Origin of the sequence: Castellaniella defragrans (assembly GCF_014203015.1) — a bacterium.
Lineage (GTDB): Bacteria > Pseudomonadota > Gammaproteobacteria > Burkholderiales > Burkholderiaceae_B > Castellaniella > Castellaniella defragrans.
In genome coordinates this window covers 56415-168906 of the sequence record NZ_JACHIB010000001.1, presented here as the reverse complement: position 1 = coordinate 168906, position 112492 = coordinate 56415, and the positions used below count along the sequence as shown (strand labels likewise).

The 112492-nt window shown below is 70.4% G+C and carries 99 protein-coding genes, 1 pseudogene and 1 riboswitch (2 of these 101 only partly in view); of the genes and pseudogenes, 63 read left to right on the top strand and 37 right to left on the bottom strand.

The features are described 5' to 3' along the window. The 3 genes in view from HNR28_RS00735 to HNR28_RS00725 are tightly spaced (each overlapping or abutting the next) and all read left to right on the top strand, a layout consistent with a single transcriptional unit that may run on beyond the window. On the top strand, positions 1-40 hold the final stretch of the coding sequence (locus HNR28_RS00735) for a hypothetical protein (protein WP_158386219.1). Its footprint begins 104 nt before the window's first position; only the last 40 of its 144 coding nucleotides appear in the window; its start codon lies off the left edge, out of view; it ends in the stop codon at positions 38-40. Further along, on the top strand, positions 31-771 hold the full coding sequence (locus HNR28_RS00730; protein ID WP_151025067.1) for a metal ABC transporter ATP-binding protein: 741 nt from the start codon (positions 31-33) through the stop codon (positions 769-771). The genes HNR28_RS00735 and HNR28_RS00730 overlap by 10 nt, the downstream gene beginning before the upstream one ends. Then, complete coding sequence (locus HNR28_RS00725) at positions 771-1676, top strand: metal ABC transporter permease (protein ID WP_043679660.1); 906 nt, start codon at positions 771-773, stop codon at positions 1674-1676. Before HNR28_RS00730 ends, HNR28_RS00725 begins: the two co-directional genes overlap by 1 nt. Before the next feature lie 108 nt (positions 1677-1784). On the opposite strand, the gene HNR28_RS00720 is transcribed toward HNR28_RS00725, so the two are convergent. Beyond that, the gene (locus HNR28_RS00720) at positions 1785-2687 is read right to left on the bottom strand and encodes a LysR family transcriptional regulator (RefSeq protein ID WP_043679662.1); all 903 of its coding nucleotides are present in this window, start codon (positions 2685-2687) and stop codon (positions 1785-1787) included. Positions 2688-2822: 135 nt separating this feature from the next. On the opposite strand from HNR28_RS00720, the gene HNR28_RS00715 reads away from it, so the two are divergent. Both HNR28_RS00715 and HNR28_RS00710 read left to right on the top strand, forming a co-directional pair. Then, positions 2823-4178 carry an MFS transporter gene (locus tag HNR28_RS00715; RefSeq protein ID WP_043679664.1) on the top strand — a complete coding sequence of 452 codons (1356 nt, stop codon included), beginning with the start codon at positions 2823-2825 and terminating at the stop codon, positions 4176-4178. Positions 4179-4227: 49 nt separating this feature from the next. Next, positions 4228-5415, top strand: coding sequence for a M20 aminoacylase family protein (locus HNR28_RS00710; protein WP_043679666.1), 1188 nt, complete (start codon positions 4228-4230; stop codon positions 5413-5415). Between the two features lie 113 nt (positions 5416-5528). Here HNR28_RS00710 and HNR28_RS00705 read toward each other — a convergent pair whose 3' ends face one another. The 3 genes from HNR28_RS00705 to dapF are packed head-to-tail and all read right to left on the bottom strand — an operon-like array spanning position 5529 to position 8176. Next, the gene (locus tag HNR28_RS00705; protein WP_052355533.1) at positions 5529-6575 is read right to left on the bottom strand and encodes a tyrosine recombinase XerC; all 1047 of its coding nucleotides are present in this window, start codon (positions 6573-6575) and stop codon (positions 5529-5531) included. 13 nt (positions 6576-6588) lie between these two features. Continuing rightward, complete coding sequence (locus HNR28_RS00700) at positions 6589-7269, bottom strand: DUF484 family protein (RefSeq protein WP_043679667.1); 681 nt, start codon at positions 7267-7269, stop codon at positions 6589-6591. Between the two features lie 34 nt (positions 7270-7303). Continuing rightward, positions 7304-8176 (bottom strand): diaminopimelate epimerase, encoded by an 873-nt coding sequence (gene dapF, locus HNR28_RS00695; RefSeq protein WP_043679669.1) that lies wholly within the window; start codon positions 8174-8176, stop codon positions 7304-7306. Positions 8177-8366: 190 nt separating this feature from the next. On the opposite strand from dapF, the gene HNR28_RS00690 reads away from it, so the two are divergent. The 3 genes from HNR28_RS00690 (at position 8367) to HNR28_RS00680 (ending at position 9810) form a co-directional block, all read left to right on the top strand. Beyond that, positions 8367-8663 carry a helix-turn-helix transcriptional regulator gene (locus HNR28_RS00690; RefSeq protein ID WP_242404252.1) on the top strand — a complete coding sequence of 99 codons (297 nt, stop codon included), beginning with the start codon at positions 8367-8369 and terminating at the stop codon, positions 8661-8663. Between the two features lie 461 nt (positions 8664-9124). Then, a complete protein-coding gene (locus HNR28_RS00685) occupies positions 9125-9358 on the top strand; it encodes a DUF4160 domain-containing protein (RefSeq protein WP_084330457.1) in 234 nt (77 codons plus the stop codon). Beyond that, positions 9355-9810 carry a DUF2442 domain-containing protein gene (locus HNR28_RS00680; protein WP_043679673.1) on the top strand — a complete coding sequence of 152 codons (456 nt, stop codon included), beginning with the start codon at positions 9355-9357 and terminating at the stop codon, positions 9808-9810. Before HNR28_RS00685 ends, HNR28_RS00680 begins: the two co-directional genes overlap by 4 nt. Positions 9811-9968: 158 nt before the next feature. Here the strand turns inward: HNR28_RS00680 and HNR28_RS00675 are convergent, their stop codons facing one another. Then, positions 9969-10859 carry a lysophospholipid acyltransferase family protein gene (locus HNR28_RS00675; RefSeq protein ID WP_043685548.1) on the bottom strand — a complete coding sequence of 297 codons (891 nt, stop codon included), beginning with the start codon at positions 10857-10859 and terminating at the stop codon, positions 9969-9971. A 41-nt stretch (positions 10860-10900) separates the two neighbouring features. Continuing rightward, entirely contained in the window at positions 10901-11773 is an 873-nt protein-coding gene (locus HNR28_RS00670; RefSeq protein ID WP_043679676.1) for a lysophospholipid acyltransferase family protein, read from the bottom strand. Between the two features lie 286 nt (positions 11774-12059). Between HNR28_RS00670 and metK the strand changes: the two genes are divergently transcribed. After that, complete coding sequence (gene metK, locus HNR28_RS00665) at positions 12060-13223, top strand: methionine adenosyltransferase (RefSeq protein WP_043679679.1); 1164 nt, start codon at positions 12060-12062, stop codon at positions 13221-13223. Positions 13224-13386: 163 nt separating this feature from the next. Here the strand turns inward: metK and HNR28_RS00660 are convergent, their stop codons facing one another. Beyond that, the gene (locus HNR28_RS00660) at positions 13387-14061 is read right to left on the bottom strand and encodes a TetR/AcrR family transcriptional regulator (RefSeq protein WP_043685550.1); all 675 of its coding nucleotides are present in this window, start codon (positions 14059-14061) and stop codon (positions 13387-13389) included. A gap of 280 nt (positions 14062-14341) precedes the next feature. Between HNR28_RS00660 and HNR28_RS00655 the strand changes: the two genes are divergently transcribed. From HNR28_RS00655 to HNR28_RS00645, 3 genes are read left to right on the top strand one after another with little or no spacing between them, the layout of a single operon-like run. Beyond that, positions 14342-15463, top strand: a complete 1122-nt coding sequence (locus HNR28_RS00655) for an efflux RND transporter periplasmic adaptor subunit (RefSeq protein WP_052355535.1) — start codon at positions 14342-14344, stop codon at positions 15461-15463. After that, complete coding sequence (locus HNR28_RS00650; RefSeq protein WP_151025223.1) at positions 15460-18591, top strand: efflux RND transporter permease subunit; 3132 nt, start codon at positions 15460-15462, stop codon at positions 18589-18591. The genes HNR28_RS00655 and HNR28_RS00650 overlap by 4 nt, the downstream gene beginning before the upstream one ends. Further along, the gene (locus HNR28_RS00645) at positions 18588-20051 is read left to right on the top strand and encodes an efflux transporter outer membrane subunit (protein ID WP_244978141.1); all 1464 of its coding nucleotides are present in this window, start codon (positions 18588-18590) and stop codon (positions 20049-20051) included. Before HNR28_RS00650 ends, HNR28_RS00645 begins: the two co-directional genes overlap by 4 nt. Positions 20052-20094: 43 nt before the next feature. Here the strand turns inward: HNR28_RS00645 and HNR28_RS00640 are convergent, their stop codons facing one another. Beyond that, entirely contained in the window at positions 20095-20967 is an 873-nt protein-coding gene (locus HNR28_RS00640) for a COX15/CtaA family protein (RefSeq protein ID WP_052355537.1), read from the bottom strand. Positions 20968-21248: 281 nt separating this feature from the next. Here HNR28_RS00640 and HNR28_RS00635 point away from each other — a divergent pair, with 281 nt between their 5' ends. From HNR28_RS00635 to metF, 10 genes are all read left to right on the top strand, one after another. Then, the gene (locus HNR28_RS00635) at positions 21249-21404 is read left to right on the top strand and encodes a hypothetical protein (protein ID WP_170288503.1); all 156 of its coding nucleotides are present in this window, start codon (positions 21249-21251) and stop codon (positions 21402-21404) included. A 9-nt stretch (positions 21405-21413) separates the two neighbouring features. Continuing rightward, entirely contained in the window at positions 21414-21953 is a 540-nt protein-coding gene (locus tag HNR28_RS00630) for a cupredoxin domain-containing protein (RefSeq protein WP_043679684.1), read from the top strand. A 13-nt stretch (positions 21954-21966) separates the two neighbouring features. Beyond that, entirely contained in the window at positions 21967-23667 is a 1701-nt protein-coding gene (locus HNR28_RS00625) for a cbb3-type cytochrome c oxidase subunit I (protein WP_151025114.1), read from the top strand. Positions 23668-23764: 97 nt separating this feature from the next. Beyond that, the gene (locus tag HNR28_RS00620) at positions 23765-24565 is read left to right on the top strand and encodes an SCO family protein (RefSeq protein WP_151025112.1); all 801 of its coding nucleotides are present in this window, start codon (positions 23765-23767) and stop codon (positions 24563-24565) included. A 99-nt stretch (positions 24566-24664) separates the two neighbouring features. Then, positions 24665-25168, top strand: a complete 504-nt coding sequence (locus HNR28_RS00615; protein ID WP_043679690.1) for a hypothetical protein — start codon at positions 24665-24667, stop codon at positions 25166-25168. Further along, entirely contained in the window at positions 25165-26601 is a 1437-nt protein-coding gene (locus HNR28_RS00610) for a cbb3-type cytochrome c oxidase subunit I (RefSeq protein ID WP_151025110.1), read from the top strand. The genes HNR28_RS00615 and HNR28_RS00610 overlap by 4 nt, the downstream gene beginning before the upstream one ends. 10 nt (positions 26602-26611) lie before the next feature. Continuing rightward, positions 26612-28543: a cytochrome b N-terminal domain-containing protein gene (locus HNR28_RS00605; protein ID WP_151025109.1), complete on the top strand. Its 1932-nt coding sequence runs from the start codon at positions 26612-26614 to the stop codon at positions 28541-28543. Between the two features lie 53 nt (positions 28544-28596). Further along, a riboswitch (S-adenosyl-L-homocysteine riboswitch) is annotated at positions 28597-28695 on the top strand. Positions 28696-28763: 68 nt separating this feature from the next. Continuing rightward, positions 28764-30170 carry an adenosylhomocysteinase gene (gene ahcY / locus HNR28_RS00600; RefSeq protein WP_151025108.1) on the top strand — a complete coding sequence of 469 codons (1407 nt, stop codon included), beginning with the start codon at positions 28764-28766 and terminating at the stop codon, positions 30168-30170. A gap of 72 nt (positions 30171-30242) precedes the next feature. Then, entirely contained in the window at positions 30243-30581 is a 339-nt protein-coding gene (locus HNR28_RS00595) for a phage holin family protein (protein WP_151025107.1), read from the top strand. Further along, positions 30578-31423: a methylenetetrahydrofolate reductase [NAD(P)H] gene (metF, locus tag HNR28_RS00590; protein ID WP_043679702.1), complete on the top strand. Its 846-nt coding sequence runs from the start codon at positions 30578-30580 to the stop codon at positions 31421-31423. Before HNR28_RS00595 ends, metF begins: the two co-directional genes overlap by 4 nt. A gap of 70 nt (positions 31424-31493) precedes the next feature. Here the strand turns inward: metF and HNR28_RS00585 are convergent, their stop codons facing one another. After that, positions 31494-32123: a 5-formyltetrahydrofolate cyclo-ligase gene (locus HNR28_RS00585; protein ID WP_151025106.1), complete on the bottom strand. Its 630-nt coding sequence runs from the start codon at positions 32121-32123 to the stop codon at positions 31494-31496. Between the two features lie 107 nt (positions 32124-32230). Between HNR28_RS00585 and HNR28_RS00580 the strand changes: the two genes are divergently transcribed. The 3 genes from HNR28_RS00580 (at position 32231) to murI (ending at position 36385) form a co-directional block, all read left to right on the top strand. After that, positions 32231-34312, top strand: coding sequence for a transglycosylase SLT domain-containing protein (locus tag HNR28_RS00580; protein WP_151025105.1), 2082 nt, complete (start codon positions 32231-32233; stop codon positions 34310-34312). An 80-nt stretch (positions 34313-34392) separates the two neighbouring features. Further along, entirely contained in the window at positions 34393-35496 is a 1104-nt protein-coding gene (locus HNR28_RS00575; protein ID WP_043685563.1) for a tRNA CCA-pyrophosphorylase, read from the top strand. A gap of 100 nt (positions 35497-35596) precedes the next feature. Further along, complete coding sequence (gene murI / locus HNR28_RS00570; protein WP_162177835.1) at positions 35597-36385, top strand: glutamate racemase; 789 nt, start codon at positions 35597-35599, stop codon at positions 36383-36385. Between the two features lie 54 nt (positions 36386-36439). Here the strand turns inward: murI and HNR28_RS00565 are convergent, their stop codons facing one another. Then, positions 36440-37618 (bottom strand): class I SAM-dependent methyltransferase, encoded by a 1179-nt coding sequence (locus HNR28_RS00565; protein ID WP_043685565.1) that lies wholly within the window; start codon positions 37616-37618, stop codon positions 36440-36442. Positions 37619-37806: 188 nt separating this feature from the next. Next, complete coding sequence (locus tag HNR28_RS00560; RefSeq protein WP_151025491.1) at positions 37807-39462, bottom strand: DEAD/DEAH box helicase; 1656 nt, start codon at positions 39460-39462, stop codon at positions 37807-37809. Between the two features lie 372 nt (positions 39463-39834). Between HNR28_RS00560 and HNR28_RS00555 the strand changes: the two genes are divergently transcribed. Together HNR28_RS00555 and HNR28_RS00550 are read left to right on the top strand one after the other, a co-directional pair. Next, positions 39835-42828, top strand: coding sequence for an MHYT domain-containing protein (locus HNR28_RS00555; protein ID WP_084330460.1), 2994 nt, complete (start codon positions 39835-39837; stop codon positions 42826-42828). Positions 42829-42858: 30 nt separating this feature from the next. Next, complete coding sequence (locus HNR28_RS00550) at positions 42859-43884, top strand: response regulator (RefSeq protein ID WP_043685573.1); 1026 nt, start codon at positions 42859-42861, stop codon at positions 43882-43884. Positions 43885-43945: 61 nt separating this feature from the next. Here the strand turns inward: HNR28_RS00550 and HNR28_RS00545 are convergent, their stop codons facing one another. Next, a complete protein-coding gene (locus HNR28_RS00545; protein WP_052355540.1) occupies positions 43946-44419 on the bottom strand; it encodes an Lrp/AsnC family transcriptional regulator in 474 nt (157 codons plus the stop codon). 277 nt (positions 44420-44696) lie between these two features. On the opposite strand from HNR28_RS00545, the gene glmS reads away from it, so the two are divergent. Beyond that, a complete protein-coding gene (glmS, locus tag HNR28_RS00540; RefSeq protein WP_043679712.1) occupies positions 44697-46529 on the top strand; it encodes a glutamine--fructose-6-phosphate transaminase (isomerizing) in 1833 nt (610 codons plus the stop codon). Between the two features lie 52 nt (positions 46530-46581). Next, the gene (locus tag HNR28_RS00535) at positions 46582-47973 is read left to right on the top strand and encodes an MFS transporter (protein ID WP_043679715.1); all 1392 of its coding nucleotides are present in this window, start codon (positions 46582-46584) and stop codon (positions 47971-47973) included. Between the two features lie 12 nt (positions 47974-47985). Here the strand turns inward: HNR28_RS00535 and HNR28_RS00530 are convergent, their stop codons facing one another. Beyond that, positions 47986-50586 (bottom strand): EAL domain-containing protein, encoded by a 2601-nt coding sequence (locus HNR28_RS00530; RefSeq protein WP_170288492.1) that lies wholly within the window; start codon positions 50584-50586, stop codon positions 47986-47988. Between the two features lie 140 nt (positions 50587-50726). Next, entirely contained in the window at positions 50727-51644 is a 918-nt protein-coding gene (locus HNR28_RS00525) for a LysR family transcriptional regulator (RefSeq protein WP_043679720.1), read from the bottom strand. 156 nt (positions 51645-51800) lie between these two features. On the opposite strand from HNR28_RS00525, the gene HNR28_RS00520 reads away from it, so the two are divergent. The 6 genes from HNR28_RS00520 (at position 51801) to hmgA (ending at position 57801) form a co-directional block, all read left to right on the top strand. Next, on the top strand, positions 51801-52355 hold the full coding sequence (locus tag HNR28_RS00520) for a TRAP transporter small permease (RefSeq protein ID WP_158386221.1): 555 nt from the start codon (positions 51801-51803) through the stop codon (positions 52353-52355). Next, entirely contained in the window at positions 52352-53629 is a 1278-nt protein-coding gene (locus HNR28_RS00515) for a TRAP transporter large permease (RefSeq protein WP_043679723.1), read from the top strand. The genes HNR28_RS00520 and HNR28_RS00515 overlap by 4 nt, the downstream gene beginning before the upstream one ends. Positions 53630-53669: 40 nt before the next feature. Continuing rightward, complete coding sequence (locus tag HNR28_RS00510) at positions 53670-54650, top strand: TRAP transporter substrate-binding protein (RefSeq protein WP_043679726.1); 981 nt, start codon at positions 53670-53672, stop codon at positions 54648-54650. A gap of 73 nt (positions 54651-54723) precedes the next feature. After that, the gene (locus tag HNR28_RS00505) at positions 54724-55743 is read left to right on the top strand and encodes a fumarylacetoacetate hydrolase family protein (RefSeq protein ID WP_043679729.1); all 1020 of its coding nucleotides are present in this window, start codon (positions 54724-54726) and stop codon (positions 55741-55743) included. Positions 55744-55760: 17 nt separating this feature from the next. After that, positions 55761-56402 carry a maleylacetoacetate isomerase gene (maiA, locus tag HNR28_RS00500; protein ID WP_148305019.1) on the top strand — a complete coding sequence of 214 codons (642 nt, stop codon included), beginning with the start codon at positions 55761-55763 and terminating at the stop codon, positions 56400-56402. A 100-nt stretch (positions 56403-56502) separates the two neighbouring features. Next, positions 56503-57801 carry a homogentisate 1,2-dioxygenase gene (hmgA, locus tag HNR28_RS00495; RefSeq protein WP_151024956.1) on the top strand — a complete coding sequence of 433 codons (1299 nt, stop codon included), beginning with the start codon at positions 56503-56505 and terminating at the stop codon, positions 57799-57801. A gap of 99 nt (positions 57802-57900) precedes the next feature. Here hmgA and HNR28_RS00490 read toward each other — a convergent pair whose 3' ends face one another. Further along, positions 57901-59031 carry a homogentisate 1,2-dioxygenase gene (locus HNR28_RS00490; protein ID WP_043679737.1) on the bottom strand — a complete coding sequence of 377 codons (1131 nt, stop codon included), beginning with the start codon at positions 59029-59031 and terminating at the stop codon, positions 57901-57903. Positions 59032-59180: 149 nt separating this feature from the next. Between HNR28_RS00490 and HNR28_RS00485 the strand changes: the two genes are divergently transcribed. Then, positions 59181-59906, top strand: coding sequence for an IclR family transcriptional regulator (locus tag HNR28_RS00485; protein ID WP_170288493.1), 726 nt, complete (start codon positions 59181-59183; stop codon positions 59904-59906). A 43-nt stretch (positions 59907-59949) separates the two neighbouring features. Here HNR28_RS00485 and paaX read toward each other — a convergent pair whose 3' ends face one another. The 3 genes from paaX to HNR28_RS00470 all read right to left on the bottom strand — a co-directional run bounded on the left by paaX (position 59950) and on the right by HNR28_RS00470 (position 63106). Then, entirely contained in the window at positions 59950-60906 is a 957-nt protein-coding gene (gene paaX / locus HNR28_RS00480) for a phenylacetic acid degradation operon negative regulatory protein PaaX (RefSeq protein ID WP_184142424.1), read from the bottom strand. Positions 60907-60964: 58 nt separating this feature from the next. Then, positions 60965-61996 (bottom strand): 2Fe-2S iron-sulfur cluster-binding protein, encoded by a 1032-nt coding sequence (locus HNR28_RS00475; protein WP_043679740.1) that lies wholly within the window; start codon positions 61994-61996, stop codon positions 60965-60967. An 84-nt stretch (positions 61997-62080) separates the two neighbouring features. After that, positions 62081-63106 (bottom strand): hypothetical protein, encoded by a 1026-nt coding sequence (locus HNR28_RS00470; protein ID WP_052355544.1) that lies wholly within the window; start codon positions 63104-63106, stop codon positions 62081-62083. Positions 63107-63472: 366 nt separating this feature from the next. On the opposite strand from HNR28_RS00470, the gene paaN reads away from it, so the two are divergent. The 14 genes and pseudogenes from paaN (at position 63473) to HNR28_RS00405 (ending at position 77850) form a co-directional block, all read left to right on the top strand. Further along, the gene (paaN, locus tag HNR28_RS00465; RefSeq protein ID WP_151024438.1) at positions 63473-65140 is read left to right on the top strand and encodes a phenylacetic acid degradation protein PaaN; all 1668 of its coding nucleotides are present in this window, start codon (positions 63473-63475) and stop codon (positions 65138-65140) included. Positions 65141-65156: 16 nt separating this feature from the next. Further along, a complete protein-coding gene (gene paaG, locus HNR28_RS00460) occupies positions 65157-65951 on the top strand; it encodes a 2-(1,2-epoxy-1,2-dihydrophenyl)acetyl-CoA isomerase PaaG (protein WP_151024437.1) in 795 nt (264 codons plus the stop codon). A 4-nt stretch (positions 65952-65955) separates the two neighbouring features. Then, positions 65956-67482: a 3-hydroxyacyl-CoA dehydrogenase gene (locus HNR28_RS00455; RefSeq protein ID WP_043679749.1), complete on the top strand. Its 1527-nt coding sequence runs from the start codon at positions 65956-65958 to the stop codon at positions 67480-67482. Continuing rightward, the gene (gene paaI, locus HNR28_RS00450) at positions 67472-67933 is read left to right on the top strand and encodes a hydroxyphenylacetyl-CoA thioesterase PaaI (RefSeq protein ID WP_043679752.1); all 462 of its coding nucleotides are present in this window, start codon (positions 67472-67474) and stop codon (positions 67931-67933) included. Before HNR28_RS00455 ends, paaI begins: the two co-directional genes overlap by 11 nt. A 39-nt stretch (positions 67934-67972) precedes the next feature. Further along, complete coding sequence (gene paaK / locus HNR28_RS00445; RefSeq protein ID WP_043679755.1) at positions 67973-69295, top strand: phenylacetate--CoA ligase PaaK; 1323 nt, start codon at positions 67973-67975, stop codon at positions 69293-69295. A gap of 4 nt (positions 69296-69299) precedes the next feature. Further along, entirely contained in the window at positions 69300-70523 is a 1224-nt protein-coding gene (pcaF, locus tag HNR28_RS00440; RefSeq protein WP_151024436.1) for a 3-oxoadipyl-CoA thiolase, read from the top strand. Further along, entirely contained in the window at positions 70520-71665 is a 1146-nt protein-coding gene (locus tag HNR28_RS00435; RefSeq protein ID WP_043679761.1) for an ABC transporter substrate-binding protein, read from the top strand. The genes pcaF and HNR28_RS00435 overlap by 4 nt, the downstream gene beginning before the upstream one ends. Before the next feature lie 356 nt (positions 71666-72021). Next, positions 72022-72897 carry a branched-chain amino acid ABC transporter permease gene (locus tag HNR28_RS00430; RefSeq protein ID WP_151024435.1) on the top strand — a complete coding sequence of 292 codons (876 nt, stop codon included), beginning with the start codon at positions 72022-72024 and terminating at the stop codon, positions 72895-72897. A gap of 2 nt (positions 72898-72899) precedes the next feature. After that, on the top strand, positions 72900-73832 hold the full coding sequence (locus HNR28_RS00425) for a branched-chain amino acid ABC transporter permease (protein ID WP_151024434.1): 933 nt from the start codon (positions 72900-72902) through the stop codon (positions 73830-73832). A gap of 3 nt (positions 73833-73835) precedes the next feature. Beyond that, a complete protein-coding gene (locus tag HNR28_RS00420) occupies positions 73836-74597 on the top strand; it encodes an ABC transporter ATP-binding protein (RefSeq protein ID WP_043679769.1) in 762 nt (253 codons plus the stop codon). Between the two features lie 11 nt (positions 74598-74608). Beyond that, positions 74609-75004: pseudogene (locus HNR28_RS18185) on the top strand (hemerythrin domain-containing protein); the annotation flags it as partial. A gap of 210 nt (positions 75005-75214) precedes the next feature. Beyond that, positions 75215-75916, top strand: coding sequence for an ABC transporter ATP-binding protein (locus HNR28_RS18180; RefSeq protein WP_242404293.1), 702 nt, complete (start codon positions 75215-75217; stop codon positions 75914-75916). Positions 75917-75952: 36 nt separating this feature from the next. Beyond that, positions 75953-77620 carry an FAD-dependent oxidoreductase gene (locus HNR28_RS00410; protein ID WP_043679772.1) on the top strand — a complete coding sequence of 556 codons (1668 nt, stop codon included), beginning with the start codon at positions 75953-75955 and terminating at the stop codon, positions 77618-77620. A gap of 5 nt (positions 77621-77625) precedes the next feature. Further along, complete coding sequence (locus tag HNR28_RS00405) at positions 77626-77850, top strand: DUF2783 domain-containing protein (RefSeq protein ID WP_151024433.1); 225 nt, start codon at positions 77626-77628, stop codon at positions 77848-77850. 109 nt (positions 77851-77959) lie between these two features. Here the strand turns inward: HNR28_RS00405 and HNR28_RS00400 are convergent, their stop codons facing one another. The 3 genes from HNR28_RS00400 to HNR28_RS00390 all read right to left on the bottom strand — a co-directional run bounded on the left by HNR28_RS00400 (position 77960) and on the right by HNR28_RS00390 (position 80706). Continuing rightward, a complete protein-coding gene (locus tag HNR28_RS00400; RefSeq protein WP_151024432.1) occupies positions 77960-78499 on the bottom strand; it encodes a cytochrome b in 540 nt (179 codons plus the stop codon). Between the two features lie 157 nt (positions 78500-78656). Continuing rightward, entirely contained in the window at positions 78657-79250 is a 594-nt protein-coding gene (locus tag HNR28_RS00395; RefSeq protein WP_170288447.1) for a phosphatase PAP2 family protein, read from the bottom strand. 82 nt (positions 79251-79332) lie between these two features. Further along, the gene (locus HNR28_RS00390; protein WP_244978140.1) at positions 79333-80706 is read right to left on the bottom strand and encodes a nucleobase:cation symporter-2 family protein; all 1374 of its coding nucleotides are present in this window, start codon (positions 80704-80706) and stop codon (positions 79333-79335) included. Between the two features lie 348 nt (positions 80707-81054). Here HNR28_RS00390 and HNR28_RS00385 point away from each other — a divergent pair, with 348 nt between their 5' ends. Beyond that, complete coding sequence (locus HNR28_RS00385; RefSeq protein ID WP_173424573.1) at positions 81055-82530, top strand: sensor domain-containing diguanylate cyclase; 1476 nt, start codon at positions 81055-81057, stop codon at positions 82528-82530. Between the two features lie 127 nt (positions 82531-82657). Here HNR28_RS00385 and HNR28_RS00380 read toward each other — a convergent pair whose 3' ends face one another. Then, a complete protein-coding gene (locus HNR28_RS00380; protein WP_043679785.1) occupies positions 82658-83275 on the bottom strand; it encodes an FmdE family protein in 618 nt (205 codons plus the stop codon). Between the two features lie 355 nt (positions 83276-83630). Between HNR28_RS00380 and acnA the strand changes: the two genes are divergently transcribed. The 3 genes from acnA to HNR28_RS00370 all read left to right on the top strand — a co-directional run bounded on the left by acnA (position 83631) and on the right by HNR28_RS00370 (position 87927). Beyond that, positions 83631-86306: an aconitate hydratase AcnA gene (gene acnA / locus HNR28_RS00375; RefSeq protein ID WP_043679788.1), complete on the top strand. Its 2676-nt coding sequence runs from the start codon at positions 83631-83633 to the stop codon at positions 86304-86306. A 107-nt stretch (positions 86307-86413) separates the two neighbouring features. Next, on the top strand, positions 86414-86536 hold the full coding sequence (locus HNR28_RS18630) for a hypothetical protein (RefSeq protein ID WP_276808529.1): 123 nt from the start codon (positions 86414-86416) through the stop codon (positions 86534-86536). Further along, the gene (locus HNR28_RS00370; RefSeq protein WP_043679791.1) at positions 86533-87927 is read left to right on the top strand and encodes an MFS transporter; all 1395 of its coding nucleotides are present in this window, start codon (positions 86533-86535) and stop codon (positions 87925-87927) included. Before HNR28_RS18630 ends, HNR28_RS00370 begins: the two co-directional genes overlap by 4 nt. A gap of 61 nt (positions 87928-87988) precedes the next feature. Here the strand turns inward: HNR28_RS00370 and HNR28_RS00365 are convergent, their stop codons facing one another. Then, complete coding sequence (locus HNR28_RS00365) at positions 87989-88828, bottom strand: aldo/keto reductase (RefSeq protein ID WP_043679794.1); 840 nt, start codon at positions 88826-88828, stop codon at positions 87989-87991. Between the two features lie 94 nt (positions 88829-88922). Between HNR28_RS00365 and panB the strand changes: the two genes are divergently transcribed. From panB to HNR28_RS00340, 5 genes are all read left to right on the top strand, one after another. After that, positions 88923-89750, top strand: coding sequence for a 3-methyl-2-oxobutanoate hydroxymethyltransferase (gene panB / locus HNR28_RS00360; RefSeq protein WP_043679797.1), 828 nt, complete (start codon positions 88923-88925; stop codon positions 89748-89750). A gap of 172 nt (positions 89751-89922) precedes the next feature. After that, the gene (locus HNR28_RS00355) at positions 89923-90894 is read left to right on the top strand and encodes a LysR family transcriptional regulator (RefSeq protein WP_052355545.1); all 972 of its coding nucleotides are present in this window, start codon (positions 89923-89925) and stop codon (positions 90892-90894) included. Positions 90895-91069: 175 nt separating this feature from the next. Further along, the gene (gene rmuC / locus HNR28_RS00350) at positions 91070-92494 is read left to right on the top strand and encodes a DNA recombination protein RmuC (protein ID WP_249043888.1); all 1425 of its coding nucleotides are present in this window, start codon (positions 91070-91072) and stop codon (positions 92492-92494) included. Between the two features lie 227 nt (positions 92495-92721). Beyond that, positions 92722-93597, top strand: coding sequence for a 5'-methylthioadenosine/S-adenosylhomocysteine nucleosidase (locus HNR28_RS00345; protein WP_151025651.1), 876 nt, complete (start codon positions 92722-92724; stop codon positions 93595-93597). 140 nt (positions 93598-93737) lie between these two features. Next, positions 93738-94817 carry a magnesium and cobalt transport protein CorA gene (locus tag HNR28_RS00340; protein WP_151025650.1) on the top strand — a complete coding sequence of 360 codons (1080 nt, stop codon included), beginning with the start codon at positions 93738-93740 and terminating at the stop codon, positions 94815-94817. A 130-nt stretch (positions 94818-94947) separates the two neighbouring features. On the opposite strand, the gene HNR28_RS18085 is transcribed toward HNR28_RS00340, so the two are convergent. Genes HNR28_RS18085 through HNR28_RS00310 form a run of 7 tightly spaced genes read right to left on the bottom strand, consistent with a single transcriptional unit; the run spans position 94948 to position 102764 of the window. Further along, on the bottom strand, positions 94948-95073 hold the full coding sequence (locus HNR28_RS18085; RefSeq protein WP_198408286.1) for an MFS transporter small subunit: 126 nt from the start codon (positions 95071-95073) through the stop codon (positions 94948-94950). 9 nt (positions 95074-95082) lie between these two features. After that, positions 95083-96501 carry an L-lactate MFS transporter gene (locus HNR28_RS00335; protein WP_151023927.1) on the bottom strand — a complete coding sequence of 473 codons (1419 nt, stop codon included), beginning with the start codon at positions 96499-96501 and terminating at the stop codon, positions 95083-95085. Beyond that, positions 96498-96884, bottom strand: coding sequence for a formate dehydrogenase subunit delta (locus tag HNR28_RS18770; RefSeq protein ID WP_151023928.1), 387 nt, complete (start codon positions 96882-96884; stop codon positions 96498-96500). Before HNR28_RS18770 ends, HNR28_RS00335 begins: the two co-directional genes overlap by 4 nt. Then, positions 96881-97744: a formate dehydrogenase accessory sulfurtransferase FdhD gene (gene fdhD, locus HNR28_RS00325; protein WP_244978139.1), complete on the bottom strand. Its 864-nt coding sequence runs from the start codon at positions 97742-97744 to the stop codon at positions 96881-96883. Before fdhD ends, HNR28_RS18770 begins: the two co-directional genes overlap by 4 nt. 10 nt (positions 97745-97754) lie before the next feature. Continuing rightward, complete coding sequence (gene fdhF, locus HNR28_RS00320) at positions 97755-100628, bottom strand: formate dehydrogenase subunit alpha (RefSeq protein ID WP_043679804.1); 2874 nt, start codon at positions 100626-100628, stop codon at positions 97755-97757. Between the two features lie 9 nt (positions 100629-100637). Continuing rightward, positions 100638-102278: a formate dehydrogenase beta subunit gene (locus HNR28_RS00315; protein WP_148304865.1), complete on the bottom strand. Its 1641-nt coding sequence runs from the start codon at positions 102276-102278 to the stop codon at positions 100638-100640. 3 nt (positions 102279-102281) lie between these two features. Next, entirely contained in the window at positions 102282-102764 is a 483-nt protein-coding gene (locus HNR28_RS00310; RefSeq protein ID WP_043679810.1) for an NAD(P)H-dependent oxidoreductase subunit E, read from the bottom strand. 194 nt (positions 102765-102958) lie between these two features. On the opposite strand from HNR28_RS00310, the gene HNR28_RS00305 reads away from it, so the two are divergent. Together HNR28_RS00305 and HNR28_RS00300 are read left to right on the top strand one after the other, a co-directional pair. Further along, positions 102959-104080 (top strand): substrate-binding domain-containing protein, encoded by a 1122-nt coding sequence (locus HNR28_RS00305; RefSeq protein ID WP_043679813.1) that lies wholly within the window; start codon positions 102959-102961, stop codon positions 104078-104080. A 44-nt stretch (positions 104081-104124) separates the two neighbouring features. Further along, entirely contained in the window at positions 104125-105072 is a 948-nt protein-coding gene (locus HNR28_RS00300; protein ID WP_043679815.1) for an AEC family transporter, read from the top strand. Between the two features lie 72 nt (positions 105073-105144). Here the strand turns inward: HNR28_RS00300 and HNR28_RS00295 are convergent, their stop codons facing one another. The 5 genes from HNR28_RS00295 to HNR28_RS00275 all read right to left on the bottom strand — a co-directional run bounded on the left by HNR28_RS00295 (position 105145) and on the right by HNR28_RS00275 (position 109617). Further along, a complete protein-coding gene (locus HNR28_RS00295) occupies positions 105145-105663 on the bottom strand; it encodes a cupredoxin domain-containing protein (protein WP_043685611.1) in 519 nt (172 codons plus the stop codon). A 194-nt stretch (positions 105664-105857) separates the two neighbouring features. After that, complete coding sequence (locus tag HNR28_RS00290; protein WP_043679818.1) at positions 105858-106901, bottom strand: YcjF family protein; 1044 nt, start codon at positions 106899-106901, stop codon at positions 105858-105860. A 96-nt stretch (positions 106902-106997) separates the two neighbouring features. After that, positions 106998-107408 carry a YgiW/YdeI family stress tolerance OB fold protein gene (locus tag HNR28_RS00285; protein WP_043685614.1) on the bottom strand — a complete coding sequence of 137 codons (411 nt, stop codon included), beginning with the start codon at positions 107406-107408 and terminating at the stop codon, positions 106998-107000. 152 nt (positions 107409-107560) lie between these two features. After that, positions 107561-108952 carry an ATP-binding protein gene (locus HNR28_RS00280; protein WP_170288417.1) on the bottom strand — a complete coding sequence of 464 codons (1392 nt, stop codon included), beginning with the start codon at positions 108950-108952 and terminating at the stop codon, positions 107561-107563. Next, a complete protein-coding gene (locus HNR28_RS00275) occupies positions 108949-109617 on the bottom strand; it encodes a response regulator transcription factor (protein ID WP_151023929.1) in 669 nt (222 codons plus the stop codon). The genes HNR28_RS00280 and HNR28_RS00275 overlap by 4 nt, the downstream gene beginning before the upstream one ends. 162 nt (positions 109618-109779) lie before the next feature. Between HNR28_RS00275 and queG the strand changes: the two genes are divergently transcribed. Then, positions 109780-110829: a tRNA epoxyqueuosine(34) reductase QueG gene (queG, locus tag HNR28_RS00270; protein ID WP_043685617.1), complete on the top strand. Its 1050-nt coding sequence runs from the start codon at positions 109780-109782 to the stop codon at positions 110827-110829. A gap of 6 nt (positions 110830-110835) precedes the next feature. On the opposite strand, the gene arfB is transcribed toward queG, so the two are convergent. Further along, positions 110836-111246, bottom strand: a complete 411-nt coding sequence (gene arfB, locus HNR28_RS00265) for an alternative ribosome rescue aminoacyl-tRNA hydrolase ArfB (protein ID WP_043679827.1) — start codon at positions 111244-111246, stop codon at positions 110836-110838. Next, positions 111243-111923, bottom strand: coding sequence for a pseudouridine synthase (locus HNR28_RS00260; protein WP_151023930.1), 681 nt, complete (start codon positions 111921-111923; stop codon positions 111243-111245). The genes arfB and HNR28_RS00260 overlap by 4 nt, the downstream gene beginning before the upstream one ends. A 170-nt stretch (positions 111924-112093) precedes the next feature. On the opposite strand from HNR28_RS00260, the gene HNR28_RS00255 reads away from it, so the two are divergent. Continuing rightward, positions 112094-112492: the 5' portion of a LysR family transcriptional regulator gene (locus tag HNR28_RS00255; RefSeq protein ID WP_043679831.1), read on the top strand. The gene runs 510 nt beyond the window's last position; 399 of the gene's 909 nt are visible here — the first part of the coding sequence; it begins with the start codon at positions 112094-112096; its stop codon lies off the right edge, out of view.

The following is a 112492-nucleotide window of genomic DNA, read 5'->3' as shown; positions in this document are numbered from 1 at the left end:
CCTGTGGCTGCTGACCGGCTGGGCGCTGCAATGGTGGTGAGCCCGGCGCCCGGCGCCGCGCCGCCCGCCATCGAGCTGCAGCAGCTCTGGCTGGGCTGGCGCGACCGCATCGCGGTGCGCGACGCCAGCGGCGCGTTCGCGCGCGGGTCGCTGACGGCGGTGGTGGGGCCCAACGGGGCGGGGAAATCCACCCTGATCAAGGCCATGGCGGGCCGCCTCAGCCCCATCCGGGGGCGCATCCGCATCGATCCGGAGATCGCGGGCGACCTGGCCTGCCTGCCGCAGTCGGCCGAACTGGACCTGGATTTTCCCATCAGCACCTTCGACCTGGTGGCCATGGGCGCCTGGCATCGGCTGGGCGCCTGGCGCGGCCTGGACGACGCGGGCCGGGACGCCGTCGAGGCCGCGCTGCGCGCCGTGGGCCTGGCCGGGCTGAGCCGCCAGCCGGTGAACACGCTGTCCGGCGGCCAGCGGCAGCGCGCGCTGTTCGCGCGGCTGATGCTGCGCGATGCGCGGGTGATCCTGCTGGACGAGCCCTTCGCCGCGGTGGACCGGGCCACGACGGAAGATCTGCTGGCCCTGCTGCACCGGTGGCACGGCGAAGGACGCACCCTGATCGCCGTGCTGCACGACCTGGACATGGTGCGCGCCTATTTCCCGCAGACCCTGCTGCTGGCCGGCCAGGTCGTGGGCTGGGGCGACAGCGGCCAGGTGCTGTCCGCGTCCAATCTGCACCTGGCCCGCCACCTGTGCGCCGCGGAGGCCGTCTGATGGACTTGTGGCACCTGCTGGCGCAGCCTTTCGTCGAATTCGGCTTCATGCGCCGCGCCCTGGCGGGCGCGCTGGCGCTGGCCTTCGCCGCCGGCCCCCTGGGCGTGTTCCTGGTGCTGCGCCGCCTCAGCCTGATGGGCGACGCCATGGCCCACGCCATCCTGCCGGGGGTGGCCGTCGGCTTCCTGACGGCCGGGCTGTCCATGACGGCCATGACGCTCGGCGGCCTGGTCACCGGCGTGGCGGTGGCCGTGCTGGCCGGCCTCGTGTCGCGCATGACGCCGCTGCGCGAGGACGCCAGCTTCGCCGCCTTCTACCTGGTGTCGCTCGGCCTGGGGGTGCTGCTGGTGTCCTTGAAGGGCACCAACATGGACCTGATCCACGTGCTGTTCGGCACCGTCCTGGGGCTCGGCGACGCGGCCCTGATCCTGGTCACCGTCGTCAGCAGCGTCACGCTGCTGGCGCTGGCCGCGCTGCTGCGCGTGCTGGCGATGGAATGCCTGGATCCCGGCTTCCTGCGCGCCGAGGGCCGGGCGGGCGCCTGGGCGCACATCGGCTTCCTGCTGCTGCTGGTGCTCAACCTGGTGGCCGGCTTCCAGGTGCTGGGCACCCTCATGGTGGTGGGCATCATGATGCTGCCCGCGACGGCCGCGCGGTTCTGGGCGCGTCCGGTGGGCGCCCAGATGGCGCTGGCCGCGGCGCTGGGCGCCCTGGCGTCCTACGCGGGCCTACTGGTGTCCTATCACGCGGACGTGCCCGCGTCGCCGGCCATCATTTTGTCGGCGGGCGTCCTCCATTTCCTGTCGGTCGCATTCGGGCCGCATGGCGGCGTGCTCCTGGCCCTGCGCGAGACGCGGGCGCGCCGCGCGCGGCTGCTGCAATCCATGAAGGAAGGCGGCCGGTGAAGATGCAAGGCGGCCGTTGAACGCACGCGGGTCCGGTGCCCGGTCGCCCCTGCGCGCGGCCGGCGGGCGTCGATTCCGGCCTGGGCCGCGCCCCGCGCCCGGCCCCCTTCAGTCCCGCAGCCGCTCGGCCGCGAACCGGCGCAGGATGGCCATGGCCGGCGCCTCGGTCCGGTCGGCCAGCGTGACGAGGGCGAAGCGGGCCGAGGCGTCCAGCGCCGGGCGCACCGCCAGTTCCGCCAGCCGCCCCGCGCGGATGTCCGGCCAGGCCGGGCCCAGGATGCCCAGGAAGATGGCGTCGCTCTCGCGGACCGTGTCCAGCAGGCTGTGGATGTCGTCGCAGCGCAGGGTCACCGCCTGTCGCGGGTCGGCCCTGGCGCCGTAGCGGGCGATCAGGCCGCGGGACACTTCCGCGCTCAGCGGCGTCGAGGCCAGCGGGTAGCGCCGCATTTCGGCGAAGGAGACGGCCGCGCCGGATTGCCGCAGCGGATGGTCGTGGCGGCAGATGAAGCCCGCGCGCATGTCGCTCAGCACCTCGATGACCAGGTCGGCGGCCGGCGCGACGCGGTGCACGTCGACTACCAGCGCGTCCAGCGCGCGCTGCCGCAGCTGCGGCACCTGCAGCTCCGTCGCGCCCGGCGAGATGCTGACTTCCACGCCGGGAAAGGTCCGCGCCATGTAGCCCAGGAACGGCCGCATCAGCATGGCGCTCGGCCCCGAGCCGAGCCCGATGCGCAGCGAGCCCATGTGGCCCTCGCGCAGGAATTCGGCGCTGCGGCGCAGTTCGGCGGCGTCGAGCACCATGCGGCGCGCGCGCTGCACGACCGCCTGGCCGAAGGGCGTCAGTTCGTTGCGCTTGCCCACGCGGTCGATCAGGCGCGCGTCCAGCGCGTCCTCCAGCGTCTGGATGCTGCGGCTCAGGGCGGACTGGGTGATGTGGTGCTGTTCCGCCGCGCGGCTGAAGGAGCCGGTGTCCGCCACGGCCAGCAGATGCTCCAGGTGGCGCAGGTTCATGAGTATCGCCCGTCAATGAGTTTTATGAATCCATTCAATGATAACTATGCATTGGACGAATTAAAAGCAGATTCATAAGATGCAAGGACCAGACAAGATGGCCGCACATGAGGCGGCACGTGAGGAGACTCGATCATGGCCAACAGCAGCACGGGCCGCGCGGCCGCGGCAATCCCTTTACCCCCGCGGACGCGCTCCGCGGGAGCGGAACACGGCGCGGCCTCCGGCCGGCCGGAGGTTTCACGCCGCGTCGTCGCGGCCACGGTGGCGGGCAACGCCATCGAGTTCTACGACTTCACCACCTACGCCTTCTTCGCCGTCTACATCGGCAAGACCTTCTTCCCGGCGTCCACGCCGTTCATGAGCCTGCTGCTGTCGGTGGCGGTGTTCGGCGTGGGTTTCGTCACGCGGCCCCTGGGCGGGGTGCTGATCGGCGCCCTGGCGGACCGGGCGGGCCGCAAGCCCGCGATGCTGCTGACCATCGCGCTCATCGTCGTGGGCACCCTGGGCCTGGCGCTGACGCCGTCCTACGACAGCATCGGCCTGGCCGCGCCCGTCATCGTCGTGCTGTGCCGGCTGATCCAGGGCCTGGCGCTGGGCGGCGAGGTCGGCCCCTCCACGTCCTACCTGATCGAGGTCGCGCCGCCGGGCCGGCGCGGGCTCTACGGCAGCTGGCAGCTCGCCAGCCAGGGGCTGGCCGCCCTCGTCGCCGGCATCATCGGCGTGCTGCTGACGCTGTCGCTGTCGCCCGAGCAGATGCTGTCCTGGGGCTGGCGGCTGCCGTTCCTGCTGGGGTCCGTGCTGATCTTCGTGGCGGTCTTCCTGCGCCGCCACATGCCCGAATCGCTGGACATGGACGACGGCCGTGCGCGCGCCGCCGCGCAGCCCCGGCCGCGCCTGCGCAACTACGTCCGCCCGGCCCTGCTCGGGGTGCTGGTGGTCATCGGCGGCACGGTATCGACCTACGTGTCCATGTACATGACGAGCTACGCCATCGTGACCCTGAAGCTGACGCCGGTCGTCGGCATGCTCGCCACCGTGACGTACGGCCTGGTGACGTGGCTGGGCTCCCTGCTGGGCGGCTGGCTGTCGGACCGCTACGGCCGCAAGCCCGTCGTGCTGTGGCCGCGCGTGGCACTGGCCGTGCTGACGCTGCCGGCCTTCCTGCTGCTGCTCGAACACACCAATCTCGCGACGCTGGCGTTGACGACACTGCTGCTGGCCGGCCTGACCGCGATCAGCGGCGCGCCGTCGATCGTGATGATCCCCGAGCAGTTCCCCCGCCACGTGCGGGCGCTGGGCCTGTCGATCGTCTATGCCGTCGGCGTGGCGGTGTTCGGCGGATCCACGCAGTTCGTTGTCACCTGGCTGATCGAGGTCACCGGCAACCCGGCCGCGCCGGCGCTGTACGTGGTCGCCACCAGCGTCCTCACCATCGTGGGCATCGTGCTGCTGCCCGAAACCGGGGGGAAGCGGGCCCTCGTGGATTGAGGCGGCCATGGCCCGTTTTCCCCTTGTCTGTTCTTGATCGGAGTGTCGGATGAACGACCATCCCCTGCTGCATGCCGTCCGGACCTACGCGCGCGAGTTCATCGACCTGCGCCGGGACATCCACGGCCATCCGGAGCTGTCCTTCGGCGAGCACCGCACCGCCGAGCTGGTGGCGTCGCGGCTGAAGTCATGGGGCTACGAGGTCGAATGCGGCCTGGGCGGCACCGGCGTGGTGGGGCGGCTGCGCAAGGGCAGCGGCCGGCGCGCGCTGGGCCTGCGCGCCGACATGGACGCCCTGCCGATCCAGGAGGCGACCGGCCTGCCGTACGCCAGCCGGAATCCCGGCGTGATGCACGCCTGCGGCCATGACGGACATACCGCCATGCTGCTGTGCGCGGCCCGCGTGCTGGCCGAGTCGGGCGGGTTTTCCGGGACGCTGAACCTGATCTTCCAGCCGGCCGAGGAGTACGGCACGGACGACAGCGGGGCCGTGCGCATGATGGCCGACGGCCTGTTCCAGAAATATCCGTGCGACGCCATTTTCGCCATGCACAACATGCCGGGCTGGCCGCGCGGGCGGCTGGTGTTCCGCGAAGGGGCCATGATGGCCTCGTCCGACAAGGTCTGCATCACCCTCGAAGGCTGCGGCGGCCATGGCGCCCTGCCGCACAAGGCCGCCGATCCGGTGGTGGCGGCGGCCAGCCTGGTGATGGCGCTGCAGACCGTGGTGTCGCGCAACGTGGACCCCCAGGACACCGCCGTGGTGACGGTGGGGGTGCTGCGCGCCGGCCACGCCAACAACGTGATCCCGCAGAGCGCGCGCCTGGAGCTCAGCGTGCGCACGCTCGATCCCGAGGTCCGCCGGCTGGTCGAGCAGCGCATCGAGGCGCTGGTCCACGCCCAGGCGCAGAGCTTCGGCGTGACCGCGAGGATCGACTACCGGCGCGGCTACGCCGTGCTGGTCAACAGCTGCGCGGAAACCGAGTTCGCGCGCCTGATCGGCGAGGAGCTGCTGGGGGCCGACCGGATCGAGCGCCAGGGGCCGGCCCTGACCGGCAGCGAGGACTTCGCCTACATGCTGGAAAAGCGCCCGGGCAGCTACCTGCTGATCGGCAACGGCGAAGGGGACGAGGCCGGCGCCTGCATGGTGCACAACCCGGGCTACGACTTCAACGACGAGAATCTCGCCATCGGCGCCGCCTACTGGGTGCTGCTGGCGCGCCGGTTCCTGGCCTGAGCGCCGGACGGCGCGGCCGTGCGGGCCGGCCGGGGTGCCCGCGTCCTGGCCCCGGGACCGCGCCGGCCGTGGGACCGCGCCGGCCGTGGGATCGTGCCGATTCCAGTCTCGCGTCAATCTTCCGTCTTGCGGCGCGCCCGGGGGTGCGCCTGGTCGTAGCTGGCGGCCAGGTGCTGGAAGTCCAGCCGGGTGTAGATCTGCGTCGTGGAAATGTTGGCGTGGCCGAGCAGTTCCTGGACGGCGCGCAGGTCCTGGGCGGATTGCAGCAGGTGGCTGGCGAAGCTGTGCCGCAGGCTGTGCGGATGCACGTGCAGCGGCAGGCCGACGCGCTGCGCCAGGGCCTGCAGGCGCAGCTGCACCACGCGCGGACCGATGCGCTGGCCGCGTTCGCCCAGGAACAGCGCGGCCCGCGCGTCCTCGTCGGAGCGGGGGCCGAGCAGCGCGTCGCGGACTTCCAGCCAGGCCCGCAGGGCGGCCAGGGCCTGGCGGCCCAGCGGCACGATGCGCGTCTTGCCGCCTTTGCCCCGCACCACGGCCTCGCCCTCGTCGGCCTGGATCCAGCTGTGCGAGACGTGGCCGGGCGTGCGCACCGGCCGCCAGTCCAGGCCGACCAGTTCCGACAGGCGCAGGCCGCCGGAATACAGGATCTCGAACATGGCCATGTCGCGCCGCTCGACCGGGGTTTCGGCGGGCGGCAGGTGGCTGCGGTCCAGCAGGGCCTGGGCCTGGTCCACGGACAGGGCCTTGGGCAGGCTGTGCGGGATGCGCGGCGCGCGCACGCCGTGGGCCGGATTGCGCGTCAGGCCGGCGGCGTCCGCCCGCCATTCGTAGTAGCCGCGCCAGGCGGCCAGGGCGCGCGCCAGGCTGCGGGGCTGCAGCCCCGAGGCATGCAGCCGTCCCAGCGCCTGGCGGATGTGGGCCTCGCCCAGCGCGTCCAGCGGCTGGCCGGGAAAGCACTGCCGCAGCGCCCGCAGGTCGCGGCGGTAGGCGGCGATCGTATGGCTGGAATAGCGCTGCTGCGCCCCCAGCTCGGACAGCCAGGCCTCGGCCAGGGCGTCGTCCGGCGCGGTTTCTTCGGGGGTGGGTGCCGCCGGCCGCGCGGCGGGGGCCGCTGCCCCGACGCCGGCGCGCGGGCGCCGGCCTCCGGAACGCGCGTTCATGGCGATCCGCCGCTCAGGCCGCCTCGGGCGCCGTGCGGGCCAGCCGTCCCAGGGCCGCGCCCGCCAGCGAGGCGATCAGCGACAGGAAGGCCGTGCCCATGTCGGGCGTGAAGCGCCCGGCGTCGTCCGAGCCCAGGACCAGCAGGCCGACCGGCGCGGCGCCGTTCAGCGTGCGCAGGGGCAGGATCGCCAGCGAGGCGGGCTCGGACGCCAGCCAGCGGGCGGGCTCCTGGTCCTTGAGCGGGCCGCAGTAGGGCTGCGCCAGGCTCTCGGCGTAGGCGCGGATGCCGGCGTCCACATCCTGGGCGAATTCGCTGTCCGCCAGCGCGGGCAGGTCCCAGACCCGCAGGGCGATGGCGCTCAGGTCGAACTGGTCCGACAGGCTGCGGATGATGTGGGCCGGGATGCGGCTGGCGTCGGGCTCGGCCAGCATGCGCGCGCACCACTGCATGAGCGACTGGTTGATGCGCTCGTTGCCGCCGGCATTGTGCAGCAGCTGCATCAGCCGGTGCTCGTGTTCCTTGACGCGCGCGCGCAGCGTCAGGATCTGCCGCTCGCCCAGCGAGATCGCGCGGGCCTGGTGCGGGTGGGGCACGCTCAGCGAAGCGAAGACGTCGGCGTGCGTCTCGAAGAAATCGGGGTTGCGGCTGAGGTAGTCCGCCACGTCCTGGGCGGTGAATGCGTCCTGTGTCATGTGGGCTTTCCGTCAGTCAAGAAGGCGCGGCCGGTCAGAAGGACGCGACCAGCGCGTCGATGTCGATCCGGCCATGGAATACCGTGGTCGCCGGCCCCTGCATGCGCAGGACCTGGCCGTCCCATTCGATCCGCAGGACTCCGCCGCGCGTGTCCACCCGCACCGGGCTGTCCAGCAGGCCGCGTCGGATGCCGGCCACGGCAGCGGCGCAGGCGCCGGTGCCGCAGGCCAGCGTTTCGCCCGCGCCGCGTTCGTAGACCCGCAGGCGGATGTGGTGGCGGTCGATCACCTGCATGAAGCCCGCATTGACGCGCTGGGCGAAGCGGGGATGGGATTCGATCGCCGGCCCGATCCGGGCGACGGGATGCGCGTCCGCGTCGTCCACCTGGACCACGGCGTGGGGGTTGGAGATCGCCACCAGCGAGCACCAGGCCTCGCCCGCCTCGGGCGGCAGGTCCAGGCGGTACAGGGTGTCGCCGCCGCAGGCGCGGGTTTCCAGGCCGGCGGGATCGAAAGCCAGGTCCGCGGGCGCGAAGGCGGTGCGGCCCATGTCCACGCTCACCTGGCCGTCGTCGGCCTCGTGCAGCACGATCAGCCCCGTGGCGATCTCGGCGCGCAGCGGATTGCGCCGCGACAGGCCCTGCTCGTGCACGAAGCGCACGAAGCAGCGCGCGCCGTTGCCGCAGTGCTCGACCTCGCCGCCGTCGGCATTGAAGATCCGGTAGCGGAAGTCCGCGTCCGGATGCAGGGGGTCTTCGACCAGCAGGATCTGGTCGGCGCCGACGCCGCGATGGCGGTCGGCCAGCGCCCGGACGCGATCGGGCGTGAGTTCGATGGACTGGCGCACGCCGTCCAGGACGACGAAATCGTTGCCCGCGCCGTGCATTTTGGTGAAGTTCCAGATCATCGCAGCATTATCCTCTCAAACACGCCGGGCCGCTCGATGCGCACTGGATCGCGGGGAAGCGTCCCGGCGTGTTTCGATCTGTGCGCTCCTATGAAGCGCAATCAGAACGGCTCCACCGCGAGCAGGGTGTCGACGCGTTTCAATCCACGCGCCCCTGCGGAGCGCGCTTCACACCAAGCCGGCCTTCGTTGTGCTGCCCTACGACGAATACATCAAGCTCACCGGCGGGCAAAAGCCCGCTGGCCGCATCCCCGCCGATCGCACAACGCCTCACGAAGTCATGCGCCTATCCGTGAAGAACGACTGGAGCGTGATTCGCGCCTGGCGTGAGCATCTGGGCCTGACGCAAACCGAAATGGCGCGACGCCTGGAGATTCGCCAGCCAAGCTATGCTGCAATGGAAGCGCCAGACGCCAAGCCCAAGAAAGCGATCCGGGAGCGCATTGCCGCTGCGATGGGTGTCACGCTGGAGCAACTGGACTTCTGACGCCCCTGGGAAGGGCAATATAGGATCGCCCTCCCTCGTCTCGGTGATCCCCCGATAGGTCGTATTGGCGCTCTTGACCATGCGGGCCTGGACTTTCTCATACTCGTCGGCGCTTTCCAGGTCATATCCGCACGCCCTCACCGACCGGACAAAGGCGGCAAACACCATGTCCCGCCCAAAGGGAAACCTCTGCGTCGAAATCTGATTCGCAGCGCCCATCGTCACCACCCCCGTATCAAAAAGGCACAGAGGATAGTCGCGCATGAAGAACGAGGGCGGCGCGAATACGCCGCCCTTCCCTGTGATCAGCCTGCGCCTGTTACATGGCCCCAGGCGCAGACGCAGGCCCCGCCGAAGCCGCCGACCCGGCGCACATTCGACAGTAACCCTCCGAATGCCGCTGAGACAGGAAACGCTCCGGCCATCTTGATATAGTGTAATAATTACACTACTATACGCCTATGACGACCTATCCACCACACGACGACTGGCGTATCCGTATCAATGGCAACGAGCACGGCGTTCCTCATGTCCATGTCGAATTTCGCGACGGTAGCCGGGTATCGGTGTCCATCGAAACGTGCCGAGTCCTGGCGGGTGGCGTCACCCCGGCAAAGCGACTGATTCCTGCTCTCGAAGACATTCAGGAAAACACCACGAAATACATGACCGAATACCGGAGGCTGAATCCATGAAAACCCCACCGAACATCAAGGACGCCCGCATCGTCGGCCCCTTGACCGTAGAGATCGACTGGAGCACCGGTGAAACCCTGCGCGTCGATCTGTCCGATCTCGCCAACCCACCCTTCGATGCGCTGCGAAACGACGAGTTCTTCGCAAAGATGCAACGCGACGACTGGGGCCACGGCCTGGACTGGCCAGATGGGCTCGATATGGGCGCCGACCGCCTGTACGAGCTTGGCCGAGAACAAGCCGGGCTGCCCACGGCGTCGGAGTTCAACGCCTGGATGCAACGCAATGACCTATCACTGAGCGGTGCCGCCGAAACACTGGGCATGACCCGGCGCATGATCGCCCACTACCGCACCGGCAGCAAGCCAATCCCCAAGGTGGTCGGGCTGGCATGTAAATGGCTTGAGGTTGAGCGAAGCAAAAACCATGCTCCCAAGGGTGGGCATGCCTGACATCCACAGGTTTCAATCCACGCGCCCCTGCGGAGCGCGATCTGGCCGACTTGAGTTTGTCCGAGACATTGTTTGCATCGCGGCCGGACCGCATGACCTTGCATTTCCCTCAGAAGACGTTACCATTTTTCATATGATGTAACGTCCATGAGGATGGGTCAATAGAACCCCTTCTCCCCCTCCGGCCGCGTCTTGAACCTCCGGTGCACCCAGTAGTACTGCGCCGGATCGCGGCGGACCTCGTCCTCGATCAGGGTGTTCAGGCGGGCGGTGGCGGCCTCGGGGCCGTCGTCGCCGGGGAAGTCCTCCACGGGCGGGCCGACGTCCACCCGGTAGCGGCCCGTCTCGGGATCCAGGCGGCTGATGACCGGCACCACCACGGCGTCCCAGGCGGCGGCGATCTGCGCGGCCGACAGCAGGGTGGCGGCGGGCACGCCGAAGAAGGGAATGAAGGCGCTGCCCTGGCGGCCGAAGTCCATGTCCGGCAGGTAGTACACGGGGATGCCCTTGCGCAGGTGCCGGATCAGGCCGCGCACGCCGTCGTGGCGGCTGACCAGGTGCACCTGGTTGAAGCGCCCGCGCCCCAGGCGCACGATCTCGTCCACGTCGGCGTCGCTCTGGCGCGTGTACAGCGTGGCCGACTCCTTCAGGAACAGGGTCAGGCGCGTGGCCGCGGCGTCCAGGGCGATGAAGTGCGGCGCGAACATCAGGATGCGGCGCCCCTGGTCCAGCAGCGCCTGCAGGTGGTGCTCGCCGTGCAGTTCCACCGTGTTCATGATGCGCTCGGGCGCGCCGAACCAGCACAGGCCCCGGTCGACGAAGGACTGGGCCAGCAGACGGAAATGGCGGCGCGCCAGGGCGTCGCGCTCGGACGGCGACAGGCCGGGAAAGCAGCGTTCCAGGTTCACCCGGACGATGTGGGCGCGCGAGCGCAGCAGGCGGGGCGTGAGCCACCCCAGGAAGCGTCCCCAGCGCAGCCGCGCGGCGGTGGAGCAGCGGCCGAAATGGCCCAGGACGGCGCGCAGCAGGGGTTTTTTATCGAAAGCCATGGTCGGGAAAGCGGGGAAGGGCGGCGGCGCGGGCCGCACGCTCAGGCCGGTTCATGGGGCGCCGGCGCGGATTCGCCGGGGTGGGGCGGCGCATCGTCCGGCTGCTTGTAGCGGTTGTAGCTCCACAGGTACTGCTCCGGGAAGCGCCGGATCAGGGCCTCCATCGCCTGGTTGATGGCGGCGGCCAGCGCAGTGGGGTCGTCGGGCAGCGGCTCGGACAGGCGCAGGTAGTGGATGCGCCAGCCGCGCCCGCCCGGCAGGCGCTCGCCGGCGGTCAGGATCACGGCCACGCCTGTCTGCAGGGCGAGGCGCGCGGCCAGGGTCATGGTCAGGGCGTGGCGGCCGAAGAAGGGCAGCCAGACGCCGTCGCCTTCGCGTGGCACCTGGTCGGGCAGCATGCCCACGGCCTCGCCGCGCTTGAGGGCGCGCACGAATTCGCGCACGCCGTTGCGGTTGGCCGGCACGGCGCGCAGATTGTGCATGTCGCGCGCGGATTCGACGATGGGGTCCAGCAGCGGGCTGCGCGAAGGGCGGAACATCACCGTCAGCGGGCCGTATTGCGTCAGGTGGCGCGCGGTGATCTCGAAGCAGCCCAGGTGGGGTGTCAGGTACAGCACGCCCCGGCCTTCGGCCAGGGCCTCGCGCACCACGGATTCCTGGTCGCCGCCCGTCAGGGCCAGGCACTGCGGCGTGCGCCACCAGACCTTGGGGATCTCCAGGATCATGGCGCCGGATTCGGCGGCCGCGCGGCGGGCGAAGGCGGGGTCGGCATAGCCCGCCTGGGCGGCGTTAGCCCGCAGGCGGCGGCGGTAGCGGCCGGGGAACAGGTAGACGGCCGTGCCGAGCAGCCGGCCGATGGCCTGGAGCCAGGACAGGGGCAGCGCGGCCAGCAGGCGGACGAGGGACAGCGGCATGAAATGGAGAGGCGGTCTGGCTCCGGCGCGCCGCCCGGTCCGCGGATGCGCGGGCCGGGCAAACACCACACCGGGGAATATGCTTTCTTTCGGACGGTTTCCATTTTCGCTTAAAATGGCCGGGATCGCTGAGTTAACCGACAACTTGCGGAGCGATCACCCGGCGGCCCGATCCGGCCGGGCTCATTTCCGCTAAAGCGTCGCGCCCCGATATCCTGAAGAGGTGCAACGCGTTTCGTTCAACCTCGCGCCGGCGGACCCCGGCGTTTTTACAGGACGCATCGCTGTGGCAAACAACGATTTTCTCTTTACCTCCGAATCCGTTTCCGAAGGGCACCCCGACAAGGTCGCCGACCAGATCTCCGACGCCATCCTCGATGCGCTGCTCGAACAGGACCCGAATTCCCGCGTCGCCGCCGAAACCCTCTGCAACACCGGCCTGGTCGTGCTGGCCGGCGAGATCACCTCGACCGCCAACGTGGATTACATCCAGGTCGCGCGCGACACGATCCGCCGCATCGGCTACGACAACACCGACTACGGCATCGACTACAAGGGCTGCGCGGTGCTGGTCGCCTACGACAAGCAGTCCCCCGACATCGCCCAGGGCGTGGACCGCTCGCCGGAAGAAATCCTGAACCAGGGCGCCGGCGACCAGGGCCTGATGTTCGGCTACGCCTGCGACGAAACCCCCGACCTGATGCCCGCGCCGATCTGGTACGCGCACCGCATCGTGCAGCGCCAGGCCGAACTGCGCAAGGACGGCCGCCTGCCGTGGCTGCGCCCGGACGCGAAATCGCAGGTCACCTTCCGCTACGTCGACGGCAAGCCGGCCGAGGTCGATACCGTGGTGCTGTCCACCCAGCACCATCCCGACATCTCCCAGGCCGAGATCCGCGACGCCGCCATCGAGCACATCATCCGCCCGGTCTTCGCCGACGGCCTGCTCACGGACAAGACCCGGTTCCTGATCAATCCCACCGGCAAGTTCGTCATCGGCGGGCCGCAGGGCGACTGCGGCCTGACGGGCCGCAAGATCATCGTCGACACCTACGGCGGCGCCTGCCCGCACGGCGGCGGCGCGTTCTCCGGCAAGGACCCGTCCAAGGTCGACCGGTCCGCCGCCTACGCCGCGCGCTACGTGGCCAAGAACATCGTCGCCGCCGGCCTGGCGCGCCAGTGCCAGGTGCAGGTCAGCTACGCCATCGGGGTGGCCGAGCCGATCAACATCACGGTCTACACCGAAGGCACGGGCGTGATCCCCGACGAGCAGATCGCGCGCCTGGTGCGCGAGCACTTCGACCTGCGCCCCAAGGGCATCATCAACATGCTCGACCTGCTGCGCCCCATCTATTCCAAGTCCGCCGCCTACGGCCATTTCGGCCGCAGCGAGCCGGAATTCAGCTGGGAAGCCACCGACAAGGTGCAGATCCTGAAAGCCGCGGCCTGAGGACGGCGGCCGGCAGTACGGTTCGCGGCACACGGCCCGCACGGCCCGCTCCGGCGGGCCGTTTTCCTGGGTGCGCCCGGCGCATCTCCGCGCCGGGGCGGCCGCCCCTCCCTCGGGACGCGGACGGCTCGGGCGGTCCGGACGGTCGGAGCAATCCCGACTGTTAGGGCGACCCGGGCGGTTCGGAGGATCGGGACGGCCCGGGCGGCTCGAACGCCATCCGCTTCATGAAGGCGCGCAGGATGCGTTCGATGTCCTCGTCGCCCGGCGGGCTGCCCGCCAGCCGGTGCAGCGCACAGCCGTCGCACAGCGCCACGAAGCCGAAGGCCAGGTCTTCCGGACTCATGGACAGCGCCAGCCCGGCGCGTTGCGCGAAGGTCCGGGCGTAGCGGCCCACGGCCTCCAGCAGATCCTCCCGGAAGCGGCGGAAATGCGGCTCGAAGGCCGCGTCCCGCGCCGCGTGCAGCCGCGCCTCCAGCATCAGCGCCAGCCGCTGGGAATCCAGCTGCAGCCGCGCGTAGTGCGCCAGCAGCCGCGATTCCAGCAGGTCCCGGTGCGGCGGGCTTGCCTGGCTTTCGGGGGCGGGCGCGTCCAGCAGCGCCTGCAGTTCCGCCATGATGCGTTCGTGCTCGCACCGCAGCAGCGTCAGGAAGATGCCCGTCTTGTCCCGGAAATTGGAATAGAAGGCGCCCCGGGTGTAGCCGGCCTCCAGCGCGATCTGCTCGACGCTGGTGGCCGCGTAGCCCTGCGCGGCGAACAGGGTGCGCGCTGCGTCGAGCAGCCGCTGCCGGGTCTGTGCCCGGCTCTGCTCGCGGGTCAGGCGGATTTTCGTCTTCATGATGTCCGGATTGTAGGAACAAACCGTGGGTCCGCGCATGCGCGGATCCGGGCGCGCCTGCATCCCCGTGTCCGCATCCCGCCCCGGCCTCTGCGCTTCGGCGTCCGCGCTCCGGCCCCCGCGCTCCGGCACCTACCCGTCGGCTCCTGCGCTTCAAATACATCAATGTATTTGAATTCGATATTGTATTGAAATAAACTCCCCGTCGGCATGACGGCCGGCGAGCGCGCGGGCCGGGGCCGTTCGCCGGGTTGCCCGGCCGTCGCTCGCTGGGACGCACATGAAAGACATCCTCGCCCGTCCGCCGTACCGTCTGGTCCTGATCGCCGTCTGCGCGGCCCTGTCCGCCTGCGGCGCGCGCGAGCAGGCCGAGCCGCCGCCGCGTCCGGCGCCGACGGTCGAGGTCCGGCCCGATGCGGACCCCGCCGTCTGGACCGCGCCGGGCGTGATCGCCGCGCCCGAATCCATGCCGCTGTCGTTCCGGCAGGCGGGGCTGATCCTGCAGCGCCACGCGGGGCTGGGCGACGCCGTGCGCGCCGGGCAGCTCCTGGCGGAACTCGATCCCGAACTCTGGCGCCAGAACCTGGCGGCGGCCCAGGCCGCCCATCAGGCCGCGCGCGAAGCGCTGGACGTGGCCGAGCGGCAGGGGCGGCGCGACCAGGCCCAGGGGCGCGAGGGGCTGATCGCCCAGGCCCAGGCGGAACAGACGCGCGCCCAGCTGGCCCAGGCGCGGGCGCAGTACGAACAGGCCCGCCAGGCCCTGGCGCGGGCGCGCGACCAGATGGCCTACACGCGGCTGGCCGCCGGCCACGACGGCGTGATCGTCGCCGAGCAGGCCGGGACGGGCCAGAACGTCGCGGCGGGCCAGCCCGTGTACACCCTGGCCTGGGGAGACGGCCTGGAGGCCGTCGCCGACCTGCCCGCACGCCGCGTGGCGGGGATCGGGCCTGGCCAGGCGGCCGAGGTCGAGCCGATGGCGCTTCCGGGCGTGCGGCTGCCCGCCCGCGTGCGGGAAGTCGCCCGGGCCGCCGATCCGGCGAGCCTCGGTTTCCGGGTGAAGCTGCGGCTCGACGCGGCGGACCCGGCGCTGCGCCTGGGGATGACGGCCACGGTCCGCTTCCGGGCGCCCGCGGCCGGCGCGCCCCGCTACACCCTGCCCGCCACGGCGCTGTTCCATCGGGGAGACGGGCCGGCGGTCTGGGTCGTGGGCGCCGGGGGCGCGCTGGCCCTGCGGCCGGTCGAGGTCGCCGCCTATGGCGCCGACACCGTGACGGTCGCGGCCGGCATCGAGCCCGGCCAGATCGTGCTCGCCCAGGGTGCGCACACGGTGTCCGAAGGCCAGCGCGTCCAGGCCGTGCCCTACCGGCCCCATGCCGCCGCGCCGGCCGGAGGCGGCCGGTGAGCGGGCCGTCCGGGGCCCATCCGGCGGACGGGGGATTCAACCTGTCGCGCTGGGCGATCCTGCATCGCTCGCTGGTGATCTACCTGATCGCGGTCATGGTGGTGGCCGGCACGCTGGCGGGCCTGCGCCTGGCGCAGTCCGAGGATCCGCCCTTCACCTTCCGCGTCATGGTGGTCCAGACCCTGTGGCCCGGCGCCACGGCCGAGCAGGTGCGCGAGCAGGTCACCGACCGCATCGAACGCAAGCTGCAGGAAATGCCGCACCGCGACTACACCGCCAGCTATTCGCGGCCGGGCCAGTCCACGATCTTCTATTTCATGAGCGAGGCCGTGGATGCCCGCAAGGTGCCCGACGAGTGGTACCAGGTGCGCAAGAAGATCGGCGACCTGGCCGCCGAACTGCCCGCCGGCGTGGCCGGGCCGTTCTTCGACGACGAATTCGGCGACGTGTACACCAACATCTACGCGCTGGCGGGCGACGGCTACACGCCGGCGCAGCTGCGCGACCAGGCCGACATCCTGCGCACCGTGCTGCTGCGGGTGCCGGGCGTGGCCAAGGTCGATTATTTCGGCGACCAGGAAGAGCGCATCGAGGTCCGCATTCCCAACGCCGTGATGGCGCAATCGGGCCTGACGCCCGCGCGCATCAGTCAGGCGATCGCCGCGCGCAACGCCGTGGCCGACCCCGGCGTGGTATCCACCGCGTCCGACCGGCTGTACGTGCGTCCCACCGGGCAGTTTCACAGCCTGGAGGACCTGGCCGACACGCTGGTGCCCGCCGGCGACCGGCTGGTGCGCCTGGGCGACATCGCCGAGATCCGGCGCGGCGCGGCGCAGCCGCCGTCCACGCAGATGCGGCATGCCGGGCGGCCGGTGCTGGGCATCGGCGTGACCGCCGCCGAAGGCTACGACGTGGTGGACCTGGGGCGGCAGCTGCGCGACGCGGTGGCCGGCCTGCGGGAGCGGCTGCCGACCGGCCTGTCGCTGGAAGAAGTCGCCAGCATGCCCGACGCCGTGACGGCCTCGGTCGACGAATTCCTGCGCGCCGTGGGCGAGGCCGTGGCCATCGTGCTGCTGGTCAGCCTGGTGTCGCTGGGACTGCGCACCGGCATGGTGGTGGTGATCTCGATCCCCGTGGTGCTGGCGCTGACGGCGCTGGCCATGGACTGGATGGGCATCGGGCTGCACAAGGTGTCCCTGGGGACCCTGATCCTGGCGCTGGGCCTGCTGGTGGACGACGCCATCATCGCGGTCGAGATGATGGCCGTGAAGCTGGAGCAGGGCTGGGACCGGCTGAGCGCGGCGGCCTTCGCCTACACCAGCACGGCGTTTCCCATGCTGACGGGCACCCTGGTCACGGTCGCGGGCTTCCTGCCGATCGCCCTGGCGCGCTCGAACACCGGGGAATACACGCGCTCGATCTTCCAGGTGTCGGCCATCTCGCTGCTGGTGTCCTGGCTGGCCGCCGTGATCCTGATCCCGCTGCTGGGCCACGCCCTGCTGCGGCCGCACGCGCATCCCGCGCCGGCGGACGGCGCCGCGGCGCGCGACCTCTACGATTCGCCCTTCTACCGCCGGCTGCGGCGCTGGCTGCATGCCTGTGTGCGCCGCCGCGGCGGCGTCGTCGCCGTGACGCTGGCGCTGTTCGTGGCCGCGCTGGCGGCCTTCCGGCTGGTGCCGCAGCAGTTCTTCCCCGACTCGGCCCGGCCGGAGCTGCTGGTGGACCTGCGGCTGCGCGAAAGCGCCTCGTTCGAGGCGACGCTGGCGCAGGCGAAGCGCCTGGAGGCGCTGCTGGACGGACGCGCCGAGGTGGCGCGCGCCGTGGGCTTCGTGGGCACCGGCGCGCCGCGCTTCTACCTGCCGCTGGACGAGCAGCTGCCGTCGCCGAACTTCGCGCAGTATGTCGTCACGGCGAAGTCCATCGAGGACCGGGAAGCGCTCAAGCCCTGGCTGGAATCGGCGCTGCGCACGGAATTCCCGGCCGTGCGTGGGCGGGTGTCGCGCCTGGAGTCGGGTCCGCCCGTCGGCTTCCCGGTCCAGTTCCGCGTCAGCGGCGACGACGTCCCGCGCGTGCGCCAGGCGGCGGAGGCCGTGGCGGCCGTGCTGCGCGCCGATCCCCGCGCCCGCAACACGCAGTTCGACTGGGACGAGCCCTCGGCGCGCGTGTCGCATTTCGAGGTCGATCAGCAGGCCGCGCAGCGGCTGGGCATCGCCTCGCGCGACGTCGCGGATTTCCTCGCCATGACCCTGTCGGGCCGGCCCGTGTCGCAGTACCGCGAGGGCGACCGCCTGATCCGCATCGACCTGCGCGCGCCCGAGTCCGAGCGCGGCGATCCCGGGGCCCTGGCGCATCTGGCCCTGCCCTCGCCGCGCGGCGCCGTGCCCCTGGAGGCGCTGGGCGGGATGCGCGAGGGGCTGGAGCACGCCATCGTCTGGGAGCGCGACCGGCAGCCCACGATCACCGTGCGCGCCGAGGTGGCGCCGGGCGTCGAGGGGATCGATCTGACACGGGCCGTGGACGCGCGGCTCGCCGACATCCGCGCCGGCCTGCCCGTCGGCTACCGCATCGAGGTGGGCGGCGCGGTGGAAAGCAGCGCCAAGGCGCAGGCGTCGATCAACGCCCAGACTCCGGTGCTGGTCGTGGCCGTGCTGACCCTGCTGATGATCCAGCTGCAGCGCTTCTCCCGGGTGGTGCTGGTGGTCCTGACCGCGCCGCTGGGGCTGATCGGCGTGGTCCTCGCGCTGCTGATCTTCGGCAAGCCCTTCGGCTTCGTCGCCCTGCTGGGCGTGATCGCCATGTTCGGCATCATCATGCGCAATTCGGTGATCCTGGTGGACCAGATCGAGCAGGACATCGCGGCCGGCCATCGCCGCATCGACGCCATCGTGGACGCGACCGTGCGGCGCTTCCGCCCCATCACGCTGACGGCGGCCGCCGCCGTGCTGGCGCTGATCCCGCTGCTGCGCAGCGACTTCTTCGGCCCCATGGCCACCGCCCTGATGGGCGGCATCACCAGCGCCACCGTGCTCACGGTCTTCGTGCTGCCAGCCCTGTACGCGCTGATGTTCCGGGTCCGGGACGGGGATGAGGGCGGGGACGCGGGCCGCCCCGCGGGAGAAGCGCCATGAACGGCCGGCGGACGAGGGCGGCGGCCGTGCTGGGCCTGGCGTCGAGCCTGGGCCTGGCGGGCTGCGCCCTGGGGCCTTCGGGGCGGCCGCCGGCCGTGCCCGAACCGGCGCGCTACGTCGCGGGCCCGCCGCCGGATGCCGCGCCGGCGGACGGTCCCGAACTGGTGGCGGCGCAGGCGCCCGAGGCGTCCTGGTGGACGACGTTCGGCGCGCCCGAGCTGGATGCGCTGGTGGCCGAAGCGCGCGCGGCCAATCCCGACCTGGCCGCCGCGCGCGGGCGTCTGGAGGCGGCGCGCGAGGTCCTGCGGGCGCAGGTCGGCGCCACGGAACTGCCCTCGGTCGACCTGGGCGCCCAGGCGGCGCGCCAGCGCGCGCTCGGCCTGCCGCTGGAACTGCCGCCGCCCCTGCCCGAGCTGCCCCGCACCTCGCTCTACGACACCTTCGTCGGCCAGGCCCAGGTCCGCTACACCTTCGACCTGTTCGGCTCGATCCGCGAGCGCAACCGAGCCCTGGCCGAGCGGGTGGAGCAGCGTGCGGCCCAGTGGCGCGCCGCCCGCGAAGCGCTGGCGGCGAACGTGGTGTCCGGCGCGCTGACCCTGTCCGTGCTGCAGGCGCGCCTGCGCATCCTGGCGTCCGTGGCCGACGGCCTGCGGCGCGACGCGGCGGAGTCCGCCCGCCGCCAGGCCCTGGGCGCCGCGCCGCGCGCCGCCGTGTTGGACGCGCGCCGCCAGGCCGAGGCCGTGGCGGCGCAGATCCCGGGCCTGCGGGCGCAGGCGCTCACGCTCCGGCATGCCCTGGCCGTGCTGCTCGGGCGCACGCCCGACCGGGCGCCCGAGGCCATCCCCTTCGAGCGGCTGCGCCTGCCCGCGCGCATCCCCGTGCTGGTGCCTTCCGCGCTGCTGGCCGCGCGGCCCGACGTCCAGGCGGCGCGGGCGGCGCTCGCCGCGGCGGCCCACGACGCGGGCGCGGCGAGCGCCGACCTGTTCCCCAGCCTGACGCTGACGGCGGCCATGGGGCGCGGCGGCTACGACTGGCCGGCCGCGCTGTCGCCCGAGGGCGCCCTGTGGAGCCTCGCGGGCGGCCTGACGGCGCCGCTGTTCCATGGCGGCGCCCTGCGGGCGCAGCAGCGCGCCAGCCTGCGCGCCTACGCGGCGGCCGAGGACGATTACCGGAGCACGGTGCTGGCCGCCTTCCGCGAGGTGGCCGATGCGCTGGCCTCGCTGGAGCAGGCGGGCGCCGCGCAGGCCGCCGGGGACGCGGCCGCCGGGGCGGCCCGGGGCGCCGCCGCCGATGCCGCCCGGCGCGCGGCGCTGGGCGCGGTGCCGCCGTCGGCCGCCCGCGCGGCCGGCCGCCAGGCGGAGCTGGCGGAACTGGACGCCCTGGACGTGCGCGCGCAGCGGCTGCTGGAGGCCGCGCGCCTCTTCCACGCCATGGGCGCGGCGCCGTCCGCGGCGCCGTGAGGCGGGCGGCGGGGCCGCGGCCCGTGGGCGCGCCGGACGGCCCCTAGCGCCTGATTCCCGCCAGCGCCGCGAGCAGCAGCGCGGCGCAGAGATTGTGCGCCAGGATCAGCGCCAGCGGCGGAGCGGGCGCCGTGAGCGCCAGCCCCAGTATCGCCAGCAGCACGGGCAGGACCGCCAGCGCGGCGGCGAGGGCGCGGCCGCCCTGGCGCCGGACGCGCCAGGACAGCGTCAGCAGCAGCGCCACCAGCGCCAGCCCGGTGACGCGGTGCGTCGTCTGCAGCCAGGCGATGTCCGCGCCCATCAGGCTGCCCAGGGCGATCTGCGCCAGCACCAGCAGGATCGCGGGCCGCACCCAGCGCCGCGGCGGCGCCTGGCCGTCCCGGCCGCCCTGGCCGCCGCTCCCCGCGGGCGTGGGCGTGGGCGTCGCGGTGCGCGCCAGCCGCGTGCCCAGGGCGAACAGACAGAAGCCCCCGAGCAGGTTGCCCAGCGTCACGGCCGGGTGCAGCGACGATCCTCCCCAGCGCCCGAGCACCGCGAGAAACAGCGTCAGGCCCAGCATGCCCAGGACCAGCCGGCCTTCGGCCCGCAGGGCGGGGCGCGCGCTCAGGGTGGTCGCCAGCATGGCCAGCACCAGCAGCAGGGTCGCCGAGGCGGTCACGCGGTGCGCCATGCGCACGGCCGGCGAAGGCTCGCGCGCGCCGGCGGGCGGCTGCGCGCGCGGCGCCTGCGACAGCGAGTCCTGGCACTGGGGCCAGGGCTCGCAGGCCGGAGCGGTGCGGGTCAGGCGGATGTGGGCGCTCAGGCCGATGATGACGAGCACCAGCACGGCGCAGGTCCAGGCCATGCCGCGCAGCAGCATCAGCCGGCCGGCCGGGCGGGAAGGCGTGCGGCCTGGGAGGGGGGCAAGTTCGCTCATTCCTGCGGCTTCTCGAATGGGGATGGGGATGTTCCGGCGCCGCGGGCGCCGGCCTTTTCGGGCGTCCTCGGACGGGCCGTGCGGCATTTTCACATCCTTTGGCGGCGCGCCGGCGGACTATTTGCGTAAAACCCCGGGCTCATCCCTGAAAATTGATCTGGATCATGGCGCCGGTTTCTGCGGGTCCGGACAATCACAACACTCTGAAATAGATTTGTACCGGGCTTCCATTCCATCCCCCAATAAAAAGCCCCGGGAGGTTTCACGAGAGGAGAACAGCCATGGATCACCATGACGACGAAGACGAAAAAGTGCCGCTCATCCAGCAATTGCTGGACAGCCCCTTTCTATTGCTGTTTCTAGGTGTGGTCATCCCCATGGTCATCTACAACCTATGGGGCTTCATCGACATCCTGACGATTCCCGCAGCCAAATAAGGAAGCACCATGAGCGCAATCCTGCCCCCCTCGGAACGGCTGTGGTGGAAGCACCCGCTCGACCGCCTCGAAGCCACCTGGATCATCATCGCCTTCATCTGGTGCATGATCATGTTCTTCATGATGGTGTTCTGGCACGTCTACGGCAAGCAGAACCTGGCGACCGAAACCTACAAGACCAATCCCGCGAAATTCATGGCCCAGACGCAGGCCTTCGTGGACAAATGGACGGTCCGCACCGAAACCGAACAGAAAATCCCCGTGGTCGCGCCGCCCGAAGGCTCCGACATCTACCTGATCGCCCGGCTGTGGAGCTGGTGGCCGATCCTGGAACTGGAAAAGGGCAAGACCTACAAGCTGCACCTGACCGCGATGGACTACAACCACGGCTTCTCGCTGCAGCCCGTCAACATGAACATCCAGGTGGTGCCCGGCTACGAGCACGTGATCAAGGTCACGCCGACCGAGTCCGGCACCTTCTCCATCGTGTGCAATGAGTATTGCGGCATCGGCCACCACGAGATGGTGAGCCGCCTGTACGTCAAGTAAAACAGGGATCGACATGGCCACTCATACCACTTATCGCACGTGTCCGCGCTCGGGTCTGCAGTTCGAGGACCAGGCTGAAAAACTCATCAAGATCAACGCCGTCACGGCCATCGTGGCGCTGCTCGTCGGCGGCCTGCTGGCCATCGGCGTGGTGCTCACCCGCTGGCCCGCCGTGCACTGGCTGCCCGCCGACACCTTCTACATGGTGCTCACGGCGCACGGCCTGGACATGCTGATCTACTGGATGATCTTCTTCGAGATCGCGGTACTGTATTTCGCCTCCTCGACCCTGCTGCGCTGCCGCATCGCCACCCCGCGCATCGCCTGGCTCGCCTACGCGCTCATGCTCGTCGGCGCGGTGGTCAACAACATCGCCGTGTTCCGGGGCGATTCCAGCGTGATGATGACCTCCTATGTGCCGATGATGGCCCATTGGTCGTTCTATCTCGGGCTGATCGTGTTCGCCGTCGGCGCGCTGATCGCCTGCGGCGTGTTCTTCGGCACGATGGTCGTCGCCAAGCGGGAAAAGACCTACGAAGGCTCGGTCCCCCTGGTCACGTTCGGCGCCATGACGGCGGCGATCATCGCCGTCTTCACCCTGCTGTCGGGCGCCATCATCCTGATCCCGACCTTCTTCATGTCCATCGGGCTGCTGCAGAACGTCGATCCGCTGGTGTACCGGGTGATCTGGTGGGCGCTGGGCCACTCGTCCCAGCAGATCAACGTCGCGGCCCACATCTCGATCTGGTATGCCGTGGCGGCCATCGCCTTCGGCGCCAAGCCCATGTCCGAGCGCGTCAGCCGCGGCGCCTTCCTGCTGTACATCCTGTTCCTGCAGCTCGCCAGCGCCCACCACATCCTGGCCGACCCGGGCGTCAGCACCGAATGGAAGATCGTCAACACCAGCTACTTCATGTATTTCGCCGTGCTGGCCTCGATGATCCACGCCCTGTCGATTCCCGGCGCCATGGAAGTCGCGCAGCGCGCCCGGGGCTTCAACAAGGGCCTGTTTGAATGGCTGCGCAAGGCGCCCTGGGGCAATCCCGTGTTCTCCAGCGTCTTCATCTCGCTGGTCGGCTTCGGCTTCCTGGGCGGCATCTCGGGGGTGATGATGGGCACCGAGCAGCTCAACCTGCTCATCCACAACACCATCTACGTGCCCGGCCACTTCCACGCCACCGTCGTCATCGGCTCCACGCTGACCTTCATGGGCCTGACCTACTTCCTGATTCCGGTGCTGTTCCGGCGCGAGATCATCTCGCCCGACCTGGCGCGCATCCAGCCCTACCTCTTCGGCTTCGCGATGTACTTCTTCTGCCTCGTGATGATGGGCGCCGGCACGCTGGGCGTATCCCGCCGCCACTGGGACATGGCCTTCAACGGCCATGCGCTGGCCTACGAATGGCCGGGCGCGGCCTACCTGATGATGGGGCTGGTGGGTATCGGCGGGGTCGTGGCCATCATCGGCGGCGCGCTCTTCGTCTACCTGGTGATCGGCTCCCTGCTGTTCGGCAAGCGGCTCGACACCGGCGCGGTCAGCCCCCATTTCACGCCGGTCCAGCGCGCCGCGCCGACCCTCGCGGCCCAGACCTACGGCTCGGCGGGCTTCGTGGCGCCCGGCACCTTCGTCCTGGCCATGGTCTTCCTGCTGGCCTTCGTGCTCTACTACTTCGTCAACTGGAAGTACCTGAGCCAGCTGTGGGGCCTGAGTTGACGCGCGGGGCGCACCGGGGAAGATAGTGGGGTCCGGCGGGTCGATTCTCTCCCGCGCATGGCGGGGATTTGCGGCATGCGGTCTGGGGCTGGCGCTGATGGCGGCGCCGGCCGCGGGCCGCGCCGAGGCGGCCGGGAATCCCGGGCTGGATCCCGGGCAGGCCCTGCGCCTCAGCCAGGCGGCGCTCGGGCGGCAGGTCGGCGATCACATCCTGCTGGATCGCCAGGGCCGCCCGGTGGCCCTTTCCTCCTTCCGCGGCAAGCCCCTGCTGGTCAGCTTCATCTACACCGGCTGCTTCCAGATCTGTCCCGCCACCACCCGTTCGCTGCAGGAAGCCGTCGAGGCCCTGCAAAAGAGCGTGGGCGCCAGCCAGTTCAACGTCGTCAGCATCGGCTTCAACCAGCCCGCGGATTCGCCGCAGGCGCTCAAGGCATTCGCCACCCAGTACGGCATCACGACGCCCAACTGGGATTTCCTCAGCCCGCCCGCGGCCATCGTCCCCGCGCTGACAGCGGATTTCGGCTTCGCCTATGCGGCCACGCCGGCCGGCTTCGACCACGTCCTCCAGGTCTCGGTGCTCGACGCCGACGGGCGCATCGTGCGCCAGATCTACGGCGAGGACGTCGTGGCGGGCGAACTGGGCGAGCCGCTGAAGATGCTGCTCGCCGGCCTGCCCATGAACGCGGAAAACTCCGTGCTCGACAACCTGATGGACCGCATCCGCATCATGTGCACGGTGCTGGATCCGGAAACCGGCGCCTACCGGGTCGATTACACCCTGCCGGTCCAGATCGCCGGCGGCGCGACCTTCTTCATCCTGATGATGGCCTTCTTCATCAACGAATGGCGCACGAGCCGCAGGATTTCAGCCAAAAAGAGGGACCGTGGCATCGCCTGACGCACGCGCGTCCGATCCGCGTGCCGGGCGCCGCCCCCGCGGCCGGATCGCGGCGCCGGCGCCCGGAGACGCAAGCCCCCATTCCCTAGGAGAGCCCCGATGAGGCGCGTGTTCGACTGGCTTGGCCAGGCCCTGCTGTATGGCTGTTTCGCCGTGGCGATCGGCGTCTTTTCGCGCTGGCCCGTCTACCACCCCCTGGGGCCCGACATGGCGCAGATCAAGGTCAGCTTCATGCACCACGGCGCGCGGCTGGCCGACTGCCGGCCCTACACCGCCGAAGAACTCGCCAAGCTCGCGCCCAACATGCGCGGGGCCGCGAAATGCGAACGGGAACGCTCGCCGGTGAGCATCGAGGTGGACCTCGACGGCCGGCAGGTGGTCAGCCACGTCTCCGCGCCCTCGGGCCTGTCGCGCGATGGCGCCTCCACCCTGTACCGGCGCCTGGACGTCCCGGCGGGCGAGCACCGCATCGCCGTGCGCTTCCGCGACGACCAGTCGGCCCGCGGAGCCGTCCAGCAGCATGAGGCGGTGGTCACGCTGGCGCCGGCCCAGGTGCTGGTGATCGATTTCAACGCCGACAAGGGAGGCATCGTCCTGCAATGAGCGCGAACCCCTGTCATGTGCCGGGCCTGCAAGGCGTCCCGGCCGCTCCGCCGCCGGCGCGCCTGGGCGCGGACTACCAGCTGGACGTCTCCGGCGAAGCGCGCCTGACGCTGGGGCGCGGCTGGCTCGGCCTCGGGCTGGCCGCGCTGATCGGCTCGGGCATCTTCTCGGTGCTGCTGGTGGCCTCGCGCACCCCTTACGTGAACCGCTGGCTGCCGGCCGCCGACTTCTTCCAGATTTCCCTGGTGCTGCACGTGGACCTGTCGGTGCTGGTCTGGTTCGTCGCCATGGCCGGCCTGCTCTGGAGCCTGTACGGCACCGCGCGCGCGCAATGGCTGGCCTGGCCGGGCCTGTGGATCACCGCCGCCGGCACGCTCGCCATGGCGCTGGCGCCCTTCCTGAATCCGGGCCAGCCCATCATGGCCAACTACATCCCGGTGCTCGAATCGCCGCTGTTCCTGGCGGGCCTGGTGATGTTCGGCCTGGGCGCGACGCTGCTGGTGCTGCGCAGCCTGCTGGCGGCGCCCCGGCTGGGCATGCGCTACGACGGGCGGGGCGCGCTGGGCTTCGGCCTGGGCGCGGCCGCCGTGGCCGCGGCCGTCGGCGTGCTCGGCTTCGCCTGGTCCTGGGCCGTGCTGCCCACCTCGCTGCACGGCAAGGCCTACTACGAGATCCTGTTCTGGGGCGGCGGCCATGCCCTGCAGTTCACCTGGACCCTGCTGATGCTGGTGGCCTGGCTGTGGCTGGCCAGTGCGTGCGGCGCGCGTTCCGTGCTGACGCCGCGCGTCACGGTCATGATGTTCTCCCTGGCGCTGGCAGGGGTCTTCGTCACGCCCTACGCCTATCTCGCCCACGACGTGGCGTCCGTCGAGCACCGCGCCCTGCTCACCTGGGCCATGCGCCTGGGCGGCGGCCCCGCCATCCTGCCGGTCGGCCTGTCGGTGGTCTACGGCGCGCTCGCGGTGCGGCTGCGCGCCCCCGAGCAGCGGCCGCTGCGCGCGGCGCTGCTCGCCTCGGTGCTGGTGTTCGCCGCGGGCGGCGTGATCGGCATCTTCATCGCCGGCAGCAACGTGCGCATCCCGGCCCACTACCATGGCTGCATCGTCGGCGTGACGCTGGCGCTCATGGGCGTGGTCTACCGCGTCCTGCCCGCGCTGGGCTACCGCGCGCCGCAGGGCCGCATGGCCACCTGGCAGCCCTGGCTCTACGGCATCGGGCAGCTCATCCACATCACCGGGCTGGTCTGGTCCGGCGGCTACGGGGTGCAGCGCAAGGTGGCGGGCGCCGAGCAGGTGCTGCGCAGCACCGGCGAGGTGGTCGGCATGGGCATGATGGGGCTGGGCGGCCTCATCGCCATCATCGGAGGGCTGCTGTTCGTGGTGGTGGCGATCCGCGCCATGCGCCCGCCGGCGGCGCGCGACTCGAAGGCTTGAAGGGAATCCAATGATCAAGAGAATCCAGAGCCTGCTGCAATGGCTCTTCCTGCGCGTCGAAGGCATGTTCAATGCCGCGTTCGGCGACCGCATCAATCCCTTCTATCACCTGGGCGCCATCTCCTTCTTCCTGTTCTGGGTGGTGGGGGGCAGCGGCCTGTACCTCTACGTGTTCTTCGAGACCGGCATCGTCGACGCCTACGACTCGGTGATCGAGCTGAGCACCACGCAATGGTGGCTGGGCGGCATCCTGCGCAGCGTGCACCGCTACGCCTCGGACGCGATGGTGCTCACCATGGCGCTGCACATGCTGCGCTATTTCGCCTTCGACCGGTTCCGCGGGTTCCGCTGGTTCTCCTGGATGACCGGGGTGATGCTGATCTGGATGGTCTACGCCACGGGCATCAACGGCTACATGCTGCCCTGGGACCAGCTGGCGCAGTACGTCACCGTGGCCACGTTTGAATGGCTCGACTGGCTGCCGATCTTCGACGGCGCGCTGATGCGCAATTTCCTCTACACCGAGCACGTCGGCAACCGCTTCTTCACCCTGCTGTCCTTCATGCACGTGGGCCTGCCGCTGGTGGTGCTGATGGTCATGTCGATCCACGCGCAACGGGTGCCCAAGGCGCGCACCACGCCGCCGCGGGCCATCGCCGCCGGCCTGCTCGCCACGCTGGTGGCACTGTCGTTCGTGGCGCCGGTGCACAGCCAGGGCGGGGTCAGCGACCTGGCCCGGGCCGTCGCCCGGATCGAGCCCGACTGGTTCTACATGGCGGTCTTTCCGCTGATGACGCAATGGCCGATGGCCTGGGTGTGGGCCCTGGTGGTCGGCGGCTCCGTGCTGCTCGCGCTGCTGCCCTGGTGGCCGCCGCGGTTCCGGCGCGGCGAGCGGCGCATGGCGGGGCTCGTCATCCACGGCGGGCAAGGCACGAGCGCGCAGTTCCAGGCGCGCGAGGGCGAGACCATCCTCGACGCCGGCCTGCGGGAAGGCCTGCCGCTGTCCTTCGAGTGCCGCAACGGCGCCTGCGGCCTGTGCATCTGCACCGTCCAGCAGGGCGCCTACGACCACCGGCCCTACAGCCCCGGCGCGCTGACCGATGCCCAGAAGGCCCGCGGCATGGCCCTGATGTGCTGCGCCGTGCCGCGCGGCGACATGGTCGTCGAGGTCGAGGACGCCGTCGCGGGCGCGGGCACGGCCCGCACCGTGCGCGAATACACCGCCGTGGTCGAGCGCCTGGAGCCGCTCGCCCAGGACGTGATGCTCCTGGTCCTGCGGCCGTCGGAGGGCGCGGCGCTGGACTTCGAGGCGGGGCAGTACATCAACATCGTGCTCGACGACGGCCAGCGGCGCGCCTTCTCCTTCGCCAACCGGCCCGGTGCGGACGCGCTGATCGAGCTGCACGTCCGCCTCGTCCCGGGGGGACGCTTCACGACCCACGTGTTCCAGGGCATGAAGCCCGGCGATGTGGTGCGCTTCGAGGGGCCGCTGGGCCAGTTCACGCTGCGCGACAGCCGCCAGCCCATCCTGTTCGTGGCCGGCGCCACGGGCTTCGCGCCCGTCAAGAGCATCGTGGAGGACGCCTTCGCGCGCGGCGTGCAGCGTCCCATGCGGCTGTACTGGGGCGTGCGCCGGCGCGAGGACCTGTACATGCTCGAACGCTGCGAGCAGTGGCAGCGCGAGCACGCCAATTTCACCGTGGTGCCGGTGCTCTCCGAGCCCGCCGAAGGCGATGGCTGGACGGGGCGCACCGGCCTGGTGCATGAAGCCATCCTGGCCGATTTCACGGACCTGAGCGGCTACGAGGTCTATCTGTGCGGCTCGGTGCGGATGGTCGAGGCCGCGGCGCCGGCGTTCATCGCCCAGGGGCTGGACGAGAGCGTCTGCTTCTCCGACGCCTTCCTGCCGGCGTCGCGGCTGCCCGCCCAGCCGGCGTCCTGAACGCCGCGCGGGCGTCTCCGCCATGGCAGGGACGCCCACGCTATAATTCGGACTTGCCCGAGGGGCGCTGCACCGGTGCGGCGGTGGAATCCGATGGATCCCGCCCGCGCCGCCAGGCTCGGGATTCCTTCTTCAAACGGCGCCCATCGCCGTCCTGCGCGGGCGGGGGTGGGCACGGCCGTGACGCCCCCTTCGCCGGCGCAGGCTCTACAGGATCACCATGAGCACTGCACACGACTACGTCATCGCCGACATCGCCCTGGCCGACTGGGGCCGCCGCGAAATCGCCATCGCCGAAACCGAAATGCCCGGCCTGATGGCCACGCGGGAAGAATTCGCCGCGTCCCAGCCCCTGAAGGGCGCGCGCATCGCCGGCAGCCTGCACATGACCATCCAGACGGCGGTGCTGATCGAGACCCTGAAGGCCCTGGGCGCGGAAGTGCGCTGGGCCTCGTGCAACATCTTCTCCACCCAGGACCACGCCGCCGCCGCCATCGCCGCGGGCGGCACGCCGGTGTTCGCCGTCAAGGGCGAGTCCCTGGAAGACTACTGGCAGTACACGCACCGCATCTTCGACTGGCCGGGCGAGCAGGCCAACATGATCCTGGACGACGGCGGCGACGCCACCCTGCTGCTGCACCTGGGCGCGCGCGCGGAGGCTGACGCCTCGGTCATCGCCCGCCCCGGCAACGAGGAAGAGCGCGTGCTGTTCGCCGCCATCCGGGCGCAGCTGGCCCGCGACCCGAAATGGTATTCCACGCGGCTGGCGCAGATCCGCGGCGTGACCGAGGAAACCACCACCGGCGTGCACCGCCTCTACCAGATGTCGCAGCGCGGCGAGCTGAAGATCCCCGCCATCAACGTCAACGACTCGGTCACCAAGTCCAAGTTCGACAACCTGTACGGCTGCCGCGAATCCCTGGTGGACGGCATCAAGCGCGCCACCGACGTGATGGTCGCGGGCAAGATCGCCGTGGTCTGCGGCTTCGGCGACGTGGGCAAGGGCTGCGCCCAGGCGCTGGCCGCCCTGCGCGCCCAGGTCTGGGTCACGGAAGTCGATCCCATCTGCGCGCTGCAGGCCTCGATGGAAGGCTACCGCGTGGTGGACCTGAACGACGCCGACGTGGTCGAGCAGGCGGACATCTTCGTCACGGCCACCGGCAACTACCACGTCATCGACCGCGACCATCTGTACCGCATGAAGGACCAGGCCATCGTCTGCAACATCGGCCACTTCGACAGCGAGATCAACGTCGCCTCGGTGGAAGACCTGCCCTGGGAGGAAATCAAGCCCCAGGTGGACCACATCATCTTCCCGGACGGCAAGCGCGTCATCCTGCTCGCCAAGGGCCGCCTGGTGAACCTGGGCTGCGCCACCGGCCATCCGTCCTTCGTGATGTCGGCGTCCTTCACCAACCAGACCATCGCCCAGATCGAGCTGTACACGCGCGGCGACCACTACAAGACCGGCCAGGTCTACGTGCTGCCCAAGCACCTGGACGAAAAGGTCGCCCGCCTGCACCTGAAGAAGCTGGGCGTGCGCCTGACGACGCTGACGCAGAAGCAGGCCGACTACATCGGCGTGCCGGTCGCAGGCCCGTTCAAGCCGGACCATTACCGCTATTGATCCCCGTGCGCCCCGCCCCCGGCGCGCCGGGGATCGGGCGCCTCCGATTCCGATCCTTTTTCCGGGAGTTCCATCATGCTGCTGCTCGTCTGGATCCTGAACGCCGTGGCCCTGCTGGTCGTGGCCTACATCCTGCCCGGCATCACCGTGGCCTCGTTCGGCTCGGCGCTGATCGCCGCGCTGGTGCTGGGCCTGCTCAATGCCGTGGTCAAACCCCTGCTGATCCTGCTGACCCTGCCGCTGACCATCGTCACGCTGGGCCTGTTCCTGCTGGTGCTCAACGCCCTGGTGTTCTGGTTCGCCGGCTCCATCCTGAAAGGCTTCCAGGTGGACGGCTTCTGGTGGGCGGTGATCGGCGCGATCGTCTACAGCATCGTGTCCACGGCCCTGGCGGGGTTGCTGACCTCATGAACGGTTCCGCCTCCGCGATCAGCCTGGAATTCTTCCCGCCGCGCGACATCGCCGCCCAGGAACGCCTGGTGCGCTCCGCCAAGCGGCTGGAGGCCCTGCGGCCGGCCTACGTCAGCGTGACCTTCGGCGCGGGCGGCTCCACCCGCACCGGCACGGCCGACACCGTGCGCATGCTGCAGAACCTGGGCGTGGACGTGGCGCCGCACCTGTCCTGCATCGGCGCGACGCGCGCGGAACTGCGCGCCATCCTGGACGACTACCGCGCGCGCGACATCCGCCGCCTGGTCGCCCTGCGCGGCGACCTGCCCTCGGGCATGGGCGGCGACACGGGCGAGCTGCACCACGCCGCCGACCTGGTGCGCTTCGTGCGCGAGCACTACGGCGACCACTTCCACATCGAGGTCGCCGCCTATCCCGAAATGCATCCCCAGGCCGAAAGCGCGGCGGCCGACCTGCGGCATTTCGTGGACAAGGTCCGGGCCGGGGCCGACGGCGCCATCACCCAGTATTTCTTCAATCCGGACGCCTATTTCGATTTCGTCGACCGGGTGCGCGCGCAAGGGCTGGACATCCCCGTCACGCCGGGCATCATGCCGGTGACCAACTACACCCAGCTGGCGCGCTTCTCGTCCATGTGCGGGGCGGAAATCCCGCGCTGGATGCGGCTGCGGCTGCAGGACTTCGGCGACGACAAGGCGTCCATCCGCGCCTTTGGCATCGAGGTGATCACGCGGCTGACCGCGCGCCTGCTGGAGCAGGGCGCGCCGGGGGCGCATTTCTACACCCTGAACAACGCCGACGCGGTGGCGCAGATCTGCGCCAACCTGGGGCTGGACGCCTAGAGTTCCGGCGTGCCGGCCTCATTGCCGCAGGCGCGATGAAGGCACGGCGATCCGCGGGCGGGTCCCGCGTCTACAGTTCCGGCGCCGGCACGGCCCAGCCCTTGTCGGTCAGGACCGCGTCCAGGCGGACGTCGTGCGCGGCGGGGGCGTAGGCCTCGCCGCTCAGGTCGCCGCAGGCCCAGGCCACGCCCACCGAGGTGAACGCATGGCCGGCGGCCTTCAGCGCCGCCAGGGTGCGGTCGTAGTAGCCGCCGCCGTAGCCCAGGCGGTCGCCCTGGCGCGTGTAGCCCAGCGTGGGCACCAGCACGACGTCGGGGGCGGGGGCTTCGGGGCCGTCGGGCTCCAGGATGCCGTAGGCCCCGGGTTTCATGGGGGTGTCCGGCGTCCAGGCGCGGAAGCGCAGCGGCTGGCCGGGCGCCGCCACGACCGGCAGCGAGACCGTCAGGGTCTCGTCTTCCGCCCATTGGCGCAGCAGCGCCTGCAGGGCGGGCTCGTCGGCCATGGACCAGAACGCGGCGATGCCGCGCACGTCGGGGCGGCCCGATTCGCGCAGGCGGGTGCGGTTGGTCGCCAGCCAGGTGTAGAGGCGGCCGCGGATCAGCAGCGCGCCGCGCTCGCGGTCCTGGGGCGGCATCCCGGCGCGGCGCTGCTTGAGTCGCGTCCGCAGGGCGGCTGCGTTATCCTGTGCGTTCTGATTCATGTAGTGACTGGTTCGCGGGGTTTTTGGCCATGAGGCGAAGTTTCATAGGATATCCGGGATTCGCCGGGGATGCAGAGCCGGCCTCGTCCCGATCGCGTCATCGGTACATGGCCTGGGGCCTGGCGGCCCTGCTGGGCCTGTCGGGCTGCGCGGGCGCCCAGGCGCCCACGGCCGCCGAACAGCAGGCGGGCGAAGCCCCGCGCGTCGTCCTGGCCGCGCCGGCCTCGGACTCGCCCGCGCCTGCGCCCGCTGCGCCCGCTGCGCCCGAAACCCTGCCGCCTCCGGTGGTGCCGGCGCCCGCGCCGGTGGTGGTGCCGCCCGCCGCCCGCCAGGCCGTCGTGGACGCCTACGAGGCCTTCCAGAAGCGGCGCTGGGCCGATCTCGACCGCCTGGCGCCGCTGGCCGCCGCCGACCCGGTGCTGGGCCTGTATCCACGCTACTGGGCGCTGCGCAACCGGCTGCAGGACCGCGCCCGTCCCGTCCCGGACGCCGAAGTGCGCCAGTTCCTGGCCGACGCGGCCGGCACCTACCTGGACGAACGCATCCGCGCCGACTGGATCCTGGCGGCCACCCGCTCCGGCGACTACGCCCAGGCCCTGCGGGTGCCGGCGGTGGCCGAGCCCTCGGCGGCGGTGCGCTGCGCCCTGCTGCTGGCGCGCCACCAGAGCGGCAAGCGCGCCCGCGCGGCCGAGGTGCTGGACGTGTTCCAGCCCAATGCCGACTGCTGGGACCTGCTGGACCAGGCGGCGGCCGACCACATCCTCAGCCGCAAGGAGCTGAACGGCCTGCTGCGCGACACCCTGGAAAGCGGCAAGCAGGGCGAGGCCGACCGCATGGCCGGCGTGGTGTTCGACGACGCGGCCATGGTGCAGTACGCCGCGCTGATGAAAAATCCGCGCAAATGGCTGGAATCCCGCGGCCAGCCGCGCGCCGCCGTGGATTTCGAGCTGGCCGCCATCGCCCTGTCGCGCCTGGCGCGCAGCGACGACCGGTCCGAGGCCGCCCGATTCATCCAGGAACGCTGGGCGGGCTGGATGCCGAAGGCCGACCTGCAATGGGTCTGGGGGCAGTTCGGTCTGGTGGCCGCGCTCAACGTCGATCCCGAGGCCGTGCGCTGGTACCGGCAGTCCGGCTTCGTGCCCATGACCGACTACAACCACGCCTGGGAAGTTCGCGCCGAACTGCGCGCCGCGCCCATCGACTGGGACCGGGTCGCCACGGCCATCCGCAAGATGAGCGGGCGGCAGGCCGACGAGCCCGTCTGGCGCTACTGGTACGGCCGCGCCCTGGCGGCCCAGGGCAATGCCGTGGCCGCGCGCCAGTACTACGAGTCCATCGCCGCCGAGCAGGGCTTCTACGGCCTGCTGGCGGCCGAGGAACTGGGCCGCACGCCGGCCCTGCCGCCGCAGCCCGCTCCCCTGGACCCGGCCTGGACCGCCCAGGCGCGGGCCAATCCCGGCCTGCGCCGCGCCGTGGCGCTGTTCGACCTGGGCTGGCGCAGGGAAGCCGTGCCCGAATGGAATTTCGCCCTGCGCGGCATGAGCGACGCCCAGCTGCGCGGCGCGGCGGAATTCGCCCGCGAGCAGCACATCTACGACCGGGTGGTGAACACCTCCCTGCTGACGCGCGGCGTGGCCGACTTCAGCCAGCGCTTCATCGCGCCCTTCGAGGGCCAGGTGGCCGCCAAGGCGCGCCTGATCGACCTGGACCCCGCCTGGGTCTACGGCCTGATCCGCCAGGAATCGCGCTTCATCACCGACGCCCGTTCGCGCGTCGGGGCGTCGGGCCTGATGCAGCTGATGCCGGCCACCGCGCGCCACGTGGCGCGCAAGATCGGCATGAAGGACTTCAAGCCCAGCCAGGTCAACGATTTCGACACCAACACGATCCTGGGCACGAACTATCTCAACATGGTGCTGCGGGACCTGAGCGGCTCCGAGCTGCTCGCCACGGCGGGCTACAACGCCGGGCCGGGCCGGCCGAAACGCTGGCGCGCCCAGCTCCAGGCGCCGGTCGAAGGCGCGATCTTCGCCGAGACCATTCCTTTCACCGAGACCCGCCTGTACGTGAAGAACGTCCTGTCCAACGCGGTCTACTACGCGATGCTGTTCTCCGGCCAGCCCGATTCGCTGAAGGCGCGCCTGGGCACCGTCGGCCCCATGGACGGGACGCGGACGGCGCGGCCGTGACCGCGCGCCGCAGCGCCGGCCACGCCGGTCCTGGCGAGGCCGGGCCGGGCCGGGACCGCGCGGCGCCGCCGGACGGCGGCCTGGATGCGGACGACCCGGCCGTCGCCGGCCTGGAGGTCTACATCGTCGGCGGCGCGGTGCGCGACGCCCTGCTGGGCCAGCCGGCGGGCGACCGCGACTGGGTGGTGGTGGGTGCCAGTCCCGAAATCATGGCGGCGCGCGGGTTCACGCCGGTGGGCGGGGATTTCCCCGTTTTTCTGCATCCGCGCACGCACGAGGAATACGCCCTGGCGCGCACCGAGCGCAAATCCGGCCGGGGCTACCGGGGCTTCGTGTTCCACGCCGGGCCGGACGTCACCCTGGAAGACGACCTGCGCCGCCGCGACCTCACGGTCAATGCCATCGCGCGGGCGCCCGACGGCGCGCTGATCGATCCCCTGGGCGGGGTGGCCGACGTGCGCGCCCGCGTGCTGCGCCACACGGGGCCGGCCTTCGTCGAGGATCCCGTGCGCCTGCTGCGCCTGGCGCGCTTCGCCGCGCGCTTCCACGATTTCTCCATCGCCCCCGAGACCCTGGACCTGTGCCGCGCGCTGGTGCGCGGCGGCGAGGTGGACGCCCTGGTGCCCGAACGCGTCTGGCAGGAGTTCGCCAAGGGGCTGATGACGGGCCACCCCGGCCGCATGCTGGACGTGCTGGCCGCATGCGGGGCGCTGGAGCGGGTCGCGCCCGGCCTGGCGTGGGACGGCGAGGTGCGCGCGGGCCTGCACGCGGCGGCGGAGCGCGGGCTGGATCTCGCCCAGCGCTACGCCCTGCTGTGCCGCGCCTCCGGGCCCGGCCTGCAGGACGCGCTGCGCGCGCCCTCGGCCTGCCGCGATCTGGCGCGCCTGCTGCCGGTGGTCCTGCAAGGCCTGGAAGGCGGCGCCGGCGGCGCGGAGGCCTGGCTCGGCCTGCTGGAATCCTGCGATGCGTGGCGCCGCCCGGATCGCTGCCGGGCGCTGCTCGAGGCGGCCTCCTGCGTGCGCGGGGACGTCGATCTCTCCGCGTGGGCGCGGCGCATCGAGGCCGTGCGCGCCATCGACGCGGGAGCGGTCGCGCGCGCGGCCGGGGGCGATCCCGCCCGCATCCGCGAGGACTTGCGCGCGGCGCGGCTGGCGGCGCTGGCGGGGGTCGGGGCGGGATGCTGAGGGATCGATCCGTCGGATGCAGCGGACGGCCCGGGACGGCACCGCCGGCGCACCTGGAAAGGTGCGAAAGGCGTGCGCCATGACTGCGGAGGATCGACCCATGGATGACCAGCCCGTCCTCGTCTTCGACTCCGGCATCGGCGGCCTGACCGTGCTGCGCGAGGCGCGCGTGCTGATGCCCGAGCGGCGCTTCGTCTACGTGGCCGACGATGCCGGCTTCCCCTATGGCGGCTGGGCCGAGGACGCCCTGCGGGACCGGATCGTGGACCTGTTCGACGGGCTGCTGCGCGACCATGATCCGGCCCTGTGCATCGTCGCCTGCAACACCGCCTTCACGGTGGCGGGCGCCGCGCTGCGCGCGGCCTATCCGGGCATGACCTTCGTCGGCACCGTGCCGGCCATCAAGCCGGCGGCCGAGCGCACGCGCTCCGGGCGGGTGTCGGTGCTGGCGACGCCGGGCACGGTGCGGCGCGACTACACCCGCGACCTGATCCAGTCCTACGCCTCGCAATGCCACGTGACCCTGGTGGGCTCGCCCCGGCTGGCGCGCATGGCGGAAGCCTACGTCCGCGGCCTGCCGGTGAGCGACGAGGCCGTGGCCGCCGAGATCGGCCCCTGTTTCGTGGAAGAAGACGGCGCGCGCACCGACATCGTGGTGCTGGCCTGCACGCACTATCCCTTCATGGCCAACGTGTTCCGCCGGCTGGCGCCCTGGCCCGTGGACTGGCTGGATCCGGCCGAGGCCATCGCCCGGCGCGCCCGCAGCCTGCTGCCGCGCCGCGCCGACGCCCTGCATCCGGAAGAGGACGACCTGGCGCTGTTCACCGGCGGACGGCCGGACTTCGCCACGCGGCGCCTGATGAACAGCTTCGGCTTGAAGGTGGGGTAGGGTAGGAAGCCGGGCGATGGCCCCGGCCTGGGATGCCTGGCCGTGTCCGGCCGCCTACAGCCGGTCGCGCCGGTCGCCGCGGGCGAAGCCCAGCAGGGGCGCGTCCAGGCCTCGGCCGACGGCCAGGACCTTGAACAGCTCGCCCATCTCGGCCTCGGACAGCAGGGTGTTCAGGGCGGTCAGCTGGCGCGCGCGCTGCGCGGGATCGTCGCCGGGGGCGCGGATCAGGTCCGTCAGGCCCGCGTTCATCAGGAAGCGCGCCTGGGACGTGTAGCCCAGCACGTCCAGGCCGCCGTCCAGTGCGGCGTCCGCCATGGCGGTGAAATCCACGTGGGCGGTGATGTCCTGCAGGCCGGCCAGGATCAGCGCCTGGTCGTGGGCATGGTGGCGGAAATGGCACATCAGCGTGCCGCGCAGGCGCTGGGGGTGGTAGTACTCGGCCCGCGGAAAGCCGTAGTCGATCAGCAGGGCGGCGCCGCGCCGCAGCCAGCGGCCCAGGTCGCGCACCCAGGCCTCGGCCTGCGGGTTCATTTCGGACTGGTAGCCGGGTAGGGGCGGCATGCGCGCGGCCAGGGCGGTGGCGGTGGGCGGCGGCGCCGGCCGCGCCGCCCAGCGGAAGGGCGCGGCGGCCTCGGGCCGGGCGTCCAGGGCGACGCCCAGCAGTTCGGGCTCGCCCGCGGCGTTCCAGCGGAACAGGACGGCGGGCATGGCGTCCAGGACTTCGTTGGCGACGACGCAGCCACTGAAGGCCTCCGGCAGCGCGTCCAGCCAGCGCACCTGGCCGGCCCGGTCCGACAGGCGGTCCCGCTGGCGGGCGCGCAGGTCGGCGGACAGTTCCAGGATGTCGTATTCGGCCTCGATGCCCAGGTCCCGCAGGGCGGGAATCAGCGCGGCGGCCAGGGCGCCCGAGCCGGCGCCGAATTCCAGGACGCGGGCGGACCCGCTGGCCTCCAGCACCTGGGCGACCTGGCGCGCGAGCGCCCGGCCGAACAGGGGGCTGGTTTCGGGAGCGGTGGTGAAATCGCCTTCGCGGTGGAACTTGGCGCTGCCGGCGCTGTAGTAGCCCAGGCCGGGCGCGTACAGGGCGGCTTCCATCCAGCGCTCGAACGGCAGCCAGCCGCCGGCGTCGCGGATGCGCTGCGCGAGCATGGCCTGGACGCGGGCGCCGTGGGCACGCGCATCGGCGTCGGGTTCCGGCAGGCCGGAGGGGGTGTGGACGGCGGGCGGTTCCATCATGGGGCGAGGCGGGAGATAGGACAGTCCCCTACGGATGAACCCGGACACGCGGCAGTCCCTGCGGACTGCTGCGTGCCTGGCGAATCGGAGCGGCCTGCAAGCCGCGACGTGGAGGGATGCCACGACTATAAAACAAAAGCCCCGGCATGTTGGTGCCGGGGCAGCGAGGCGATCAGATCACCGGATCAGGCAAACCGGGGACGCGCCGCGCGGGGCTGATCCTGGCGGGCCTGCCGCTTGAAGGACGGCTTGGCGCCGGTCTTGGCGGGGCGGGCGGCGCGCGGTGCGTCGCCGTCGCGGCTCTGGCGCGGACCCGCGCCGTGCGGGGCGCGCTCGGCCTTGGCGTGGAAGGGGCGGCCTTCGCCACGCTCCGCGCGGGCGAACGCCGGCTTGTCCTGTTCCCAGGGCTTGCGGGCGCGCGCCGGGCGGGCGCCGTCGGCCTGGCCGTTCTGTTCCCAGGGCTTGGGGGCGCGCGCCGGACGGCTGCCGTCGGCGGCCTGGGCGTCCTGCTGCCAGGCGGGCTTGCGGGCATGGACGGGGCGCGTGTCCCCGCCCGCCCGGGCGTCCTCTTGCCAGGGCTTGCGCGCACGCGGCGCGCCGCCGGCGGCGGGGCCATCCTTGTGCCAGGGCTTGCCGTGGGGCTTGCCGCCTTGCGGGCGCGCGCCGCGGGCGGGCTTGTCCTTGTAGGTGGGGCGCACGGACCGCTGCGGCTCCAGGCCGGGGATGGTTTCCATGGGGATGGCCTGGCCGATGAAGTGCTCGATGCGGCGGACCTTGTGGCGTTCGGCGTGCACCGCCAGGGTGATGGCCTGGCCGTTGCGTCCGGCGCGGCCGGTGCGGCCGATGCGGTGCACGTAGTCCTCGGCCTGCAGGGGCAGGTCGTAGTTCACGGCGTGGCTGATGGTCTGCACGTCGATGCCGCGCGCGGCCACGTCGGTGGCCACCAGCACGCGCACCTGGCCCTTCTGCAGCAGGCCCAGGGTGCGGGTGCGCTGGCGCTGGTTCATGTCGCCGTGCAGGGCGGCGGCGGCGAAGCCCTCGTCGCTCAGGTGGTCGGCCAGGTCGTCGGCGCCGCGCTTGGTGGCGGTGAAGACGATGGCCTGGTCCAGGGTGGTGTCGCGCAGCAGGTGATCCAGCAGGCGCAGCTTGTGGGCCTTGTCGTCGGCGTACAGCAGGTGCTGGGTGATGTGGGTGTGCTTCTGGTGCGCGTGCGAGACCTCGATGCGCTTCGGTTCGCGCATCATGTTGGCCGCCAGGTGGGCGACCGTGCCGTCCAGCGTGGCCGAGAACAGCAGCGTCTGTCGCTCGGCCGGCGTGGCGCGGACGATGGTCTCGATGTCCTCGATGAAGCCCATGTCCAGCATGCGGTCGGCCTCGTCCAGCACCAGGGTCTGGACGGTGGACAGGTTCACGCGGCGCGCCTGCAGGTGGTCGATCAGGCGGCCCGGGGTGGCGACCAGCACGTCCACGCGGCGCGACAGGGACTTGATCTGGGCGCCGTAGGGCATGCCGCCGACCACGGTGGCGACGCGCAGGCCGTCGATCTGCTTGCCGTAGGCGCGGGCGGCGTCGGCCACCTGCATGGCGAGTTCGCGCGTGGGCGCCAGGACCAGGATCTGCACGCCGCGTCCGCCCGCGCCGGCGTGGTGGCCCAGGCGCTGCAGGGCGGGCAGCATGAAGGCGGCGGTCTTGCCGCTGCCGGTCTGCGAGGACACCATCAGGTCGTGGCCGGCCAGCGCCTGCGGGATGGCGGCGGACTGGACGGAGGTGGGGGTGTCGATGCTCAGGTCGCGCAGGGCGGCCACGAGCTGGGGCGCAAGCCCCAGGGAGTCGAAGGACATGGTTTCCTTGCGCCCGCGAACGCGGGCGGTATGCCGCGGGGAACGGATGGATGTCCCCGCTGGGTTGCTGCCGCGGATGTCTGCCGGGCAAGAATCAGTCGCATGCGCCGACCGGATCAACCCAAACGGCACACCCGGCGCAAGGCCGATGGCATGAAACCGAGGTCAGAAGGTCAGAAAACAGGCAATTCGCAAGTTTGACATGGGGATTTCCCTGAGTCAATGAAAATTCTGGATTCGCCCTCTCGTTTTCCCCGAGTCGTGTTGGTTCGGCGACGAATCGGCCGGAATTCCGGCGGTTGCGCCTGTTGCATTCTGTTAGGCTATCTCCTGCACGCAATCGTTTCAGGTCTCAAGGGTTGAATCCGCATCATGATGCTTGACCATTTCTTCGTCACCGGCGCGGAGGCCGGTCCCATGGTCGAAGGCACCTGGCAGCCCGGGCTGGTCCTGCTGTCGGTCGCGGTGCCGATCTTCCTGTCCCTGATGGCGCTGCAGACCGCGCACATCGCCCGCCATACCCGCAGCCGCTTCTACCGCCACGTCGCCATCGGCACCGGGGCCGTCGCCCTGGGGGGCGGGATCTGGACCATGCATTTCATCGGCATGATGGCGTTCCACCTGCCGGCCCCCATGGTCTACCGCACGGACATCACCCTGCTGTCCCTGCTGCCGGGCCTGGCGGCCTCGTGGGTGGCGCTGTGGATGCTGTCGCAGCGCCAGCCGGCGCGCTGGCCGCTGATCGCCGGCGGCCTGTTGGTGGGCGCCGGCATCGGCGCGATGCACTACATCGGCATGGCCGCCATGCAGAGCACGCTGGAGATGCGCTACGACCCGCTGCTGTTCGCCCTGTCCATCGTCGTGGCGGTGGCGCTGGCGGTGCTGGCGCTGTGGATCCGCTTCGGCCTGCGCCGCACCTCGCTGGCGCGGCGGACGCGGTTCCTGATCAGCGGGGCGATCATGGGCGTGGCGATCGCCGGGATGCACTACACCGGCATGGCGGCCGTGCGCTTCTACGGCGAGGTGGGCGGAGCCGCGCACGGCATCTGGCTGGACACCACCTGGGCGTCGCTGGGGCTGGCGTCGATCAGCCTGACGGTGGCGGTGCTGGTCACGTCGCTGAACGGCCTCATCCGCACCCGCGAGCTGTACCGCGAGGTCGGCGAAAGCCAGTCGCGCCTGCAGGCCATCCTGGACACGGCCGTGGACGCCATCATCACCATCGACGGCCATGGCATCGTGCAGGAATTCAGCCATTCGGCCGAGCGCCTGTTCGGCTACCAGGCGGGGGAGGTCGTCGGGCGCAACATCAACATGCTGATGCCCGAGCCCTACCATTCCGAGCACGACGGCTACCTGCGGCGCTACCGCGAGACCGGGGTGACGCACATCATCGGCATCGGCCGCGAGGTCGTCGGGCGGCGCAAGGACGGCAGCCTGGTGCCGGTGCGCCTGGCCGTCGGCCGCGTGTCGCTGCCCACCCAGGAGATGCTGTTCGTCGGCATGCTGACCGACATCAGCGACAAGCAGGCGCTGGAGGCCTCCCTGCGCGAGGCGGCCGAGCGCGCCGAGCAGGCCGCCGCCGCCAAGGGCCATTTCCTGGCCAACATGAGCCACGAGATCCGCACGCCGATGAATTCCATCATCGGCTTCACCGACCTGCTGCTGCAGACGGACCTGCAGCCGGCCCAGCGCAGCCACCTGAACACCATCCGCCAGTCCTCGCGCAGCCTGCTGCGGCTGCTGAACGACATCCTGGACACCTCCAAGATGGACAGCGGCCGGCTGGAGCTGGAAAACCGCGATTTCTCGCTCAAGAGCCTGGCGATGCAGATCGAGTCCTCGCTGCGGCTGGGCGCGCAGGCGCGCGGTCTGTATCTCAGGACCCACTATCCGGCCGACATGCCCGAGCATTTCAAGGGCGACACCCTGCGCCTGCTGCAGGTCCTGACCAATCTGGTGGGCAACGCCATCAAGTTCACCGAGACGGGCGGCGTGGACGTGCTGTTCTCCCTGGAAGGCGGGGTGGTGCACGTGCGGGTGCGCGACACGGGCATCGGCATGAGTCCCGCGCAGGTCCAGTCCATCTTCGATCCCTTCACCCAGGCCGACGCCTCGATCAGCCGCCGCTTCGGCGGCACGGGGCTGGGCACGACGATCGCCCGCCAGCTGGTGGAGGCCATGAAGGGGCGCATCGAAGTCGAGAGCGAGCCCGGCCGGGGCAGCACCTTCCACGTGTGGCTGCCGCTGGCGCCGGGCTGCGCGCCCGACGAGCCGCCGTCCCCGGGCGGCGCCGCGCCGCTGCGGCCGCTGCGCGTGCTGATCGCCGACGACGTGGAGCAGAATCTGGAACTGCTGACGCTGGTGCTGCAGTCCGGCGGCCACCAGGTGGAGGCCGCGCGCGACGGCGAGCAGGCCGTGCAGGCCTTCCTGGCCGGCCGCTTCGACGTGGTCCTGATGGACGTGCACATGCCCGTCATCGACGGCCTGCAGGCCACCCGCCTGATCCGCCAGCACGAGCGCATTCACGGTCTGCCGGCCACGCCGGTCATCGCCCTGACGGCCAGCGTGATGGCCAACGACCGGCGCGAGGCGCGGCTGGCCGGCATGAGCGGCTTCGCCGTCAAGCCGCTGGACATTCCCCGGCTGTACGAGGAGATCGCGCGGGTGCTGGAAGGCCGGCCCGAGGCCGCCGACGATCCGCTCGCGGCCGGCCGCGCCGCGGCCCGGGCGATCGACTGGGACCGCGGCGTGGCGCTCTGGGGCGACCGGGCGCGGCTGGCCGACCGGATCCTGGCCTTCCTGGACGAGGCGCCGGGCAAGTACCCCCTGCCCGATCCGGGCGCGGACGCCGATCCCGAGGCCCTGCTGTTCAGCCTGCACGGCCTGCGCGGCGCGGCGGGCAATCTCGCCCTGATGGCGGTCTCGCAGCAGGCGGGCGAACTGGAAGAGCAGGGCCGGGCGGGGCACCTTGCCGACGCGCTGATGCGCCTGCCGCATCTGCGCGCCCTGATGGACGCCGCGCGCCAGGAAGCCAAGGCGGCCCGCCGGGATGCCTGCGCCGGGGCCGCGCCGGCCGCGTGCGGCCCGGCGCCGGCGGGCGCCGCCGATGCGGGCGGGGCGGCGGCGCCGGTCTCGGATGCCGGTCTGGAGGCCGCCGCCGCGGCGCTGCGCGCCGTGCTGGCGCGCAACGAGCTGGACGACGCCGTGCTGGGCGTCGTCTGCGCCGGCCTGGAAGCGCGCGGCGGCCATGCACGGGCCCGGGCCCTGCGCGAGGCCATCGACGCCTTCGAGTTCGAGCGCGCCGGCGCGCTGCTGGAGACGCCGCTCGCGCCGGCCGCCGAACCCGCCGCGCAGCCGGACTGAACCCGGACCCGATCGAGAATGGACGCTTTCATGGACGACAAGAAGGATGCGCGCCGCACCCTGCTGCTGGTGGACGACGAATCGACCAATCTCCAGGTGCTGCGGCATACCCTGCAGGCGCAGTACCGCCTGCTGTTCGCCAAGGACGGCCCCACCGCGCTGTCCCTGGTGCGCAAGGAGCGGCCCGACCTGATCCTGCTCGACATCATGATGCCGGGCATGTCGGGCTACGAGGTCTGCGAGGCCCTCAAGCGCGACGAAGGCACGCGCGCCATCCCGGTGATCTTCGTCACCGCGCTCAGCCAGGTGGCCGACGAGCACAAGGGGCTGGAACTGGGCGCGGTGGACTACATCACCAAGCCCTTCAACCCGCCGGTGGTGCAGGCCCGGGTCCGCACCCACCTGTCCCTGGTGCAGGCCGAGGAAGTCCTGGAAACCCGCCTGCGGATCATCCGCTGCCTGGGCGCGGCGGCGGAATACCGCGACAACGAGACCGGCCTGCACATCGTGCGCATGAGCCATTACGCCTGGCGCCTGGCGCGCGAGGTGGGCTACAGCGACGAGGCGGCCGACGAACTGCTCAACGCCGCGCCCATGCACGACGTGGGCAAGATCGGCATCCCCGACGCCGTGCTGCTCAAGCCCGGCAGGCTGGACGCGGCGGAATGGGCCATCATGCGCCAGCACACCGTGATCGGCGCGCGCATCATCGGCGAGCACCGCTCCAGCCTGCTGCGGCTGGCCGCCATGATCGCCCTGCGCCATCACGAGAAATGGGACGGCAGCGGCTATCCCGACGGCCTGGCGGGCGAGGCCATTCCGCTGGCCGCGCGCATCGTCGCGCTGGTGGACGTGTTCGACGCCCTGACCAGCGTGCGCCCCTACAAGCCGGCCTGGTCCATCGAGGACGCGGTGGCCCACATCCGCAAGGAAAGCGGCCGCCATTTCGATCCCGCGTTGGTCGAGGCGTTCATGCGCTGCCTGCCGGACATCCTGGAATTCCGCGCGCGCTGGGCGGACGAGCCGGCCACGCCCGAGGTGGATCAGGTCCGCTGATCGGGGGTTGCCTCCGGCCGGCTCGCGCCGTTCGCTGCGCCCGCAGACGGAGCCGGATGCCTCAAGGGGCCAGCGGGATCCGGGTGTCGAACTTGCTGCGCCGCGTGGCGAAGAAGCTGCGCACGTTGCGCACGCGCGGATCGCCCGTCAGGCAGCGCAGCGCCAGGGCCTGGTAGGCCGCCATGTCCGCCACCAGGGCGACCAGCATGAAGTCCGGCCCGCTGCTGACGCGATAGCACTGCTGGATGGCCGGCTCGGCCAGCAGCCGGGCCTCGAAGGCGTCGGCCTGCGCGGCCGCCTGCGCGTCCAGCGTGACTTCGATCAGGACCGTCAGGGCCGTCCCCATCAGGGCCGGATCCAGGATGGCCACCCGCCGCTGGATGACGCCCGCCCGGGTCAGGCGGCGCACCCGCCGCAGGCAGGTCGGCGGCGAGGTGTGCGCGCGCGCGGCCAGTTCCTGGTTGCCGAGGGCGCCGTCCTGCTGCAGGATGTCGAGGATGCGGCGGTCCAGGTCGTCGAGTTCGAGCTTGGGCATGAAGATGTTTCCGGGTCGCAACAGCTGTGAGCAGGATGCAGGACGCGAGGCCCCGCTTGATCCATTCAATTCATTTCCATGTAGTTCATGAAATCCGATTTCATGGATGATCTTATATGAAATCATATTCCATTTGAATGCTCAAATAGAAACCTTATTTCAGGCACTCCGGTCCACAATAGCGCAAAGCCGGGCCGGGTTCCGCCGGCCCCGTCTTTCCGGATCCTTTTTCCGGCCGCCTTCCCGAACCGTCTTTCCGTACCAGGAGCATTCCCCCATGTGTGGCATCGTCGGCGCCGTGGCGCAGCACAACATCGTTCCCGTCCTGCTCGAAGGCCTGCGCCGCCTGGAATACCGGGGCTACGACTCCTGCGGCGTGGCCGTGCACACGGGCACCGGCCTGCAGCGGGTGCGCAGCACCCAGCGCGTCGCGGAGCTCGCGGCCCAGGCCGCGCAGGACGGCGTCCAGGGCCTGACCGGCATCGCCCACACCCGCTGGGCCACCCACGGCGCGCCGCTGACGCACAACGCGCACCCGCATTTCTCCGGCCCGGACCAGGGCGCGCCGCGCATCGCGCTGGTGCACAACGGCATCATCGAGAACCACGACGCCCTGCGCACGGAACTGCAGGCCGCCGGCTACGTGTTCCAGAGCCAGACCGACACCGAGGTCATCGCCCACCTGGTGGACCACCTGTACGACGGCGACCTGTACGCCGCCGTGCAGCAGGCCGTGCGCCGCCTGGAGGGCGCCTACGCCATCGCCGTGTTCTGCGCCCAGGAACCGCACCGCGTGGTCGGCGCGCGCCAGGGCTCGCCGCTGGTCGTGGGCCGCGGCGCCGACGGCAACTACCTCGCCTCCGACGCGCTGGCGCTGGCCGGCACCACCGACCAGATCATGTACCTGGAGGACGGCGACGTGGTGGACCTGCAGCTCGCGCGCGTCTGGGTCGCGGACGCCCAGGGCCGGCCTGTGGAGCGGCCCGTGCACACCGTCCAGGTCCACACCGGCGAGGCCGAGCTCGGCCCCTACCGGCATTTCATGCAGAAGGAAATCTTCGAGCAGCCGCGCGCCGTGGGCGACACCCTGCAGGACATCGACGCCATCATGCCGGAGCTGTTCGGCGACGGCGCGCACGCCGCGTTCCAGGCCATCGACCGCGTGCTGATCCTGGCCTGCGGCACCAGCTACTACGCCGGCCTGACGGCGCGCTACTGGATCGAATCCGTGGCCGGCATTCCCGTCAACGTGGAGATCGCCAGCGAATACCGCTACCGCACCAGCGTGCCCGACCCGCGCACCCTGGTGGTCACCATCTCCCAGTCCGGCGAGACCGCCGACACCCTGGCCGCGCTCAAGCACGCGCGCAGCCTGGGCATGGACCAGACCCTGACCATCTGCAACGTGGCCACCAGCGCCATGGTGCGCGAATGCAAGCTGGCCTTCATCACCCGCGCGGGGGTGGAGATCGGCGTGGCCTCGACCAAGGCCTTCACCACCCAGCTGACCGCCCTGTACCTGCTGACCCTGGCGCTGGCGCAGACGCGCGGCCGGCTGGACGCCGCCGCCGAGGAACAGGCCATCAAGTCCCTGCGCCACCTGCCGGCCGCCGTGTCCGCCGTGCTGGCGCTGGAGCCCCAGATCATCGCCTGGGCCGAACGCTTCGCCAGCAAGGAAAACGCCCTGTTCCTGGGGCGCGGCATGCACTATCCGATCGCCCTGGAAGGCGCGCTGAAGCTGAAGGAAATCAGCTACATCCACGCCGAGGCCTATCCCGCCGGCGAACTCAAGCACGGCCCGCTCGCCCTGGTGACCGACGCCATGCCCGTCATCACCATCGCGCCGCACGACGAGTTGCTGGAAAAGCTGAAGTCCAACATGCAGGAAGTGCGCGCGCGCGGCGGCGAGCTCTACGTCTTCGCCGACGCGGATTCCCAGATCGCCAGCGCCGAGGGCATGCACGTCATCCGCATGCCCGAGCACTACGGCAAGCTCTCGCCCATCCTGCACACCGTGCCGCTGCAGCTGCTGGCCTACCACACCGCCTGCGCGCGCGGCACCGACGTGGACAAGCCGCGCAACCTGGCCAAGAGCGTGACGGTGGAATGAGCGGCCGCATGATCGTGTCCCGCCCGCACGTCCGCCACGTGGCGGCGCTCATATGACCGCCCCTGTGGCTCGTGCCGCCACGGCGCCCGTGCGCCGCAAGACTGTTTTCGCCATCATCGCCATGGCGTTGCTCATGATGTCGATCGATTCGACCATCGTGGCGACGGCATTGCACGCGATCCAGCAGGGGCTGCATACCTCGATCAACCTGGCGAGCCTGACCATCACGGCCTATTCCTTCGGTTTCGTGCTGATGCTGCCCATCAGCGGCAAGCTGGCCGAGCGGTTCGGCCGTCGCCAGGTCTTCGTGGCCTCCACGCTGGCATTCACGCTGGCCTCGTTCGGCTGCGGCATGGCCGACAACATCTATCTGCTGATCGTGCTGCGGGCCATCCAGGCCGCGGGCGGCGCCGGGTTCACCCCCACGGCCACCGGCATCATCGTGGAGCACTTCGGCGCCGCGCGCGACCGCTACGTCAGCCTGTTCGGCAGCATCTTCCCGGTGGGCGCGATGATCGGCCCGGTCTTTGGCGGGTATTTCGTCGCGTATTCGTCCTGGCGCGACGTGTTCTATGTGAACGTGCCCATCGGCCTGGTCATTTTTTTCCTGGCCCTCCGTTTCATTCCCCACGATCCGCCGTCCGAGGACCGCACCCGCCGCAAGATGGACGTGCCGGGGATCGTGCTGCTGGGCCTGAGCCTGCTGTCGGGCATGCTGGCGGCCACCGTTCTGGGCGAGCGCCAGGGCGGCGACAGCCTGCTCGGGTTCCTGGGGCTCCTGCTGGTGGCGGTGCTCTCGCTGCTGTTCTTCCTTCGCCATATCCGCCGCACGGCCGCCCCCTTCATCGCGCCCCGGCTGATCTACGGCCGCCACTTCGGCGTCGTGAATCTGGTGAACGTGATCTTCAGCGGCTTCGTGGTGGGCGCCATGGCGCTGGTGCCGTTGTACGCCACCAGCCAGTACGGTATCGATGCCGTGGGATCCGGCACGCTGCTCACGGCCCAGGGGGCCGCGGCCATGATCTGTTCCCTGGCGGCGGTGGCGCTGCTGCGCCGCACCGGCTATCACCTGCCGCTCTACGTGGGCAGTGCCGTCAGCATCGTGGGGCTGGTGGGGCTGGCGCTGCCACCGCTGGCGGGCACGCCCTATGCCTGGCTGGCGTTCTCGGCCTTCCTGGTCGGAGCGGGCAACGGCACCATCAATCCGGCCATGCGCAATGCCGGCCTGCAACTGGCGCCCGAATCGTCGTCGATGCTGGCGGCGCTGCGCACCTTGTCGCTGCAGACCGGTTCCATCGCCACGATCTCGATGGTGGCGGCGTTCCTGGCGTATCAGAGCAATCCCGGCGAGATCCTGGCGTGGGTCTATGCGATCCTGGCCGTCATCCGGCTGCTGGCGCTGGCTCTGGTGAAGTACGTCCCGGAACAGCGGGGCGCCTGGTAGGGCGCGATCCGTCTATCTCAGCCGCCCGCGCCGCAGGCGCACGATGCTGATCCAGGCGTCGATCGGCATGGGGCGGGCCAGCAGGTAGCCCTGCATCGCGTCGCAGCCGTGCTGCGCCAGGAAGGCGGCCTGGGGCTCGTCTTCCACGCCTTCGGCGACGACCCAGAAATCCAGCTGTCCGGCCATGGCGAGGATCAGGCGGGCGATGGCGATGCTGTCGGGGTCGTCGGGCAGGTTGCGGATCAGGCTCTGGTCGATCTTCAGCTCGAAGATGGGCAGCCGCATCAGGCAGGACAGATTGGAGTAGCCGGTGCCGAAATCGTCGATGGAAAAGCGGATGCCCAGGCGGTTCAGCTCGCGCATGCGCCGCGCCGTGGCCTCGACGTCCTGGATCCAGACGCCTTCCGTGATCTCGAAGATCATCCGGTTGCCGGGCGCGCCGGTGCGTTTCAGCAGGCCGCGCACGGCCTCGCCGAAGCCCGGGTCCATCAGGACCTTGGGGCTGATGTTGACGGAGACCGGATAGATCTCGTCCAGGTCCTGCAGGTTCAGCAAGGCGCGGCAGGCCACGTCCAGCGACCAGTAGGTCAGGTGGTTGATGAGGCTGCTTTCCTCGGCCAGGGGCACGAACAGGCCGGGCGAGACCGGGCCGTGCTCGGGGTGCGTCCAGCGCGCCAGCAGTTCCGCGCCCGTGACCCGGCCGTCGCGCGCGTACTGCGGCTGGATGTGCATGGCGAGCTGGGACGTGTTCAGGGCCAGGGTCAGGTCCTTTTCCATCCACAGGCGCTGCTCGAATTCGGTCTGCAGCGTGTGGTCGTAGAAGACGGTCCGGTTGCCGCCCAGCTGCTTGGCGCGCTGCATGGCCAGGTCGGCCTCGCGGATGGCGTCGCCGGCCGACGCGCCGCCGGCGTGCAGCAGGGTCAGGCCGATGCTGGCGGTGAAGACGCAGGCCTGCTCGCCCGGCTCCAGCGGCGTCGAGGCCAGGACGCGCCGCAGCCGTTCGGCGATCTTCAGCGCCTGGCGGGCGCCGGCGTCCGGGTCCGCGTCCAGCCGCGTGAGCAGCACCATGAATTCGTCGCCGCTGATGCGCGAGACCGTGTCCTGCTCCAGCGTGTGCTCCATCAGGCGGCGCGCCACTTCCTTCAGCACCTGGTCGCCGATGGCGTGGCTGCGGCTGTCGTTGAGCTTCTTGAAGCCGTCCAGGTCCAGGACCAGCACGGCGCCGCAGCCGCCTTCGAGGCGCGCGTCGAGCAGCGTGCGTTCCAGCCGGTCCAGCAGCAGGATGCGGTTGGGCAGGCCGGTCAGGGGATCGTGGAAGGCGTTGTGGCGCGCCAGTTCCTCGGCCCGCATGCGGGCGGTGATGTCGGTCAGGATCGTGCAGTACATGTCGGTCGCGCCGGCCGGATCGTACAGCGGCATCTTGACGGAGCGGAAGGTATGCACGCGGCCCGTCCGGGCGGAGGGCCGCCGTTCCTGGGCGACGAGGGTTTCGCCCCGTTTCAGGGCCGCGAGATCGGCGGCCGCGATGCCGTCGGCGCGCACGGGGCCGGGGGCCTGGCGGGGGTCGAGCGCCGCCGCCGGCGGGGCGGCGGGCAGTCCGGAGAATTCGCGGAACGGCCGGTTGGCGTAGCGGCAGCGCCGGTCGCCGTCCTCGATGCAGATGAGGTCGTCGATGTGGTCGAGCACGACGGCCAGGCGGTGGCCGGCCGTGCGCAGGCGCCGTCCTTCGCGGCGGGCCCGGCAGCGGACGTAGGCGGCGTAGGCCAGGGCGGCCAGCGCGGCGAGGACGGCGGCGGCCAGGACCTCCGGCCCGTATCCGGGCTGCGCCGCCGCGTCGGCCGGGCGCATTTTGGCATTGTCCCAGCGGGTCAGGATGCGGTAGTAGACGGAATCGGAGTCGGCCTTCCAGGCGCCCAGATGGCGCTCGATCGCCCGCAGGACGTCGGCGTTGCGGCCCTTGGGCGCGGCGTAATAGATGCCCGACGGCAGTAAGATGATGGGCGTGGCCGCGAGGCCGTACTGCGCGGCCGTGGCGTTGCCGTAGAAGAAATCGGAGGCGACGGCGTCGGCCCGGCCCGCCTGGGCGAGCTGGAAGCCCTGGATCAGCGAATCCACGGGAACCAGGCGGGGCCGGACGCCGAGGCCGGGCAGCATGGTTTCCAGGTAGCCGTATTCGACCGATCCCGCCAGGGCGGCCAGCCGCAGCCCGTTCAGGTCCTGGATGGCGTGGATGTCCTCGCCCTTGCGCACGTAGATGCGGGTCCAGGTCTGCAGGACCGGCGTCTGGTGGAAGTCGAAGAAGGCCGCGCGGTCGGAGGTCAGGGACACCGCGGGCAGCAGGTCGAGCTCGCCCTCCCGCAGCCTGCGCAGGCAGTCCTGCCATTCGCAGAGTTCGGTCTTCAGCGTCCAGCCTTCCCGGCGCGCGATCTCGGACAGGATGTTGCCCAGGACGCCGTCCGGCTGCCCGTTGGGCGCGGCCGAGAGCAGCGGGCCCATGTCGCTGACGCCGATCGTCAGCGTCGTGGCCCGGGACGGATGCGGCGCGAGGCAGGCCGATCCCAGGAGGAAGAACAGGCAGGCGCGCGCGCTGACGGAACGGAAGCTGGCTTTCATCGGCGTTTCCCATGGGCCCTGGGGATTCTCCGGGCGAGCCCGTCCGGAGGATTCCATGCCGATCGATCTGGATTCGATTATAGGGGGCGTGCCGGACGGGATGGCGCGGGGCGGGGCGGTTGCACCGCCGAAACCGCGGTTTACCCGGGATTCCCCCAGTCCCGTTCGTCCACGTGCGCGTGCAGATGCCGCACGAAGGCCTGGGTGGCCGGCGGCGGGCTGGCGTGCAGGCGGTTGTAGACGAAGAACTGACGGCGGATCACCGGATCCTGCAGCGGTCGCATGCGCAGGCCGTACAGGTCCACCAGGGTCCGCGCGTAGGGCAACCCCGCCGTCACGCCCAGGCCGGCGCTCACCATGCTGAGCGCGGTGCTCATGAAGGCCACCTCGTGGCTGGGGTGGATGGCGGGGATTTCGCTTTCGGCCTGCCGGTACAGGTCCAGCGCCAGCCGGTTCGTGAACTGGCCCTGCAGGGCGATCAGGGGATAGCGCACCAGGTCGGCCCAGCGGATGCGCTCCAGGGATTCCAGCGGGTGGCCCGGCGGAAACACGGCCATGAAGGGCAGGTCGAACAGGGGATCGGCCGCCATGTCGGTCAGCCCTTCGCGGTGGGGGCCGATGCTGACGTCCACCTCGCCGCGCACCGCCTGGGCGATGGCGTTCTCGACGGCGCAGTCGAGCAGGTGGACCTGGATGTCGGGGTGCTCGCGGCGGAAGCTGGCGATGACCTCCGGAATCAGGGTGCTGGCCATCAGCTGGGGGGCGGCGATGCGCACGATGCCGCGGCGCAGGCGCTTGAGGTTGTCGATGTTTTCCAGCGCGCCGTCCAGGTCGCGCAGGATGCGGGTGGCGACGGAATGGAATTCGCGCCCGACTTCCGACAGCTGGATGCGGCGGGTGTTGCGGTCCACCAGGCGCACGCCCAGCTGGGTCTCCAGTTCCTTGATCAGGCCGCTCAGGGCCGACTGGGTGATGTGCAGGGATTCGGCCGCCCGGGTGAAGCCCCCCGTGCGGGCCAGCGCCGTGAAGGCGCGCAACTGGCGCAGTGTCACTTCCATCGGATTTCTCTATGAATCGATGAATAAAAACTGTTTGTATGATAGCTGGAAACTGCGTCTAATAGGGCATCACAAGCAAAAGCGATGCGCCGGCGCCGCCGTGGCCGCATCCGCACAGGAGACACGCCATGCCTTTCTCCCACCGGGATGAAGCCGATGATGAATGATGCCGCCCGCCTGATCATCCGCGGCTTCGAGATCCTGATCGTCGCCTGCCTGGCGATCATGGGCCTCCTGGTCTTCGGCAACGTCGTCTTGCGCTACGCCTTCAATTCCGGCATCGCCATTTCCGAGGAACTGTCGCGCCTGCTGTTCGTCTGGCTGATCTTCATGGGCGCGGTGCTGGCCTCGGCGCGGCGCATCCACATCGGCTTCGACACGCTGCAGCAGGCCGTCGGGCCGCGCGCGCGCCGGGCGCTGGTGGTCTTCACGGGCGCCCTGATCCTGGCCGGCTGCGCGATCTTCATCGTCGGCGGCTGGCGCCAGACCGTGATCAACCTGGGCAACACCTACCCGGTCCTGGGCATTTCCTACGCCTGGCTGTACGGCACCGCGCTGGTGTTCGGGGTGGCGCTGATCTTCCCGGTGTGCAACAACATCCGCCGGGCGCTGATCGGCATCGACGACGGCCTCACCGAAAACCTGGCCGACCGCATCGAAGGCCTGGCCGAGCGGATCGAGGATGATGCCGCGAAGGGAGACGGCAAATGACCGCGCTCGTCTTCCTCGGCTCGCTGCTGGGCCTGATCGCGCTGGGCCTGCCGATCGCCTTCGCCCTGATGTTCGCCGGGGTGGCGCTGATGCTGCTGACCGGGCAGTTCGACGCCCAGATCGTGGTGCAGAACGCCGTCGCCGGCGCCGACAATTTCGTGCTGATGGCCGTGCCGTTCTTCATCCTGGCGGGCGAGTTCATGAACGCCGGCGGCCTGTCCAGGCGCATCGTGGACATGGCCAGCGCCTTCGTCGGCCACCTGCGCGGCGGCCTGGGCTACGTGGCGATCTGCGCCGGCATCCTGCTGGCCAGCCTGTCGGGCTCCGCGGTGGCGGACACGGCCGCGCTCGCCGCCATCCTGGTGCCCATGATGCGCCAGGCCGGCTACGATCCGGCGCGCGCCTGCGGCCTGATGGCCGCCAGCGGCATCATCGCGCCGGTCATTCCGCCGTCGATCGGCTTCCTCATCTTCGGCGTGGTGGCCAACGTGTCGATCACCCGGCTGTTCCTGGCCGGCATCGTGCCCGGCGTGCTGATGGGGCTGTTCCTGACCGTGGCCTGGTGGTTCGTCGCCCGGCGGCAGAAAGTGGCGCTGACGCCCCGGGTGTCCTGGGGGCAGCGCCTGCGCCTGCTGGGGCAGGGCGGCTGGGCGCTGATGCTGCCGGTCATCATCATCGGCGGCCTGCGCTTCGGCATCTTCACGCCGACCGAGTCCGCCGTGGTGGCGGCCGCCTACGCGCTGTTCGTCGGCCTGGTGGTGTACCGGGAACTCAGCTGGCGCAAGGTCTACGAGTGCCTGCTGTCCACGGCGCAGACGACTTCCGTGGTGCTGCTGCTGGCCGCGCTGGCGATGGTCGCGTCCTACATGATCACCATCACCGACATCTCCGGCCAGGTGGGCGGCTGGCTGACCGCGCTGTCGGACCACCCGCTGGTGCTGGTCGCCGCCATGATGGTGGTGGTGTTCTTCGCCGGGATGGTGCTGGACTTCATCCCCATCGTGCTGATCTTCACGCCGGTGTTCATGCCCATCATCCAGGCGGCCGACATCGACCCCGTGTATTTCGGCGTGATCTTCATCATGAACTGCTCGATCGGCATGATCACGCCGCCCGTGGGCGTGGTGCTCAACGTCGTCAGCTCCGTGGGCAAGGTGTCCATGGCGCAGGCCACGCGCGGCATCGGGCCGTTCCTGCTGGCCCTGCTCGCGCTGCTGATCGCCCTGATCCTGTTCCCCGAACTGGTGACCGTGCCCGCCCAGTGGTGGCGCTAGCGTCCGCCGCCCCATCCGCTTCCACCCGAGGAGACATCCCATGAAAATCCGCACCACCCTGCTCGTCGGCCTGCTGGCCGCGACGCTGTCCGGCTCCGCCTGGGCGGCCGTCACCGCGAAATTCGCCGTCACCCTGCCGGAAAAATCCCACCAGGGCCAGGGCGTGGCCAAGTTCGTCGAACTGGTCAAGGCCAAGAGCCACGGCGAGATCGACATCAAGCCCTACTACAGCGGCGCGCTGGGCAACGACGTGCAGGTGACCTCCGCCCTGCAGGGCGGCACGATCGAGTTCACCGTGCCCCAGACTACCACCCTGACGGGCATGGTCAAGGCCTACGAAATCCTGGACTTCCCCTTCCTGTTCAAGAACAGCGAGCAGGCGGAGAAGGTGCTGGACGGCCCGGTGGGCCAGAAGCTGCTGGAAACCCTGCCCGCGCACGGGCTGGTGGGCCTGGCGTACTGGGAAAACGGCTTCTTCAACGCCACCAACAGCAAGCATCCGATCGCCAAGGCCGAGGACTTCGAGGGCCTCAAGTTCCGTTCGATCCAGGCCAAGATCACCCAGGAGACCATCAAGGCCCTGGGCGCCAATCCGGTGCCGCTGGCCGTGCCCGAGCTCTACACCGCGCTGGAGACGCGCACCATCGACGGCCAGGGCACGCCCAACGCCGTGATCGCCGCGCTCAAGCTCTATGAAGTGCAGAAATACCTGTCCATCACGCGCCACAGCTACGGCGCCTTCATCCCGCTGGTGTCCAAGGCCTTCTGGGACAAGCTCACTCCCGAGCAGCAGCAGATCCTGAAGGATTCCGCCGTCGAGGCCCGCACCTACCAGCGCCAGGTCGCGCGCGCCCAGGCCCAGTCCGCCAAGGAAACCATGGCCAAGCACGGCATGGAGATCAACGAGGTCAGCGATGCCGAGCACGACCGCATGCGCGCGCGGGTGCAGCCGGTGTGGCAGATGTTCATCCCCAGCGTGGGCCAGGATCTGTTCGACCAGGTCCAGGCCGAGTTGAAGTAAGCCCGTCCCTGGGCGCGGGGCCGCCGCTCCGCGCTTCCGGGCGCGCCCCGGCGGCCCGGCAACCGGAGTTTCCATGAAGTTTGCCACCTTGAAAAACGAGTCGCGCGACGGCCGCCTGGTCGTCGTGTCCCGGGACCTGGCGCGCTGCGTCGCCGTGCCCGAGATCGCGCCCACCCTGCAGGCGGCGCTGGACGACTGGGACGCCTGCCTGCCGGCCCTGCGCGCCGTCTCCGAGCGGCTCGACGCGGGACGGCACGAGGCGGCCCGCCCCTTCGATCAGGCCGCCTGCCATTCCCCGCTGCCGCGCGCCTATCAATGGGCGGACGGCTCCGCCTACCTGAACCACGTGGAGCTGGTGCGCCGCGCGCGCAACAGCCAGGTGCCGGAATCCTTCTTCACCGATCCGCTGATGTACCAGGGCGGCTCGGACAGCTTCATCGGCCCGCGCGACCCCATCGTCGCCGACACGGAGGACTGGGGCATCGACATGGAGGCCGAGGTCGCCGTCGTCACGGGCGACGTGCCCATGGGCGCGAGCCCGGCGCAGGCCGCCGGCGCGATCCGCCTGCTGATGCTGGTCAACGACGTGTCCCTGCGCGGCCTGATCCCCGGGGAGCTGGCCAAGGGCTTCGGCTTCTTCCAGTCCAAGCCGGCCAGCGCGTTCTCCCCGGTCGCCGTCACGCCCGACGAACTGGGGACCGCCTGGCGCGACGGCAAGGTCCACCTGCCGCTGCGGGTCGAGCTGAACGGCGAGCCCTTCGGCTGCCCGGACGCGGGCCAGGACATGAGCTTCGCCTTCCCGCAGCTGATCGCGCACGCCGCGCGCACGCGCCGGCTGGCGGCCGGCAGCATCATCGGCTCGGGCACGGTGTCCAACAAGCAGGGCGGGCTGCACGGCTCCAGCATCCGCAACGGCGGGGTGGGCTACTGCTGCATCGCCGAAGTGCGCATGTACGAGACCATCGAGGGCGGCGCCCCGGCCACGCCCTTCATGCGCTTCGGCGACCGGGTGCGCATCCACATGAGCGACGCCCGGGGCGAGGACATCTTCGGCGTCATCGAGCAGACGGTCGAGCGCCGCCCGGGCGCTTGAGGGGAGCCGTACCCATGCTGCAGCTCTATTCCTATTTCCGCAGTTCGGCGGCCTACCGCGTCCGGATCGCATTGGCCCTGAAGGGCCTGGATTACCAGGTCGTTCCGGTGCACCTGCTGCGCCACGGCGGCGAGCAGTTCGGCGAGGACTACCGGCGCCGCAATCCGGAAGGCCTGGTGCCGGCGCTGGCCGAGGGCGAGCGGGTGCTGACCCAGTCCCTGGCGATCATGGAGTACCTGGACGAGACGCACGGCCCCGCCTCCCTGCTGCCTGCCGACGCGCCGGGCCGCGCGCGGGTGCGCGCCCTGGCGCTGCACGTCGCCTGCGACATCCATCCGCTGAACAATCTGCGCGTCCTGCGCTGGCTGGCGCACCAACTGAAGATCGAGCAGTCCGTGCGCGACGACTGGTACCGCCATTGGGTGGAGCTGGGCTTCCGCGCGCTGGAGGCCCAGCTGCAGTCGCCCGCGACGGGGCGCTGCTGCCACGGCGACGAACCGGGCCTGGCCGATTGCTGCCTGGTGCCCCAGGTCTACAATGCGCGCCGCTACGACGTGGATCTGTCGGCCTTTCCGACGATCGCGCGCATCGCGGCGCATTGCGAATCGCTGCCCGCCTTCCAGGCGGCGCATCCGGACGCGCAGCCGGACGCGGAGTGACGGAGCGGCCGGCGGGGCGCCGTCCGTGGACGCGGGCCGCGGCCCCCGCGGAGCCGGTGCGCGCGAAGCGGCCGCCGGCCGTGTTTTTCGGGAGATCATCATGAGCACCACCCCTTCCCTGGAATACCAGAGCGGATTCGGCAACGAATTCGCCACCGAGGCCCTGCCCGGCGCGCTGCCGGCGGGCCGCAATTCCCCCCAGCGGGCCCCCTACGGCCTGTATGCCGAGCAGCTGTCGGGCACGGCCTTCACCGCGCCGCGCCACGCCAACCGGCGATCCTGGCTCTACCGCATCCGGCCGGCGGCCACGCACGGACCGTTCGAGCCGTCCTCCGCGGGCGCGCGCTGGCTGAGCCGCTACGACGAGGTCCCCACGCCGCCCGACCCGCTGCGCTGGGATCCGCTGCCGCTGCCCGGCGAGGACGCGGCCACGGATTTCGTGGACGGCATGGTGACCATGGGCGGCAACGCCGGCTGCGGCATCCACCTGTACGCCGCCAACCGCTCGATGCGGGACCGCTATTTCTACGACGCCGACGGCGAACTGCTGATCGTGCCGCAGCAGGGGCGCCTGGAGCTGGCGACCGAGCTGGGCGTGCTGCGGGTCGAGCCCCAGGAGATCGCCGTCGTCCCGCGCGGCGTGCGCTTCCAGGTGCGCCTGCCCGACGGCGCGGCGCGCGGCTACGTGTGCGAGAATCCCGGCGCGCATTTCCGCCTGCCCGACTTGGGCGTCATCGGCTCCAACGGCCTGGCCAACCCGCGCGATTTCCTCGCGCCCGTGGCCGCCTACGAAGACCTGGAGGGCGACTTCGAGCTGCTGGCGAAGTTCCAGGGCCGCTTCTGGAGCGCCCGCATGGATCATTCGCCCCTGGACGTGGTGGCCTGGCACGGCAACGACACGCCCTACAAGTACGACCTGCGCCGCTTCAACGCGATCGGCTCGATCACCTACGACCATCCGGATCCGTCGATCTTCCTGGTGCTGCACGCGCCCAGTGCCGTGCCGGGCGTGGACACCATCGATTTCGTCGCCTTCGCCCCGCGCATCCTGGCGATGCGGGACACGTTCCGGCCGCCCTGGTTCCACCGCAACCTGGCGGGCGAATTCATGGGCCTGGTGTACGGCCGCTACGACGCCAAGGCCGAGGGCTTCCTGCCCGGCGGCGCCTCGCTGCACAACACCATGACCGGCCACGGCCCCGACGCCGAGACCTTCGCCAAGGCCAGCGCGGCGGACACGTCCAAGCCGGACATCATCGCGGACACCATGGTGTTCATGTTCGAGACGCCGGTGGCGATCCAGGCCACCCGCCAGGCCCTGGAATCGCCGCAGCGGCAGCGGGAATACTACCGCTGCTGGCAGGGGCTGAAGAAGCACTTCGATCCGGCCAAGCGGTAGAACGCCCCTGCCTGCTCCCGTCGATCAAAAAAGATCGAGGGGAGCAGGGTGGAGGGGCGTGGCGCCGCCCGACTCGGCTTCCCGACTTAAGAACTCAATTCATTCCTTCCACGAATCCAGGTACCCCGGCACCTTCACGCCTTCGGGGAACGTATCCAGTTCCAGCGGATAGCGCGAATCGATCATCACCGCGACCTCGTCGGTGTACTTGCGCTCGCCCTTGTTGTTGGCCGCGGCGGCCGCGTAGGCCTTGGGGTGCGGGCCATGGTGGAAGCCCGAGGGGTGCAGCGTGAACATCCCCGGCTTGATGTTGTCGCGGCTGAAGAAATTGCCCTGGTGGTAGAAGATCGACTCGTCGAACTCGTCGTTGTTGTGATAGAAGGGCACCTTCAGCGCGCCCGGGTCGCTTTCGATGGGGCGCGGCGCGAAGGTGCAGACGATGATGGTGTTCGACAGGAAGGTCGCGTGCACCGTCGGCGGCAGGTGGTAGCGGTCCGACAGCAGCTCGCGGATGTCGCGCCAGTTCAGCTTCACCGGCACGCAGTCGCCGTGCCAGCCGGCCGTGTCCAGGAAATTGTAGGGGAAGGTCACCGTCGTGACCTGCTGGCGGCGCTTGGCGCGCACGCGGGTCTCGTGCTCGCCGTACTGCGCCTTGTAGGCTTCGTCGATCTTCGGCGTGTCCAGCACGGCCAGGTCGAACTGCGCGTGGCGGCCGGTGATGCCGCGTTCGGGGATCTGGAACAGGTCCTCGGTGGCCTCGATGGTCAGGACCTCGTTGCGCACCGATGTTTCCAGGCGCCAGGTGGTGCCGCGCGGGATGTTGATGTAGTCGCCCTCGCGGTAGCTCATGTGGCCGTAGTCGCAGAAGAACTCGCCCTCGCCGCGGTGGAAGAACAGGATCATGTCGCCGTCGCCGTTGCGCGCCAGGTCCGGCATGGACACGTCGAATTTCCAGAAACAGACCTGCGTCTGGCCATTGTGCATGAAGCGCCGTGCCTTCCAGGGGCAGGGCGCGCTGTCGTCCAGGCGGTTCAGGTCCAGCAGGGTGAGCTCCAGCGGGCCTTCCCATTTCGTCCATCCGGTGGGCTTGTGCGTGTGCAGGATGTGGCTGGCCGGGCCGAAGAAGCCGTTGCGGCCGTGCTCGCGTTCGTACAGGCCTTCGGGGATGTCGCAGTGGGCCTGGCGGGTGTGGATGCCTTCGGCCTTGGGGAAGGTGATCGGGTTCTTCATGAGGGTCTCCGATGTTATGAAATGATTAACAGTGTTATTATTCAAACAACACTGATAATCTAAAGCCTGAGGTATGGTGCGTCCAACAGTTTTTGGCGATGAGTGGATCGCCCGGGCTTCTGCTCACTGCCCCGGGGCGAAGGCACGCGATGACGCAGCCCGAGAATGAGATCCAGGGAATCCAGTCCCTGGAGCTGGGCCTGGAGCTGTTCGGCCTGCTGGCCCGCCAGGGACGGCCGTGCGGCCTGTCCGACCTGGCCCGGCAGGCGGGGATGCACCGGGCCAAGGCCTACCGCTACCTGGTGAGCCTGGTGCGGGCCGGATGGGCGCGCCAGGATGCGGCCACCGGTCTGTACGACGTCGGCCCGGTCGTGCGCGACCTGGCGCTGGCGTGGCTGGCCCGCCAGGATCCGATCCGCCTGGCCAGCGCCGAAGCCCGCCTGCTGGCCCAGACGCTGGGGGATACCTGCTTCGTGGCGATCCTGGGACAGGGCGGGGTCACGGCGATCCGGGTGTTCCAGCCGGCCCACACGGTGTCGGTCGGCGTCTCGGAAGGCGCCCTGCTGGACCCGGCCTCCTCGGCCACGGGGCGCCTGTTCGCGGCGTGGCTGCCGGTGGGCACGGAGCCGCTGTCCGAGGCCCTGCGCCGCGACATCCGCGCGCTGGGCCTGGCCGTGGTCGAGGGCGACCACGTGCCCGGCATCAATGCGCTGAGCGCGCCGGTGTTCGACGCCCAGGGGCAACTGCGGCTCAGCCTGACGCTGGTGGGGCCGGCCTCCTCGCTGCCGGCCGATGCGGGCGGCCCGGCGGCCAAGGCGCTGCTGGACGCCAGCCGCCGGGTCACGGCGGCGCTGGGCGGCCTCCCGTCCGCCTGAGTGCCGGCCGCGCGCCCCGGTGCCGGGGCCCGCGCCGCGGCGGTCAGAGCGAGATCGAGGCGAGCGGATCGTCCGAGGGAAAGCGCTGGCAGCCGTCGTCCAGCCGCTCGGGCACGGATCCGTCGGCCAGCTGCATGTGGCCGTCCAGGTGCTGTTCGGAAGGCTCGGCCAGGCGGCGGTACAGTTCGCGGCAGACCATGCGGGCCGACTGCCCCGGCCATTCCGGCGGCAGCAGGACTTCGGGCAGTTCGGGGTCGCGCAGCAGCAGGCGGCGGTAGTCGTGGATCATCAGCACCCGCAGCAGGAAGGCTTCCTCGGGCGCCGGCCTGACGGTGCGGTCGCGCCGCAGTTCGGCCAGCACGGGCAGGTAGTCGGAGACGAAGGCCGCGTAGGATTCGGCCAGGCGGTCGAGGTTCCAGGCGCGCGCGACCAGGTCGGCGTCCGAGGCCGTCAGGGTGATGCGGGCATCGGCCGCGAGCAGGGGCAGCAGGCAGTCCAGCATGTCGCCCAGGCCGTCGGCCACCAGCGTGTCGAAGGCGGCCTCCAGCTGGGTGGAGGGGTGCACGAAGCAGTCGCTGCCCAGGTTGCCGAAGCCCTGCCACTGCAGCGCCTGGCGCAGGCGCTCGCGCTGCCGGGTGTCGAGCTCGCCCACCACCAGGATCAGGCGCCAGCGGCGGTCCCAGATGGGCGCGTGCGACGAATAGATGTGGCGCGAGGCTTCCTCGAAGCGCAGCCGGCCCGAGTCGGTGAGCACGTATTCCGCCCGGCGCCCGTGGGTGTCGGCCTGCAGCCATTGCTCCTTGCTGAGCCGGAAGACCGAGGTGCGCACCAGCCGCTCGTTCAGGCCCAGCGGTTCGAGCAGGCGGATCAGGCTGCCCAGCCAGATGCGTCCGCCCCGCGGCAGGACGGCGTCGCCGAAAACCGACATGATCAGCGAGCCCGCCCGCACCCGCTGCTGCTGGCGGAATCGGTCGATACGGTGCTGGATGGCTGGAATCAAGTGAGTCCTGAAGCGGGCCGCGGCGCTGCCCGGAATGGGTTAGGGGTACATGGGACGGTCAGCGGCCTTCCGCACGGGCGTTCTGGATGGTGAAGAAGCCTTCCTTGTGGATGAGCCGGTCCTGGGCGCCCAGGGCCTTGACGGCGGCCACGCAGTCGTCCACGAAGGCGGTGCCGCCGGCGATGAAGACGCTGTGCGCGGACAGATCGGGGTACAGGCCGGGCAGGATGCTGGTGATGCGCCCGTGCAGGTAGCCTTCCTTCCGTTCACGCGTGAGCGTGATTTTATAGTCAAAATTGCGATGCTTGGTCCGCCACCAGGCCATCATGCCCTGGCCGTAGACGTCGGCCTCGGTGCGGGCGGAGAAGATCATGTCCACCCGCTTGCGGTAGCCGCGCCCCAGGGCCGCCTCGGCCAGGTCCATGATGGGGGCCAGGCCGGTGCCGGCGGCCAGGCAGAGCACCGGCGTCTCGGCCGAGGGGTCGCCGGTGAAGGTGCCGTAGGCGCCGTTCAGCTTGACACTGTCGCCCACCTTGAGCGTGTCGTGGATCCAGCTGCTGGTGACGCCGTCGTCGGCGCGGGCCACCTGCAGGATGATCTCGCCGTCGGGCCGGGGGGCGTTGGCGATGGAATAGGCGCGGCGCGGGATGCCGCTGCGTTCGTCGCCCAGCGTGACGTACTGCCCCGGCCAGTAGCGGATGGGCTGGCCGACCGGGCGCAGGCGCAGTTCGAGCGTGCGCGAGGCCACCTCGCGGCGGTCGATGAGCACGAACAGCGCGTTTTCGCGCGGCGGGATCAGCTTGGGCAGGGCGTCGGCCGTGCCCCATTCGATGACCATTTCCTCCGAGAGCGGCTTGGCCATGCACATCAGGCCGTAGCCCTGGCGGCGTTCCTCGGCGGTGAGCGCCATGTCGAGCACCATGCCCTGGTCGTACTGGCCTTCCAGCACCTTGACCTTGCATTCGCCACAGGCCCCCGCCCGGCAGTTGTTGGGCAGTGCGTAGCCGGCCTTTTCCAGGGCCATCAGTACCGTGTCGCTGCCTTTGCATTCCACGGTTTTGCCGGAGGGTTGAATGACGATGCGTGCCATGAGCGTGTCCGTAATGGAGGTGTGTCAATTGAGACGGGCCCGGCCGCCCTGCGGGACGGTCGAGCCCGGGATGCTGCGCGGGGATCAGAACACCGGGATGATGTCGTCCATTTCGACGTCGGAGATTTCCTCGCCGGTGATGCCGACCTCGGGGATGGCCGGGAACGGAATGTTGTAGTGATCCAGGACCCCCTTCAGGTTGATGATGGCCTGGCGCCAGTTTTCACGCTTGGCCTCGACGGTGGGGATGCCGAAGCCGGCGTTGCGGGCGATTTCCTCGGCTTCGCGCTGGTTGGCGATGAAGTCGGAGGGCAGGTCCCAGAAGTCCGCGGGCGGCTCGTACAGCACGGCCGACAGGAACAGGTAGCCGGCGCGGATCTGCTTGGTGACGATGGCCTTGTGCTCTTCGCTGATGCCGGGGTAGTCGCGTTCCATCACGGCCATACAGATGGCCATGTGGCGGCCCTCGTCGCGGCCGATGTTCTTGAAGGCTTCCTTGAACACGGGTTCGCGGGAGTTCTCGTACATCTGCTTGAAGATGGTGGCGGCAGCGATCTCGCCCATCAGGAAGGAGCTGAACAGCACGGCCAGGTCGTACTTGGGCACGGCGGTCTTGTAGCCGTTCCAGTAGCGGGCGCCGTTGAAGTACAGCCACTTGGCGTTCTTCTGCAGGCGGCGGCCGATGTCGGTCTTGGGTTCGTAGGTGAGGGGATCGGGGTGGTCGAGCAGCTTGGTGATCGACAGGCCGCACATGATCTCGTGGTTCTGCTCGTCGCTGGTGACGGAGAAGAAGCACTTGCGGACGGGGTCTTCCTCATGGACCTCGTAGGTCTTGATCAGGGCCTCGGCGAACACCGGGGGCGCGGAGGCGTCGAACACCGACAGCAGCGTCCACCAGTAGGCGATGCATTCGCGCTCTTCCCAGGTGTAGCTGTCGAGGTCGAGGGTGTCCCAGGGCAGTTCCTCGGGCTTCCAGTACTCGCGCAGCGAGGCTTCCCAGACTTCCTGCAGCTTTTCGGTCTTGCGGTGCCAGGACAGGGGGTAGACGTTGGGCTGCTCGATTTCCGGCGGAAATTCCATCTTGTCGGCAAAGCGTTCCTTGCTGGACATAAAGGCTCCTTTGGGGATGATGTGTACGAAGGGTGGAGGTGAAGCTGAAATCCGTATCGCCCGGTTCCGATCAGGCGTGCCGTCATCATGTTACTTCCAAAGCCTGTTTGTCAATTTATTTGTATCGCTTGATACCTAGGGTTTTCCTTTACTCGTCATCAATTGAGTGCTGAAAAGATATTCCTTCGCTCGGAAACCCTTATTTCATGCGGGTATCATAAAAAACGATGAGTTCATCGGCTGATCCGATAAATAAAATCAGGCCTAAAAGATTCATCTGAAAAGTGATACATTATTTTCAGGTTGAAAGTTCATTTTCGTATTCAGACGATCAAGACCGGCCCCAGGCCCGGTACCGGAGGACCCATGTCACACCCCCTGCTGGAACGGCACCGCCCCCTGCTCGACCAGGCGCTCGCCACCATCGCCACCCGCGGCTACTGGTCCGCCTTCGCGGAATCGCCCAGCCCCAAGGCCTACGGCGAAGAGGCGCCCGAGGCCGGCCGCGCCGCCTTCGAGGCGCATCTGGGCAAGGCCTTCGAGCTGGACCAGCCCGGGCAGTGCGGCTGGCACACGGACGAGACCTCGCCCTACGGCGTGGCGCTGGACGTCCGCTACCCGGTCTGCGATCCGCAGGCGCTGGTGGCGGCGGCCCAGGCCGCCATGCCCGCGTGGCAGGCGCTGGGCGCCGAGGGCCGCGTGGGCATCTGCCTGGAAGTGCTGCAGCGCCTGAACCGCCAGAGCTTCGAGATCGCCCATGCGGTCATGATGACCAGCGGCCAGGGCTGGATGATGGCCTTCCAGGCCGGCGGCCCCCATGCGCAGGACCGCGGCCTCGAAGCGGTGGCCTACGCCTGGCGGGAAATGTCCTTCATCCCGGCGCAGGCCACCTGGGAGAAGCCGCAGGGCAAGCACCCGGCCCTGGTCATGCAGAAGCACTACGAGATCGTCGGCCGCGGCGTGGGCGTGGTCATCGGCTGCGCCACCTTCCCCACCTGGAACACCTACCCGGGCCTGTTCGCCGCCCTGGCCACGGGCAATCCGGTCCTCCTCAAGCCGCACAGCAACGTCGTGCTGCCCGCGGCCATCACCGTGCGGACGATCCGCGCCGTGCTGGCCGAAAACGGCCTCGATCCGAACCTGGTCGCGCTCTGCCTGCCGCCCGACCGCAAGGCGGCCCAGGCGCTCTACACGCATCCCGAGGTGCGCTCCATCGACTACACCGGCAGCAACACGTTCGGCCAGTGGCTCATCGACCACTGCCGCCAGGCCCAGGTGTACGCCGAGCTGGCGGGGGTCAACAGCATCGTCATCGACTCCACCGACGACTACCAGGGCATGCTGCGCAACCTGGCCTTCACCCTGTCCCTGTATTCGGGCCAGATGTGCACCACCTCGCAGGCGCTGGTGGTGCCGGCGGGCGGCATCGAGACCGACGAGGGGCACAAGAGCTTCGAGCAGCTGGGCGAGGACCTGGCCGGCGCCATCGACAAGTTCCTCTCCAAGCCCGAGGTGGCCCAGGCGGTGCTGGGCGCCATCCAGTCGGACGACACGCTGGCGCGCATCGATGCGGCCGGCAGCGGCGCCATGGGGCGGGTCGTCCTGGCCCCCCGCAGCCTCGAATACGCCGAGTTCCCGCGGGCGCGGGTCCGCACCCCGGCGCTGCTCGCCTGCGAGGCCGACGAGGCCGCGCACTACGCGCAGGAGCAGTTCGGCCCCATCAGCTTCCTGGTGCGCGCGCGCGACACCGACGCCGCGCTGGCGCTGGTCGAAGACCTCACGCGCCGCCACGGCGCCCTGACCCTGGCCATCTACAGCAGCCGGGAAGCGGTGATCGAGGCCGCCACCCGGGTGTCCTGGCGCGCGGCCGTGGCCCTGTCCATCAATCTGACGGGTGGCGTCTTCGTCAATCAGTCGGCCGCCTTCTCCGACTTCCACGGCACCGGCGGCAATCCGGCCGCCAACGCCTCGTATGCCGATTCCGCCTTCGTCGCCAACCGCTTCCGGGTCGTGCAGCGCCGCCGCCACCCCTGATCCGCCAAGGTTTCCCATGACATACCAGAACATCCGTTTCTCCATCGAGCAGGGCATCGCCCGCCTCACCCTGTCGCGCCCCGACAAGCTCAACAGCTTCACCGAAGCCATGCACCTCGAAGTGCGCGACGCCCTCGACCGGGTCCAGGCGGACGCCGCGGCCCGCGTCCTGGTGCTCGGCGGCGCCGGGCGCGGCTTCTGCGCCGGACAGGACCTGGCCGACCGCGCCATGCAGATCGGCGCGGGCGAGGCCCCCGACCTGGGCGCCACCGTCGAGACCTTCTACAAGCCGCTGGTGCTGCGTCTGCAGAACCTGCGCGTGCCCACGCTGGCGGCCGTCAACGGCATCGCCGCGGGCGCCGGCGCCTCGCTCGCGCTGGCCTGCGACCTGGTCGTGGCCGCCGAATCGGCGTATTTCCTGCAGGCCTTCAGCAAGGTCGGCCTGATTCCTGATACCGGCGGCACCTGGGTCCTGCCGCAGCGCGTCGGCATGGCGCGCGCCATGGGCCTGGCGCTGCTGGCCGAGCGCCTGCCCGCGCGCCAGGCGGCCGAATGGGGCCTGATCTGGTCCTGCGTGGCTGACGACGCCTTCGCCGCGGAAATCGACCGGATCGCCGCGCAGCTGGCCCAGGCCCCCACCCTCGCGCTGGTGCGCACGCGCCAGGCGATGCAGGCCGCGCCGTCCCATACGCTGGAGCAGCAGCTCTCCATGGAGGCGGGCATCATGCGCGAACTGGGCTGGCGCAAGGACTACGCCGAAGGCGTGGCGGCCTTCCTCGAAAAGCGGCCCGCCCGCTTCACCGGGGAATAAGCCCATGACCGCACTGTCCAGCCGCATCCCGGTCGCCGTCGTCGGCGCCGGCACCATGGGCGCCGGCATCGCCCAGGTGGCCGCCCTGGCGGGGCACCCCGTCCTGCTGCACGATACCCGCCCGGGGGCGGCGGCCCAGGCCATCGCCGGCATCGGCCGGGGCCTGGAGGCCCTGGTGGGCAAGGGGCGCCTCGACGCCGCGCTGGCCGGACGCGCCCAGGCGGCCCTGCGTCCGGCCGACACGCTGGAAGCCCTGGCGGGCTGCGGCCTGGTGATCGAGGCCATCGTCGAGCGGCTCGATGCCAAGACCGGCCTGTTCCAGGCGCTCGAAACCCTGGTGGCGCCCGACTGCCTGTTGGCGACCAACACTTCGTCGATTCCCGTCACCGCCATCGGCGCGGCGCTGCGGCGCCCCGAACGCCTGGGCGGGCTGCATTTCTTCAACCCGGCCCCGCGCATGCCGCTGGTGGAAATCGTCTCCGGGCTGGACACCGGCCCCGCCGTCGCCCGCACGCTGGCCGACACGGCGGCCGCCTGGGGCAAGACGCCGGTCATGACCCGCTCCACGCCGGGCTTCATCGTCAATCGCGTGGCCCGTCCCTTCTACGGCGAGGGCCTGCGCCTGCTGCAGGAGCAGGCCCTCGACCCCGCCACGCTCGACCACGTGATGCGCGCCTGCGGCGGGTTCCGCATGGGGCCGTGCGAGCTCACCGACCTGATCGGGCAGGACGTCAACGCCGCCGTCAGCCACACGGTCTGGACGGCCTTCCACCACGCCCCGCGGTTCGAGCCCTCGATGCTGCAGCAGGAACTGGTGGCCGCCGGCCGCCTGGGCCGCAAATCCGGCCGGGGCTTTCACGATTACCGCGAAGGCGCCTCCGCCCCGGCGCCCCGCCTGGCGGCGCCGCAGCCCTGTCCGCGCAGCATCACCCTGTACGGCGACGGCCCGCTGGCCGCCGCGCTGGGACGCCGCCTGCAGGCGGCCGGGCATGCCTTCGAGCAGGCCGCGCCGCGCGACGACGGGCGCTGCGCGCAGGCCGACGGCGCCTTCCTCTACCAGACCGACGGCCGCACCGCCACCCAGCGGGCGCACGAGCTGAACCAGCCCGCCACGCTGCTGCTCGACCTGGCACTCGATCCCGATACGGCCGCCTGCATGCCGCTGGCGGCCGCCCTGCAGTGCCCGGACGCGGCCCGCGCCGCCGCCACGGGCCTGCTGCAGGCCGCCGGCTTCGAGGTGGCGCCCATCGGCGACGCCCCGGGCATGGTCGTCATGCGGACCGTGGCCATGCTCGTCAACGAGGCCGCCGACACCGTCGCCCAGGGCGTCTGCAGCGCGGCCGACGTCGATCAGGCCATGCTGCTGGGGGTCAATTACCCCATCGGCCCGCTGGCCTGGTGCCGCCGCATCGGCGCCGGCACGGTCGGCACGGTGCTGACCCACCTGCAGCGCAGCTGCGGCGAACGCTATCGCCCCTGCGTTGCCCTGCAATCCGCCATCCACTCAGGAAGACCTCTCCATGACGCATGAAGCACTCGCCCCTCAGACTCTGGCCGAAACCGTGGCGGCCGCCATGTGGTCGCGCGATCACACCGCCCAGGCGCTGGACATGCACCTGGACTCCATCGCGCCCGGCAGCGCCCGGCTGTCCATGACCGTGCGGGGCGACATGCTCAACGGCCATGCCATCTGCCATGGCGGCATGATCTTCACGCTGGCCGACACGGCCTTCGCCTATGCGTGCAACAGCGACAACCACAACACCGTGGCCTCGGCCTGCCACATCGACTTCCTCGCGCCGGCCCACGAGGGCGACCGCCTGATCGCGCACGCCCAGGCGCGCACCCAGGGCGGGCGCACCGGGGTCTACGACATCACGGTGCACAACCTGACGACGGGCCGCGACATCGCGCTCTTTCGCGGCAAGTCGCACCGCATCCAGGGCATGGTCACCGACACGCTGTCGCCCGACAAGCCCTGAGCCGGAACAAGATTCAGACAAGACCAGGAGACTCACCCCATGACCGCAAAAACCCCGCAGCCCGGGGATCTTTCCCCCATCGAAACGGCCAGCCGCGACGAGATCGCCGCCCTGCAGCTCGAACGGCTGCGCAAGACGCTGCGCCACGCCTACGACAACGTGCCGCACTACCGCAAGGCCTTCGACGCCAAGGGCGTGCATCCCGACGACCTCAAGCGCCTGGAAGACCTGCGGAACTTCCCCTTCACCACCAAGGAAGACCTGCGCCAGAACTATCCCTTCGGCATGTTCGCCGTGCCGCGCGAGCGCCTGGCGCGGCTGCACGCCTCCTCGGGCACGACGGGCAAGCCCACCGTGGTGGGCTACACGCTGAACGACATCAGCACCTGGGCCGACCTGGTCGCGCGCTCGATCCGCGCGGCCGGCGGCCGGCCGGGCGACACCTGTCACGTCGCCTACGGCTACGGCCTGTTCACCGGCGGCCTGGGCGCGCACTACGGCGCCGAGCGGGCCGGCTGCACGGTCATCCCCATGTCGGGCGGCCAGACGGAAAAGCAGGTGCAGCTCATCATGGACCTGAAGCCCGACATCATCATGGTGACGCCGTCCTACTCCCTGGTGATCGCCGAGGAATTCGACCGGCTGGGCATCGCGCCGGAAGACATCTCGCTGCGCGTCGGCATCTTCGGCGCCGAGCCCTGGGGCGAGGGCATGCGCCACGAGATCGAGCGCAAGCTGGGGCTCGACGCCGTGGACATCTACGGCCTGTCGGAAGTCATGGGGCCGGGCGTGGCGCAGGAATGCATCGAGACCAAGGACGGCCCGGTCATCTGGGAAGACCATTTCTATCCCGAGATCATCGATCCCGACACCGGCGAAGTCGTGCCCGACGGCGAGGAAGGCGAGCTCGTCTTCACCTCGCTCACCAAGGAAGCCCTGCCCATCGTCCGCTACCGCACGCGCGACCTGACCCGCCTGCTGCCGCCCACGGCGCGCAGCTTCCGCCGCATGGGCCGCATCACCGGCCGCTCCGACGACATGCTCATCATCCGGGGGGTGAACGTGTTCCCCACCCAGATCGAGGAACAGATCCTGCGCGACCCCCTGCTCAACGGCAACTACCAGATCATCGTCTCGCGCGAGAATCTGCTCGACAATGTCGAGATCCGCTGCGAACTGCAGCACGAGCAGGACCATGCCTCCGCGGAGGCCATGGCGCGCTCGGCCAAGCAGCTCCAGCACCACATCAAGACCAACATCGGGATCAGCACGCTGGTCACCGTCATGCACTACGGCGAACTGCCGCGCACGCAGACCGGCAAGGCCAGGCGCGTGTTCGACAAGCGTCCGAAACAGGATTGAACCCATGGACGCCTTTCTCTGCGATGCGGTCCGCACCCCCATCGGCCGCTACGGCGGCGCCCTGGCGGGCGTGCGGGCCGACGATCTGGCCGCCCTGCCGCTGCAGGCCCTCGTGCAGCGCCACCCGGAACTCGACTGGGGCGCGGTCGACGACGTGATCCTGGGCTGCGCCAACCAGGCGGGCGAGGACAACCGCAACGTGGCCCGCATGGCGGCGCTGCTGGCCGGGCTGCCCGAGACGGTGCCGGGCACCACCCTGAACCGCCTGTGCGGTTCGGGCATGGACGCCATCGGCACCGCGGCGCGCGCCATCCGCGCCGGCGAAGCCCATCTCATGCTGGCGGGCGGCGTCGAATCCATGTCGCGCGCGCCCTTCGTCATGCCCAAGGCCGAGCAGGCCTGGTCGCGCACCGCGGCGGTGTACGACACCACCATCGGCTGGCGCTTCGTCAATCCGCGCATGGCCAAGGCGTATGGCACGCATTCCATGCCCGAGACGGCCGACAACGTGGCGCTGGACTTCGGCGTGTCGCGCGCCGACCAGGATGCCTTCGCCCTGCGCAGCCAGCAGCGCTGGGCGCGGGCGCAGGCGGCGGGCCGCTTCGCCGACGAGATCGTCCCGGTGCGCATCCCGCGGCGCAAGGGCGAGGACCTGGTCGTCGATACCGACGAGCATCCGCGTCCCGACAGCACGCCCGAAGGCCTGGCGAAGCTGCGCGGCATCAACGGCCCCGACCTGAGCGTCACCGCCGGCAATGCCTCGGGCGTGAACGACGGGGCCTGCGCGGCGCTGTTGGCCTCGGCGCAGGCCGTGCGGCAGTACGGCCTCAGGCCGCGGGCCCGCATCCTGGGCATGGCGGCCGCGGGCGTGGCCCCCCGCATCATGGGGGTCGGCCCGGTCCCCGCGGTCCGCAAGGTGCTGGCCCAGACCGGCCTGCGCCTGGAACAGATGGACGTCATCGAGCTCAACGAAGCCTTCGCCGCGCAATCCCTGGCGGTGCTGCGCGAGCTGGGGCTGCCCGATGACGCTCCGCACGTGAATCCGAATGGCGGCGCGATCGCCATCGGCCATCCGCTGGGCATGAGCGGCGCCCGGCTCGTCACCACCGCCGCGGCCGAGCTGGTCCGGTCCGGCGGCCGTTATGCCCTGTGCACCATGTGCATCGGCGTGGGCCAGGGCATTGCCATGATCATCGAAAACCCCACCCCTCAAGGAGACAAACCATGAAATCCTCCACCTGGCGCTGGATGGCCGGCTTCGCCCTGGCCACCTTCGGGCTTACCGCCCAGGCGGCCGATCCGATCAAGATCGGTTCGGTCCTCTCGACCACCGGCCCGGCCGCCTTCCTGGGCGACCCGGAAGCCAAGACGCTCGAAATGTACGTCGAGTCCATCAACAAGGACGGCGGCGTGCTCGGCCGCCAGCTCCAGCTCGTGCACTACGACGACGGCAGCGACGCCAACAAGGCCAACGGCTTCACCAAGCGCCTGATCTTCGACGACAAGGTGGACGTGATCATCGGCGGCACCACCACCGGCGCCACCATGTCCATGGTGCCGCTGGTCGAGAAGGCCGAGATCCCCTTCATCTCCCTGGCCGGCGCCGTGGTCGTCATCGATCCGGTCAAGAAGTGGGTCTTCAAGATGCCGCACACCGACCGCATGGCCGCGGAAAAGGTCTTCGAGGACATGAAGAAGCGCGGCATCTCGAAGATCGCCCTGGTCAGCGAAACCAGCGGCTTCGGCCAGTCGGGCAAGAAGGAATCCGAGACGGTCGCGTCCAAGTACGGCATCGACATCGTGGCCCAGGAAGTCTACGGCCCGAAGGATACCGACATGAGTCCGCAGCTCACCAAGATCAAGAACAACCCCGCCGTCCAGGCCGTGTTCATCTTCGGCCTGGGCCAGGGACCCGCGCTGGTGCAGCGCAACTACAAGCAGCTGGACATCAAGCTGCCGGTGTACGAGTCGCACGGCGTGTGCTCGGAAGAGTTCATCAAGCTCGCCCGCGATGCGGCCGAAGGCACCCGCCTGCCGTGCGCGGCCCTGGTGGTGGCCCAGGACCTGCCCGACAGCGATCCGCAGAAGCCGGTGGTCACGGGCTATGCCAAGGCCTTCCAGGAACGTTGGAAGCAGGACGTGTCCACCTTCGGCGGCCACGCCTATGACGGCCTGATGGTCTACCTCGACGCCGTCAAGCGCGCCGGCTCCACCGACAAGGCCAAGGTACGCGACGCCATCGAGAGCACCAAGGGCCTGATGGGCACGGGCGGCGAATTCAACATGTCGGCCACCGACCACATGGGCCTGGACCTGAGCGCCTTCCGCATGCTCGAAATCAAGGGCGGCCACTGGACCCTGACCCAGTAAGCCGGTCCGCGCCAGGCCGCCGGGCTTCCGGCCTGGCGGCCGTTGCCCCGGATGCCCGCACCCGCCTGCCGCGCCCGTGCGGGCATTTCATTCGGGAACGTGCGAAGGCCTGCGGAGACATTCGGGGATAGCCCTAATATTTACGAATATCTTAGTGAATTAGAATTCTCTCGACGATCCATGGAGCAGGGCGCACGGGCGCACCGGCCGGATCCGCCCGATCCGCCTGATCGCCGGCACCGAGTCCCCTGCTTTTTCATCGAAATCGGACATCCCGGCGATCCGGCGATGTTCGCAATACAGACAGCCTGCGCGGATCTCGCCTCCGATCCGCCGGCGCTCGTGGGAGACAATCCGTGCAAGCCGAGTTTCTGCAGTTCCTGTTTTCCGGCCTGACCGTCGGGGCGACGTACGCCCTGGCGGCCCTGGGCTTCAACCTCATCTACAACGCCAGCAACGTGATCAACTTCGCCCAGGGCGAATTCATCATGCTGGGCGGCATGCTGGCGGTGTTCTTCACGCAGGCGGGACTGCACTGGGCGCCGGCCTTCGCGCTGGCCGTGCTGGTGCCCGCGCTGGTGGGCGTGCTGATGGAAAAGCTCACGATCGAGCCCGTCAAGAACGCCGACACCGTCACGCTGATCATCATCACCATCGGCGCCTCGCTGGTGCTGCGCGGCCTCGTCCAGGTCTGGCTGGGCAAGGGCGCCCACAGCCTGCCGCCCTTCTCCGACCACGCGCCCCTGTCCATCCTGGGCGCCACGCTGCTGCCCCAGAGCCTCTGGGTCTTCGGCGTGACGGCGCTGGTGGTCGCGCTGCTCTGGTACTTCTTCAGCCGCACCCTCATGGGCAAGGCCATGCTGGCCACGGCCTTCAATGCCGTCGCGGCGCAGCTCGTGGGCATCAGCACCGGCTGGGTGCTGCTCATGAGCTTCGCGCTGGCCGCCGCGCTGGGGGCCCTGGGCGGCATCCTCATCACGCCCATCACCCTCACCTCGTTCGACGTGGGCATCATGCTGGGCCTCAAGGGCTTCGTCGCCGCCGTGGTCGGCGGCCTGGGCAACGGCCTGGGGGCCGTGGTCGGCGGGCTGCTGGTCGGCGTGCTGGAGGCCATGGGCGCCGGCTACATCTCCTCGGCCTACAAGGACGCCATTCCATTCGTCCTGATCCTGCTGATCCTGTTCTTCATGCCGCGCGGCCTGTTCGGCGGTCTTTCCACCGATCGGGTGTAATCATGAGTCGTCGCTCCCTCCTGGGCCTGATCGTGCTGGCCGCGGTGCTGGCGGTCACGCCCTTCCTCGTGCCCAACAGCTACTACCTGGACATCGTCATCCGCATGGCGATCAATGCCGTCATCGTGCTCAGCCTGAACCTGCTGGTCGGCTATGCCGGCCAGATCAGCCTGGGCCATGCGGGCTTCGTGGGCATCGGCGCCTACGCCTCGGCCGTGCTGCCCACCCACTTCGGCTGGCATCCCCTGCCGGCCCTGGCGGCCGGGGCGCTGGCCGCCGGCGTGCTGGCCCTGCTGGTGGCGCGCCCCATCCTGCGCCTCAAGGGCCACTACCTGGCCATGGCCACGCTGGGGCTGGGCATCATCATCAACATCGTCATCCGCAACGAGGCCGCCTGGACGGGCGGCCCCGACGGCATGCCGGTGCCCTCCATGGGGCTGTTCGGCTTCGAGCTCATGAGCGACCGCCAGTGGTACTGGGTCGTGGCCGCCGTGCTGCTGCTCGGCGTCTGGGGCGCCCTGAACCTGATCGATTCCCCCTTCGGGCGCGCCCTGCGCGGCCTGCACGGCTCGGAGATCGCCTCGCAGGTGGTGGGCATCGACGTGCCCCGCTTCAAGACGACCATCTTCGTGCTGTCGGCCGTGGTGGCCAGCATCATGGGCAGCATCCTGGCCCATTACGTCGGCTTCGTGACGCCCGACGTGGCCAATTTCTTCCACTCGATCGAACTCGTCACCATGGTGGTGGTGGGCGGCATGGCCTCGGTGTTCGGGTCGGTGCTGGGGGCCGTGCTGCTGACGGCGCTGCCCCAGGCGCTGGCCACCTTCGAGGGCTGGGAAATCGTCGTCTTCGGCGCCATCCTGATGCTGTGCATGATCTTCCTGCCGCGGGGCCTGGTGCCCACCCTGGCGGCCCGCCTGCGCCTGGAGAACTGAGCCATGGCACTGCTCGAAGTCAAAGACCTTTCCATCCGGTTCGGCAACGTGCGCGCCGTCCAGGACGTCAGCTTCTCGGTGGACGAGGGCGTCGTGTATTCGGTCATCGGCCCCAACGGCGCCGGCAAGACCACGCTGTTCAACCTGATCACCGGCATCTACCGGCCCACCGCCGGCAGCATCCGGCTCGACGGCAAGGACATCCAGGGCCACAACCCCTGTGAACTGGCCGCCCTGGGCGTGGCCCGCACCTTCCAGAACCTGCAGGTCTGGATGAACATGAGCGCGCTGGAAAACGTCATGGTCGGGGCCCACCTGCACCTGGACAGCAGCGTCTTCAAGGCCCTGCTGCGCCTGCCTTCGCTGCGCCGCCGCGATCTGGCGCTGCGCGAGGAGGCGGCCGAACTCATGGCCTTCGTCGGGCTGGAATCCTACGTCCATGCGCGCGCCGACAGCATGCCCTACGGCGCCCTCAAGCGCCTGGAAATCGCCCGTGCGCTGGCCATGAAGCCGCGCCTGCTGTTCCTCGACGAGCCGGCGGCGGGCCTCAATCCCAAGGAAACCCAGGAAGTCGACGCGCTGGTGCGCCGCGTGGCCGCCACGGGGGTCACGATCGTGCTGGTCGAGCACGACATGAAAATGGTCATGAACCTGTCGGACCGCATCCTCGTGCTGGACTACGGCAAGCGCCTGGCCGAAGGCACGGGGCCGGAAGTCCGCCGCAATCCGGACGTCATCGCGGCCTATCTGGGCGGCCACGCCTGAGCGGGGAAACCATGCACGCACTCGACATCATCCAGGAAGAACACCGCAACCTCTGGCGCATCGCCACCACCATGGACTGGGTGGCCAACGAGCTGGAGGCGGGCCAGCCGGTCGAAGAAGGCTTTTTCACGGCCTTGTTCGACTACATCCAGGAATTCATGGACGGCTGCCATCACGCCAAGGAAGAGCAGTACCTGTTCAGCGCCATGCACCGGCGCGCGCCCGAGGCCGTGGCCGCGGTGCTCGATCCGCTGGAAAAAGAGCACCGCGACGGCCCGCAGAGCCTGGCCGCGCTGCGCGGCTTCCTGGGGCAGGGCAGCCTGGCCGCCCAGCCCGCCTTCATCGCCGGCCTGCGCGAATACGCCCGCCAGCTCAAGCAGCACATCCGCACCGAGGAAAAGGACGCCTTCCCCCTGGCGCGCGAGATCCTGCTGGACGAGGACTGGGAAGGCATCACGGCGGCGTTCTCCGACCACCGCGACCCGCTCTTCGGCGAGCAGGCGCGCGCCGAATACCGCGAGCTCTACCACCGCATCGTCGCCCTGGCGCCCGAGGCCATCGGCCTGGGCGGCCGCCAGGCCGGCGGCTTCCAGCACCTGTCGCGCGGCCGCGAGCCGCTGCTGCAGGTGCAGGACCTCGAATCCTGTTACGGCCGCATCCAGGCGTTGAAGGGCATCAGCCTGGAAGTCCACAAGGGCGAGCTGGTGGCCCTGGTGGGCGCCAACGGCGCGGGCAAGACGACCTTCCTGCGGGCGCTCTCGGGCATCCAGCCGATCAGCGCGGGGCGGATCCGCTTCGCCGGCCAGGACATCTCCCGCCAGCGCGCCGACCGGCGCGTGCGCGCCGGCATCTGCCACAGTCCCGAAGGGCGCCAGGTCTTCGGGCCTCTCAGCATCGAGGACAATCTGCGCCTGGGGGCCTACCTGCGCCCCCCGGCCGGCGTCGCGGCCGACCTCGAACGGGTCTACACGATGTTCCCGGTGCTGCACGAAAAGCGCCACCTGCCGGCGGGCACCCTGTCGGGCGGGCAGCAGCAGATGCTGGCCATCAGCCGGGCGCTCATGGGGCATCCGCGCCTGCTGCTGCTCGACGAGCCCTCCATGGGCCTGGCGCCGCTGCTGGTCGAGGAAGTCTTCAACGTCATCCGCACCCTGAAGGCGCAGGGCATCACGATCCTGCTGGTGGAGCAGAACGCCTTTGCCGCCCTGGGCATCGCCGACCGGGCCTACGTCCTGGAAACCGGCCACATCGTGCTCTCGGGAACGGGCCAGGAAATGATCAGCAACGAGCAGGTGCGGGCGGCCTATCTGGGCATGTAGCGCGCCGCCGCAATTTCTTCCCATCGTCATGAACCCATGAACCATACCTACCAGCACCAGAACCAGCCCTATCGGCCGCCGCCGGAGCTGCGCTCCGGCCAGCCCGGCCACCACCCGGTGGTGGTCGTGGGGGCGGGGCCGGTGGGCCTGGCCGTCGCCATCGACCTGGCCCAGCAGGGCCAGGCCGTGCTGCTGCTCGACGAGGACAGGACCGTGGCGGTCGGCTCCTGCGGGGTCTGCCACGCCAAGCGCACCCTCGAAATCCTCGACCGCCTCGGGGTGGGCGACGCCTGCGTCGAGAAAGGGGTCGGCTGGAACGTGGGCCGCACCTTCTTCCGCGACGAGGAAATCTACAGCTTCAACCTGCTGCCGCAGCCCGATCACCAGCGCCCCGGCATGATCAACCTGCAGCAGTACTACCTGGAAGATTTCCTGCTGCAGCGCGCCCGCGCCCTGCCCGCGCTCGAACTGCGCTTCTGCAACAAGGTGACGGCGGCGCGGCCCCACGAGCGGGGCGTCTCCCTGCAGGTCGAAACCCCCGATGGCGCCTATGCCGTCGAGGCCGGCTGGCTGATCGCGGCCGACGGCGCGCGCAGCGCCGTGCGCCGCATGCTGGGCCTGGAGGCCGAAGGCAAGTACTTCATGGACCGGTTCCTCGTGGCCGACGTCCTCATGAAGGCCGATTTCCCCGCCGAGCGCTGGTTCTGGTTCGACCCGCCCTTCCATCCGGGGCAGTCGGTGCTGCTGCATCATCAGGCCGACAACGTCTGGCGCATCGATTTCCAGCTGGGCTGGGACGTGGACCCGGAAGTCGAAAAACGCCCCGAGAACGTGATTCCGCGCATCCGGGCCATGCTGGGCGAAGAGCACGACTTCGAGCTCGACTGGGTGGGGGTCTATACCTTCCAGTGCCGGCGCATGGCGAAGTTCCGCCACGGGCGGGTGCTGTTCGCCGGCGATGCGGCGCACCAGGTCTCGCCCTTCGGCGCGCGCGGCAGCAATTCCGGCATCCAGGACGCCGACAACCTGGGCTGGAAACTGCGCTTCGTGCTGCAGGGGCTGGCGCCGGAACGCCTGCTCGATTCCTATTCCGACGAGCGCATCGTCGCCGCCGACGAGAACCTGCAGCATTCGTCGCGCTCGATGGACTTCATTTCCCCCCGCACCAGGACGGCGCTGGCATTCCGCAATGCGGTGCTGGGCCTGGCGCGGCACTATCCCTTTGCCCGGGCGCTGGTGAACTCCGGGCGCCTGTCCGTTCCCACCCTGCTAGAGGAGTCCGCTTTGAATACACCCGATACCGCGCCGTTCTCCAGTGACATGATCCCCGGCGCCCCCTGCGACGACTGCCCCATGCGGGCGCAGGTCGCCCATTTCTGGCTGCTCAGCCGCCTGGGCAACGACTTCAAGCTGCTGGTCTACCTCCAGAACCCGGCCGACGTGACCGAGGCGGATGCCCTGCAGGGCCTCATCGCCGGGCCGATGCCCGTGGACGTCATCCTGGTCACCCCGGCCGGCGGACGTTCGCCGCACGGCTTCAAGGTCATGGAGGACTACACCGGCCGCTTCGCCGAGCGCTACGACGCGCAGCCCGGCTCGGCCTGGCTGATCCGGCCCGATCAGCACATCGCGGCCCGCTGGCGCCGGCTCGACGTGGCCCAGGTCCGCCAGGCCCTCGACCAGGCGACCTGCCAGCAGGGCTGACCGGCATGGGGCTCAATCTGAACCTGAACCTGGGCGAGCCCGGCAAGCACTACGTGCGCGCCTACACGCCGGGCGACGACTTCTACGCCGAACTGATCGAGCTGCACCGGGACCTCAGCGACGAGCAGAGCGTGCAGGTCAACGCGCGCCTGATCCTGCTGCTGGCCAACCACATCGGCGATCTGTCGATCCTGCGCGAGGCCATGGCGCTCGCGCGCCGGGACCTCTGAGTCCGGGCGCGCGGCATCGGCGGGCGGCATGGGGCGCGCGCCGGGATGCCGGAAGGCTCCGCAGGCGCGGGTCTGCGGGCGGCGCCGCGCCCGCCCTCCGGGCGCGGCTTCAGGCGCGGAACGGCAGCATGCGGCGCAGGGTGTCGTCGCGGCTCAGGTAATGGTGCTTCAGCGCGGCCAGGGCATGCAGGCCGATCAGCGCGTAGCCGACGTTGGCGATCAGCTTGTGGACGCCGATCACGGCCTTGCCCAGGGCCTTGTCCTCCGCCGTCAGGGAGGGCAGGGGGATGCCCCAGACGTGCGGCGTGCCGCCCATGGCGCTGATGGCGAACCAGGCCAGCAGGGGCAGGGCGATCAGCAGGGCGTACAGCGCCGCGTGCATGATGCCGGCTGAGATCCGCTCCCATTGCGCGGGCGGCGGAACGATGGCGGGCGGGCGGCTGAACAGCCGCACGGCCAGGCGCGCCACCGTCAGCGCCAGGATCGTCATGCCGCAGGACGAGTGCAGCATCCGCATGACGGCGCGTTCCGGGCTGTCCTTGGGAAACAGGCCCTTGAATTCCATCGCGGCGTAGACCACCACGATCAGGAGCAGGGTGATCCAGTGCAGGGCGATGGCGGAGCGGCTGTAGCGGGCGGGTGCGGACATGGAGCGGATTCCGGAAGGGCGGTTGGCGGAGGCGCCATGATCGCCCGCGCCGCATGAACCGAAGATGAACGGACGGGATTGCGCGGCGGGGCCGTGCAGGCGGACCGTGTCCATGCTCGCCGGACAGCGTGCCTGCGTCCGTGCGGGGCGGCGCGGCTCAGGCGCGCGCCCAGCCGCGGCGGATCGGCCAGGCGAAGACGAAGCGGTAGGCCGGCTCGATGCGGCGCCGCAGGGCGGGGATCAGCGTGTGCCGCAGCGGCAGCCCGATGGCCGCGGCCGCCACGCCCGTCACCAGGCCGCCGGCCATGTCCAGCGGGAAATGGATGCCCATGTAGATGCGCGCCCAGGCGATCGGCAGCGCGGCCAGGGCCAGGATCAAGGCGGCCTTGCGCCGCGCCGGATGCAGCGCCAGGCCGGCGCAGACCGCCCAGGCGAAGCTCAGGTGGTTGCTGGGAAACGAGGCGTTCGGCTTGTGGTCCAGGTACTGGTGGCCCAGGCCGATGACGAAGGGGCGCGGGTGGAACCAGGCCTTGGAGATCGCCCAGGACAGCAGCATGGCGATGGACGCGCTCACGACCGCCTGCAGCAGGGCGTCGCGTCCGGCAGCGTCCGTCCGCAGCCAGCTCAGCGCCAGGTACAGGGGGAACAGGTAGATCAGGCCTTTGGCGAGGAACCCGCCCAGCAGCAGGGCGGCGGCCGAGGGATGGCTGGCGTTGATCCACAGAAACAGGGTGTCGTTCAGGGCTTCCATGCAGGGGGGACGGGCGGCGTGTCGGGGAGGGCAGCATAGCATCGGCCCGGCATGGCGGCAAAAGGAGCCCCCCACGCCGCGCTCAATGATCCCCGGAGACGTGGCCGGTGCCGGCGACGAACACGGACTGGCGGTCGGAGTTGCCGACGGTCAGGTGGTTGAACAGCAGGTTCAGGGTGATGGCCATGATCGCGGCCGAGCTGATGCCCGAGTGGAAGATCGTGGCGACCCAGGCGGGGAAATGGGCGTAGAACTCGGGCGCCGCGATGGGGATCATGCCGAAGCCCACGGAAGTCGCCACGATGATCAGGTTCATGTTGTTTTCGTAGTTCACCCGGGCCAGGGTGCGGATGCCGCTGGCCGCCACGGTGCCGAACAGCACCAGGCCGGCGCCGCCCAGCACCGCCGTGGGCACGGCGGCGATGAAGCGGCCGATCACCGGCAGCAGGCCCAGGGCCAGCAGGATGAGGCCGCTGGTGGCGACCACGTAGCGGCTTTTGACGCCGGTGACGGCGACCAGGCCCACGTTCTGGGCGAAGGCGCTTTGCGTGAAGGAGCCGAAGACCGGCGCCATCACGCTGGAGATCATGTCGGCGCGCAGCCCGTCGCCCAGGCGGTGCGAATCGATCCGGGTGTCGATGATGTCGCCCACCGCCAGGATGTCGGCCGAGGTCTCCACCAGCACCACCAGGATGACGATGAACATGGACACGATCGCGGCGGGGTGGAATTCGGGCCAGCCGAAATGGAACAGGGTCGGCAGGGCGAAGGCCGGGCCGTCGGTCGCCCGGGAGAAGTTGGTCATGCCGGCGCCCCAGGCGATGACCGTGCCCAGCGCCATGGCCAGCAGGATCGACAGGCGCGAGATCGCCGCGTTGCCCAGCTTGCTGAGCAGCAGCACGATGAGCAGGGTGACGGCGGCCAGGCCGATGTTGGCCGTGCTGCCGAAGTCGGCTGCGCGGGGATTGCCGCCCATGGACCAGTGCGCCGCCACCGGCATCAGCGACAGGCCGATGGTGGTGATGACCGAGCCCGTCACCAGCGGCGGGAAGAAGCGGATGATGCGGGAGAAGACCGGCGTGATCAGCAGGCCGAGCAAGGCCGCCGCCATGACGGCGCCGAAGACCGAGGGCAGGCCGCCGCCGGCCGTCAGGATGGCGACGATGGTGGCCACGCTGGCGAAGGACACGCCCTGGACCAGCGGCAGCTGGCAGCCGAAGAACGGGATGCCCAGCGTCTGCAGCAGCGTGGCCAGGCCGCCCATGAACAGGCAGGAAGCGATCAGCACGCCGATTTCCGCGCCGCCCAGGCCGGCCGCCTGGCCGACGATCAGCGGCACGGCGATGATGCCGCCGTACATGGTCAGCACGTGCTGGAACCCATACATGAGGTTGGCCGTCAGCCCCAGGGTTTCGTCTTCGGGGCGCGGCGGCGCGGTGCGGGCGGGTGTGTTCAAGGCGGTCTCCATCCTCGTCGTTCGTCGTGGACCGGATGCGGCGCGCGCCAAGGCGGCGGGCCGGTCCGGTGGCGCCGCCTCCGGCGGCGCCGGGACGGTCGGTCGTGCATGAGGTCGACGGGCTTATTGTGAACCGCGGGCCTGGATTCCGGATCGCGGCCCCTTCATATTGCCCATCTTCATGTCTTTATTCGGGCCGCTGTCCATTGGTGTTTTCTCTAGGGGGCGGCGGGCGGAGCCTCGCGCGGAGGTCCAGCCGCACGGCGCGGGGCTTTCCAGCCGTCGCCGCGGGGTTTCCACAGGGTTTTCATTTAGAATGCCAGCTTTCCCTGTGTGAGCGGAACCAGGATGAACGAAGAGCGATCGGCGCCGGCCGGAGGGCGGTTCCCGGATGCCGGCATGCCGGACTTCTTCGAGGCCACGCCCATGGCCTTGTGGCTCGAGGACTACAGCGCCCTGCATGCGCAGTTCGAGCGCTGGCGCGCCGAAGGCGTCACGGACCTGCGGTCCTGGCTGCTCCTGGATCCCGATCGGCTGCGGCACTGCGCCGGCCTGATCCGCATCCGGCGCGTCAACCGCCAGGCGCTGACCCTGTTCGGCGCCGCCAGCCAGACCGAGCTGATGGACCGGCTGGGGGACGTCCTGCGCGACGACACCTTCGAGGGCCTGGCCGGCGAGCTCGACCAGCTCTGGCGCGGCCAGGGCGGCTTCCACAGCCAGACGGTGAACTACACGCTGGACGGCCGGCGCCTGGATCTTTCGCTCAAGGCCGTGGCGCTGGCCGACGAGAGCCGGCCCTGGGACCGGATCCTGGTGGCCATGGAAGACGTCACGCCGCTGCAGGAGGCCCGCCGCCAGGCCCAGGCGAGCGCGCGCGACGCCCGCGAATTCTTCCAGCAGGCGCCCGTGTCGCTCTGGGTCGAGGATTTCAGCGCCATCAAGCGCCTGTTCGACGAACTGCGCGAGCAGGACATCAGCGACTTCCGCACCTTCCTGGACGTGCATCCGGACTTCATCGACCGCTGCCTCCAGGAAATCCGCGTCATCGACGTCAACGACTACACGCTGGAGCTGTTCAAGGCCGATTCACGGGAACAGCTGATCGAGCGCGTGGGCGACATCTTCCGCGAGGAATCCCGCCTCTCCTTCGCCGAGCAGCTGGTCGAGCTGTGGCACGGCCGGCTGTTCCACCAGAAAGAGGTCCAGAACTGCACCCTGGCCGGCGACGTGCTGTACATCCACCTGCAGCTGTCGGTGTTCCAGGGGCACGAGGAGGACTGGAGCCTGGTGCTGGTCTCGCTGACCGACATCACCGCCCGCAAGAAGGCCGAGGCCTACCTGGAATATCTGGGCAAGCACGACGTGCTGACGCAGCTGAAGAACCGTTCGTTCTTCGTCGACGAGCTGGGCCGCCTGCAGCGCAAGCGCGCGCCGCTGGTGTCCTTCATCGCCCTGGACCTGAACAACCTCAAGCAGGCCAACGACGAGGGCGGCCATGCGGTGGGCGACGACCTGCTGCGCCGCTTCGGCGAAGTCCTGAACAAGGCCGTGGACCGTCCCGGCCAGGCCGCCCGCATCGGCGGCGACGAGTTCGTGGTGCTGCTGCCCGGCTGCGACGAGGCGGCGACCCGCAAGGTACGGGACAACATCCATTCCCTGATCGAGCTGAACAACCAGTATTACGGCGGCATCCCGCTCAGCGTCTCGGCCGGCGAGATCACCTGCCGCGATCCCGCCGCGCTGGAGCAGGCCTTGAGGGAAGCCGACCGGGCGCTGTACGAGGACAAGCGCCGCTATTACACCACCCACGAGCGGCGCCACTGACCGGCCCGGTATCCGGCCGGATGCCGCCAGTGCGCCTCGCCGTGCAACGGCACCGTCCCCGGCTTCCCGTCCCGTGCTCCGGCCGAATGAGCGGCCGCGGATCACGCCGCCGGTGCGCCTCCGGCCATCAGGCGGCGCGCGGCAGCGGGCTGACCGAGATCAGGCCGGGCTGGTCCACGGCTTCCAGGATGCGGCGCACGCGGTCCTGCCAGAGGTGCGCGAAATCCTGCTTTTCCGTGTCGGTGGCGATGCCGGACAGGATCTTCTGCAGCATCGGCATGGCGGCCGGCGAGCCCGGCACGCCCTGGGCGCTGAAGGACACCGCCACGCGGTCGCCCGTGTCGCGGCGGGTGAAGACGATCTCGCCCGGGACGTCGCCCTGGAAATGCAGCAGGTTGCGCCGGTCGTGCTGGCCGGCCAGGCCCTTGAAGCCCGTGTCCGCGGTGGCGCCCGTGACCAGGCTGACCACGTTGGCGATGACGCCGGTGACGCCGTTGGTGGCGCCGTCGGCGAAGGTGACGTCGATGTCGCCGCGCTGCGGGATCGAGCCGGGGTACAGGGCGCGCAGCGCGCGCACCGTCATCAGCCAGGCGCCGGCGACGGTGGGGCAGGAATGGCCGGCCAGGCGGACGGCGTCTTCGTAGCCGTATTCGATCAGGCCGTCGTCGGATGCGCCCAGCAGCTGGGCGAGCGGGTCGTGCAGCGCGATGCGGGGGGCCTGGGCGAAGAATGCGGGAAATGCCATGGAAAGGGCTCCGGAAAAACGTGTATCGGACCAGTGTAGACCGGTGCCGGAAGGAAAGCCGGCTTAACCCTGGGCGGCATCCGGTCGTTGGGTCGTTGAGTCGTTGAGTCGTTGGTCGCGGGGCCGTCGGGCCGCCGGGTCGCCGGGCGCGCGGGCCGGATGCCGGGACTGGCTGCGAGGATTGGTCGCGGGGCCGCCGGCAAGGGATCGGACGCAAAGTCACCGCCGCCGGCAGGGCCGGGTAGCGGACGGGGGCGGGATGCGGTGTAAGATGAACCGGATCAAGAGCGGCCTGTGGCCTACGCCCGGAGACGGTCCGGCGGGTCCGGGCTGGAACCGACAAGGAGGACATGCCATGGCACACCCCAACAGTTTCGGCGCGCGCGCAACCCTGGATGTGGGAGGCAAGTCCTACCGCATCTGGCGGCTGGATGCCCTGAAGGACCACGGGCTCGATCCCGGACGCCTGCCCTACGGCCTGAAGATCCTGCTGGAAAACCTGCTGCGCACCGAGGACGGCGTGGCCGTGCGGCCCGACGAGATCCGCGCCCTGGCCGGCTGGGATCCCGCCGCCGAGCCCAGCCGCGAGATCGCCTTCACGCCGGCGCGGGTCGTGCTGCAGGACTTCACCGGCGTGCCCGCCCTGGTGGACCTGGCCGCCATGCGCGACGCCATGCGGGCCCTGGGCGGACAGCCCGACCGCATCAATCCCCTGGCGCCGGTGGAGCTGGTCATCGACCACTCGGTGATCGTCGACGACTTCGGCAACAACCAGTCCTTCCGCCGCAACCAGGAAATCGAATACCGGCGCAACGTCGAGCGCTACAAGTTCCTGCGCTGGGGCCAGACGGCCTTCGACAATTTCCGCGTCGTGCCGCCGGACACCGGCATCGTCCACCAGGTCAACCTGGAACACCTCGCGCGCGGCGTGTTCACGCGCGAGATCGACGGCGTGACCGAAGCCTATCCCGACACCTGTGTGGGCACGGACTCGCACACGCCCATGGTCAACGGCCTGGGCGTGGTCGCCTGGGGGGTCGGCGGGATCGAGGCCGAGGCCGCCATGCTGGGCCAGCCCATCTCGATGCTGATCCCGCGCGTGGTCGGCTTCAAGCTGTCCGGCGCCCTGCCGGAAGGCACCACCGCCACCGACCTGGTGCTGACCATCACCGACATGCTGCGCAAGCACGGCGTGGTGGGCAAGTTCGTCGAATTCTACGGCCCGGGCGTGGCCGCCGTGCCGCTGGCCAACCGCGCCACCATCGGCAACATGAGCCCGGAATACGGTTCCACCATCTCCATCTTCCCGATCGACGAGGAAACCCTGGCCTACCTGCGCTTCACCGGCCGTCCGGCCGAGCAGGTCGCCCTGGTCGAAGCCTACGCCAAGGCCCAGGGCCTGTGGCACGATCCCGCGCACGAGCCGCAGTATTCCGAGCGCCTGGAACTCGATCTGGGCACCGTGGTGCCCTCCATCGCCGGCCCCAAGCGGCCGCAGGACCGGATCGCGCTGACCGACGCCAAGCCCGCGCTCGCCAAGTCCCTGGCCGCGCTGCCCGGCGCGCCGAAGTCCAACCCCGCCGTCGTGCGCCTGCCGGACGCGGGCGAATTCCCGCTCGACCACGGCGCCGTCGTCATCGCGGCCATCACCTCGTGTACCAATACCAGCAACCCGGCCGTCATGATGGCGGCCGGCCTGCTGGCGAAGAAGGCCGTGGCGCGCGGGCTGCGCCGCAAGCCCTGGGTCAAGACCAGCCTCGCGCCGGGATCCCGCGTGGTCACGGACTACTACGAAAAGGCCGGCCTGACGGCCTACCTGGACCAGCTGGGCTTCAACCTGGTCGGCTACGGCTGCACCACCTGCATCGGCAATTCGGGCCCCCTGATCCCCGAAGTTTCCGAGGCCGTGCGCGCCAACGACCTGGCGGTCGTCTCGGTGCTGTCGGGCAACCGCAACTTTGAAGGCCGCATCCACTCCGAGGTCAAGCTCAACTACCTGATGTCCCCCCCGCTGGTGGTGGCCTACGCGCTGGCCGGCACCATGGACATCGACCTGCTCAACGACCCGCTCGGCCAGGACGCCGAAGGCCGGGACGTCCGCCTGCGCGACATCTGGCCGTCGTCCGAGGAAGTCCAGGAGGCGATCCGTTCGTGCATCTCGTCCGACATGTACACGCGCGGCTATGCCGGCGTGTTCGACGGCGGCGCGCTCTGGCGCGACCTGGACACCCCCGAGGGCAGCCTGTTCCATTGGGAGGAAGACTCCACCTACGTGCGCAATCCGCCCTACTTCGAGGGCATGCCGCGCCAGCCGCAGCCGGTGGCCGACATCCGCGGCGCGCGGGTGCTGGCGATGCTGGGCGATTCGGTCACCACCGACCACATCAGCCCGGCCGGCTCCATCGGCAAGGACACGCCCGCCGGCCAGTACCTGCGCGCGCACGGAGTCGAGCCGCAGGACTTCAATTCGCTGGGGTCGCGGCGCGGCAACCACGAAGTCATGATCCGCGGCACCTTCGCCAACGTGCGCCTGCGCAACCAGATCGCCCCGGGCACCGAGGGCGGCTGGACGCGCGACTTCACCCGCGACGGCGCACCCGTCTGCACGATCTTCGAGGCCTCGCAGAACTACCTGGCGGCGGGGACGCCGCTGGTGATCCTGGCCGGCAAGGAATACGGCTCCGGCTCCTCGCGCGACTGGGCGGCCAAGGGCACGGTGCTGCTGGGCGTGCGCGCGGTGATCGCCGAATCCTACGAGCGCATCCACCGCTCCAACCTGATCGGCATGGGCGTGCTGCCGCTGCAGTTCCCCGCGGGCCAGAACGCGGCCTCGCTGGGGATCCGCGGCAAGGAGACCTTCGAGATCACCGGGGTGGAGGCCTTCAACGGCGGCGTCACGCCCAAGACCGTGCACGTGCGGGCGGGCGACGTCGAATTCGACGCCGTGGTGCGCATCGACACCCCGACCGAGGCCGCCTACTACCGCCACGGCGGCATCCTGCAGTACGCCCTGCGGCAGCTGCTGGAATAACGCTCGGGGACGGGACCGCGCGGGCCGCGCGGCGGCGGCCCGATGCCGCCCGGGGCTCCCGGCGGGTCCCGGGCGTCTCGGGCGTCCCGGTGCGCCCGGCGCCTCCCATGGCGTTCCAGGGCGCCGGGCCGGCCGGGCTTGCCGGCCGCCTTGTCTACAATGCGGGCTTCGGCCCGCATTTTTCCGCCCTCTTTTCCGCCATCGGGCCGGCTTTTCCGGTCGACGCATGAATCCATCCCCTTCCGCTTCCTGGGGCGCCCTGCTGCGAGGCCGCAACGGCCTGCGCTCCCTCGCCCTGGCCGGCGGCGTGGCGGTGCACGCGGTCAACGTGTTCATCGCCACCACCATCCTGCCCTCGGTCGTCCGGGACATCGGCGGCCTGCCCTGGTACGCCTGGAACACCACCCTGTTCGTGGCGGCCTCGATCATGGGCTCCTCCTGCGCTCCGCTGGGCATCCGCTGGTACGGCCTGCGGCGCTCCTTCCTGCTGGCCCTGGCCGTGTTCATGGGCGGGACCGTGGTCTGCGGGCTGGCGCCCGGCATGCCCTGGCTGCTGCTCGGCCGGGTGGGGCAGGGCCTGGGCGGCGGCATGCTGCTCAGCCTGAGCTACGCCACCGTGCCCCTGGTCTTCGACCAGGACCTGTGGCCGCGGGCCATGGCGCTGATTTCCGGCATGTGGGGCGTGGCCACCCTCGCGGGGCCGGCCATCGGCGGGCTGTTCGCCGAGGCCGGACACTGGCGCTGGGCCTTCTGGGCGGTGCTGCCGGTGTGCGGGCTGCTGGGCGCGCTGCTGGTGACGCAGCTCGGGCCCGCGGGCCGGGACCGCGGCGCGCGGCTGGAGGCGCCGCTGCTGCGTATGGGGCTGCTGGTCGCCTCCGTGCTGGTGGTGTCGGCGGCCAGCCTGTCGCCGTCCTGGATCGCCCAGCTCGCCGGGGTGGCGGGCGGCGTGCTGCTGATCCTCTGGCTGGCGCGCATCGACGGGCGGGCGCGCCAGCGCTTCCTGCCCGGGGGCGCCTGGGTGCTGGGCCATCCCCTGGGCCGCCGCTACGCCATGATCGGCCTGATGAGCCTGGGCGTGACGACGGAAGTCTTCGTGCCCTATTTCCTCCAGGTCCTGCACGGGCAGTCGCCGCTGCACGCGGGCTACCTGTCGGCGCTGATGTCGGCCGGCTGGACCTCGGGCACCCTGGCGAGCTCGGGGCGCGGCCCGGCCTGCGTCGGCCGCCTGCTGGTGCTGGGGCCGATCCTCTCGGCGGCGTCCCTGGCGGGGCTGTACGTCTTCATGCCCGATCCGGCTGCGCCGACGGCGCTGCTGGCCGCGCTGCTGCTGGGAGTGGGCATGGGCATCGGGCTGTGCTGGCCGCATCTGCTGACCGGCGTGTTCCGGGCCGCGCCGCCGGACCAGCAGAGCATCGCCTCGGCGGCGATCACGACCCTGCAGCTGTACGCGATGGCGCTGGGCGCCAGCGTGGCGGGCATGGCCGCCAACGCCGCCGGCTTTACCGACCCGGGCGGCTGGCAGGGCGCGCGCCAGGCCGCCTGGGCGGTCTACGGCGTGTTCGTGTTCGCGCCGGCCCTGGCGATCCGCCTGGGATGGCGCGCGCGCCGCGACGGCATCTAGCGCGCCGGCGGCGCGAGCCGGCCGAGGCCGGCCCCGGCCGGGGCTTGGCTTGCCGTGGCAATCACTTCAGCAGGTGGAACGTTTCGGGATCGGGGCCGATGCGGCCGTCGGCGCGGTCCAGGGTGGCGATCCGCTCCATCGCGGCCTCGTCCAGGTGCAGGTTCCAGAGATTGAAGTTTTCCTGCAGCCGTTCGGGGCTGGAGGATTTCGGGATCACCATGTGGCCCATCTGGATGTGCCAGCGCAGGATCACCTGGGCCGGGCTGGCCTGCAGCCGATGGGCCAGTTCCAGGAACACGGGGTCGCGCAGCGCCTGGCCCTGGCCGAGCGGGCTCCAGGCCTCGGTGCGGATGTCGTGGTCGGCGTGGTAGGCGCGCAGTTCGGCCTGCTGGAAGCGGGGGTGCAGCTCGATCTGGTTGAGCACCGGCAGCACGCCGGTGGCGTCCAGCAGCCGCTGCAGGTGCTCCTGCTGGAAATTGCAGACGCCGATGGACCGCGCGCGGCCTTCGTCGCGCAGCTGGATCAGGGCCTCCCAGGTTTCCACGTAGCGCTTCTGCTTGGGTACCGGCCAGTGGATCAGGTAGAGATCGACGTAGTCCAGCCCCAGGCGGTCGAGGCTTTCCTGGAATGCCGCCTTGGTACTATCGTGGCCATGGCGGTCGTTCCAGACCTTGGTGGCCACGAACAGATCCTCGCGCGGCACGCCGCAGCCGGCGATGCCGCGGCCGACTTCGGACTCGTTGCCGTAGATGGCGGCGGTATCGATGGAGCGGTAGCCGGCTTCGACGGCGGCATGGATCGCCGGGACGACGGCATCGCCGGTCAGTCTCCAGGTGCCCATGCCCAGCTGGGGCGCGCGGCGGCCGTCGTGAAACGTGATATACGGTTGATTGGTGGACATGCAGGTCTCCTGTGAAGGCAGCCCCTTGGCTGCGGCAGGCCTGGTTGGCCAATGAGGGCCAACCGATGATGAACGAATCTTTGGAGTCAGTCGAATGAGTGTACATAGCCAGGCGCAGCGCGTCACCGTGCCCCAGCTCGTCTCTTTCAAGGGCGAGCGCAAGATCGCGGCGCTGACCGCCTACATCGCGCCCATCGCGCGCCTGCTGGACGAGGCCGTGGACATGCTGCTGGTGGGCGATTCCACGGCCATGGTCGGCTACGCGCTGCCCGACACGCTGTCGATCACGGTGGAGACGATGGCCGCGCACACCGCCGCCGTGGTCCGGGCCACCCATCACGCCTGCGTGATCGCCGACATGCCCTTCGGCAGCTACCAGCAGTCCCCGGCCCAGGCCTTCGCCAACGCCGCGACCCTGCTGGCGAACGGCGGCGCCGCGGGCGTCAAGCTCGAAGGCGGGCAGGCCCTGGCCGACACCACCCGCTTCCTGGTCGAGCGCGGCATCCCGGTGCTGGCCCACGTGGGGCTGATGCCCCAGTACGTCCACACCATGGGCGGCTTCAAGGCCCAGGGCATGAGCGAGGCCGCCGCCCGCCGCATCCTGGACGATGCCCGGGCGCATGCCCAGGCGGGGGCCTTCGGCGTGGTGCTGGAAGGCATCAGCGAGCCGCTGGGGCGCGAGATCACGGCGGCGCTGCAGATTCCCACCATCGGCATCGGCGCCTCGCCCGCGTGCGACGGCCAGATCCTGGTGACCGAGGACATCCTCGGCCTGAGCGGGGACCGGATTCCGAAATTCGCCCGGCGTTTCGCCGATGCGGGGCAGGTGATACGGCAGGCGGCGCAGGATTACGCCCAATCCGTGCGGGAGGAGACCTTTCCCACGCTAGATCATTGCTTTGGCGTACGAACCGGGAGGTAATATTCGGTATAACAGTCATTGCCAGATATTTCGCCTGGGCCGTCACCGGCTGATCCGGGCGGTTTCTGGCCGCCAGGCCGCCCAAGGCGGAACGCGCCCTTCGCGGACGCGAGCCGAAGGCGCGCCCGGTGAATTTTTTGGATGGGGGCAGGGACGGCCCGCATCGGGTGCCATGGAAATACGCCAACTCGAGGCTCTGAACGCCATCGTGACCAGCGGCAGCGTCACGGCGGCGGGCCGTATGCTGGGCCGTTCGCAGCCCGTCGTCAGCCGCCAGGTCAGCGATCTGGAAGCCGAACTGGGCTTCACGCTGTTCACGCGCACCCGGCCCGCCATCACCCTGACCGAGCAGGGGGCCGAGTTCTACCAGGAAGTGCGCGGCATCCTGGCCGACCTGCACCAGCTGGAATCGCGGGTCCAGGGCATGCGCAACGGCCAGGTCCGCCCCTTGCGCATCCTGGTGTCGGTCGATCTCGCGCGCAGCCTGCTGCCCGAGGCCCTGGCGCGGATGGACCGCTTCAGCCCCGTCTTCCGCCAGAAGCTCATCATCGAGGAAGTCGTCCACGAGGCGCCCGCCGGCGCCCTGGCCGAGGGCCGGGCGGACTTCGCGCTCATCAACCTGCCCATCGACGCCGAGGGCCTGCGCGCGCACTGGTGCGGCCAGGCGCCCTGCCTGCTGGCGCTGCCGGCCGCGCATCCGCTGGCGTCCCGGGACATGGTCCAGCTCGAGGAAATCCGCAACACCGACGTCATCACGCTGCTCAGCCGCTACCGCATGCGCTACCACCTGACCAGCAGCCTGGCGCAGGCCACGGCGGGCGAGGCGCGGCGCCACATCGAGGTCGGCAGCCAGCAGACGGCGCTGTCGCTGGTGCGGCTGGGGCTGGGCGTGGCGCTGATCGACCCGTTCTCGATCCGCGGCGCGCAGCTCGACGGCATCGTGCTGCGGCCCCTCCAGACCGACATCAGCTACATGATCGGCGCCGTTTCCCAGGCGACGCACGAACTGCCGGAAGGCGCCCTGCGCCTGATCCAGGGACTGCACCTGCATGTCCAGAGCAGCATCCCCCACTACGTCGATACCGATCCCAGCGGGCTGCGCCAGGGGATCTCCAGCAAGGCCGAGATCCTGCGCTCGGCCTGATGCCCCGCCGCTCTCCGGCGCGGTGCCGGCCGCGGCCGTCCCGCCGCGGCGGCGTGCGCCCCGCGTCCCGTCCCCTTCCGAACCGCGGCGTCCGCCTTTCGCCCGGCCCGATTCCAGAGGCGTGCCGGCTTGTGCGATGATGTCGGGTCTTCTTCATGCGGCATAGGACGGCATCGTGATCCCGTTGTCCCCGGAAATCCTGGCGGCGCTGGCGCTGGCCCTGCTGATCGGCGCGGCGGCCGGCGCCTGGCCCGCGCGGCGGCGCCTGCTGGCCCGCACGGCGGAGGCCGCCCGCCAGGCCGAGCGCGCCGATCAGCTGCAGGAGCGGGTCGGGCAGCTCGAACGGGACCTGGCCGGCCAGGCCGGCGCGCTGGAGGACTGGCGCACCCGGGCGCAGGACGGCCGGCTGGAACTGGCCCGGCTGCAGGCCGCCCACCAGGAAAAGCTCGCCGCCCTGGCGGACCTGCGCCAGGCCTTCGAGCAGTCGCGGGCGGCCCTGAAGACCGAATTCCAGCAGCTCGCCAGCCAGGTGCTGGAGGAAAAGAGCCGCGGCTTTTCCCAATCCAGCCAGGACACGCTCGACGGCCTGCTGCGGCCGTTCCGCGAGCAGATCGACGGCTTCCAGCGGCGCGTCAACGAAATCCACGACGCCTCGGTGCGCGGCCAGGCCCGGCTGGACGCGGAAATCCGCCGCGTCCTGGACGTGGGCCTGAAGATGAGCGGCGAGGCCCAGTCCCTGGCCACGGCCCTGAAGGGCGACAAGAAGACCACCGGCAACTGGGGCGAAGTCGTGCTGGAACGCAGCCTGCAGCTGGCGGGGCTGATCGCGGGCGACCACTACCAGGCCCAGGCGCCCTTCCGCGACGAGGCCGGCAATCGGCGCCAGCCGGATTTCGTCGTGCACCTGCCCGACGGCAAGCACCTCATCATCGACAGCAAGGTCTCGCTGGTGGACTACGACCGCGCCGTGGCGGCCGACACGCCCGAGGCGCGCGAGGCCGCGCTGGCCGCGCATGCGCGCGCCGTGCGCCATCACATCGACGACCTGGGCCGCAAGGACTACAGCGGCCTGATCGGCATGAAAAGCCCCGGCTTCGTGCTGATGTACATGCCGATCGAGCCGGCCTACATCGAAGCCATGCGGCACGACCGCGAGCTGTTCGACTACGGCTACCGCCGCAATGTCGTCCTGGTGTCGCACACCACCCTGATGCCCATCCTGCGCACGGTGGCCACCCTGTGGATGCTGGCGCGCGGCAACGAGCAGGCCCGTGCGCTGAGCGAGCAGGCCGGCGGGCTGTACCGGCAGGTGGAGGTGGTGGCCGACCGCCTGCAGAAGCTCGGCCATGCCCTGGGGGCGGCGGCCACGCACTACAACAGCACGGTCACGGCGGTGACGGGGCAGCGCGGCCTGTATGGCAAGGTCGGCCGCTTCGCCGAGCTGTCGGCCAAGGCCGGCCGGTCGCTGCCGCCGCTCGAACCCCTGCATGCGGACTTCGAGGTCCAGCGGCTGGACGGCGTGGCGTCCGGCCCGGAATGCGTGCCTGGAGCGGGAAACCCGTCCGAACCCCTTCTTTCCCCCTCGGAGCCGAACCCATGATGTGTCATTCCGCCCCGTGCCCGGCACCGGAATCCGGCCGGCGCCCTCGTCCCGTTTCCCGGCTGCGGCCGGCGCCGCGCGCCGCCGCGTGCCGGGCCGCCGCCCTCCTGCTCTGGGCCTGTGCGTGGCTGGGCGCGGCGGCGCCGGCTGCCACGGCCGCCGCGCCCGCCGGGTCCGGTCCGGCGGCGGCCGTCCAGGCCGCCGGGCGGCTGGACGAAGCCCCGCGCATGGCGATCCTGTCCGCCTTCGCGCCGGAGCTGGAGCTGCTGCGCGCCCGTCTGCAGGACCCGCGCGTCCACGCCGTCCAGGGCGTCGAGTTCATCACCGGCCGCCTCGAAGGCAAGCCCGTCGTGCTGTCGCTCAGCGGCATCAGCATGGTCAATGCCGCCATGAACACCCAGCTGCTGTTCGACCGCTTCCACGTCACGCACCTGATCTTCAGCGGCATCGCGGGCGGCGTGAATCCGGATCTGCGCATCGGCGACGTCAGCGTCCCGGAGCGCTGGGGGCAGTACCTGGAAGTGGTCATGATGCGGGAAACCGCGCCGGGGCAGTATCGTGCGCCAGCGTCCAAGGGGACCTTCCAGTTCGCCCCCTACGGCATGATGCAGCCGCGCGCCGTGCGCGTGCGGCCGGGCGGGGATGCGGACGGCGTGGCGGGCGGTGTGGCGGACGCGCGTTCGGCGGGCGGCGGGACGGGCATCCAGGAAAAATTCTGGTTCGAGGCCGATCCGGGCATGCTGGCCGTGGCGCGCGGCATCCAGTCCGTGCCCCTGCGCGCCTGCGACCGCGAGGACCGCTGCCTGGACGAGCGCCCGCGCCTGGTGGTCGGCGGCAACGGCGTGTCCGGCCAGGCCTTCGTGGACAACGCGGATTTCCGCCGCTACGCCTTCCGCACCTTCCAGGCCAACGTGCTGGACATGGAAAGCGCCGCCTGCGCCCAGGTCGCCTGGCGCGCGGGCGTGCCCTTCATCGCCTTTCGCTCGCTCAGCGACCTGGCCGGCGGCGGGCCGGGCGAAAATGAAATGGACGCCTTCCTGCACATCGCCGCGGACAACGCCGCGCAGGTGCTGCTGGCATTCCTGCGCGCCTGGCCGGGCTAGAAGCCGCCCGCCGCCGGGCATGAGGCATGCGCCCGCGGCCGGGAAGCATTCCAGGAGCATTCCAGGAGTACGCAAGGAGCATCCCGGGAGTACGCGGGATGCATGCGCGGACCCTTCCAGGAGCATTCGAGGAGAGCACGATGAATCCGCCGACACCCGCCGATGAGGCGGCGGCCCGGCCGCCATCCGACGCCGGCGCCGCTGCCGCGGATGCTGCCGATACCGCCGGCGCCCGCCTGGAAGCGGCCTTCCGGCACGCCGCCGTGGCCTCCACCCTGTACCTGCCCGGGCAGCCGGACCGCGACGTCGGCCTGGCCGAACTGGGGACGGCCGCGGCCGGATCCGGCCTGCTGTGGGTCGGCCTGAAGGAGCCCGACGAGGCCCTGGTGCGTGACGTGGGCCGGCGCCTGGGTCTGCCCGGCCGCGCCATCGAGGAAATCATCGCCCCGCACCGGCGCCCGAAGATCATCGAATACGACCAGCTGACGCTGGTGGTCGTGGTGACGGTCGAGATCGTCCAGGACCGGCCCGGCTTCGGCGACACCCAGCTGCTGATTGGGCCGGGCTACCTGCTGACGATCCGCCGCCACGCGGAAGGGTCGTACCGGGAACTGCGCAACCAGCTGGCCGAGGCGCCTGAATTCCTCAGCCGGGGCAGCGATTACGTCGCCTCCACGCTGCTGGACCTGCTGGCGGACCGCGCCGTCGAGGCGCTGGACCACATGGAGGGCCGGGTCGAGAACGTCGAGCACCAGTTCCTGCTGCGCGGCTTCCGCGAAATGGACATCCGCCGCCTGTACCGCCTGCGGCGCGACCTGCTGCGCATGCAGACGGCGATCGCGCCGCTGGTGGAGATCTGCCGCCGCCTGGCCCGCGTGGACATGCGCAACATCGGCGCCGACAGCCGGGCGTATTTCAACGAGGTCGCCGACCGCATCCAGCGCATCGTCGAATCCATCGCCGGCCTGCGCGAGGCGCTCGCCTTCGCCTTCGAGGCCAGCATGATGATCAGCCAGATGCAGCAGACCGACATCACCCGCAAGCTGGCCGCCTGGGCCGCCATCCTGGCCGTGCCCACGGCGGTGGCGGGCATCTACGGCATGAATTTCAACCACATGCCGGAACTCGGCTGGACCTACGGCTATCCGGCGATGCTGGCCGGGACGGGCGCGGTCTGCGGGCTGCTGTACTGGAAGTTCCGCCGGATCAAGTGGCTGTAGGGTCCCGGACTGCGGCCGCCCGGGCCGTCCACCGGCGAGGCCGCCCGGCGGTGCGGCGCGCCGCCGGGCGGGGGTCGCGGGGCCCGGCGCCGCCGCGGAGGCCGGCGCCGGGCGTCCTCCCGGTCCGCGACTAGTGGAACAGGGCGCTCGCCTTGAGCAGGGTTTCCCAGATGCCCAGCGCCAGCGGGATGCCGACGTAGAGCCAGAACAGCGCGATCAGGGCGGGCGAAGGGGTGCGTGTCGTCGTGGCGGTCATGGAAGTCTCCTATTTCTGGTGGGCCATCTGATGGGCCAGGCCGGCGCCCAGCGGCGCGGCGTCGGTCTCGGCGGCCATGTGGTGGTGCGGGGCGACCGGACGGACCAGCAGGTTGCAGATGAAGCCGACGACCAGCAGGCCCGCCATCAGGTACATCGTGACCGTGTAGGACTGGCCCGGCGGGACGCCGTGGTCCACCTGGTACTGGCGGATGTAGTTGACCAGCACGGGGCCCAGCACGCCGGCGGCGGCCCAGGCGGTCAGGAGGCGGCCGTGGATGCCGCCCACGTAGCGGGTGCCGAACAGGTCGGCCAGGTAGGCCGGGATGGTGGAGAAGCCGCCGCCGTACATCGAGATGATGATGGCGTAGAACAGCACGAACAGGGCGACGTTGCCCGAGGCGCCCATGCCCGGCACCAGGAAGTACAGCACCGCGCCCAGCACGAAGAAGATCCCGTAGGTGACCTTGCGTCCCAGGTAGTCCGAGGTGCTGGACCAGAAGAAGCGGCCCAGCATGTTGGCCAGCGACAGCAGGCCCACGAAGCCGGCCGCCGCGGCCGGCGTGATGGCGCCGCGGAAGCTCTCCTGGATCATCACCGAGGCCTGGCCCAGCACGCCGATGCCGGCCGTCACGTTCAGGGTCAGTGCCCACCACAGCAGCCAGAACTGCGGGGTCTTCAGGGCCTGGTCGATGTGGACGTGGTTGCGCGAGATCATGGCCTTCTGCGTGGCCGGCGGCGTCCAGCCCTCGGGCTTCCAATCCGGCGCGGGGATGCGGATGGCGCAGGCGCCGATCATCATGGAGGCGAAGTACAGCACGCCCATCACCAGGAAGGTCTGGGCCACGCCCAGCGAATCCGGCGTGCGGAAGTGCTCCATCAGCGCCACCGACATCGGCGAGGCGATGAAGGCGCCGCCGCCGAAGCCCATGATCGCCATGCCGGTGGCCATGCCGCGCTTGTCCGGGAACCACTTGATCAGGGTCGAGACCGGCGAGACGTAGCCGATGCCCAGGCCGATCCCGCCCAGGACGCCGTAGCCCAGGTACAACAGCCAGAGCTGGTGGGTCGAGATGCCGACCGAGGACACGATGAAGCCGCCGCCGAAGCAGCAGGCCGCCACGAACATGGCCTTGCGTGGCCCGACGTCCTCCAGCCACTTGCCGGCGAAGGCGGCCGACAGGCCCAGGAACAGGATGGCGAGGCTGAAGATCCAGCCCAGGGCGGGCAGGCCCCAGTCCTCCGGCGCGGGCTGCTGGATGCCGATGAGTTTGGTCATCGGGCCGTTGAACACCGAGAAGGCGTAGGCCTGGCCGATGCACAGGTGGACCGCCAGGGCGGCGGGCGGGATCATCCAGCGGTTGAAGCCGGGCGGAGCGGTGATGCGTTCCTTGCTGAAGAATCCGCTTTGGTTTGTTTCCGTACTCATGAGGTCTCCTCCTGGGTCGAATGCCCGGTATGTCTGCGTGGGTGCTGCTGAGGTCGGAAAGGAAGATCGGAGGCCGGCGGCGGACCGGAGGCCTGAGCGGCGGTGCCGGGCGGGGCGGGCGGCGGGGCGGGCGCCCTGCCCGGATGGAGGCGTTCGCGGTGCAGCGCGATGGCTTCCCGGCAGAGGGGCGACAGCGCGGTGTCGCCCCATTGCCCGTCCGGGTGCGTGCCGAGATAGTCCAGCAGGGCGCGCCGCATGCGCGGGTCCCAGAATCGCCGGATGTGGTCGGCGATGCTGTCGATGCCGGCGGCCCGGTCGGGCATGGCCTCGAAGAACAGGCCGATGCGGTTGGCCAGGCGGATCAGGTGCTCGATGTTGGTCACGGGCGGCTCTCCTCCAGGTCCAGGTCCAGGTAATCGGGCCGGCTGTAGACCGTGCAGCGGCCATCGCGCGCGAAGCCGGCCAGCATCATGGGGGCCTCGCGGGCCAGCCGCACGGCCAGGGTGGTGGGGGCCGAGACGGCGACCAGCGCCCGGATGCCGGCGGCGTGCGCCTTCTGCACCATCTCGAAGCTGGCCCGGCTGGAGATCACCACGAACCCCAGGCCGGGGTCCACCGGCTCGCGCAGCAGGCGGCCGATGAGCTTGTCGAGCGCGTTGTGCCGCCCCACGTCCTCGTAGGTCCAGGCCAGGCGCCCGTCGGGTTCGGCCCAGGCGGCCGCGTGGGTGGCGCCGGTCAGGTTGTGCAGCGGCTGGCGCCGGCGCAACTGGTCGAGCGCGGATTGGACCGCCCCGATCGCCCAGGGCCGCCGCGGCGCGGCCAGGGGAGGCAGGTCGCGGCGGATCTGCGCCAGGCTCTGCACGCCGCACAGGCCGCAACTGGTGCTGCCCGCCAGGGTGCGCCGGCGCAGCTTCAGGGCGTGCAGCCGGGCGTTGACGATGCGCAGCCGCACCACCAGGCCGTCGGGCGCGGATTCGACGTTGATGTCCAGCACGTCGGCCGGCGAGCGAATGATGCCTTCGGTATAGGAAAAGCCCAGCGCCAGTTCGTGGAGATGCAGCGGCGAGGCGAGCAGCGCGGCGTGCGCGATGCCGTTGTATTCCAGGGCGACCGCCTGTTCGCAGGCGATGGCGTCCTGCGCGGCCGTCGCCCGGCTGCCGCCGACGCGCAGGATGTCGTCCATCGCCAGGCCGGCGGACGGGTCGGGGAAGTCGGACAGGGGATCGAAGTCTGCGGGGTGCATGCGGATCTCCTCAGGCGCCGGCGGGCGCGGCCTGGGGCTGGCGGGCCTCCAGGAGCTCGTCCTGGCGCCGGTCGTGCGCCGCCCAGTCCCGCTGCCAGGCCGACGGCGCGGTGACCTTGCGCACCTGGACGGCGGTGACCTTGTATTCCGGGCAGTCGGTCGCCCAGTCGGTGTTGTCGGTGGTGAGGACGTTCGAGCCGCATTCCGGGAAGTGGAAGGTGGTGTACACCACGCCCGGCTGGATCCGGTCGGTGACGGTGGCGCGCAGCACGGTCTCCCCGGCGCGGCTCTCGATGGCGACGCGGTCGCCCTCGACGATGCCCCGGTCCTCGGCGTCGTGGGGATGGATCTCCAGCACGTCCTCGCTGTGCCAGGCGTTGTTGGCGGTGCGGCGGGTCTGCACCCCGGCGTTGTACTGCGACAGGATCCGGCCCGTGGTCATCAGCAGCGGGAAGCGGCGCGTGGAGCGCTCCTCGGTCGGGACGTACTGCGTGATCATGAAGCGGCCCTTGCCGCGCACGAACTCGTCCACGTGCATGATGGGCGTGCCTTCCGGGGCCTCGTCGTTGCAGGGCCACTGGACGCTGCCGCCCAGGGCGGCGATGCGGCCGAAGGACACCCCGGCGAAGGTCGGCGTCAGGCGGGCGATCTCGTCCAGGATCTCGCCCGGATGGGCGTAGTGCATGGGATAGCCCATGGCGTTGGACAGGGCGCAGGTGACTTCCCAGTCGGCCAGGCCGGCCTTGGGCGCCATCACCTGGCGCACCCGCGAGATGCGGCGCTCGGCGTTGGTGAAGGTGCCGTCCTTTTCCAGGAAGGACGAGCCGGGCAGGAAGACGTGCGCGTACTTGGCGGTCTCGTTCAGGAACATGTCCTGGACGATCACGCATTCCATGGCCTGCAGGGCCGCCACCACGTGGCGGGTGTTGGGATCGGACTGGGCGATGTCCTCGCCCTGGCAGTACAGGCCCTTGAACGAGCCGCCGTGGGCCGCGTCGAACATGTTGGGCAGCCGCAGGCCCGGCTCGGACTGCAGCGGGACGCCCCAGGCGCGCTCGAATTCGGCGCGCACGGCGTCGTCGGACACGTGGCGGTAGCCGGGGAACTCGTGCGGGAACGAGCCCATGTCGCAGGAGCCCTGGACGTTGTTCTGGCCGCGCAGGGGGTTGATGCCCACGCCCTCGCGGCCGATGTTGCCGGTGACCATGGCGAGGTTGGCGATGCACATGATGGCCGTGGAGCCCTGGCTGTGCTCGGTGACGCCCAGGCCGTAGTAGATCGCGGCGTTGCCGCCGGTGGCGTACAGGCGGGCGGCGCCGCGCAGGTCGGCCGCGGGCACGCCGGTGATGGATTCGGTGGCCTCGGGGGCGTGTTCCGGGCGGCGGATGAACTGCATCCATTCGTCGAAGGCCCGGTCCTCGCAGCGGGCGCGCACGAATTCGTGGTTCACCAGGTCTTCGGTGACGATGACGTGCGCCATGGCGTTGAGCACCGCGACGTTGGTGCCCGGGCGCACCGGCAGGTGGTAGTCGGCCTTCACGTGCGGCGCGTCGACCAGTTCGATGCGGCGCGGGTCGATCACGATCAGCCGCGCGCCCTGGCGCAGGCGGCGCTTCAGGCGCGAGGCGAAGACCGGGTGGGCGGCGCTGGGGTTGGCGCCCAGCACCACCGCCACGTCCACGTGCATCACCGAGTCGAAGGTCTGGGTGCCGGCCGATTCGCCGATGGTGGCCTTCAGGCCGTAGCCGGTGGGGGAATGGCAGACGCGGCCGCAGGTGTCGACGTTGTTGTTGCCCATGGCGGCGCGCACCAGCTTCTGGACGAGGTAGGTTTCCTCGTTGGTGCAGCGCGACGAGGTGATGCCGCCGACCGAGTCCACGCCGTACCGGGCCTGGATGCGCCGCAGTTCCGAGGCGGCGTGGCCGATGGCTTCGTCCCAGGAAACCTCGCGCCAGGGGTCGGTGATCTTGGCGCGGATCATGGGCTTGGTCAGGCGGTCGGCGTGGGTGGCGTAGCCCCAGGCGAAGCGGCCCTTGACGCAGGAGTGGCCGCGGTTGGCCTTGCCGTCCTTCCAGGGCGTCATGCGGATCACCCGGTCGCCCTTCATCTCGGCCTTGAAGCCGCAGCCCACGCCGCAGTAGGCGCAGGTGGTGATGACCGCGTGGTCGGCCTGGCCCTGCTCGATGACGGTGTTCTCGGTGAGCGCCGAGGTCGGACAGGCCTGGACGCAGGCGCCGCAGGACACGCAGTCGCTTTCCAGGAAGCCGTCGTCCTGGCCGGCGACGATGCGCGAATCGAAGCCGCGCGCCTGCACGGTCAGGGCGTAGGTGCCCTGGACGTCGTCGCAGGCCCGCACGCAGCGGCTGCAGACGATGCACTTGGACGGGTCGTAGGTGAAATAGGGGTTGGAAGCGTCGGCGGCGTCGTCCAGGTGGTTGGCGCCGTCGAAGCCGTAGCGCACGTTGCGCAGCCCCACCACGCCGGCCATGTCCTGCAGCTCGCAGTCGCCGTTGGCCGGACAGGTCAGGCAGTCCAGCGGGTGGTCGGAGATGTAGAGCTCCATCACGTTGCGCCGCAGTTCGTGCAGCTTGCCGGTCTCGGTGCGCACCACCATGCCGTCCTCAACGGGCGTGGTGCAGGACGCCGGATGGCCGCGGCGGCCTTCGATTTCGACCAGGCACAGGCGGCAGGAGCCGAAGGCCTCCAGGTTGTCCGAGGCGCAGAGCTTGGGGATCTGGATGCCGGTCTCGGCGGCGGCGCGCATGATCGAGGTGCCGGCCGGGACGGTGACGGTCTGGCCGTCGATGGTCAGGGTGACGGTTTCGGTGGACAGGGACTCGGGCGTGCCCATGTCGCGGTCGCGTTTCAGGACGGTTTCCAGCATGGCGGGCTCCTAGGCGGGCTGCGAGGCGGTCTGGGGAACGGAGGCGGGGGACAGGCCGAAGTCCTCGGGGAAATGGCGCAGGGCGGACAGCACGGGGTAGGGCGTCATCCCGCCCAGCGCGCACAGCGATCCGGCCATCATGGTGTCGCACAGGTCGCGCAGGAGTTCGGCCCGGGTCTCGCGGTCCCGGCCGTCGCGGATCGCGCGGATGACCTCGGTGCCGCGCACCGAGCCGATGCGGCAGGGCGTGCATTTGCCGCAGGATTCGATGGCGCAGAATTCCATGGCGTATTCGGCCAGGGCGGCCATGTCGGCCGTGTCGTCGAAGGCCACCACGCCGCCGTGGCCCAGCATGGCGGAAATCGCCAGGAAGGCCTCGTAGTCCAGCGGCGTGTCCCACTGGGATTCGGGCAGATAGGCGCCCAGCGGGCCGCCCACCTGGACCGCGCGCAGGGGACGCCCCGAGGCGCTGCCGCCGCCGAAGCCGTACAGCAGCTCGCGCAGCGTCAGGCCGAAGGCCTTTTCGACCAGGCCGCCCTGGCGGATGTTGCCCGCCAGCTGGAAGGGCAGGGTGCCCCGCGAGCGGCCCATGCCGAAGTCGCGGTAGGCCTGCGCGCCGCGCGCCAGGATGAAGGGCACCGTGGCCAGCGAGATCACGTTGTTGATCACGGTGGGGCAGCCGAACAGGCCGCGCACGGCGGGCAGCGGCGGCTTGGCGCGCACCAGGCCCCGGCGGCCTTCCAGGCTTTCGAGCAGCGAGGTTTCCTCGCCGCAGATGTAGGCGCCCGCGCCGCGCCGCAGCTCGATGTCGAAGGCGCGGCCCGAGCCCCGGATGTCGTCGCCTAGCCAGCCGGCCTCGCGCGCGGCGCGCAGGGCGCCGGCCAGGACCCGTTCGGCCTGGGGATATTCGGAGCGGACGTAGATGTAGCCCCGCGTGGCGCCCACGGCCAGGCCGGCGATCGCCATGCCCTCGATGAGCGCGCAGGGGTCGCCCTCCATCAGCAGGCGGTCGGAGAACGTGCCCGAGTCGCCTTCGTCGGCGTTGCAGACGATGTATTTCTGCGCCGCCGGGGTCTGCAGCACGGTGCGCCACTTGATGCCGGTGGGAAAGGCCGCGCCGCCGCGGCCGCGCAGGCCGGATTCGGTGACCGCGTCGACGATGGCCTCGGGCGCCATGTCCAGCGCCCGCCGCAGCCCGGCGAAGCCGCCGTGGGCCTCGTAGTCGGGGATGCTCAGCGGGTCGATCAGGCCGACCCGGGCGAAGGTCAGGCGCTCCTGGTTCTTCAGGTAGGGGATGTCTTCGGTCGGGCCGTGGCACAGGGGATGGGCGCCGCCCGCCGCGGCCGCGCCGCCTCGGGTGGCACCGCCCGGGGCGCCGTCCGTACAGGGAGTACAGGCCGCGTCCAGGATGGACGGGACGTCTTCCGGTGCGACGGAGCCGTAGGCGATCCGTCCGGCGGGCGTCTCGACCTCGACCAGGGGTTCGAGCCAGAGCAGGCCGCGCGAGCCGTTGCGCACGATGCGCAGGTCCAGGCCGCGGCGGGCGGCTTCCGCGCGGAAGGCGTCGGCCACCGCGTCAGCCCCCATGGCCAGGGCGGCGGTGTCCTGCGGGACGTAGAGGATGCGTTCCATGGTTCGGATGTGTTCCATGGCTCAGGCCTCCCGCGCCGCCGCCAGCAGGGCGTCCAGTTTCTCGGGGGTGACGCGCGCGTGGGGGCGGCCATCGATCATGACGGCGGGCGACTGGGCGCACAGGCCCAGGCAGTACACCGGGGCCAGCGAGACTTCGCCGGGATCCCCGGCGGCGACGCGCGCCCGGGCGTGCTCGTACAGGGCGTTGCCGCCACAGGCCTGACAGGATTCGGCGCGGCAGACTTCGAGCTGCGTGCGCGCCGGCGGCGTGGTGCGGAAGTGGCCGTAGAAGCTGATCACGCCGTGGACCTCGGCGCGGGACCGCTGCAGGGCGGCGGCGATCTGCGGCACGGCCGGCTCGGGAATCCAGCCCAGGGCGTCCTGCACGTCGTGCAGGATCGGCAGCAGGGCGCCGGGCCGGCCGGCGTGCCGGGCGAGGATGTCCCGCACCAGCGGGTGGGCGTCGTGCGGGGCTGCGTCGGCATCGGACCGGATGGTGTCCATGGCTTCGTCTCCGGCGCATGATCGGCGGGCATGCGCTTTAATAGGTTTATTCGTGCATATATAATTCAGTGCCGTTGATTTACTCTACTCTTGAAAATAATTTGATTTCAATAAGATAATAAAAACATATTTGGATCATGGTTGCTTTTTTATAGGCAATCGAATTCATATTAATAAGACTTTCAGGAGGAGACATGGCGGTTTACCGGTTCAAACCCCGGCTGCATTCCGAATGGGTGCTGGAAAAGCAATCCGGGGAAATACTGCCCATGGGCGAGGTGCTGCGGCTGCTGGCCGCCGTCGACGAGCACGGCCACATCGCGGGGGCCTGTCAGGCGCGCGGGATGTCCTACCGGCATGCCTGGGGCATCCTGCGCAAGGCCGAAGCGGAATTCCAGGCGCCGCTGATCGAAACCTCGCGGCGGCGCGGTTCGCGTCTGACCAGCTTCGCGCAGCACCTGCTGTGGGCCAACCGGCGCATCGACGCGCGCCTGGCGCCCACCTTCGAGAGCCTGGCGTCCGAGCTGCAGGAAGAGCTGCAGCGCCTGTATTCCGAGGAAATGTCCGTGCTGCGCCTGCATGCCAGCCACGGCTTCGCCGTCGAGGGCCTGATGCGCCTGGCCAACGACCACGACATGCTGCCGCTGGAACTGCGCTACCGCACCGGGATCGAGGCGCTGGCCTCGCTGGACCGCGGGGAATGCGACCTGGCCGGATTCCAGGTGCCGCTCGCGGAATACGAAAAGCCGATCCTGCAGCACTACAGGCGCTGGCTCGATCCGGACCGCATGCTGCTGCTGCACCTGGCGGAGCGCAACACCGGGCTGTTCGTGCAGCCCGGCAATCCCAAGCGCATCCGCTCGGTCAGCGACCTGGTGCGCCCGGACGTGCGCTTCGTGAACCGGCAGATCGGCTCCAGCACGCGCTTCCTGGTGCATCTGATGCTGGATCGCCTGGGCATCGACTCGAAGGACGTCACCGGTTTCGACAGCGGGGAATTCACGCACATGGCCATCGCCGCCCACATCGCCAGCGGCATGGCCGACGTCGGCATCGGGGTCGAGACCGCCGCCTGGCGCTGCGGGCTGGAATTCATCCCCCTGGCGCGGGAGCGCTATTTCTTCGGCATCAACAAGGAACTGGTCGGCACCCAGTCGCTGCAGCGGCTGCTGGACCTGATGAACGGCGACGCCTACCAGGCCTACGTGCGGGATCTGGTGGGCTACGACTGCAGCCTGCTGGGGCAGGTGCAGACCCTGGAACAGGCCTTCGGGCCGGATTTCCGCATCGCCGTGAGCGTGAAGCGGCCATTGTAAAATGCCCCACCCGGCGCTGCGCCCTCCGGCGATTCCTTCCCTCCATGCTGAACATCCTTGCCATCATCGGGCCGCTTTTTGCGGCCATCGCCATCGGCTTCGCGGCCATCCGGCTCGGCTTCTTCAGCAAGGACGACGTCCGGGTGCTGGGCCGCTTCGTCATCCAGCTCGCCCTGCCGGCCTTGCTGTTCAAGGCGCTGGCCGAACGCTCCCTGGACGAGATCTTCAACCTCGGCTACCTGGGCGCCTACGCGCTCGGTTCCGTGGCCTGCCTGGCGCTGTGCACGGCCGGCGCCCGGCTGTTCCTCGGTCCCCTCTCCCGGCCCGCGCTGGGCATGATCGCCGTCGGCAGCTCGCTGTCGAACAGCGGCTTCATCGGCTTTCCCCTGGTGCTGCAGTTCCTCGGCCACGATGCCGCCGTCGCCCTGGCGCTGTGCATGCTGGTGGAAAACCTCGTGGTGCTGCCCATCGCCCTCATCATCGCCGAGCCGGCGGGCGATGGCGGCGGCGGGCGCCTGCGCGTGCTGCTCGGCCTGCTCCGCGGGCTGCTGCGCAATCCGCTGATCCTGGCCATCCTGGGCGGCTTCGCCTGCTCGCTGCTGCAGCTGCGGCTGCCGCTGCCCGTGGCGCGGGTCGTCGATCTATTCGCCGGCGCGTCCGGCCCGGTGGCGCTCTTCGTCATCGGCGGCACGCTGGTCGGCCTGCGGCCGGGCGGCGACCTGCCGCGCATCCTGTGGGTCAGCGCCGGCAAGCTGATCCTGCATCCGCTGGCCGTCGCGCTGGCCCTCTGGGCGTTCCTGCCCGGCGACCCCCTGCTGCAGGCGGCCGGCGTCATCATTGCCGCCCTGCCCATGTTCAGCATCTTTCCCATCATCGCGCAGAAATACGACGAGCAGTCCTGGTGCGCCTCGACCCTGCTGGTTGCGACGCTCGGCTCGTTCGTGACCCTGAGCGTCGTGCTGTGGCTGGTGGGCGCGTCCCTGCGCGGGTGAGGGCCGGCGGAAGTCCTGGCGGGGACCTGTGCGTCCATGGGCTCGTGCGGCCGTTCGTTGCGGGGCGTCCGTCTATTCGATCAGGAACTGGCCGCGCATGCCGGCTTCGTAGTGACCCGGGATCGTGCACGCGAAATCGAGCGTGCCCGGCTGGCCGAACGTCCAGACCAGTTCCCCGCTGCGGCCTGGCTCCAGCGTGAGCGCGTTGGCCTCGTGATGCGCCGGCATGCCGGGGTGGGCGCGCATCTCCTGGGCGTGCGCCAGGATCTCATCGAGTTTTCCCAGGACGAATTCATGGGACAGCCTGCCGGCGTTGTGCAGCCGCAGCCGCACGGTCTCGCCCGGCCGCACCGGGATCCGGTCGGGGTGGAAGCGCATGGCGTCGTCCATGGCGATCTCGATGACGCGCTCGGGCTGGGCGTGTTCCTGCGCGTGCGCAGGCGTGTGGGCGGGCGCGTGCGCGGGCATGTGTGCCGCCGCCGGCGGGGGTGCCGGTGCCGCGTGCATGTCGTGCGGGGCGCCCTCCTGCGCGCGGGCGGCGCCCGTGGCGAGAAGGAGCGCGGCGAGGAGGACGAGTGGCTGGGTGCGCATGGGGAGCTCCTGGTGCGGGCCCGGCGAGCAGGCGGTTTCGACGCGCATGCGGGCTTGCCACGCGTGCGGGTTCGATGAGCGGGCGGCTGCGTCGAGCATGCGGTTCCGACGAGCATAAACCCTGTCGCCGCCGTGGGCGCGGGAATCCCCCGCGGACGAGTCGGGAACCGGGGCGGCGCGCCTCCGTTCCCCGGTCAGCCGCCGCGCACCATCTGCAGGATCCGGGTGGTCGTCAGGCCGCGCGACATGTCCTGCATCTGCGGCAGGTACCGGTCCTGCATCCGGCGGCCGTCCGCCATCACGTGCTGGTAGGCGTCGCGCAGCATCTGCGTGCTCAGCGTCCGGCCGCCGGCGTAGTACTGGTGCGCGACGTGGCCCAGCGCGTAGGTGGAGGCGAAGCTCATGCCGCTGCTGACCGCCTGGCGGCCCAGGCCGCCGAGCAGGCCCCCGCCCACCTTGCCCAGCAGGCCGCCGAGCAGCTTGCGGCCCGCCTGTTCCAGGTACTGCGAGGTCAGGCCCACGCCCAGGGTGGCCAGCAGGTCCTTGATGTGGCCGCGGTCCAGCTCGTAGCCGTGGCTCTGGCCGATCTGGTAGACCAGCCGCATCTGCAGCGGGATGATGGCCAGCGTGGACAGGTTCTCGGGCAGCAGTTCGATGGCGCCGTTGAGGATCGCCGCATTGAGGATCTTGCCGTCCATCTCCGCCGCCGACAGCGCGCCGGGGCGGCGTTGCGCGGCGGTGCCGGACGGCGCATCGGGCATATCGGTCGCATCGGGCGCGGTGGTCGCATCGGACGCAGCGGGATGCGGCGCTTCTCCCCCCGCCACGGTTGCCGGCGCCGCCTCGGCCATCACGGACGCCGCGTCCAGCGGCGCGGCCGCCAGCGCGTCGGCCTGCGCGTCGAATTCCGCCGGCGCCTGGCCCAGCGCCTCGCGCAGGCGGGCGAGGAAAGCCTGTTCCGGCGCGCTGGTCCGGCCGTCGGCCTCGCATACGCAGACGGCCATTTCATAGGCCAGCTGGCGCGCCTCGCCGCTCGCCAGGCTGGGCAGCACGTCGGCGAGCTGCACCCGGCGCATCAGCACCTCCTGGTACAGGCCGGGCAGGTTGATCCGCTGGTCCTGCGCCAGGCCTTGCGCCACCTGGCGGATCTGTTCGCGTTCGCGATCGTGCTTGTCGCCGTCGGCGTACGAGGCCAGCAGGCAGATGGTGAGTATGGCGCGGATTTCTTCGGTGTTCATCGGGTTCCTTCATCGATCCGGAGGGGGGCCGCGGGGGGCCTGGAGGCAAAAGGACGGGCGCGCGCCCGTCCGTATCGGTCGTGTCGCTCGCCGGGTTCAGGGCAGCAGGATGACGCGCTCCACCTCGAACTCGTCCTTGCGCAGGCCCTTGTCGAACTCGCCCACCAGTTCCACGCGCTGTTCGGCGCTCACGGTCTGCCCGGCCGGGAAATCCTCGGCGTCGATCTCCACGATCATGCGGCCCGTCGCGTCCTCGAAGGTGTAGCGCTCGTCGCCCTCGAAGGACACGAGGCGGCCCTGCAGCCGGGCGGGCTGGTCGTCGCGGCCGGTGTCGAGCAGCTGCTTGACCGTCGTCAGCGGGATGGAGCTGGGCCCGGAGTAGCCGCCCGGGGCGGCGGCCTTGGGGGCGTTGCTGGGGCCGGTGTAGCCCGTGGGCTGGGCGATGGCGGTGGCGGCGCCCAGGGCCAGGGCCGCGGCGGCAAGAAGGGACAGGGAGGGATGGCGCATGGTTTCGATTCCTTTCTTTCGGCGCACGTGCAGGTGCATGTACATATGTGCGTCTGCGTCTGCGTGTGCATGAGAAGCCGCGATTCGCGGGACGACTCCATTGGACAGGACGAAGCTGAAGGCAATCTGATGCGGCCTGGTGCGGGCGGGCCCTAGTCCGGCGGGAAATCCAGCACCGCGCCCAGGCCACGGCCCTCCAGCCCGTCCTCGAAGCGCAGGGACGCGCCGTGCAGCGCCGCGATGCGTGCCACGATGGACAGGCCCAGGCCGTTGCCCGCCTGTCCGGTGCCCAGCACCCGGAAGAACCGCTCGCCCAGGCGCGCGCGCTGCTCGGGCGGCACGCCCGCGCCGTCGTCGCGCACGGCCAGGCGCGTGCCGCCTTGCGGCAGCCGCGAGGATTCGATGCGGATGCGGCCGCCCGCGCGGCCGTAGCGCGCGGCGTTGTCGATCAGGTTGCGCAGCGCGCTGGCCAGCAGCGCGGGCGCCGCGCGCAGCCGCGGCGCCGCCAGGGCGCGCTCGATCCGCATGTCCGGCGCCATCGCTTCCAGCTGCAGGCCGTCGAGCAGCGCCTCCAGGTCCACGGATTCGAGCGCCGCGGGCTCGGCCCGCGGCTCCAGGCGGGCCAGCGCCAGCAGGCTTTCCACCAGCGCGGTGCAGCGGTCCAGGTCGGCGCGCAACTGCCGCAGGTGGGCGTCGGGCAGGCGCAGTTCGCGTTCGATGAGCTGCACGCGCATGCGCAGCGCGGCCAGCGGCGTGCGCAGTTCGTGCGCCGCGTCGGCCGTGAAGCGCCGCTCGCTGTCCAGGGCCGTGGACAGGCGTGCCAGCAGCGCGTTGAGCGCGTCCAGGATCGGCAGCAGTTCGCGCGGCGGGTTCGGCGCCCGCACCGGCGTCAGGTCGTGCGGCGACTTGGCGTCGATGAGCATGGCCGTCTCCTCCAGCGGCCGCAGCAGGCGCCGGATCAGGAGCCAGCTCAGCAGGCCCAGCATCGCCAGCAGCCCCAGGGCCGGCCAGGCCAGGTTCTCGGCCATGTCCTCCAGCAGCTCCAGGCGCTCCTCCATCGGCTGGGCCACCTGGGCGGTGACGCCGCCCGGGCCGGGGCGCACGTGCACGCGCCAGAACTCGTCCTCGACCCGCACCGTGGCCATCGTCTTGCCCCGTGCATCGGGCAGGAAGGCGGTGTGCGGCGTGTCCTCGCCGCGCAGGAGCACGCGGCCGTCGGACGCCACGAGCTGGTAGTACATGCGCAGCTTCAGGGTGTCGCCGCGCTCCGTGCGCGGCCCCCGGATGCCGTCGGCGGCTTCTCCCGGCAGGCCGATCCGCAGGACCAGGCGCGAGCCTTCTTCCAGCGCGTCGTCGAAGACCTCGCTGGTGGCGAACCAGGCCACGCCGACCACGATGGCGAGGCTGGTCAGCCACAGGCCGATGCTGGTCCCCATCACGGCCAGCAGCAGGCGCCGCCGCAGCGACCAGCCGCCGCGCGCCGGCGGGGCGTCCGCAGGCCCGCCGGGCCGGCGCCGGGTCCGGGGCCATCGAAGGGGTCTCATGGGGGGCTCAGTCCGTAGCCCTGGTTGCGCACCGTCACGATGAACCGGTTGCCCAGCTTCTTGCGCAGGTTGTAGACGTGGACCTCGATGGCGTTGCTCTCCACTTCCTCGCCCCAGCCGTACAGGGCTTCCTCCAGCTGGGCGCGGCTCAGGATGTGGGCGGGGCGGCGCATCAGGGCGTGCAGCACGGCGAATTCGCGCGCGGTGAGCGTGACCGGCGCGCCGTCCAGCGTCACGCGCTTGGCGGCGGGGTCGAGCGCGACGGCGCCATGGCGCAATTCGGGGGTGTCCTGCGCCGCGCCGCGGCGCAGGGCCGCGCGCACCCGGGCCGACAGCTCTTCGAGGTCGAAGGGCTTGACCAGGTAGTCGTCCGCGCCCAGGTCCAGGCCCTGCACGCGGTCGGCCAGCGTGTCGCGCGCGGTGATCACGATCACCGGCAGGCGGGCGCGCGGCGATCCGGCGCCGCGCAGGGCCTGCAGCACGGCGTCGCCGTTCAGGCCGGGCAGGCCCCGGTCCAGCAGGACGCACTGGTACTCGTGCGCCGCCAGCGCGGCGGCGGCCTGGTCGCCGCGCTGCAGCCAGTCCACCGTGTAGCCGTCCATCCGCAGCCACGACTGCAGGGAATCGCCCAGCGAGGGGTCGTCTTCGATCAGGAGGATGCGCATCCGGGCATCTTACGATGGAAAGATGAAGCGAAGCTGATGCGCGTGCGCGGGCCTTCGGGCCGCGGCATGGCCGATGCCTGCCGGGGTTTTCCGGACCATGGGCCGGAGAGGCGATTTCCCTATAATTTCCCGATGAACGGCAACAATCAGTGGAGCCGCCAGATCCGGGCCTGGGCACGGGAGCTGGGGTTTTCCGACATCGGGGTTTCGGGGGTGGACCTGTCCTCGGCCGAGCCGCACCTGCTGCAATGGCTCGCCCGGGGCTATCACGGCGACCTGCACTACATGGAGCGGCACGGCCTCAAGCGCGCGCGTCCGGCCGAACTCGTGCCCGGCACGGTGAGCGTGATCACCGCGCGCATGCCTTATCTGCCGCGCGACACCGCGCCCGACTGGCAGGCCCGCGAATGCGCGCGGCTGGCCGATCCCGGCGAGGGCGTGGTGTCGCTCTATGCCCGGGGGCGCGACTACCACAAGGTCGTGCGCGCGCGCCTGCAGAAGCTGTGCGACCGCATCGAGGCGCTGGTCGGTCCGTTCGGCTACCGCGTCTTTTCCGATTCGGCGCCCGTGCTGGAAAAGGAACTGGCCAGCCGCAGCGGCCTGGGCTGGCGCGGCAAGCATTCCATGGTGCTCTCGCGCGATGCGGGCTCGATGTTCTTCCTGGGCGAGATCTTCGTGGACTTCGCGCTGGAGCCCACCGATCCGGTGAGCGCGCATTGCGGCACCTGTACCGCCTGCATCGACGTCTGCCCCACGGGCGCCATCGTGGCGCCCGGCGTGGTGGACGCGCGCCGCTGCATTTCCTATCTCACCATCGAGAACCACGGTCCCATCCCGGAGGAACTGCGCCCGCTGATGGGCAACCACATCTACGGCTGCGACGACTGCCAGACGATCTGTCCCTGGAACAAGTACGCGCAGACCTCGACGCTGCCCGATTTCGACGAGCGCGCGCCGCTGGTCGGCCGCCGGCTCGTCGAGCTGTTCGCCTGGGACGAGGAGACGTTCCTCAAGCGGACCGAGGGCGGGCCGATCCGGCGCATCGATCACGAGCGCTGGCTGCGCAACATCGCCGTGGCGCTGGGCAATGCGCTGCGCGAAGCCGATGCGGCCCAGGCCCGCGAACTGCGCGCCGCCCTGCTCGGCCGCGCCGACCATGAAAGCGCCCTGGTGCGCGAGCACGTGGCCTGGGCGCTGGCGCAGCGCGCCTGAACACGGTCAGTCCGTCGCCACCTTGGCGCGCAACTGCTTGAGGGCGCTGCGTTCGGTCTTTGCCTGTTGACGTCGGCGCCTGGCCCCCTGCGTGGGTCGCGTGGGGCGCCGGGCCTCGGGGATGTCGCCGGCACGGTCGATCATCTCCTGCAGGCGCGCCAGCGCCTCCTGCCGGTTCTGCGCCTGGTTGCGGCTGGATTGCGCCTTGATCACGATGATGCCCGCCGCCGTGATGCGATGATCGCGCAGGCCCAGCAGCCGCTCGCGGACGGATTCGGGCAGCGTGGAAGCATGAATGTCGAAGCGCAGATGGACGGCGCTGGAAACCTTGTTGACGTTCTGGCCTCCCGCGCCTTGAGCGCGGATGGCGGTGAATTCGACGTCGTGCGCCTGGATCGGATATCGGTGTCGTGTCATGGGCGGGGCTTGCGCGACATCGCTTTGGCCCGGTACATGTCGGCGTCGGCTCGCAGCAGGGCGCTGGTGCCGGGTGGCGGATCGACCTCGCGCCACATGCCGGGCCGCAGGTCTTCGAGGCGCCAGGGCCCGATGCGCGTGCGCACCAGGCGCAAGGTCGGCAATCCCACAGCCGCGGTCATGCGCCGCACCTGGCGGTTGCGGCCTTCGCGGAGGGTGATCTCCAGCCAGGCGGTCGGGATGCTTTTGCGGAAACGCACCGGCGGATCGCGCGGCCAGAGCTGCGGTTCCCCCAGCAGGCGGGCCTGGGCGGGCAGGGTGGGGCCGTCGTTCAGCTCCACGCCGGTCCGCAGGCGTTGCAATTGAGCCTCGGCCGGCTCGCCTTCGACCTGCACCCAGTAGGTTTTTTCCATCTTGTGCCGGGGATCGGCGATGCGCGCCTGCAGGCGGCCGTCGTCGGTCAGCAGGAGCAGGCCTTCGCTGTCGCGGTCCAGCCGCCCGGCCGGGTAGACGCCGGGCACGTCGACGAAGTCCTTCAGCGTGGCGCGTCCCTGGTCGTCGCTGAACTGGGTCAGCACGCCGAAAGGCTTGTTGAACAGCAGCAGGCGGGGCTGGGCGGGCGGCGCCTTGGCGGCCGGCCTGCCGGCCGCCGCCTGCGATGGACGCTTGCGCTTCATGGCGCCGTCTCCGGTGGATGGGTCGTGGCGGCTGCGCCGTGGGGCGCCGCCGTCCGGTCATGATACTGCCCGAGGCCGTTCAGCGGCGCCGGAAGCCGCGGCCGGGCTCGTTTCGACTGGGATAGACTACGCTGAAGCACAGGACTCGAAGGCGGATCTCCGGCACGGCCATGTTGACGTTCAAACAGATAGAAGCGCTTTATTGGGTGGTGGAACTGGGTGGGTTCGCCAAGGCGGCGGACAAGCTCAATACCACCCAGTCGGCGATCACGAAACGGATCAAGGAGCTGGAAGCCGACTTCGATGTCCAGATCTTCGACCGCTCATCGAAAAAAGCGGTCATTACGCAGAAGGGCCGCGAGATCTTCGAGATGGCCGACGACCTGCTGTCGCTGCGCGACGTGATGCTGATCAGGCTCAAGGGGCATCACACGTTTTCCGGCACGCTCCGGCTGGGGATCACCGAAATCACCGCCATGACATGGCTGCCCGATCTGATGCGCCAGATGAAGATATTCTTCCCGCAATTGAAGGTGGTCCCGATCATCGGCATGGCTGCGGAATTGCAC

Bases quoted from the DNA above. Each gene is read 5' to 3' on its own strand.
- HNR28_RS00730 (WP_151025067.1), top strand. From the start codon at position 31: ATGGTGGTGAGCCCGGCGCCCGGCGCCGCGCCGCCCGCCATCGAGCTG.
- HNR28_RS00725 (WP_043679660.1), top strand. From the start codon at position 771: ATGGACTTGTGGCACCTGCTGGCGCAGCCTTTCGTCGAATTCGGCTTC.
- HNR28_RS00720 (WP_043679662.1), bottom strand. From the start codon at position 2,687: ATGAACCTGCGCCACCTGGAGCATCTGCTGGCCGTGGCGGACACCGGC.
- HNR28_RS00715 (WP_043679664.1), top strand. From the start codon at position 2,823: ATGGCCAACAGCAGCACGGGCCGCGCGGCCGCGGCAATCCCTTTACCC.
- HNR28_RS00710 (WP_043679666.1), top strand. From the start codon at position 4,228: ATGAACGACCATCCCCTGCTGCATGCCGTCCGGACCTACGCGCGCGAG.
- HNR28_RS00705 (WP_052355533.1), bottom strand. From the start codon at position 6,575: ATGAACGCGCGTTCCGGAGGCCGGCGCCCGCGCGCCGGCGTCGGGGCA.
- HNR28_RS00700 (WP_043679667.1), bottom strand. From the start codon at position 7,269: ATGACACAGGACGCATTCACCGCCCAGGACGTGGCGGACTACCTCAGC.
- dapF (WP_043679669.1), bottom strand. From the start codon at position 8,176: ATGATCTGGAACTTCACCAAAATGCACGGCGCGGGCAACGATTTCGTC.
- HNR28_RS00685 (WP_084330457.1), top strand. From the start codon at position 9,125: ATGACGACCTATCCACCACACGACGACTGGCGTATCCGTATCAATGGC.
- HNR28_RS00680 (WP_043679673.1), top strand. From the start codon at position 9,355: ATGAAAACCCCACCGAACATCAAGGACGCCCGCATCGTCGGCCCCTTG.
- HNR28_RS00675 (WP_043685548.1), bottom strand. From the start codon at position 10,859: ATGGCTTTCGATAAAAAACCCCTGCTGCGCGCCGTCCTGGGCCATTTC.
- HNR28_RS00670 (WP_043679676.1), bottom strand. From the start codon at position 11,773: ATGCCGCTGTCCCTCGTCCGCCTGCTGGCCGCGCTGCCCCTGTCCTGG.
- HNR28_RS00660 (WP_043685550.1), bottom strand. From the start codon at position 14,061: ATGAAGACGAAAATCCGCCTGACCCGCGAGCAGAGCCGGGCACAGACC.
- HNR28_RS00655 (WP_052355535.1), top strand. From the start codon at position 14,342: ATGAAAGACATCCTCGCCCGTCCGCCGTACCGTCTGGTCCTGATCGCC.
- HNR28_RS00645 (WP_244978141.1), top strand. From the start codon at position 18,588: ATGAACGGCCGGCGGACGAGGGCGGCGGCCGTGCTGGGCCTGGCGTCG.
- HNR28_RS00640 (WP_052355537.1), bottom strand. From the start codon at position 20,967: ATGAGCGAACTTGCCCCCCTCCCAGGCCGCACGCCTTCCCGCCCGGCC.
- HNR28_RS00635 (WP_170288503.1), top strand. From the start codon at position 21,249: ATGGATCACCATGACGACGAAGACGAAAAAGTGCCGCTCATCCAGCAA.
- HNR28_RS00630 (WP_043679684.1), top strand. From the start codon at position 21,414: ATGAGCGCAATCCTGCCCCCCTCGGAACGGCTGTGGTGGAAGCACCCG.
- HNR28_RS00625 (WP_151025114.1), top strand. From the start codon at position 21,967: ATGGCCACTCATACCACTTATCGCACGTGTCCGCGCTCGGGTCTGCAG.
- HNR28_RS00620 (WP_151025112.1), top strand. From the start codon at position 23,765: ATGGCGGCGCCGGCCGCGGGCCGCGCCGAGGCGGCCGGGAATCCCGGG.
- HNR28_RS00615 (WP_043679690.1), top strand. From the start codon at position 24,665: ATGAGGCGCGTGTTCGACTGGCTTGGCCAGGCCCTGCTGTATGGCTGT.
- HNR28_RS00610 (WP_151025110.1), top strand. From the start codon at position 25,165: ATGAGCGCGAACCCCTGTCATGTGCCGGGCCTGCAAGGCGTCCCGGCC.
- HNR28_RS00605 (WP_151025109.1), top strand. From the start codon at position 26,612: ATGATCAAGAGAATCCAGAGCCTGCTGCAATGGCTCTTCCTGCGCGTC.
- ahcY (WP_151025108.1), top strand. From the start codon at position 28,764: ATGAGCACTGCACACGACTACGTCATCGCCGACATCGCCCTGGCCGAC.
- metF (WP_043679702.1), top strand. From the start codon at position 30,578: ATGAACGGTTCCGCCTCCGCGATCAGCCTGGAATTCTTCCCGCCGCGC.
- HNR28_RS00585 (WP_151025106.1), bottom strand. From the start codon at position 32,123: ATGAATCAGAACGCACAGGATAACGCAGCCGCCCTGCGGACGCGACTC.
- HNR28_RS00580 (WP_151025105.1), top strand. From the start codon at position 32,231: ATGGCCTGGGGCCTGGCGGCCCTGCTGGGCCTGTCGGGCTGCGCGGGC.
- murI (WP_162177835.1), top strand. From the start codon at position 35,597: ATGGATGACCAGCCCGTCCTCGTCTTCGACTCCGGCATCGGCGGCCTG.
- HNR28_RS00565 (WP_043685565.1), bottom strand. From the start codon at position 37,618: ATGGAACCGCCCGCCGTCCACACCCCCTCCGGCCTGCCGGAACCCGAC.
- HNR28_RS00560 (WP_151025491.1), bottom strand. From the start codon at position 39,462: ATGTCCTTCGACTCCCTGGGGCTTGCGCCCCAGCTCGTGGCCGCCCTG.
- HNR28_RS00555 (WP_084330460.1), top strand. From the start codon at position 39,835: ATGATGCTTGACCATTTCTTCGTCACCGGCGCGGAGGCCGGTCCCATG.
- HNR28_RS00550 (WP_043685573.1), top strand. From the start codon at position 42,859: ATGGACGACAAGAAGGATGCGCGCCGCACCCTGCTGCTGGTGGACGAC.
- HNR28_RS00545 (WP_052355540.1), bottom strand. From the start codon at position 44,419: ATGCCCAAGCTCGAACTCGACGACCTGGACCGCCGCATCCTCGACATC.
- glmS (WP_043679712.1), top strand. From the start codon at position 44,697: ATGTGTGGCATCGTCGGCGCCGTGGCGCAGCACAACATCGTTCCCGTC.
- HNR28_RS00535 (WP_043679715.1), top strand. From the start codon at position 46,582: ATGACCGCCCCTGTGGCTCGTGCCGCCACGGCGCCCGTGCGCCGCAAG.
- HNR28_RS00530 (WP_170288492.1), bottom strand. From the start codon at position 50,586: ATGAAAGCCAGCTTCCGTTCCGTCAGCGCGCGCGCCTGCCTGTTCTTC.
- HNR28_RS00525 (WP_043679720.1), bottom strand. From the start codon at position 51,644: ATGGAAGTGACACTGCGCCAGTTGCGCGCCTTCACGGCGCTGGCCCGC.
- HNR28_RS00520 (WP_158386221.1), top strand. From the start codon at position 51,801: ATGATGAATGATGCCGCCCGCCTGATCATCCGCGGCTTCGAGATCCTG.
- HNR28_RS00515 (WP_043679723.1), top strand. From the start codon at position 52,352: ATGACCGCGCTCGTCTTCCTCGGCTCGCTGCTGGGCCTGATCGCGCTG.
- HNR28_RS00510 (WP_043679726.1), top strand. From the start codon at position 53,670: ATGAAAATCCGCACCACCCTGCTCGTCGGCCTGCTGGCCGCGACGCTG.
- HNR28_RS00505 (WP_043679729.1), top strand. From the start codon at position 54,724: ATGAAGTTTGCCACCTTGAAAAACGAGTCGCGCGACGGCCGCCTGGTC.
- hmgA (WP_151024956.1), top strand. From the start codon at position 56,503: ATGAGCACCACCCCTTCCCTGGAATACCAGAGCGGATTCGGCAACGAA.
- HNR28_RS00490 (WP_043679737.1), bottom strand. From the start codon at position 59,031: ATGAAGAACCCGATCACCTTCCCCAAGGCCGAAGGCATCCACACCCGC.
- HNR28_RS00485 (WP_170288493.1), top strand. From the start codon at position 59,181: ATGACGCAGCCCGAGAATGAGATCCAGGGAATCCAGTCCCTGGAGCTG.
- HNR28_RS00475 (WP_043679740.1), bottom strand. From the start codon at position 61,996: ATGGCACGCATCGTCATTCAACCCTCCGGCAAAACCGTGGAATGCAAA.
- HNR28_RS00470 (WP_052355544.1), bottom strand. From the start codon at position 63,106: ATGTCCAGCAAGGAACGCTTTGCCGACAAGATGGAATTTCCGCCGGAA.
- paaN (WP_151024438.1), top strand. From the start codon at position 63,473: ATGTCACACCCCCTGCTGGAACGGCACCGCCCCCTGCTCGACCAGGCG.
- paaG (WP_151024437.1), top strand. From the start codon at position 65,157: ATGACATACCAGAACATCCGTTTCTCCATCGAGCAGGGCATCGCCCGC.
- HNR28_RS00455 (WP_043679749.1), top strand. From the start codon at position 65,956: ATGACCGCACTGTCCAGCCGCATCCCGGTCGCCGTCGTCGGCGCCGGC.
- paaI (WP_043679752.1), top strand. From the start codon at position 67,472: ATGACGCATGAAGCACTCGCCCCTCAGACTCTGGCCGAAACCGTGGCG.
- paaK (WP_043679755.1), top strand. From the start codon at position 67,973: ATGACCGCAAAAACCCCGCAGCCCGGGGATCTTTCCCCCATCGAAACG.
- pcaF (WP_151024436.1), top strand. From the start codon at position 69,300: ATGGACGCCTTTCTCTGCGATGCGGTCCGCACCCCCATCGGCCGCTAC.
- HNR28_RS00435 (WP_043679761.1), top strand. From the start codon at position 70,520: ATGAAATCCTCCACCTGGCGCTGGATGGCCGGCTTCGCCCTGGCCACC.
- HNR28_RS00425 (WP_151024434.1), top strand. From the start codon at position 72,900: ATGAGTCGTCGCTCCCTCCTGGGCCTGATCGTGCTGGCCGCGGTGCTG.
- HNR28_RS00420 (WP_043679769.1), top strand. From the start codon at position 73,836: ATGGCACTGCTCGAAGTCAAAGACCTTTCCATCCGGTTCGGCAACGTG.
- HNR28_RS00410 (WP_043679772.1), top strand. From the start codon at position 75,953: ATGAACCATACCTACCAGCACCAGAACCAGCCCTATCGGCCGCCGCCG.
- HNR28_RS00405 (WP_151024433.1), top strand. From the start codon at position 77,626: ATGGGGCTCAATCTGAACCTGAACCTGGGCGAGCCCGGCAAGCACTAC.
- HNR28_RS00400 (WP_151024432.1), bottom strand. From the start codon at position 78,499: ATGTCCGCACCCGCCCGCTACAGCCGCTCCGCCATCGCCCTGCACTGG.
- HNR28_RS00395 (WP_170288447.1), bottom strand. From the start codon at position 79,250: ATGGAAGCCCTGAACGACACCCTGTTTCTGTGGATCAACGCCAGCCAT.
- HNR28_RS00385 (WP_173424573.1), top strand. From the start codon at position 81,055: ATGAACGAAGAGCGATCGGCGCCGGCCGGAGGGCGGTTCCCGGATGCC.
- HNR28_RS00380 (WP_043679785.1), bottom strand. From the start codon at position 83,275: ATGGCATTTCCCGCATTCTTCGCCCAGGCCCCCCGCATCGCGCTGCAC.
- acnA (WP_043679788.1), top strand. From the start codon at position 83,631: ATGGCACACCCCAACAGTTTCGGCGCGCGCGCAACCCTGGATGTGGGA.
- HNR28_RS18630 (WP_276808529.1), top strand. From the start codon at position 86,414: ATGGCGTTCCAGGGCGCCGGGCCGGCCGGGCTTGCCGGCCGCCTTGTC.
- HNR28_RS00370 (WP_043679791.1), top strand. From the start codon at position 86,533: ATGAATCCATCCCCTTCCGCTTCCTGGGGCGCCCTGCTGCGAGGCCGC.
- HNR28_RS00365 (WP_043679794.1), bottom strand. From the start codon at position 88,828: ATGTCCACCAATCAACCGTATATCACGTTTCACGACGGCCGCCGCGCG.
- panB (WP_043679797.1), top strand. From the start codon at position 88,923: ATGAGTGTACATAGCCAGGCGCAGCGCGTCACCGTGCCCCAGCTCGTC.
- HNR28_RS00355 (WP_052355545.1), top strand. From the start codon at position 89,923: ATGGAAATACGCCAACTCGAGGCTCTGAACGCCATCGTGACCAGCGGC.
- HNR28_RS00345 (WP_151025651.1), top strand. From the start codon at position 92,722: ATGGCGATCCTGTCCGCCTTCGCGCCGGAGCTGGAGCTGCTGCGCGCC.
- HNR28_RS00340 (WP_151025650.1), top strand. From the start codon at position 93,738: ATGAATCCGCCGACACCCGCCGATGAGGCGGCGGCCCGGCCGCCATCC.
- HNR28_RS18085 (WP_198408286.1), bottom strand. From the start codon at position 95,073: ATGACCGCCACGACGACACGCACCCCTTCGCCCGCCCTGATCGCGCTG.
- HNR28_RS00335 (WP_151023927.1), bottom strand. From the start codon at position 96,501: ATGAGTACGGAAACAAACCAAAGCGGATTCTTCAGCAAGGAACGCATC.
- fdhD (WP_244978139.1), bottom strand. From the start codon at position 97,744: ATGCACCCCGCAGACTTCGATCCCCTGTCCGACTTCCCCGACCCGTCC.
- fdhF (WP_043679804.1), bottom strand. From the start codon at position 100,628: ATGCTGGAAACCGTCCTGAAACGCGACCGCGACATGGGCACGCCCGAG.
- HNR28_RS00315 (WP_148304865.1), bottom strand. From the start codon at position 102,278: ATGGAACACATCCGAACCATGGAACGCATCCTCTACGTCCCGCAGGAC.
- HNR28_RS00310 (WP_043679810.1), bottom strand. From the start codon at position 102,764: ATGGACACCATCCGGTCCGATGCCGACGCAGCCCCGCACGACGCCCAC.
- HNR28_RS00305 (WP_043679813.1), top strand. From the start codon at position 102,959: ATGGCGGTTTACCGGTTCAAACCCCGGCTGCATTCCGAATGGGTGCTG.
- HNR28_RS00300 (WP_043679815.1), top strand. From the start codon at position 104,125: ATGCTGAACATCCTTGCCATCATCGGGCCGCTTTTTGCGGCCATCGCC.
- HNR28_RS00295 (WP_043685611.1), bottom strand. From the start codon at position 105,663: ATGCGCACCCAGCCACTCGTCCTCCTCGCCGCGCTCCTTCTCGCCACG.
- HNR28_RS00290 (WP_043679818.1), bottom strand. From the start codon at position 106,901: ATGAACACCGAAGAAATCCGCGCCATACTCACCATCTGCCTGCTGGCC.
- HNR28_RS00285 (WP_043685614.1), bottom strand. From the start codon at position 107,408: ATGCGCCATCCCTCCCTGTCCCTTCTTGCCGCCGCGGCCCTGGCCCTG.
- HNR28_RS00280 (WP_170288417.1), bottom strand. From the start codon at position 108,952: ATGAGACCCCTTCGATGGCCCCGGACCCGGCGCCGGCCCGGCGGGCCT.
- HNR28_RS00275 (WP_151023929.1), bottom strand. From the start codon at position 109,617: ATGCGCATCCTCCTGATCGAAGACGACCCCTCGCTGGGCGATTCCCTG.
- arfB (WP_043679827.1), bottom strand. From the start codon at position 111,246: ATGACACGACACCGATATCCGATCCAGGCGCACGACGTCGAATTCACC.
- HNR28_RS00260 (WP_151023930.1), bottom strand. From the start codon at position 111,923: ATGAAGCGCAAGCGTCCATCGCAGGCGGCGGCCGGCAGGCCGGCCGCC.